Origin of the sequence: Halorubrum persicum (assembly GCF_002727125.1) — an archaeon.
Classification (GTDB): domain Archaea; phylum Halobacteriota; class Halobacteria; order Halobacteriales; family Haloferacaceae; genus Halorubrum; species Halorubrum persicum.
The window spans coordinates 52,585-161,892 of sequence record NZ_NHOA01000084.1 but is presented as its reverse complement, the minus strand read 5'-3'; the positions used below and the strand labels follow the sequence as shown (position 1 = coordinate 161,892).

Genomic DNA, 109,308 nt, shown 5'->3' with positions numbered 1-109,308 from the left:
CGACCGCGGAGCTCACCTCGGTTAAGATCCGCTCGCCGCGCTGTTTGGCGCTCTCGTACCACTGATCGGCGGCGCCCGGGAACCCTCCCTCCGCGCCCGTGGCGGAGTCGGCGGGGTTGATCACGTGCAGCGCCGTCAGCTCGGCGTCGGGCCACTCCGACGCCGCGAACTGGAGCGCCTCGGTCGCCTCCGTCGATCCGTCGACCGCCACGAGGATGCGCTTGGCCATGTTCTCGCTTCTCTCACTCGGGATAAAAAGGGCGGCGGCGGCTCCGGCGCGGCGACAATCCGGTCAGTCGTGCCGCGTCACGCACTCCGAGAGCCCGATCAGCTCCACCGGCTCGGAGTTGTCCGGCGAGTAGACGACCATCTGCCCCTTCTCCATGTACGGCACCTTCCCGGCGAGGTTGGCGGGGATGTTCACGCTGGAGATCGCGTCCTCGTCGCCGAGGTTCAAGACGATCTTGGTGTTCACCTGTTTGAACACCGACTCGGCCACGTCTTGCGGATCCTGCGTGATCAGGAAGAGGCCGAGCCGCTCCTTGCGGCCCTGCTTGGCCGCCTCCGTGAACTTCTGGACGACCTTCCGGGCCTGCACCGTGTCGGCGTCGGCGAGGAAGTTGTGCGCCTCGTCCATGCCGACCAGCAGCGGCGTCTCCTCGATCCGGTCGCTGTCGGGGTCGTTCGAGAGCTTGTCGTCCACGAGCAGCCCCGCGACCGCGAGCACGACGATCTCCTTCTGCCGGGAGGTCGGGAGGTGATAGGTGGGAACCACGGAGAGCCCGCCGGGCCGGACGAGGGTGTGGTCGAGCTCCGTGATCGGCTTCGCGTCCTGGTCGAAGACGCCGCCCGGAACGCCGCGAACGCGGCGCTTGACGGCGTCGAACGTCGCCTCGTGGACGCGGCCGCTCTCGTCGAGCTCCTCTTTGAGCGCCGGGTCGTCGAGGTACGAGAGGAACTGGCTGTACGTCCCGTCGTCCCCGTAATCGCCAAAAAAGCGGTTCAAAAGCGTTAGCAGGGCCGGATACTGGTTCTCGTTGAGCCCGGAGCCGGCGACGAGCCACGGCATGTCCCGCGCCAGCGAGAAGGGGATCGTGAACTCCACGCGCTCCGCCCGGTGCCCCTCGCCCGGATACGTCGCCGTTTCGACCCGCGGCACCAGCGCGACGGTGTCGTCGTGGCCGCCGTGCGCGATCCCCTCCCGATCCAGCCGCCGCGCGAAGTCGGCGTCGAGGTCGGGGTTGTCGTCGTGCATCTGCGCGTACTCGTCCTGCGGGTCGAACTGAACGACGGCCATCCGCGACTCCCGCCCGTCGCCGGTCGGGTAGGTGCGGTCCGAGTCGAGGTACTGCCGGAGGACGTTCTTCGAGGCGTGGGTCTTCCCGGAGCCGGTCCCGCCGGCGACGAGGGTGTGGCGGAACGCGAGGGGGTCGCCGTCGGCGTAGTCGTCCTTCACCCGGTAGTCGACGGTCGGGGGCTCGGCCGCCGTCCGGACCTTCTCGCCGCCGACCGAGAGGTGCCCGAGGAAGACGCCGTCCTCGGGGATCTTCAGCCCGGTCTTGATCTCGGCGTCGTCGGAGGCCTCCTCGACGACCGCGCCGGGCTTCGGCACCCGATCGGTCATCCGGCGTTTCATGTCGTCGCCGGTCCCGTACACGACCGACATCGGCTCCAACTCGGCCATGAACTTGTAGTCGCGCTCGGCGAAGTCGTCGCGGCGCATCTGCCGCCGGGCGTGGATCTCGGTGGCGTCGTCCGACCGGAACTCCTGGGCGTACTCCAGCCCGGTGATCCGACAGAACAGCCGCTCGCCGTCCGGGTACGGGATCAGGAGGTACTTCCCGAGCCGGACCGCCTCGCGGTTCCCGGTCGTGACGAACGCCCGCAGCGTGGTCTCGTCGTCCTCCTCGGCCACCCGGAGCCCCTGCGAGACGGAGACGACGCCGAGCCCGGTGTCCTCGCCGGTCGCCTCCACGTCGTACGCCGCGAACGCGTCGTCGGTCGCGGCGTCGCCGCCGGCCGTGTTCGCACCGGCGCCGTCGGTCGCGCTGCCGCCGTCGACCCCGTCGCGTCCGGTGCCACCGCCCTCGGTGCCGCCGGGCTCGGCAGCCGCGGGGTCGGCAGCGTCGGCGCCCCCGCCGCCGTCGTCCTCGTCGTCGCCGAACTCGGTGAAATCCTCCAGCGTCATGACGGACCCACCACCTCCCGCGCCGAAAGCGTTTCCCCCTGTCGTCCGGTTCGGGAGCGCCCGCACGGACCCCTTTTGAGTCTCCGGGCCGTACCGGAGACATGATACTCGTTCGCGGCAGCGGCGGCGGGACGGATCTCACCGGCACGGTGTTCGAGCGCGGTGAGGATCCCCCCGCCTACAAGGGCGCACCTGACGAGGACGCCCCGTACGTCTGGGTGTGCGACTCCTTCTACGAGGTCGAGAGCGGCGGGTCCGCCCTGCGCGTCGACGGCGAGGAGATCCGGGTCGCCTTCGAGGAGCCGATGCCCCGCGGGTTCGACACCCGCGATCAGGCCCTCGACGCGGCTGAAGAGCACGTCCGGACGCAGTTCGCCAGAATCGGCGTCGACTCCGACGCCGTCGAGATCGAGGTGACGAAAGAAGAGCCGGCCTGAGCGCGCTTCGCGATGCCGACGGCGCCGATCAGTCGGAGTCGTCCGCGTCGTCGTCGGCGTCGCACACCCCGAGCGGGAGGGCCTCGGCGCGGGCGGCGTCGGCGTCGATCCCCTCGTAAGCGTCGTCGATGAGGCGCGCCAGTTGGGTCTCTGGAGTTACGCCTCGAGCGGCCGCGAGCGCCGCGAGCCGCTCGTACTGCTCGTCCGGCACCGACACGGTCCCCTCGTTCATACGAGACGCTCCAACCCGGAGGTACAAAAGTATTGTTCGGAACGCGGCGCTCCCGGCGCGCATCGGAGGGAGCTCCGGGGTCGCGTTCCGACTCGCGCTCTCAGGAACCGCGGTCCGCCCCGCGCTCCCCGAGCAGCCCCCACTCCTCGAACCGGTCGAACAGGGCGTTCATCACCGTCGCTTCCGCCCGCGAGAGGTGTTCCCACGCGGTCGTCGACCCGATGCCGAGCTCCGTGGCGACGTCTTCGACGCCGACGCCGCCCCCGTGGTCGTAGTACCCGACCGCGATGGCGGTCGCGAGCACCTCGCGCTGCCTGTCGGTGAGCCCGTCGAGGATGCCCGCGTCGGGCAGTTTCGGTGAGCGATCGAGAGCGGAGAGCTCGATGTTGCGGGCGAGCTCGACGTCGTTTCCGCCGCGTTCGATCCCGCGGATCAGCGCCGAGAGGTCGTCATCGGCGTCGAGGTACACCGTCCAGCGCTCGATCCCCCCGGAGATGGTCGTGCCCATCCGGTAGTGGACGCCGAGGGACGCGAGCCGCTCGCCGATCCCCTCCCAGCCGTCGGTGTTGACGGTGAGTATGACGTACGCGTGGCCGCCGTCGACCGGCGAGATCGGCTCCGCCGACACCACGGGATCGGCGCGGCGGAACTCGGTCAGAAACGACTCGATCTCGGCCGTGGGCCCCCGCAGCTCCACGATCCGCTTTCGCTCGCCGCCCGTCCCCGTCATCGAGGAGACCGAGCGAAGCGTCACCTCCGGGTGCCGTGCACTCACCTCCGACTCCGGGCCCCCGCGGTGGCGGACCCGCAGCGTCACTTCGCGCATGCGTGACCCGTGATCGCGGGCGTTCAAACGGCTTCCGACAGCGCGCTGCGCCCGCGTCCGTCGTCCGCGTGCAGGGAGGAGAACCCCCCGTCGGCCACGCGCTTATTGCACCGCGCCGCCAAGGGCGACCGGATGCCCGACCGACCCTCCAGCGGGGGCCGAGACGTGGCGGCTCCGGACGATCAGGCGTCGACGACTGTCGCCGCCGAGGTCGACGACGCTCCCGAACCGCCCGGCGACGAGGTCGACGACGAGGTACAGCGTCGCCTCCGAGAGGCGTACCTCAATGACGCGGAGCGCGAGCTGATCGTGACCGGGGTGCGGTCGGCGGACGAGGAGGTCGTCGTGGAGTTCCGCACCCCGCACGGCGACGCGACGCACACCGAGCGGTTCCCCGCCCCCCGCCACGGCTCGCTGGCGGAGTCGACGGCGTTCCTCGCCTTCCTCGAGGCTGCGGGCGTCTCGCCGCTCGACGTCGACGAGGTCGTCGGCGCCAGAGTGCCGGCGACGTACGAGGGCGACGGCTGGCGGCTCGACGAGTCGTACCTGCCCGACGCGGTCGACGACGCAGGGGCCGCCGACGGGGGCGGTCTCCGCCCCAGATCGGCGTGGGCGCGGTCGAAGGAGTGGCTCTGGACGTACCGCTACTGGCTGTTCGCGGCGGTGCTGATCGGCGGCGAACTGCTGTTCGTGGCGCTCGTCATCGCGCTGTTCACCTGACCCCGCCGCTGCCGGCGCGAACGGGCGATTACTCCTCCTCTTCGAGGATCTCGCCCGCCTCGCCGCGCTCGGTCTCCTCCACGTCGGCGCGCTTCCGGACGTCGACCCGGTAGTCGGTGAGGATGTCACGGCCCAAGAGGAGCGGGTACTCCATGTGTCCGCGGTCCTCGACGCTGGCGGTGACGGTGTGCTGGTTGCCGCCGATCCCGATGACGAGGTCGACGACGGGGCGGGCCTTCCCGCCCTTCATGCTGCCCGACTTGACTCGGGTCATGCTCTTGATCGGGCCGGCGCCGATCTCGGCGGCGAGCTGGGTGTCGATGCTGGTCCGGGTCGCTCCCGTGTCCGACTTCGCGAGCGCCTGGTCCGACCCGGAGGTGCCGGTGACGACGACCTCCTCGATGTAGCCGATCACCGGCTGTTCGGTGGGCGTCGGCTTCGGCATCGGCGCGCAGGAGGGCCGCGAGTCGTCGAGCGTCGCCGAGATGCGCTCGACCTCGTCGTCGTCGACCTCGCCGCCGACCGCCTCGATCGCGAGCTTCGCGATGTGCGGGGCCGGGCTCGTGCCGGTCGCCTCGAACAGCCCCTTGAACCCGGCCGTCGGGTTCACTTCGAGGACGTACCAGCCGTCGTACCCCTCGACGAGGTCGACGCCGGCGTAGTCCAGATCCATCACGTCGGCCGCGTACAGCGCGGTCTCGGCGGCCTCCTCGGGCATGTCGTCGGTGGCGTCCTCGACCGCCCCGCCGAGCGCGACGTTGGTGCGCCAGTCGCCCTCGGGGGCGTAGCGGTACATCGAGCCGATGATCTGGTCGCCGACGATGTACACGCGCAGGTCGCGGTGCTTCTCGTCGTCGCGGTCGATGAGCCGCTGGAGGAACGCCTGCCGGTTCCCGACCTTCGGGTTCACGCGCTCCGTCAGGTCGACCTTCCACGTCCCGCCGCCGTGCGTGCCGATGGCGGTCTTGTACACGCCGACCTCGCCGAAGCGCTCGCGCCCCTCGTTCAGCCGGTCGTTCGACAGCGCGAGCAGGGCGTCCGGCACGCGGATGTTCCAGTCGGCGAGCGTCGCCGCGGTCGCGAACTTGTGGATCGACGCGAGCACGGCGTTCGGCTCGTTGAGCATCGGCCGGATGCGCTCGAACGTGGTCGCCAGCCCGAGCAGCTCCGCGGGCTGGTCGGTGTTCGAGAGCAGCAGCCGGTTCGCGATCACGTCGACGGCGGGCTCGACCGACACGTCCCCGTCGTCGACGCTGATCGCGGCGTTCTCCTCGCGGAGCCAGACGGGCTCGTGTCCGAGGTCCTCGACGGCGTTGCAGATCGCCTTCGTTTCCTTGCTGTTGTGTAGCGACAGCACTCCCACCCGTACCGGATCCGAACTCATGCGAGCATCTGCGCGGTCCCCCGTAAAAATTCGACCGATCGGTGAGTCCGGGGTGCAGCGCCGTCGACGAGGGCGGCTCGGGGGACCGAATCCGCGGGTCGCCATATATATACCTGCCGCCGTGCTCCGCTCTGGCATGAGCGACGATCGGATGTTCACGTACAACGGCGGCGCGGTGTCGCCGGGCGAGACACAGAACATCCGCTACGGCATCAGCGAGACGTACCTCGGCGACCCGGTCCGGATCCCCGTCACCATCGTCAACGGCGAGCGCGACGGCCCCACCGCGTTCCTCACGGCGGCCGCCCACGGCGACGAGCTCAACGGCATCGAGGTCGTCCGCGAGGTCGCCCACGACTGGGACCTGTCGGAGCTCGCGGGCACGCTCGTCTGTCTCCCCGTGCTCAACGTGCCGGGATTCATCGCCCAGCAGCGGTACCTCCCCGTCTACGACCGCGACCTGAACCGGTCGTTCCCCGGAAAAGCCGGATCGACCAGCTCGAAGCGGATGGCCCACCAGATATACGAGAACTTCATCGCGCCCTGCGATTTCGGGCTCGACTTCCACACCTCCACCCGCGGTCGGACGAACATGCTCCACGTCCGCGGCGACATGACCGACGACGGCGTCCACCGGCTCGCTCTGTCCTTCGGCTCGAAGGTGATCATCGACAGCGACGGCCCGAGCGGCACCCTCCGCGGCGAGGCGACCGACGCCGGGATCCCGACGATCACGATCGAGATGGGGGAGGCCCACCGGTTCCAGCGCCCGCTCATCGACGACGCGCTCGCGGGCGTGCGCTCGGTGTTCGCCGAGTACGGCCTCCTGGAAACCGACACGGTGCGGTGGCCCGGCTGGCGGACGATCGTCGCCGGCACCGGCGAGAAGACGTGGCTCCGCGCCGACTCCGGCGGGATCGTGGACACGCACTTCGAGAGCGGCTCGCTCGTCCACGAGGGCGAGCGGATCGCGACGATCACCAACCCGTTCAAGGAGGACGCGGTCGCGATCGACGCGCCGTTCACCGGCCTGCTGATCGGACTGCTGGAGAACCCCGTCGTCTACCCCGGGAACCCGCTGTGTCACCTCGTCGAGATCGACGAGTCGACGCGTCGCGCGATCGAGACCGGCGACGCTCCGAAACCGGTCGGACAGCCGAACGCGGCAGACTAACCCCGGTAGATCGCCCGGATCGATGGGAGGTAGCTAGCGCCGTCTCCGTTCTCCCGTCCCCTCCGAGCGTCCCCGAACCCCGAGTGCGGCCGCGGCGAGCACGGCGACGAAGCCGGCGAGGAACGCGACCGGCTGGACCGCGATCCGCTGGGCGACGACGGCGCCGGGCTCGCGCTCGACGGTCCGCGTCCAGAACTCGTAGCGTGCGCCCTCGTACTCGACCACGAGGAGGCCGTCACCGAGCGTCGGATCGGTGGGATACGACAGCGAGTCGACGCGGTCGTCCGGGTCCTCGACGTCGAATCCGGTCTCAGCGTCGAGCGCGCGGTCGAACGCCGCCCGGGCCGCGGGGTCGAGGTCGTCGTAGTCGACGACGCCGGCGGCGGTCCCGTTCCCCACGTCCGGCGTCTCGATCCCCGCCACGGGCGACCCGCTCTCGACCGGGCGGACGGTGTGGGTGTACGCGGGGTCGGGGTCGCCGATCGGCACGGGGAGGTACAGCGGGTTCGCCATCAGGAGGACGCCGACGGCGACGAGGCCGGCGGCGGCGAGCCGGGCGCGCATGTGCGGGGTTCGGCGGGGGAGGGTTTGAGGCTTTCCGCGCGCGGTGCGTCCCGGCTGCCGGTCCGCGGCGCGGCGACGCCGCCCTCGACTACTCGATGTCGGGCGCCTTCTCGCCCGCGGGCACGACGATCTCCAGCCAGTTCTCCTCCGGCGGGAGCGGGCAGGAGAACGTCTCGCTGTACGCGCAGAAGGGGTTGTACGCGAGGTTGAAGTCGATCGTCACCGTGTCGCCGTCGGCGAGGTCGCCCTCAGGCTCCAGCTCCATGTACCGCCCGTTGTGGTACGTCTGCTGGCCGGTCGTCTTGTCGCGGAAGGGGACGAAGATGGCGCCCTCGTCGCCCTCCTGACGGTACCCCGCGAGGGTGTGCTCCTCGCCTCTGACTTCGAACGCGAAGGTGACGATCCGGAGGTACCGCACCGGGTTGCTCGCGGTGGTCTCCATCTCGACGGGCTCGGGGTCGTCGTGGACGGTGACCGTCGCCTCGACTCGGTAGTCGGGGTTCGGCTCGAAGTAGTCGAGTCCCTCGAAGTCGTCGCGGTGCTCGGGCGGGATCGGCGACTGGGGGTGGTCGCCGAAGAACTCGTCTTTCTCGCGGCGGTTCGCGCGGAGCCGCTCGGCGTAGTCGTCGCTCATACCCGCGGAGAGGGACGCCGGGGGTTTCAGGGTCGCGGTCCGGTGGCGAGCGTCGACCGGAGAGGGAGCGAACGCCTACCGGGAAGGGATCGCCCGGTGCGACCGCCTCACAGCGCCTGCAGATCCGCCAGGCAGTCGTCTAAGTCGCGGGTCGAGGTCGCCAGCGAGAACCCGTCGACCCGGGCGAGATCGGCGGCGTGGTCCCACAGGTCGCCGTCCTCGATCCCGTGGAGCACGACGGCGTTCGGCGTCGGGCTCACGACCCGCAGCGCGACCAGCGGCGACTCGCCGCGCGTGACGCGGGTGAACACGAGCGCGCGGTTCGTCGACTGGCCGTACAGCCGGTAGAACTCCTCGCTCGACAGGCGGGTGATCGCCTCGATCGAGTTGATGACGGTGTGGCCGTTGACGTGGTCCTGCTCGCCGCGGACGATCTCCGTCGCCCCCATCGCCTCGTAGAACTCCGCCAAGGGGACGGCCGTCGAGTACTCCCGGAGATCGTGGACGATGTCGCTCTCGAACCCGGCGGAGAGCACCCGCGCGTACTGACGGAGCCGTCCGCCGCCGCGCCGCTCGTCGATGTCCAAGAGCCCCTCGACGGTCCGCCGGACGACGCCGATCCCCGGACTCTCGCGGCGCCCGCTCTCGTAGTCCGAGACGACCGACGAGGAGACGTCGAGCTGGTCGGCCAGCTCCGTCTGCGAGACGTCGAAGTCGGTCCGCCACTTCCGGAGGGTCGCTCCGGGGTCGTCGCTGAGCGCGATCTCGCCCGCGATCCGGCGAGAGAGTTCTTCGCGTGCGTCGCTCATGACGCGAACCGACGACCGAGCGCCGCAAAAGGGTACCGAAAGCGGGGTTCGTCGAACGTCGATAGCGACCGGGGTGCGGAGCCGCCGCCCGGCTCACTCGACGATCAGCGAGTAGACGACGACGCCGAAGCCGACCGCCGTCAGCAGGCTGTTGATCGCGATCCCGACAGCCAGCGTCGATCCGATGATCTGGTGGGAGACGCCGCCGATCAGCGCGCCGACGGTGACGATTCCGAATCCGATCGCGAGCGCGCGCAGCGAGGGATTGCCGGTCCGGCCGTACGCCCGGAGCGCGTAGTAGGTGATGCTGCCACCGAGCACCAGGATGGCGGTCTTTGCGACGATGATGAACAGGTTGATGTACGTATTCATGTTTCCTCGCGTAGCTCTGACCACAGGTCGGCCAGTCGTTCGTCTCGCGTGCGCTCCGGGCGCGTGAACTCGACATCGAACTCGCGGTCGTCCGCCTCGTCGATGGAGACGGTCACCGTCTCGAACGAGACCGAGTAGCGGGTCGTGTGTTGCCCGTCGCGGCGGATGTCCGTCGACTCCGCCAGCAGGGACGCCTCGGTGAGCAGTTCCAGCTTCCGGTAGGTCGTCGACAGGGGGATGTCGCACTCCTCCGAGATGTCACTCGCCGTCTTGGGCTCGGAGAGCGCAGCGACGATCCGCCGTGCGTCGTCGTCAGCGAGCGCGTCCAGCACGTCGGCTACCGACGGCGGATCCTTCTCGCGCGACGGGTCCCGCACCATACCTCTCCCTTCGACCGCCGAGACTTAAAGCATCGAACTTCCGTCCGCGGCGCCGCGAAACGCGGCCCGTTTTAGTGGGTGGGTTGCGTACCGTGGTTCGATGGACTCGTGGAAGCGCCGCGTCGGCGGATACTTCACCTTCGTCCTCTTCGTGCTGATCTTCACCGCCGTCGTCTACCGCTACGGCATGCGGGTGTACGAGGGGGACCCGCGCACGATGATCGAGGCGCTGCGCTTCTCGGTCGAGATGTTCACGACGACCGGCTTCGGCGGGGACTCGCCCTGGGAGAGCCAGCAGCTGAACGCGTTCATCGCGGTGATGGACCTCGTGGGCATGGTGCTCCTGATCGGCGCGCTGCCGGTCGTGGTGACGCCGCTGTTAGAGGAGGCGTTCTCGACCACCGTTCCCTCGTCGCTGGACGACGACCTGTCGGGCCACGTCGTCGTCTGTTCGAACTCCTCGCGGTCTGCGGCGCTCCTCGAGGAGTTCGACTCCCGATCGATCCCCTACGTGATCGTCGAGCCGGACCCCGACCGGTCGGTGCGGCTCCACGAGGCCGGACGACGGGTGATCGGCGCGGATCCGGAGTCGACGGTGGGGTTGGCGGCCGCGAACCTGCCCGAGGCGCGGGCGCTGGTGACGGACGTCTCCGATCAGGTGGACGCGAGTATCGTGCTCGCCGCGAAGGAGCTCTCGCCGGCGGTGCGCGTCATCAGCGTCGTGGAGGACCCGGAGCGCGAGCGGTACCACCGGCTCGCGGGCGCGGACGAGGTGCTCTCGCCGCGGTCGCTGCTCGGCGAGAGCCTCGCGGCGAAGGTGACGACGGCGTTCCAAACGGACCTCGGCGAGGCGATCGAGATCAGCGACACCCTCCGACTCGCGGAGGTGTCGGTGCCGCACGGCAGTCCGCTCGCCGGTTCGACGCTCGCCGACAGCCGGATCCGCGAGCGCGCCGGCGTCAACGTGATCGGCGTGTGGTTCAACGGGGAGTTCGACGCCGCCCCGCCGCCGGACGCGACGCTGTCGGCCGGGACGGTCCTGCTCGTCTCCGGCCCCTCGGACCAGTTGGAGCGACTCGTCGAGCTGACGAACTCCGCCACGCGGCGGTTCGGCGCGGGCGAGACCGTGGTCATCGGTTACGGCCAGGTCGGCCGAACCGTCTCCGAGACGATCGCGGACGCCGACCTGCCCGTCACGGTCGTCGACCGCGAGGACGCCGAGGGCGTCGACGTGGTCGGCGACGCCACCGAGCCGGAGACGCTGCGGGCCGCCGGGGTCGAGACGGCGCAAACGGTCGTCCTCGCGCTGCCGGACGACACGACGACCGAGTTCACGACGCTCGTGGTCCGGGATCTGGCGCCGAACATGCAGGTGCTCGCCCGCGTCGAGGAGCCCGCGAGCGTCCGGAAGATGCACCGGGCGGGCGCCGACTACGTGCTCTCGCTGGCGACCGTCACCGGGCGGCTGTCGGCTTCGACCGTCATCGAGGACCACGACGTGCTCTCGCTCAACCAGCAGATCGAGGTCATCAGAAGCCGCGTGCCGCGGCTGGCCGGGAAGACGATCGCGCGGGCGAACGTCCGCGAGGCCACCGGCTGTACCGTCCTCGCGATCGAGCGCGACGACGAGACCGTCACCGAGATCGGTCCCGACACGCGGATCGGCGACGACGACGAGCTCGTCGTCGTCGGCACCGACGAGGGGATCCGGGAGTTCGAGCGCCGGTTCGCGTGAGCCTCCACGGCGGCGTGGCGGGCGGGACGCCCCCTCACGCCGCCGGTATTGGGGTCGTCGATGCCGACACGAGTCGAACGCTTCAAGTATTCGCTGGGTGTTCGTCCCTGTATGAAAGACCAGGGACGCTCCACGCGCAAGCGGACGGGCGGTCGACTCAAGCACGCCTCGAACAAGAAGCGCCACCAGCTCGGTCGCGAACCGGCCGAGACGATCCTCGGTGAGACGCGGGTCCAGTACATCGACTCCCGCGGCACCGACAAGAAGGTTCGCGCGCTCGCGACCAACGTCGCGCAGGTCGCCGACGGCAGCGAGGTCAGCGAGGCCGAGATCGAGAACGTCGTCGACAACCCCTCGAACGTCAACTACGCCCGCCGGAACATCATCACCAAGGGCGCCATCATCGAGACGTCCGCGGGCCGCGCGCGCGTCACCTCCCGTCCCGGCCAGACCGGTCAGGTCAACGCGGTTCTTCTCGACTGAACGGCGTTCGACTCGCTCGCCGGCGACCGCTTTCTGAACCTATTTACCCGTTCGAGACGACCAGCGACGCGTGTATCTCGGCGTCGACGAGGCCGGTAAGGGCCCCGTGCTCGGACCGATGGTCGCAGCGGCGGTGCTCGCTGACCCGGCGGACCTCCCGGTCGACGCGGACGACTCGAAGCGGATCGCCCCGTCGCGTCGCGAGTCGATGGACGACGCGATCCGGGCGGCCGACGCCGTCGCCGTCGGCGTCGCGTTCGTCGAGCCCGCTGAGATCGACCGCCCGGACACGGACATGAACACGCTCACGGTGCGCGGGCAGGCGCTGGCGGTCCGAGACGCGCTCGCCGGCGGGCTTCCGGCCGACCTCGGCGACCCGATCCGAGTCGTCGCCGACGCGGGCGACACCAGCGAGGCCCGGTTCGCCCGGCGGCTCGGGGCGTTCATCGCCGACTCGGACTTCGACGGCGGCGACCCCGACCCCCCCGACGTAGCCGTGTCCGCCGCCCACGGAGCTGACGAGACGGATCCGGTCGTCGGCGCCGCGAGCGTCGTCGCGAAGGTGGCCCGCGACGAGCGAATGGCGGCGATCGACGCCGACTACCCCGCGTACGACGGGGTCGGCAGCGGCTATCCGAGCGATCCGACGACGCGGGAGTTCCTCCGCGCGTACGTCGCCGACCACGGCGACGTCCCCGACTGCGCGCGGCGGTCGTGGGCGACCTGCGACGACGTGTTGGCGGCCGCCGAGCAGTCCGGGTTGGACGAGTTTTAGTCCGGGCTCTCAGTCGCCTACATCAGCCCGGCCGCCGCCGCGCTCACGGCCCCGATAAACGTCTCCCAGACCGAGAAGCCGGCGACGATGGAGAGCACGGTGTCCGCGCCGAAGAAGGCGAACAGCGCCGCGGATCCGAGGTGGGCGCGCCGCATGTTGAACCGGTGTGCGAAGGTGTGGAAGAAGTACGCGTTCGCGAGACTGATCGGGACGATAGCCAGCATCTCGCCGAGCCAGATGGCGGAGGTCGCGCCGTACTGGACGGCCAGTCCGATCGTCACCAGCTGGGTCTTGTCACCGAACTCGCCGGTCGCCATGAGCACGAAGATCGGGAGGAACCCTCCAAACGAGCCGGCGTAGCGGTCGAGCGGTCCCGGAAGCGTCACCGACTCCAGCGCGTCGAGCGTCGCGTCGTTCGGCTCCGGCTCGGCGGCGTCCGCGTCGCCGGTGTCGTCGATCCGGCTCGGCTCCCGGTCCGGCATCGACCGGTACAGCAGATACGCGAAGACGAAGAACAGCGTCGCGGTGACGGTGTCGAGCACGATCCCCGGCAACGCCGACTGCAGGGCCTGGCCGAAGGCGATCTCCACCGCGGTCCAGCCGGCGAACGCCGATCCAGCGGCGGCGACGACCACCTTCGGGTCGTACCGCGTCGACAGCGCGGCGATCATGAACTGGACCTTCTCGCCCGGGAGCACCGCGAGCTGGGCGACGAACGCGACGATCAGAATCTCCGTGTAGGCGGTCATGTGGACTCGCCCCCCGCGTCCCCGGCGCTCACGGGTAGCTGTTCGCGCACACCCGCCCCCGCGGTGGCTAGCGTTCCCGCTTGGAGGGCGCGCGAGCCGGTCGATCCGAGGCGGTCGTCGATCGTCACGGGGGATTTAGAGTGGTCTAAATTAATAGTTTGTCGACTTCCAGACTTTTGCGGCGCGGAACGCGGCACGGCGCCCCGCCCGCGCCTCACTCTCTCGATCGTCAGCAGACGGCGCTCACCGGACCGTCAGTAGGCGACGGAGGATGTCGCCGTACGCGGGGCGGGTGATCAGCACACCGATCAGGACGCCGAGGATGGTGAAGATCGCGAACCCAGAGAGGTCACCGAGCGACAGCACCATCAGCGGCGACATCGCGATGATCGTCGTCGCCGCGGCGGCGCCGATAACCCAGAAGGCGCGGCGGAACCGGGAGTTAAACACCTTCTTGGAGTTCACTTCGCCCTCGCTCATCACCTCGTCGGCGATGATCACGAGGTCGTCGACGCCCGTCCCGACGACCGCGATGAAGCCGGCGATCACCGCCAGTTCGAGCGGATAGCTTAACAGCGCGGCGAAGCCGAGCAGCGCGTACACCTCGGCGAGCGCCGTGACGATCATCGGCAGGGCAACCGCGGGCTCGCGGTAGCGCAGGAACACCATGCCGGCGACCGCGAACACCGCGAGGATCCCGGTCACGAGCGAGTAGGTCTTGTAGTTCTCTCCCTGGGTCGCCGAGATGGACCGCGAGGTCCCCTGCCCGCTGATGTCGAGTTCGGCCGGGAGCGCGCCGGCGCGCAGGTTGATCGAGATCCGCTCGGCCTCGCTGAACTCGCCGGTCGTGAGCCGGAAGCCGCCGTCCGTGGCCCACGTGCCGCTCGCCATGCTGTCCGCGAGGTCGGGGTCCATCCCGAAGGAGTTGACGACCTCGCCGTCGACGGTGAGCAGGAGGCACGGATTGCTCACGTCGTCCGGATTCTCGCTGTAGTCGCACTGGTCCCCCGGACCGTTGTACGCCGAGGCGAACCCGCGATCGGCGACCGCCTGCTGGAAGCTGTGGGCGGGCGACTGCTCGCCCTCCGGCGCAGTGTTTTGAACCGTCACCGGCACGTACGCCCCGGTTCCGCGCTCGGCCTGCGCGGCGGACCCCAGATCCTCGAAGTCGTCTTGGGTCAGCACGTTCTCCTGGATCTCGGTCCCGTTGCCGCCCGGATACGCGATATCGATCGCGACCGTCCCCCGGTCTTCGAGGAGATCGATCACGCTGCTGCGGTCCTCCCCGGGCACCTCGACGAGGATGAAGTACTCGCCGGTGAGCGACTGCACCTGCTGGACCGTCCCGCCAGAGAGGCCGGTCTGATCGATCTTGTCCTGGATGATGCGCTCGGCGACGTCTCGGGTCTCTTGGGTCACGCCGGACCGGACGTCATCGTAGGCGTATCCCGACGCGTCCATCGCCGACCGGAACTCCGACTCGGTCACCGAGGTGTCGGTCACCTCGACGGCGTTCTCTTCAGGGACCGCGGTGACCTCCACCGTGGACGTGTCGCTCAGCTCCGCCGCGACCGCCTCCGCCACATCCGGCGCCTGATCGCCGCCGAAGTCGACCTCGGTGGCGGTGTAGCCGACGAGGGGGGCGCGGACCCGCGTCCCGCCGGCCAGATCGAGCCCGTACTGGAGGTTCGTGACGCCCTGTTGGGCCTCGGAGACGTTCCCGCCGGGCGGGGTCTGGGGACCGAACTGCGGCGCGAACAGCGCCACCGTCGCGCCGAGCACGACGACGACCAACAGCAGGATCCGCCAGTTGTTCTTGATGGGTTCGAGCATCAGCGTTTCACCCCCTCGAACTTGTACCAGCGAAGCAGTGAGACGTTCAGCAGGTACGTGTTCATCAGGTCGGCACAGAGCCCGACGGAGAGGATGATGCCGATGTTCCGGAGGAGGTCGACGCCGAACAGCGCCGCGACGATCGCCATCACGATCATCGCCGCCATCGACGTGAGCGTCATCGTGACACCGGTCCGCATCGCGCGGCTCACCGACTCGTAGAACTCGCCGGTCTGGCGCAGCACCGAGTTGTTCAACAGGATGTCGGAGTCGACGCTGTACCCGATGATCATCAGAAGCGCCGCGATCGTCCCGAGCGTCATCTTGATCCCGAGGAGGTTCATCACCGCGACGGGGACCGCCAGGTCGGAGAACGCCGACGCGACGACCGCGAGCGACGGGACGAAGGTCCGGAACAGCGCGAACACGAGCACGCTCATCCCGAGGAAGGCGAGGGCGACGCCGAAGATCGCGGTCCGGGCCGTGTCGGACGCGAAGCTGGGCGACACCTGATCGATCGCGGTCGTAGTCAGCCCGGCCTCGTCCGCCTGCGTCGACAGGTCTTCGGCCAATCCGCCCGGATCTTCGTCGGCCGCCCGGAACGTCACCACGTACACGCTGTCCGCGGGGATCGACCTGACCGAGTCGGGTTCACGATCGAACGCCGTCTCGATCTGCTGTTCCACGTTGCTACCGTCGTCGGCGATCCGGAGTTCCACGCCGCCAGTGAACTCCAACCCGAGATTCGCCGGCGCACCCGTGACCAGATACCACCCGCCGATGATCGCGAGCGCGAGGACGAGGACCGCGAGTGGGATCGCCACGAGTTGCCGGTTCGTGTACTCGGTGTAGTTGACCTCCGGTACCTCGATCGCTACCATAAACCCGCTTCCTGCGCGGGCGCGAATAAGCCTTCTTACTCACTGCTTCCTCTCGTCGTTCAGTATCTCGCCACGTGCTCCGTTCTCTCCCCCATCCGCGAGGAGAACGGACGGCGCTCGCCCCGCTGCCCTCCGAGACGGGGTCTCGCGCCGCAACGGATTAGCCGTTGGGCGCCGTATTGTGAAACATGGACCAGACTGCCACCCGCGTCGTCCTCTCGTACCCGGAGGGGCTCAGCGACTGGGGACGCGATCAGGTCGAGGCGGACCGATACCGGAGCTACTTCGCCAGAGTCCTCGACCGCGTCGCCGTCGGAGACGTCCGCGAGGAGTTCGTCGACGTCGGCTGTTGCGGCGACAGCCTCGACGTACCGTTCCGCGTCGAGCGGATCGAGGCCGACGGCGACGCGGTCGACGCCGCGCTCGTGGGCGACGCGACGGCGGTCGACTACGAGACGCGGCCCGGTGACGTCGACGGCGGCTGGCGCGTCCAGAGCGCGTCGGGGCCGTCGTGTTCGGCCCCCGAGCAGGAGTAATCCGATTCTCCGCGGGGGCTACGGCATGTATCGCACGCTGACCACGCCCGGCTCCGACCGGATCTCGACGCGGTTCACGCCCAGCCGAGCCGCCCGCGAGAGCGTCGCCTCCCGGTCGTCGATCACGTCCGCGACGGCATCCGTGGTGTCCGCTTCGGGGGGCGTCAGCACGTGGACCTCGCCGACGCCCGCGCGCTCCTCGCGGGCGAGATCGCCGGTCGCCGTTTCGGCGGCGAGTTCGCGCTCGTGGACGGTCGGCGGCTCGTCGCTCTCCTCGATCGAGAGGGACCGCCGCTCGGCGACCTCGACGACCTGATACGTGACTTCCATCGGCGGATCGGGGGCGACGGTCGCCTCCACGGCGTCGTCGACCGCGAGCCCGGGGTTCGAGCTCAGCGTGTGCACCTGCCCGTCGTGAACGTCTTTGAGCACCGCGGAGTCGCTCTCGACGTGCGTGACGAGGAACGTGCTCTCCTTCTCGTCGGTCATTACCGGACGTAGGTGGCCGAGCCTTTTCGGGGTTTCGAGGCGCGCTGCTGGGGGTTTCGAGGCGCGTCGATCCGGGTTCTGTTCCGGCGCGTCAGTGCAGGCGGGCGGGAGTCAGTCCCGGACGATCCGTGCGTCTCCGCCTTCGACGACCACGTCCAGCCCGTGTTCGTGAACGAACGCGGCGGTGTAGTCGGGGACGACGCGCTCGGCGGCGAAGCGGGCGCGGAGGAGGGGAACCGCGTCGAGGAGGTCGTCGCCGTCGGTCATCGAGGGGGACGACTCCAGGAACTCCACGTCGAGGTCGGCGTCGGCGCCGCGGGCCGCCAGCGTCGGGAGGCTCGGCTCCTCGAACGCGCCGTCGAAGTCGATCGGCGCGGTGAAGCCGGCGTAGTAGGTGCGCCCGCGGGTGGAGGGACCGAGCACGACCTCGTTCGTCCGGAGCTTCATCGCGGCCGAATCGATCACGGTCCGCGAGAGCAGCGGCGCCTGCGGGGTGACGATCGCGACCGAGTCGGCGTTCTCCTCGCGCAGCAGGTGGGTGACGGTGTTGCCCGCGCGCGCGCCGAACGACGAGCCGACCTGCCGCTCGAACCGGGCGTCCTCGGTGCCGCCGAGGGTGTCGGCGACGAGGGTGCGCAGTTCGGCCTCGGGGCTCGTGTCGGTACGGTGCTCGGCCGGGAGGTCCTCGTCGACCGGGTAGTTCACGAGGAGTTCGCCGCCGGAGCGATCGACCGCGAGGACGGCGTCGCGGAACAGCGCCTCGTACAGGTCGGTGGCCTCGGCGGTCGACAGCGGTGTCGACTCCGCGATTCCGGTCGCGACGAGCCCCTCGCGGGGCGGCTTCGCAAGCACGGCGACGACGGTCATATGCGGATCGGAATCGCCCGCGCGCCTTCAAGTCGCCGCTTTGTCGCGACCGTGGCGGGGACTGACCGCCCGATTCGGAGGCGGCTCGCACAAGAGGCGGCCCGCACGGGAGTCGGTCGGACGACGCTCAGGCGAAGTCGCGCCGCATCGCGATCTCGAACCACGGGCACAGCCGGAGCTGCCGGTACAGCGCCGGATTCTCGTGGAGGTGTTCGTAGTCGGCCCACAGCATGCCGCCGATCTCCTCCTCGTCGGGGTCGAGCGAGGTGTCGTCGAGGGTCACTTTCAGCACCGAGCAGACCTCCCACTCGACGCCCTCGTTGGGGTAGTAGCGCTTGTACTCGAACTTGTCCGTCACTCGGAGGTCGCCGTACTGGTCCGGAGAGATCCCCAGCTCCTCTTCGAGGCGCTGTTCGGTCGCATCCTCCTGCGACTGCCCTTCGACCGGGTGGGAGGCGACCGTTCCGTCCCAGTGGCCGTCCCACAGCCGCTTGGTCGGCGCGCGCTGGGCCAGCAGGATCCGGCCGTCGGTGTCGTACACGAGACAGGTGAACGCCCGGTGGCGGATCCCGTCACCCGTGTGCGCGTCGAGGCGGTTCACCGTCCCCTGTTCGGCGTCTTCGGGATCGACGGCGATCACGTCTTGGAGCGCGTTCTCGTGGTCCGTGTCGGTGCCGACCTGACCGGCAGAATCGCCGGCGTCGACCGCGTCCTCGGAGCTCATGCGAAGTAGGTCGATCACCAGGGCTAATAAGCGTTCGATACGGCGTTCGAGGTCCGTTGGCGCAGGGGTCGGTGGGCCAGTCGCTGAACTGGTCGCGGGTCGGTCGGCTGACCTGTCCGCGCGCCGATGTGGTATCCCCTTCGTTCGCCCCGTTCGCGGCCGCGGTCCGACGCGCTTAACCGCCTCCCGCGGCTACGTCGCGCGGATGAGTGACCCGGCGCTCGACGTCGTCGAGTTCGTGTTGACGACGCACCTCTACACCGAGAACCGCGACCTCGACGAGAACGACCTGCCGCCGCGCTTCCGGCAGGTGTTCTGGTCCGACGACGCCGCTGACGACGCACCGGGCGGCGTCGAGCGGCCGCTCAAGGCGACGAGCGAGACAACACGCACCGCGACGGGTGTCGATCACCCGTGGGATGCCGTCTCCGACTTACTCTTCACCCAACGGACGGAGTTCTCCGGAGAGATCTCGCTGACCCAGCCCGCGATGGCGCTGGAGTGGTACCGCGACCACGCCGACGACGATCGGATCGCCCAGAATCCGACGATCGTCGCCGCGCTCGAGCTCGCGGAGGACCTCGACGCCCCCGTGACCCACGAGGCCGCGCGCGACAACGTCCGCCCGATTCAGGCCGACCGAGTCTGGATCGACGCCCTCCTCGAGGAGTACTTCGACGAGGACGAGGACGGCGAGATGCTCGACCTCGTCAACGTGCAGGCCCCCGAGGAGATCGAGACGACGCTCGCCGACCTCGTGCTCACCGGCGATCAGGAGGGCGAGATCCAGAAGATCGTGAAGGCGATCGAACACCGCGAGTACCTCGCGAGCATCGGGCTCCGCGAGATCGGGAAACTGCTGTTCGTCGGTCCGCCGGGGACCGGAAAGACCACCGTCTCGCGGGCGCTCGCCCACGAGCTCGGCATTCCCCTCGTCGAGGTGAAGATGTCGATGATCACGAGTCAGTACCTCGGCGAGACGGCGAAGAACGTCGAGAAGACGTTCGAGGTCGCCAAGCGGCTCTCGCCGTGTATCCTCTTCATCGACGAGTTCGACTCGGTGGCGAAAACCCGGCGCTCCGACGAGCACGCCGCCCTGAAGCGCGCGGTCAACACCCTCCTCAAATCGATCGACGAGGTGTCGCTCGTGCGCGACGAGGTCCTCCTCATCGGCGCCACGAACCACCCGGACCAGCTCGACGCGGCGGCGTGGCGCCGCTTCGACGAGATCGTCAACTTCCCCAAACCCGACCGCGACATGCGCGCGGACATCCTCCGTGTCGTCACCCGCGAGATGCAGATCGCCGACTTCGACCCCGACGAGGTCGCCGACCGCACCAGCGGTCTCACTGGGTCTGACCTCCGGATGGTGCTCCGGGAGGCCGTCCTCGGTGCGCTCACGGAAGACCGGATGACGATCACGCAGGAGGACGTGATGGAGGCCGTCGAGGACTTCGAGGAGCGCGACAACCTGAAGAACATGGACATGATCGACGGCGAGGGCGCGGAGGTGCTCGGCGAGACGGACCCGGAGGGGCAGGACCACACGCACGACGAAGGGGCCGACGACGCCGCCCACGACCACGGCGCGCACAGCCACTCGCACGACTGAGACGCGACCGATCGGGACGCCGCGTCGCACGCGGGACGCCGCCTTACGCGAACGTGTCGACGACCGTTCCCGTCTCCTCGCCGGTGGTGTAGTAGTAGCCGTCGGCCTCGGAGAGCGTCCCCCAGTCGGCCCAGCTCCCCTCGTAGTTGCGCACGTCCTCCCAGCCGAGCTGATCGAGGACGAACCAGCCGACCGACGCGCGGATCGCGGTCTGACAGTAGGCGACCGCCGTCTCGTCGGGCGAGATACCGGCGTCGTCGATCCACAGCGTCTCCAGCTCTTCTGGCGAGCGGAGCCGCCCCGCCTCGCCGTCGATGCTCTGGACGAAGTTGAGGTTGGTCGCGCCGGTGACGTGGCCGAACCGGTCGAGATCGCCCCGCTCGTCGACGCCCCAGTACTCCTCGGGCGAGCGCATGTCGAGGATCGGAATCGCGGCGCCGTCCTCGTCGACGTTGCCAGCGACGAACTCCCGCGTCGCCACCACGCTCGTGTCGAGGTCGGGTTCGTAGGTGGCTTCCTGCGCCTCGGGCGCGTCCGAGACGGTCTCGCCGCCGGCGGCGTCCCAGACGGTGAACCCGCCGTCGAGCAGACTCACCTGCCCCTCGTGGCCGAGCGCGTTGAGGGTGTAGATGGCGTACGTCTCCCAGAGGTTCGACTCCGCGCCGTACACCACGACGTCGTCGCCGCGCTCGATCCCCGCCTCGGAGAGCGTCCACGCGATCGCCTCCGGCGAGACCTCGAACCCGTCGGGGGTCTCCTCGGCGTAGCTGTCCAGCATCTCGGAGTCCGGGAAGTGGTACGCGCCGGGGATCCGACTCTCGCTGAACGCCTCCTCGTCGCGGGCGTCGAGCAGGTGAACGTCGTCGAGGTTCGACTCGAGCCACTGACTGTCGACGACGCCGTCGAACTCGGCCGCGGCGGGCGTCGTGTACGCCGCGGGCCGGTCGCCGTCGCCGTCAGTCGACCCGAGACAGCCGGCCGTCGCCGCGAGCGCCGCGCCTGCCGAAGCCAACACCGATCGTCTGGAGGTCCGCGTGGATCTGTCGTCCATTCGCTCGTCGCTTGCGCTGTGACCCCGATAACCCTGTTAGTCAAGGCCCGTGTTACCGTCGGCTCCGACGAGGACCGGGCCGGCGTCCCCGTCACCGGACACACTTGCGAGGGCCGAGAGCTTCGCGGCGACGGGCGGTTCCGACCGACCGGCTCACTCCCGGACGCCGACGACCGTGTAGCCGAACCCGCGGTCGACGATCCGCGGGTCGAATCCGGCGTCGACGAGCGCCGCGGCGAGCTCGTCCGGCGCCCGGAACCGCGACTCCATCCCGATCGCGCGCTCGCTCGCGGCGAGGACCCGCCCCAGCGGGTGTGTCGGGTCGAACTCCCGGATGACGAGCGCGCCGCCGGGCGCGAGCACGCGCGCGACCTCGTCGATCGCGGCCGTCTGGTCGGGCAGGTGGTGGAACGCGTCGACGACCGTCGCGGCGTCGACCGACCCGTCGCGGAGCGGAAGCCGCCCCGCGTCCCCGGCGACGACCGAGCGGTCGCGGTGTTCGCGAGCGCGCGCCAGCATCGCGAGCGAGGCGTCGACGACGGTGATCTCGGGGCCGGTCAGCGCGGCCGCGGCGCGCCCGGAGCCGCCGCCGACGTCGATCAGCCTGTCGATCGGCCGCGTCGCGTGCGCGAGCCCCGCCGCCAGCGCCTCGCCGTCGGCCGGCGGCATGACGCGGTCGTACAGCGGGGCGATCCGGTCGAAGAAGCGAACGTCGCCGAGACCGTACATGACGGTGATCGACGGCGGAGCCAACTAAAAGGCGGTCGTCCCGACCCCGCGTTCATTTATCCGAGCGAGCCGTATCGGTCGGCATGGAGTACGCGTTCCTCGGCGGCCCGGACGCGGGGGTGACGCTGCGGCTCGACTACCGGACGTTCGCCTACGCCGGCAAGTTCGTCGTCGGCGCCCCGGGAAAGGCGGTGCTGCGGACCGCCGACGGCTCGCCGGCGGTGCCGGACTGGGTGCCGGAGGAGCCCCTCCCGCCGACCGTCGACGCGGACGAGTTCGACGAGGACGTGGCCGCGGCGGTCTCCTTCTCGCCGGACCGGACCGACCCCGACTGCTGTCGGCTCCGGTACGTCACCGTCCACGTCGCGCGCCGCGGCGAGGGGCTCGGGCCGCGACTGATCGACCGAACCGTCTCCCGGCTCGCGACCGACGGGTACGACCGGGTGCGGATCGCGGTCAACAACCCGTTCGCCTACGCGGCGCTCTCAAAGTCCGGCTTCGCGTACACGGGCGAGCGGACCGGGATCGCCGAGCTGGAGCTGGAGCGCCCGGCCGCCGAGCCGGCGCCGGGAAGCGACGTTGGCGATGAGCGGTACCGGGCGGGCCTGCGCGCCTTCCGCGACGGCGACCGCGACCTCGACCCGGTGGAACGGGAGTTCATCGCGGCGCGGCTCTGAGCGCCCCGCGGCAGCGGTGGGCACGGTTGCAGCTGTGGGTACGATGATTGACGACACGCGCGTCGCGAGCGAGGGGACAAACCGGCCCCGCCGCTAAATCACGTCGTAATCCTCCCGGAACGTCTCCAGCGTGGCCGCGAGCACCCCGATGACGATGGGACCGACGAACAGCCCGGTGAAGCCGACGGAGTAGATCCCGCCGAACACGCCGAGGAGTATCACGGCCGGGTTGAGGTGGGCCTGCTGGTCGATAACGATCGGGCGCGCGTAGTTGTCCACCATCGCGATGACGAGGACCCCGTACACCGCGAGCAACGCCCCGGCGGCCACCTCGTCGATCGCGACGAGGTACGCCGCCGCCGGCCCCCAGACGAAGAACGCTCCGACCAGCGGCACCAACGCCAACACCGCCATCACGAAGGTCCAGAAGACGACGTTCGGGATCCCGGCCGCCCAGAGCCCGAGCCCCGCGACCAGCGCCTGCAGCAGCGCCACGACGATGTGGCCGATCACGACCCCGCGGGTCATCGCGTCGACGCGGTCGACGAGGTCAGACGTGACGTTCGACGGGAGCGGGCTCGTCTGGCGGAGCCACCCGATGAACGCCGGCCCGTCGAGGAGGGTGTAGTAGACCAGGAACACCGCCAGCGAGAGCCCGACCGACGCGCGGATCGCGGTGGTGACGATCCCACCCACCCCGCCGAACAGCGTGTTCGCGAGCACCTGTCCGGCCGTCGCGAGCATCTCGCCGACCTCGATCTGCTCGCCCGTGAGCGCCGCGAGCTCCGTCTCGATGGCCGCGACGTCGATGCCGGTGTTCCCCCGCGCGATCGCCGTGAGATCGCGGACGAACACCCACGAGATGTACGCGAGCGGCAGGATGACGGCGACGATCGACGAGAGAATCAGAAACAGCGCGGACAGCATGTTCCCCAGCCGGTGTGACATCGACTCGCGAACCCGACCGGCGAGCACCGTTCGGAACCGCCGCGAGAGGCGCGCGTGGAACGGGTAGAGGACGTACGCGAGGATCGCGGAGGCGATGACGTACTCGATGAAGGGGCTGATGATGAAGATCGTCAGGACTGTGACCGATCCGATGAGGAGGAGGAGAAACGATTGCCCGCGGTTCATGTCAGCCACTCACGCCGGTAACGTATAAACGTGGGCGGGGTCGGTCGCGTCGGCAGCGGGGCCGTCGGTGCCGGTCAGGCGCTCGCTTCGTCCTCGTCGAGCCCGGGCGCGGCGGACGGATCGACCTCGTCGGGCTCCTCGGTCTCGCCGCCGACGACCGTCTCCCCGTCGTCGGTCTCGACGTACACGTCGTCGGCGAAGCCGGCGAGCGCGTTCTCGTACTCCGGCGTCTCCAGCTTCTCGGGCGTTTCGGGGGCGTCGACGACGCCCGCCTCGGGGACGAACTCGCCGAGCGGGTCGTCGATCGTGATCCCGTGGTCGGTGAAGAAGGACTCGTAGCGCCGGTAGTGCTCTTCCAGCTCGTCGCCGGGGATCTCCATCATCTCCGTCCAGCCGTGGTTGAAGAAGTCGAAGTTGGCCTGGACGTGGGTGATCTCGCGGGCCTCCGCCTCCGGAAAGCCCGCCTCCAAGGCGGCGACGTAGGTGTCCATCGTCGCGTCGAAGAAGCTGTCGAGGTGAGCGCGCCGCTCCTCGCGGCGGTCCTCGTCGGCCTTGTTGAGGAAGATGCTCGTGTGGAGATCGACGAGCTTGTCGTTCGCCACGTCCCCGACGACCGGCGTCGTCAGCGCCTTCTTGGCGGCCCAGTGACGGATGTTCTGCCGGATCTTCATAACGCTCGTTGGGGGGCGACGACCTTGAATCTGTGGCGACGCGACCGCGTCTCGGCCTCCCAGCGCCGCTGCTCGCCCCCGACGAAAGCGTTATTGCACGAAATACACAATATAGTGTATGAACGAAATGACTCCCGAGGAGGACTGGGCCGCACAGATCGAGGCGGAGCGGCAGGCGAAGATCGAGCAGTTCCGCGACTCGGGGCGGTCGCCGCTCCCGGTTTCGATGCGCGGAGACGCCTTCCCCGGGCTCGAATACTTCGACCCGGACCCCGCGTACCGGTTCGTCGCTCCCCTTCACGAACACGACGAGAAGGAGACGGTCACCGTCGAAACGACCGCCGACGGCGAGCAGACGTACCGGCGCTGGGGGGAGTTCCGCCTCGACGTTGACGGCGAACCCGTCGTCGTGCAGGCGTACCGCCCGGCCGACGGCGCCGACCGCTTCTGGGTCCCCTTCCGCGATGAGACCAACGGCGAGGAGACGTACGGCGCGGGTCGATACATGGACTTAGAACCCGGTCGGGACCGCGTCGACGGCGAGTGGGTGGTCGATTTCAACGTCGCGTACAACCCGACGTGCGCCTACAACCACGCGTACGAGTGCCCGCTCATTCCCGCGGAGAACTGGCTGGACGTTGCGATCGAAGCGGGCGAGAAGGCGTTCCCCGCCGAGCCCGCGGGCGCCGACCGTTGACGCGGTCCGGCGCGGTGCCGAACGTCCCCGAGTCAGACCGGTCTGCGCCGTGCGAGTTCGCGCCGAGGGATCGTCTATCGCCCCGTCGGGAGCGCTTTGCGGGGGCTTAGCACGGTTCCAGCCGCGGATGACAACCCACATTAACCATGAATCCGAACGCCCGCGTATGAGCGATTCGTACGTGATCATCGGTGATGGTATCGCGGGCGCGTCCGCGGCCGAGACGCTCCGCGAGGAAGCCCCCGACGCCGAGATCACGGTTCTCACGGACGAGGGTGAGTCCCTCTACAACCGGATCCTGATCAAGGAGTACGCGAAGGGGAAACTCCCCGAAGCCCCGATCTCGATCCACCAGGAATCGTGGTACGACGACCACGACGTCGACCTCCGGCTCAACACGGTCGTCGTCGACATCGACGTCGAGAACGACGCGGTCCACACTCACGAGGGCGAGACATTCGAGTACGACTCCCTGCTGGTGGCGATCGGGGGCACTCCCCAGCAGCTCCCGGTCGAAAACGCGGACGCCGACGGGATCCACCACTTCTGGACGTTCCAAGACGCCCGGCGGATCAAAGAGAGCGTCGAGGACGCCGAACAGGCGGTCATCGTCGGCGCCGGGCTCTTGGGCATCGACTTCGCGGCGATCTGCGGCGCGCAGGACGTCGAGGCCAAGTACCTGATGCGCGGTGACAACTGGTGGCGCTACGCCCTCTCCGAGGAGGGCGCGGAGATCATGCACGACGCGATGCGCGAGTGCGGCGTCGAGCCCGTCTTCGGCTCCGGCGTCGACCACTTCGAAGTCGACGACGACGGCCACGTCACGGCCGCGATCGACCCGAACGGCGAGCGCTACGAGTGCGACTTCGCCGGCGTCGCCATCGGACTCGACTTCAACACCGAGCTCGTTCAGGACACGCCGCTGGAGACCGATGACGGCATCGTCGTCGACGAGTTCATGCGCACCAACGTCGACAACGTGTTCGCCGCGGGGGATATCACCACGTTCAACGACCTGATCCTCGGCGAGCGGGCGAAAAACGGCTCGTGGGGGTCGGCCAAGGAGCAGGGGACGATCGCCGCCCGCAACATGATCGACTACGGGTGCGAGGAGTTCGAGTGGGTCTCCTCGTACTCGATCACCCACTTCGACTTCCCGTTCCTCTCGTTTGGCCACCCGACGCTCGGCGACGACTCCGTCGAGGCGACCACGGCGGAGGGCGAGTGGCGCCGCGTCGCGCTGAAGGACGGCAAGATCGTCGGCGGCGTGCTCATCGGCGACCTCTCGCCGCAGTCCGCGTTCAAACAGCTCATGCGCGAGGGTCGCGACGTGAGCGACCAGACGGATGTCCTGATGGAGCCCGGCTTCTCCGTCGACGACCTGGCCGCGCCGACCGAGCAGTAACCCCAGTCGCGGCGCCGCGGGGGGCGTCCGTCGTCCAGCAGCCTTTCCCGGCTGTGTCTCTTTCGTTCTATTAGATGTCCCGTGGAGCCTCTACCAATAGCCCGCCGACGCCGGGAGACGGATTCTTCCGGTCGTTCGTTCAGGGGTGTTCTGATCCGGTCCTCTCGATCGACGACGGGGGTCGGATCGTCTACGCGAACCCGGCGACCGAGTCAGCAATCGGATACGCTCCCGACGATCTCCGCGGTCGCCGCCTCGCGTCGCTGATCGACGACGACACCTCGGACGAGGGGACGCACTGGCTCCGCGGACGGTTCGAATCTCCCGACGGCCTCGGTGGCGCCGGCCACGTCGCCGTCCCGATGGCGCGCGCGGACGGCGGAACGACGACGTTCTCGGCGACGTTTCACGAACACGAGGGGCTCGACCACGCTCGCGCGGCCGACCAGTCGGCGGGATCGACCGTGTACACCGGCGTGTTCCGCGACGGTGTCGAGTCGGCGTCCGAGCGCGAGCGGAAGACGTTCCGCAACCTCATCGAACACGCCGGCCACGCCGTCTACGTGACAGATACGAGCGGCACGATCCAGTACGTCAACCCGGCGTTCACCGAACACACCGGCTACGAACCCGCCGACGTGGTCGGGGAGACGCCGGCGATACTCAAATCCGGTGAGATGTCGGACGAGTACTACGAGTCGCTGTGGTCGACGCTCATGGCCGGCGATGTGTGGGAAGAGGAGATCGTCGACCAGCGGAAGGACGGGAGCCGCTACCACGCCCACCAGACGATCGCGCCCGTGACGGACGAGCAGGGGACGGTCTCGCGGTTCGTCGCGATACAGATCGACATCAGCGACCGCAAGGCGGCGATGGGGCGGTTGAAGCAGTACCGTGACATCGTCGAACAGCTCGACGACCCGGTTTTGCTACAGGATCTCGACGGGGGGTTCGAGCTGTGCAACGAGGCGGTCTGCGAGCTCGCGGGGAAGCGCCGGGAAGCGCTCTACGGGACCGACGAGTTCGCGTTCATGGACGACGAGACGGCCGCCGAGATCGAAGCGCACCGCCAGTCGGTGATCGAAACGGAGTCGGTCGCCGAGTACGAGGTCTCTCCGGACTTCCCGCAGAGCGACCGAGAGCCGACGTTCAGCACGCAGCGGTACCCCTACTACGACGGCGACGGCGAGCTCTCGGGAACGTTCGCCGTCTGTCGCGACGTGACCGAGATCAAGGCGCGCGAGGCCGAGCTGGAGCAGTACGAGCGCGCGGTCGAGGGGGCGACGGATCTCATCGCGGCCGTCGATCGCGAGGGGCAATTCCTCTTTGCGAACCAGCAGTACCGCGCCTACCACGACATCGGCATCGACGAGGAGATTGCCGAACTGGCCCTCGAGGACATCGTGGACGACGAGCAGTACGCCGATGTGCAGCGCTACGTTGACCGGACCCTCGACGGGCGGAACGTCGAGTACCGAACGACGCGAGTCCACCCGAACCGCGGGAAGCGGACGCTCGACGTTCGGTACTACGCCCTCGTGAACCCCGCCGAGGACGACGACGGAGTCGCCGGTGTCGTCGGCGTCCTCCGAGACGTGACCGACAGCGAGAGCCGGGCGCGCCAGCTCCGCGTCGTCGACCGGGTCCTCCAGCACAACCTCCGGAACGCGCTGACGGTGATCCGCGGTCGGGCGGAGCAGGTTGCGGAGCTCGACGTGCCGCAGACGGGCTCCGGTGCGGAGACCGCCGTCGACGTCTCTGGTGCCGCCTCGGATATCGTTAACCGGGCCAACGCGCTCCTCTCGACGAGCGAGAAGTCCCACCACATCACCGAGATCCTCGGCGACGCGTCCGAGCGGGAGCCGGTCGATGTCGGTCGCGTCGTCGAACAGCTCGGGTCGGTTGTCGAGACGGAGTTCCCCGCGGCCGAAGTGTCGATCTCGGTCCCGGACGACCCGGCGATCGCCTCGGTGACGACGTGGATCGACCGCGCGCTGGGCGAGCTGATCCGGAACGCGATCGAACACCACGACCGAAAGCGACCGGTCGTCGACGTCGCGGTGGAAGCGAAGCCGGGGGCGGTCGAGGTCCGCATCGCCGACGACGGCCCCGGGCTGACGGACATGGACCGGGACGTGCTCGAGACCGGGCAGGCCGTGGAAGCGCTGTACCACGGGAGCGGACTCGGTCTGTGGCTCGTCTACTGGGTCGTCCAGCGGTCGGGCGGGTCGGCGACCGCCCGCGACGCCGACCCCCGCGGGACCGTCGTCACGCTCACGTTACCGCGAGCGCCCCGATAGGGCTCGCCCGGTGGACGCCCCACAACGTTTATGATAAATAGTGTCATATGGTACCACATGCCACTTCGAGAGACGAACAGGTGTATCCGCCTGCGGCGCACCGGAATGGTCCCGTCCGACGCGCGGGTCCGCCACTACGACGAACTCGACGAGGAGACGCAGGTCACCGTCCGCGAGCTCGCGGGGCGGCCACAGACGGCGCCGGAGGTTGACGACCTCGACGACGGCGACGTGGTGAAGTTCACCGACTACTACGAGGTCCGCGCCCGCTGAGTCGTCGGCTGTCGGCCTCGCGTGGGGCCGACGGTGACGGCCCGGGAAGCGAAGTTGTTTTCGCCCGCCGCGAGAACACCGATCCATGGACAGTGGCGGATCTACCGACATGACGCTGGCGTTCGAGCTGGAGGCGTTGAAGGCCCTCGCGGACCCCAATGACGTGTTCAACAACGCCCGGCAGTGGACGGAGTACGTCGGCGTGGTCAGCGAGAAGCCGACCTACGTCGTCACGAACTTCACCCGCAAACACCGCGTGCGCCAGGACTTCTTCTCGGGGCCGCGCGGCGTCGAGGAGAGCCTGGAGAACATCGCCCAGCAGTTCGACACGGACCGGCACGTGTTCGTCGGCGTCGACGAGGAGGACGAGGCCCTCGCCGAGGCGACCGGCTGGGAGTTCCTCCACGTCGAGGACGCGGCCGACGCCGCGGGCTGGATCCTCGCCAGCGGGGAGGACGAGTCGGAGCCCGCCCCCGACACGTCGCGCGACGACTGGCCCTGAACGGCGGTCCGCCGGCTGCGGGTCGATCGGCCGTCACGTCGGAGAGGTGTTTTCACCGTCGACGGGATACGTGGTGTCATGAGCGACGCGCACGACCACGGCGAGGAGGACGACGCGCACGACCACGGCGAGGGAGACGACGCGCACGATCACGGTCACCACCACCACGACGCCGACACCGTCTCGATCGCGCTCGTCACGGTGTCTTCTTCTCGGTCGTTGGACGACGACCCCTCCGGCGAGTACCTCGTCTCCGCGTTCGAGGAGGCCGGCCACGAGATTGCCGTCCGCGAGCTCGTTCCAGACGAGTACGACAGCGTGCAGGGGGCCGTCGACAGGTTGGCACGGCGGAAGGACACCGACGCGGTCGTGACCACCGGCGGGACCGGCGTGACGCCGGACGACGTGACCCCGGAGGCCGTGAAAGGGCTCTTCGCGAAGACGCTGCCCGGCTTCGGCGAACTGTTCCGACGGCTTTCGTACGAGGAGGTCGGGACGCGCACGATCGGCTCGCGGGCGATCGCCGGCGTCGTCTCCGCCACCCCCGTCTTCTGTCTGCCCGGATCGGAGAACGCGGTCCGGCTCGGCGCCGATGAAGTGATTCTCCCCGAGATCGAGCACCTCGTCGGGCTCGCCGGGCGGGGCGTGGAAGAGGATGGGGATACGGAGGGCGACGACGGGGAGACTGCAGACACCGAGTAGCGGCGGAGATCGGGAAGGTTGCCGCTCCGGTTAAGAGGTCGCCGCCCCGGTCAAACCGACGCGAGGAAGTTCCGGATCAGGTCGTGGCCGGCGGCGGTCAACACGCTTTCGGGGTGGAACTGCACCGCCTCGATCGGGTAGTCGCGGTGGCGGATCCCCATCACGATCTCCGCGCCCTCGTGGTCCGTGGTGGCGGTTATCTCGAAGGCGTCGGGCACCTCGGTGGCGGCCAGCGAGTGGTAGCGCCCGGCGCGGAACCCCTGGTCGAGCCCCGCGAACACGCCCTCGCCGTCGTGGTCGACGGGGAACGCCTTGCCGTGGATCGGCTCGGGGGCGTGGCCGACGCTCCCGCCGTACTCGTAGACGGCGGCTTCGAGGCCGAGACAGACGCCGAGCGTCGGGACCTCGGGGGCGAGCTCGCGCAACACCGCCATCGTCACCCCCACGTCGCGCTCGTTCTTCGGGTGTCCCGGGCCGGGGCTGATGAGGGTCGCGTCCGGGTCGGCGTCCGCGATCGTCGACAGCGACGCGGTGTTTTTGAACACGGCTACGTCGATCGCCTCGCCGTCGAGCGGCTGGTCGGAGACGTACTCGACGAGGTTGTAGGTGAACGAGTCGAAGTTGTCGACGACGACGACCTTCATTCGTCGACCTCCGTGCCGGCGGGGAGGGGGTCGTCCGCGGCGCCGTCGCCGGCGGCGGCGTCCTCCCGGATCCGGTCGATCGCGGTCAACACGCCGTCCATCTTCTGTTCGGTCTCCTCGTACTCGGCGGCCGGGTCGGAGTCGGCGACGAGCCCGGCGCCGGCGCGAACGGTCACCGCGGTCTCGTTCGGGCTGCGCGCGTCCGGCGGCGACTCGTCGAGCGTCGCGGTCCGGATCACGATGGCGAAGTCGGCGTCGCCGGTCCACGCGTAGTAGCCGACGCCGCCGCCGTACGCCTCCCGCGGGGTCGTCTCCAGCTCTTCGATGATCTCCATCGCGCGCACCTTCGGCGCGCCCGTGAGGGTGCCCGCGGGGAACGTCGCGCGCGTCGCGTCGAAGGCGTCGGAGCCGGACGCCAGCGTCCCCGTCACGGTCGATTCGATGTGCTGGACGTGGCTGTACTTCAGCACGTTCATGAACTCCTCGACGCGGACCGACCCCGCCTCCGAGACGCGCCGCACGTCGTTGCGCGCGAGGTCGACGAGCATCGTGTGCTCGGCGCGCTCCTTCGGGTCGGCGAGCATCTCGCCCGCGAGCCGGCGGTCCTCGACCGGGCTGGTCCCCCGCGGACAGGTGCCGGCGATCGGGTTCGAGACGACCCGGTCGCCCCGCACCGACACCAGCGTCTCCGGGCTCGCGCCGACGATGCTGCGGTCGTCGTGGCGCAGGACGTACATGTACGGCGAGGGGTTCACCTCGCGCAGCGCCGCGTACAGCCCCAGCGAGTCGACCTCCCCGCGAAGCTCGCGGCTCCGAGAGATCACGCCCTGGTAGATGTCGCCGTCGAGGACGCGCTGTTTGGCCGTCCGCACCGCCTCCTCGTACGCCTCGCGGGGGTCGGCGGACTCGTCGTCCACGCGGATCCCGTCGGGCGCGGGCGGGGACGCCTCCCGGAGCGCTTCGCCGACCCGCTCCGCCTCGGCGACGAGGTCGTCGTAGACGGCCGCGGGGTCGTCGTCGACGCCGACGACGGGAGTGAACACGAGATCGACGGTCCCCTCCTTGTCGTCGAAGACGACGGTCCGGGTCGTCAGCGCGAACTCGGCGTCCGGAAACTCGGTCTCCGGGCGGTCGACGCCGACCTCGTCCAGCCAGAGGTCGTAGACGGCTTCGTACGCGAGGAACCCGACGAACCCCCCCGAGAGGATCTGCCGGTCGGTGTCCGGGAAGCCGCGCAGGCTCACGTCCGGGAACGCCGCCCGGATCCGGTCGATCGCGTCGCCGGCGTCGGGGCCGAGATCGGTGCCCGAACCGCCGCGGTCCGCGTCCTCCCCGAGGAACGCCGCGGCGGGGCCGAGTCGGGTCACGTCCGTCCGGTCGGGGTGGACCGAGACGATCGCCTCGGGGTCGTAGCCGACGAACGAGTAGCGGGCGTGTTTGTCGGCGTCGCCGTCGGCGGTGAAGGCGCCGTCGGGATCGCTGGAGGCGACCTTCTCCCCCGACTCCAGGAGGAACCCGTACGGGCCCTCCCCGACCAGCGTCGCGTACGCTGCGAGCGGCGTGACGTCGGGGTCGAGCGACGCGGACGCGCGGACCACAACCGGCTTCTCGGCGTCGGCCGCGAGGTCGACGAAGTCGGCCTTCGAGCGGTCGAGCGGCGTCGACGCCTCCGTCATGCCAGCTCCATCTCGCGGCCCGCGTTCGCCACGAAGCGGGCCACCGCGTTGTGGTCTTTCCGCCCGTCGGACAGTTCGACGCCGGAGGCCACGTCGACCGCGAACGGGCCGGCGGCGCGAACCGCCTCGGCGACGTTGTCGGCCGTGAGCCCGCCGGCGAGGACCACCGGCGACGTGAGCCGGTCGGCGAGGTCGCCGGCCCGCTCCCAGTCGTGCGTCTCGCCGGTGCCGCCCGCGCCGGACTCGTCGGTCGAGTCGATCACGAGCGCGTCGGCGACCGCGTCGAACTCCTCGGCCCGCGCCGGGTCGTCGGCGTCGACCGCGAGCAGCACTTTCCGCTCCGTCTCCGCGCGGATGTACCGGATCTCGTCGGGGGTCCACTCGCCGTGGAGCTGGACGGCGTCGGGAGCGACCGTCCGGAGGAGTTCGACCGCGCGCTCGGCGGATTCGGGCATGGTGACGAGCGTCGCGGTGACGAAGGGGGGCACGTCCGCGAGCAGCTCCGCGGCGGTCGCCGCGTCGACCTCGCGCGGGGAGTCGACGGGGACCTCAGCGATGACCCCCACCGCGTCGGCGCCGGCGTCGACCGCGGCCCGGAGGTCCGCGCCCCGGGTGAGCCCGCAGATCTTCACCCGCGCCATCAGTCGTCGTCCTCCGGGCCGACGGCCGTTGATGCGGCCCCGGCGTCCGCGGCGGCCGCCTCGCCGCTGTCCGCCACCGCCCCCTCGTCACCGCAGAGGGCCGCGAACTTCTCCGCGGCCGCGCCGGCGTCGATCGCCTCGGCCGCGCGCTCGACGCCCGCCGCGAGCGTGTCGGCCTCGCCGGCGACGTAGATCGCCGCGCCCGCGTTCGCCAGCACGAGGTCGCGTTTAGGGCCCGTCACGGAGCCGTCGACGATCCCGCGGAGGTCGGCCGCGTTCTCCTCGGGCGTCCCGCCCGAGACGTCCTCGATCGGGGCGCGGTCGAGGCCCAGATCGTCGGGGGTGATGGTGAACTCCCGCACCTCGTCGCCGTCGATCTCGGCGGCGACCGTCTCGTCGTGGATCCCGATCTCGTCCATTCCCGCGCCGTGGACGACGAGGGCGCGCTCGACGGGCATGTGCGCGAGCGACCGCGCGATGAGGGTGACCAGCTCCGGGTCGTACACGCCGAGCACCTGCGCGTCGGCGCCGGCGGGGTTGGTGAGCGGCCCGAGCACGTTGAAGATCGTCCGCATCCCGAGCTCCTTCCGGGGGGCGATGACGGCCTTCATCGCCGGGTGGAACACCGGCGCGAGCATGAACCCGATCCCGTCGTCCTCGATGGCGTCCTCGACCGCCGGCGGCTCGGCCTCGATGTCGGCCCCGGCGACCTCCAACACGTCGGCGCTCCCGGAGGAGGAGGAGACCGAGTAGTTACCGTGTTTGGCGACCGGGACGCCGGCGCCCGCGGCCACGATCGCGGCCGTCGTCGAGACGTTGATCGTGTCGTAGTCGTCGCCCCCGGTCCCGCAGGTGTCCACGAGCGGCTCCCGGTCGGGCTCGATCGTCCGCGCGGCGCTGCGCATCCCCTGCGCGAACCCCGCGATCTCCGCCTCCGTCTCCCCCTTCGCGCGGAGCGCGGCGAGCAGCGCGCCGATCTGCGCGTCGGTCGCCTCCTCGAAGACGAGCCGCGCGGCCTCGCGCGCCTCGTCGACCGTCAGGTCCGCCCCGTCCGTCACGTGCTCGACCGTGTCGTTGATATTCATTGTGTACACCGATGTAGTGTTCCGCGTTGTGATGTACAAGTATGTACATCGGTATAACGCTGTCGCCGGGGCGGGAACCGATAGCACGCGACAGGAAGGGGTGAGAGACGCCGGTCCGAGTCAGTCGTCCGCCGTCGCGGGCGCGGGTTCGGGCGCGCTCGGCGCCTCGGGCTCGGCCGCGGCCGGCTCGGTCGCGGACGGGTCGGACACCGGCTGCCACTCCATGTCGCGCTCGTACTCGAACGCGCGGTGGTCCCGCGTCGGGTCGACGACCGTCAGCGAGAGCCAGTCGTTGTCCAGCAGTCCGGTGACCGCCTCGTTGTCGGCGAGGGCGTCCGTGACGCGCTCGACCGGCGCGTGGACGACCGTCGAGAGGCGGAGCGGCTGGTGGTACGGATCGTCGGCGTCGGCCATCAGCGACTGGAGCGGGAGCCCGGTCATCAGGTCGCCGCCGTTCCCCTGATAGACGCCGACGTTGCCGACGGGGTTGTGTGTCACCTTCGACCCGCTCCCGTACACCGCGTTGTCGACGGTCGAGAAGTAGTACTGGGCGTTGATCCACTGGGTGACGACCATCGGCCCCGCGAGGATCGCCTCCAGCGCGTCCCCCTCGGGGTCGGTCGACCAGTCGTACGAGTGGAGGAAGGCGCGGCCGTCGAGGTCGAGGTCGCTCGTCAGCGCGCGCGGACCGACGACGAAGCCGGCGTTGCCCGCCAACCCCCACTCGGGGCGCGTCTCGGCCCAGTCGGCGGCGCGGCGCTCGGTCTCGTCGACGCTCGCCGCCGGGTCGCTCCCCATCGACTCGGCGCGCTCCGCGGTCGCGTTCTCGCGGGCGACCGCGAGGTCCGCGCGCAGCCGGTCGAGGTCCGCCTTGTGGCTCTCGGGCACGTCGCCGTAGAGCTCGATCTCGTCGGTCGTCGTGTTGTGCTCGCCGGCGAGGAAGACGGTGTCCTCGGGGATCTCGAAGCCGCGCTCACGCAGCGCCGCCTTCACGTCGGGGTCGGCGCAGATCGTCGCCAGGACGCGGGCGTTCGGCCCGCCGGGGCTGCCGGCGCACGCGCCGCAGTCGAGGCTCGCGTCGTACGGATTGTTCGCCGTCTCGCTCGCGTGGCCGGTGAACACGACGAGCCGACCGAACTCGGTCCAGCCCATCAGCTCGAAGGCGGTCGCGGCGTACTCGACCTTCTCCTCGCGGGTCAGCCCCACCGGAAGCCCGTCGGCGTGGGTGTGCTGGTGCTGGACGATCTGCTCGCAGAACTCGTGGTCGTCGGGCACCGCCGCGTCGGCGGTGTCCAGCAGGTCGCGGACGCGACCGGGGACGAGCGTGCGCGCCGCGAGCGCCAGCCCGTAGCCGCTCCCGGCGTTCTCGACGAAGCCGAAGGCGCTGGCGGGGTTCGCCTTCAGCTTCGCGACGACCTCGCCCGCGACCTCGCGGACGCTCGACCACCGGTCGTGACGCTCCCGCGTGTCATCGTCGGTCGGAACCTCGCTGATGCGGTGTTCCGCGTCGACGATGGGCGGGCAGGCGTCGACCGGAGCCGCCGCGTCGTACCCCCGATACTCCATCGGGACGCCGAAGAAGCCGGCGTAGCCGTGGGTCTCGTACGCGCCCGCGGCCTCGATGTGCCGGCGGATCACCTCCGAGCGGGTGTCGATACAGAACACCAGCTGCGCGTCGGGGCGACCCGACGGCTCGCTGTTGGCCCGCTCCCGACTCTCGGCGGCGACGCGCTCGACGACCTCGGACCGGTAGCTCGCCTCCCACGCGCTCAGGAACGCCTCGGCGAGCTCGTCGGACGAGTCGGTGCCGGGAGCGTCGGGCCCCGTGGACGGCTCGAGGTCGACGCCGACCCCGTCGAGGAGCGCGAGGCGGACCGCGAGGTACTCCGTGAGCGTGATCGGGCACGCCGACTGCCACGCCCCCTCGTCGTCCGCGCGCTGCTTGATGAGTCCGGTCCACCCCGGGAGCGCCGCCAGCTGCTCTTCGAAGACGGGCACCCACTGCCCCTCCGGGTACGGCTCCAGGGCGGCCTCGATGGCCTCGATCGGGTCCGCGGGCAGCGACGCGACGACCCCCGAATCGGGGACCTCGGCGTCGTGCGGGGCGACCTCCCTGAAGGCGGCGTAGAACCCGTCGTCGCGGTCCGGCATCGACCACTTGGCGTGGCCCTCGTCGAGGAAGGCGGACAGCCACTTCGACAGCACGCGGTCGACGCGCTCGGCGTCGGTGCCGTCGTCCGTCGGCTCCGACTCGACGCTCGTGTCGATGCGTTCGAGCAGGGTCGCCGGATCGGCCTCGTAGCCGCGGTCGGCGAGTTCCGATTCGAGCGCGTCCGGGTCGATCCGGCCGTCGTCGAGCGCCGCCCGGAACGCCTCGCGGCTCGGGTAGCCGCGGCCGCCAAGCAGGTCGGCGGCCTGCGTCACCGCCTCGCCGAACGGCAGGTCTTCGAACCCCGAGAGGGGGTTGGCGGTCACGAACGAGTGGATCGGCCAGACCGACCCGACCGTCGCCGCCGCGTCGTCGATACCGTCTTCGATGGTGGTTTGGGTGCTCATTGGGCGCCTCCGTCGTCGTACTCTTCAGCGTTCGTCAGCAGGGTGCCGGGCGAGGGTTGGCTCGCGTTCAGGAGCGCGACGTACAGCCGCCGGCTCCGCTCGTGGACGCCCGCCTCGATCGCGACGTACGTGCCGAGGAAGGCGACGGCCACGAGGCCGTGGAGCGCGGTCAGCTCCGTCGGCGCCGTGACGACCGGGACGCCGGTCAGAGCCGCCGAGACGCCACGGTACACGAGCGCGTACAGCGCGATGGCCGGGAGGAACACCAGCGGCACCGCCCCGTAGCGAACCGTCGCCGGGAGCGACGACCGCCCCACCGCGCCGCGCGCCGCGTGGAGGGTGGTGAACACGACGAACAGGACGAGCAGGAGGCCGCTGTCGACGCTCGTCCCCTTCCCGGTTAGCAGGACGAACACCGCGCCGCCCGCCAGTCCGGTCGCCAGGGTCGCGGCGACGGCGGCGACGGCGGAGCCGTCCGCCGAGCGGCCCGCCTTTTTGTCCGGGGTCGTCCGCTCGACCTGTGCGCCCGAGCTGAGGAACTGGTAGGCCTTGTAAAACCCGTGCAGGATGAGGTGGGTGAGGGCCGCTCCGAAGAACCCGAGCCCGGCCTGCATGATCATGAACCCCATCTGTCCGACCGTCGAGCAGCCGAGCTTGCTCTTCACGTCGGGGCGGACGGATTTGAGGAGCTTTCCGAGCAGCGCGCTGGTCGCACCGACCGCGACGATCGCGAGCATGAGGGCCTCGCTGACCGTGACGACCGGGGCGAAGCGGACCAGCAAGACGCCGCCGGCGTGGGGGCGGTCATCGACGAGAGCAGCCAGCCGTGGAACGGGACGAGCGCCGATTGGATCATCGCCGCGAGGACGAGCGCGGCGGCGGCGACGAGCCAGACCGGACCGCCGAGCGTCCCGGCGGCCGCCGCGACCCCGGAGATCGTCGTCGCGCCGGTCGCCCACCAGAGCGCCGCCAGCGCGACGCCGAGGAGCGCGCTGCTCGCGACGAAGTACCGCCGGGCGACCGCCGCGGCCGCCTGCGCCTGCTCCCACTCGCTGACGATGCCGATCAGCGTCGCCATCACCAGCCCCATCGCCAGCCACAGCAGCCCGAACAGGGCGAGGTGGTCGGCGGCGACGAGCGTCATCACGGTCGCCGCGAACCCGAACACGGCGAGGAAGAACGTCGTCTCGTGGGCGCTCCCCGCCATGTAGCGGCGGGAGTAGCTGAGGACGATCCCGCCGAAGAAGGCGACGACCACCCACATCAGGACGGTCAGTCCGTCGACGGCGATCACGCCGGGAATCTCCGGAGCGAAGCCGAATCGGACTCGCGCGAAGAGGACCGCAACGCTCGTGGCGAACAGCGACCACATGAGCAGCGTGAGTGCGGCGGGCACGTACGGCGACTCCGCCGCCGTGTCCGGAAGCGCTCCGACCGTCGGTTTCGAGGTGGATCCTGCCATCGTTCAGTCCGTCCGACCGTCCCGCGGTGCCGACGCGCGCCGCCGGACCGGGACTGGTCGTCTTCGCTCACAGTAAAGAACAGATTGTCTATTAAATCTATCTATACTCACAAAACGTTCGAAATACGGTGGGTAATAGAACATTATAAAACATTATGGATTCGAGGTCGGGAGCGTCAGCCGCTCCGTTTCCGTTTCTCGTTCCGCGGATCGACCGCGCGCTGAGAGGTGTCTCACCGTCGGTCCCGCTCCGGGCCGGTCCGTCTGCCGCGGCGACCCGGCACCGGAAGGGGGAGATAATTACCGAGTCGTTCGATGTGCGCGTTCAGAAAACCATATCGTTACCGGCCCCGGTGTGCCCGTATGGAGGAAGTCACGGGGACGATCCTCGCCGGGGAGTCGTTCGAGCCGATCCGCGGCCGCCTCGTCGTCGAGGACGGTCGGATCGAGGCGATCGAGGAGGCCGACACCGAGTCGACGGACATCGTCCTGCCGGCGTTCGTCAACGCCCACACGCACCTCGGCGACTCCGTGGCGAAGGACGCCGCCGTCGGGCTGTCGCTCGACGAGGCGGTGGCCCCGCCGGACAGCCGCAAACACCGGCGGCTGGCGGCCGCCGATCGCGCCGACCTCGTGGCGGCGATGCGGCGAACCCTTCGGTTCATGCGACAGACCGGAACGGTCTCGTGTCTCGACTTCCGCGAGAACGGCGTGTACGGGGCGCGGGCGCTCCGCGAGGCCGCCTCATCGGTCGCCGTCGACCCGTTCATCTTCGGGAGCGACGACGCCGCCGTCCTCGACGTCGCCGACGGATACGGCGCGTCGGGGGCGAACGACAACGAGTTCGCGGACCAACGCGCCGCGTGCGCCGACCGCGGGGTTCCCTTCGCCATCCACGCGGGCGAACCGGACGCGACCGACATCCACCCGGCGCTCGACCTGGACCCGGACCTGCTCGTTCACATGGTGCACGCGGAGCGGGAGCACCTCGAACGCGTCGCGGACCAGTCGGTCCCGATCGCGGTGTGTCCCCGCGCGAACACCGTCCTCGGCGTCGGCGACGCGCCGATCCGGGACCTGCTCGAACACACGACGGTCGCGCTCGGCACCGACAACGTGATGTTGAACGTGCCGTCGATGTTCCGCGAGATGGCGTACACGGCGACGCGGTTCGACGTGACCGCCCGCGAGGTGTTGCGGATGGCCACCGCCGCCGGGGCCGAGATCGCGGGGCTCGACTGCGGCGTCATCGCGCCCGGCCGCCGGGCGTCGCTCCTCGTCCTCGACGGCGCGTCGGACAATCTGGCCGACTCGGTCGACCCGGTGGAGGCGGTCGTCCGGCGCGCGACCGCGCTCGACGTCAACCGGGTCGTCGGATAGCGGGCCCCCGGCTACGAATCGGTCTCGGCGTCGAACCTGCCGAACGGCGTCGTCTCGTGGCTCCGAACGAGCACCTCGTCGGCGACCGTGAGCCCCATGTCGAGGAGCTCCTGCGCGACGGGCGTGATGTCGTCGTCCGATTCGCCGACCACCGTCACGAGGAGGTTCTGTTCGCCGGTGACCAGCTCCTGGACCGAGACGACGCCGTCGATCGCCAGGATCTCCGGGATGCGGTCGCCGCGCTCGGGTATCGATGCGGTGCAGTAGAGCAGCATCCGGAGCGGATACCCCGACCCCTGGAAGTCCACCTCGGCGCTGTACCCCTTGATGATCCCGTCGGACTCGAGGCGCTGGATGCGCTTCCGGACGGTGCTGTCGGACGTGCCGGTTCGCTCCGCGATGTCTCCGGACGACATGTTCCGAGCGTCCTCCTGTAACGCGTACAGGATCGCCCTATCCACGTCGTCGATCGCTTCGTCGGCCATACCGGGGGGTGCGTGGCATAGCTACTTTATGCTTGTATCTCGGCCATCTCGCCCGGAAAGGGTCGCGACGGGAACCGCTCTACGCGCCGTCGAGCGCGGCGTCCCCGTCCGCCTCGACGACGACCACGGGGACCGCGGCGTCGTCGACGACGGTGTCGGTCGTGGAGCCGAACACGAAGCGCCCGACCGTCCCGGTCGTGGGAGCCCCGACGACCACGAGGTCGTAGTACGGCGACTGCTCGACGATCGCGCCCGCGGCCGACCGGTCCTCGACCAGCCAGCGGTCGACCCGGTCGAACTCCCCGAGTCGGTCGCGGGCGGCGTCGAGGACTCGTTCCCCGGTCGCGGCGTAGTCGTCGCGCTCGCCGCCTCCCGCCTCCCGGGCGTCGGCGCCTGCGCCCCCGTCGGCACCCGTTTGAGCGTCCGCGAGCGCAGCGTCGGTGGGGACGACGTGAAACAGCTCGAGCCACGCGTCGGTCGCGTCCGCGAGCGCCCGCGCCACGTCGACGGTCGCCCCCGAGTGCGGACCGTGACCGACGGCGACGAGGACCGACGAAACGCGGTCCGGACGCGACGCGCGGTCGAGGCCTTCGAGCGTCGTGTCGGCCGCGGCGGGCGCCGACGCGGCCGCCTCCGCCACGGTCGACTCGACGATCGGATCGCCGACCGTGGCGTCGGTGTCAGCGGTCTCGGCGTTCAATCTCCCTGAGCCGGTGTCTCCGTCCATCTGCGACCCAGTCGCTCCGCCGCCCCCACCGTCGGCGTCGCTCCCGTTCATGCCCTATCGTCAGACGTGCGTCTGATAAATCCCGTTGGTCCCGCAGCCGACGTGTCAGTCGCGGAAAAACTCCTCGCGCTCGAACGGCTCGGCTTCGCCCTCGACGGCCACCACGTCGAGCGCGGTGACTTCGGCGCCGACGCCGAGCAGGCCGGCGAGGCTCGGCTCCGTCCGGCCCTCGTCGCCGGAGATCAGCTCCTTGATGTAGAGTCCGCCCTCGCCGTGGATCTCGACGGTCGCGTGTCGGGCGTCGCCGAGCTCGGCGGTCGCCTCGTACACGTCGCGCTCGCGCGTCATGCTCGCCCGGCGATGGTCCACCCGGTTCGGGGTGTACTGCTCGACGGTCGTCCCCTCCAGCTCCCCGACCGCGGCGGCGAGCGCGTCGGCCTCGACGTCGGCGTCGAACGCCACCTGCGCGCGGTAGCGCTTCGCGGCGTCGTGCTCCTTCACGCGCTCGACCATGTCGTACGTCGCGAGCCGGAGCCCCTCGACCTCCACGGCGCCGTCGGCGAAGGCGTTGATGTCGGCCTGCAGGCGCTCCACGTCGACCCGGCGGCGCCTGGGCTCCTCGACCTCGATCACGAACGGGCGCCCGGTGCCGAGCATCAGGGCGTCCACGTCCTCGCGGCCCGCGCCGTGGAACGTCGCCTCGGTCCCGTCCATCACGTCCTCGACGATCGGCGCGGTGTACTCCTCGACGCTGTCGTCGTAGAGGTAGCCGGAGCCGCCGCAGTGGTCGCAGGGGTCGGCGCCCTGCCGTCCCGAGCCCTTACACTCCCGGCAGGGCCACTCCGTCTGGGGGATGTCGCGTTCGAGCTTCCGGTAGCGCCCGTACACGAACGTGGAGTTCACCTTGGCGTCGATCGCGTCCTCGGCCAGGTCGATCGTGAACTGCACGTCCGGGCGGTCGAAGGAGACTTCGGCGTCCGTGAGCCGACCGACCCGCTTGCCGACCTCGCGGTTGAACTCCGATTTGAACGGCTCCCCGGCGTCGTCGTCGAGCCCGGCCTCCTCGCGGAGGAGCGCCTCGTTCTCCTCGATCAGCGGCGGGGGGCGGGTGCCGACGTTGTAGGTGGCGAACTCGACGCCCTCGACCGCCTCGGCGGCGCGCTCGGCCCACTCGTCGAACTCGGTACAGCGCCCCTCACACACCCAGCAGTCCGCGGTGTCGACCGGCTCGTGGTCCTCGTCGTCGCGGAGCGCGAGCGCGGTGCGCAGCGCCGACCCCCGCTCGGCGTTCGACAGCCCGAAGCTCCGGTCGGCGACGAGGCGGCCGAGACACGCGTCGCACACCGGTCCCGTTCCGGTGGCCCGCGCCGCGACCTCGAGTACGTCCATACCGTCCCCAGCGTCCCCCGTGGTAACTGTCTTACTACATCGCAGGCTGTCGACGGCAGGGCCGCGGGCGTCCCCCCGACCGCCTCCCGCCCGACTTAAGGCGGTTCGCATCGTTTCGGCGGGCGTGAACGAGTCGGCCTCGCGCGAGGAGAAGCTGGAGCTCGGCGTCGAGCTGTTGGCCCACCTCGAACACGAGGAGCTGGCGCTGCCGGCCGCGATCGACCGGATCGAGACGGTGACGACGAGCCCGTCGCTCACCCGCGAGATCCTCGACGCCGCCGAGAAGCGCGGCGTCATCGAGCGCGAGAACGCCCGGCTCCGCGTCCAGCGCGGCGGCACGTACGTGAACTACGAGAGCCAAGTGGTCCAGCGCGAAGGCGAGTTCGACTGTCGCCGCTGCGGGACGACGATCTCGACCGGCCACTTCGTGAAACTGGACGCCGGCGAGCTCGGCCCCTTCGGCTCCTCGTGTATCCGGAAGGTCACCGGTCGCGACGGCGACGCTGAAACGGCGTAGCCGGCGGGTCCGCAACGAGCGACCGTCTCGCCATCGAAGAGGGTTCTCTCTTCGATCACGGGACGGAACGCGGACTTGCGGTTTATAAGAGACGACCGGTGGCGGGAACAGGTCGCCAGCTCACCGAACTCGCCGCCAAGACGGACTCGCTTCGAGGTGTTCCGTCGCGGCGTCGAACTCCGAGCGCATCGCCCCGTAAAATCGCTCCCGGCCGACGGGCGTCCGGAGACAGATGATGACGGTCGCGGTCGTCACCTGGTGAACCGACAGCCGCCACGCGCTGTTCTGGTGTGTCCACGTCCCGAGAGTGGTCGCCCGATCGCCTTGCACGGTGGATTTGCCCAGCTCCCAACTCTGTCGGGTCAGGTGAGCCAGGTCGAACGGGACCACGGCAGGCAACGTGGCAGCGCCCCCGCTTTCCTCTCGGTTGCTACGGACTGCCATAGCGAGGTATCCGCGATCGTTCATGAAAAATGTGTCTATCTCCCAGACCAGGCGGTGACCGCATTCGGCGCGGCGGTGCGGCAACGCGGACCGACGCTCGGTGCTGTCCACCCTCCCGTCCTCGCGCCGGGCTTGCTGCGTTCCGCGCGAACCCGTCGGCTCGCGAACCGCGTCGCGACACCCGCGGTCGTTGTTTATAAGCGTCGTCCGGCCCCTTCTCCGTCCATGACCGACGACCTCGACACGCCGGTGCTCGACAACCACCTCCACCTCGACCCGCGTCACGGGCGCGGGATCGACGCCGTCGAGGACTTCGTCCGGCTCGGCGGCACCCACCTGCTCGTGGTGAACAAGCCGTCGTGGCACCTCGGCGTCGAGCCGGACGAGCCGGGCGACTTCCGAGCCGTCTTCGAGGAGACGCTCGACGCCGTCGCGGCCGCGAACGACGCCCTTCCGGGACGCGCGTGGCCCGTCCTCGGCGTCCACCCCGGCCTTATCAGTCGGCTCGTCGACGAGCGGGGGTTCTCGCCCGAGGACGCCGGCGACCTGATGCAGGGCGGGATCGAGGTCGCGGGCGAGTTCGTCGCCGACGGCGACGCGCTCGCGCTGAAGTCGGGACGCCCGCACTACGACGTGAGCGACGCGGTCTGGGACGCCTCGAACGCCGTGACGCGGCGCGCGTTCGAGCTGGGCGCCGCGCTCGACTGCGCCGTCCAGCTCCACACCGAGGCCAGCGAGGACCTCACCGATCTGGCCGCCGTCGCCGAGGAGTCCGGACTCGATCCGACCAACGTCGTGAAACACTACGCCGAGGGGCGGCTCGCGGGACCGACTCCGAGCGTGATGAGCGAGAAGGACCGCCTGCGGCGCGCGGCGGAGGCGGGCGAACCGTTCCTGATGGAGACGGACTTCGTCGACGACCCCGAGAAGCCGGGGATGGTGCTCGGCCCGAAGACGGTCCCGCGCCGCGTCCGCTGGCTGCTGGAGCAGGGGTACGACGACGCGGTCCGCACCGCCCACGTCGAGACGCCCGAGGCGGTGTACGGGATCGACACCGAGGGAACGCTGGAGGAGCCGACACCGTGAGCGATCCCCCCGCCGCCCCGCCGCCGGAGGTCCTGTTCACGGGGTTCCCCGGCTTCCTCGGCTCGGCGCTCCTCCGGCGGGTCCTCGCCCGCGGCGACGGGCCGGTAGCGTGCCTGATCCAGCCGCAGTACCGCGACCTGGCCGAGAGGCGTGCGCGGGAGATCGTCGCGGCGGTCGAGAGCGACGCTCCGGGCGAAGCGGCGGTCCACCTCTACGAGGGCGACATCACGGAACCGGACCTCGGGCTCGGGCGGGCGCTCGACGACCCGGCCCTGCTGGCGGAGGTCGGCGAGGTGTACCACCTCGCGGCGGTGTACGACCTCGGCGTCGACGCCGACCTCGCGGAGGCGGTGAACGTCCGCGGGACCCAACACGTCCTCGACGCGTGCGACCGGCTGGCGGTCGACCGCCTCCACTACGTGAGCACGTGTTACGTCAGCGGCCGGTACGACGGCGTCTTCACCGCTCGTCACCTCCGCGAGGGGCAGTCGTTCAACAACCACTACGAGGCGTCGAAGCACCGCGCGGAGGTCGCGGTGCGGGAGCGCATGGCCGACGGGCTCCCGGCGACCGTCTACCGCCCGGCGATCACCGTCGGCGACAGCCGGACCGGCGAGACCGACAAGCTCGACGGGCCGTACAACCTCCTCCGGCTGCTCACGGCCCAGCCCGAACGGCTGGCGTTCGCCTTCTCGGTCCCGGGCGCGGACGAGACCGAACTGAACGTCGTACCGCGCGACTACGTGGTCGACGCGATCGCGGAGCTGAGCGGGCGGGCGGACGCCGTCGGCGAGACGTACCAGCTCTGCGACCCCGCGCCCCTGACGGTCCCGGCGTTCGTCGCGGCGCTGAGCGACGCCGCGGGCCGCCGGACGGTGACCGTCCCGACGCCGAAGCGGGTTGCGGAGGCGGCCGCCCGCCTGCTCTCGGCCGCGGGCGTCGACGTGGAGCCGGCGACGATAGATTACTTCGACCATCCGACGCGCTATCGCTGCCCGAACGCGCGGGACGCGCTGGCCGGGACCGGCGTCTCAGTCCCCCCGTTCGAGTCGTACGTCGACCGACTCGTGGCGTTCGCCCGCGAGAACCCCGATGTCGGCGACGACCCGATGGTCTGAGTGGAGCGCGACGGGTCCGTTCCGCGGCGAGCCTCCTCAGGCAGCGACCGCCCGACCCCCCGACCGTCCGATCGGGGCCGGGGCCCGACCCGAACGCAGGACTGGAGCACGGCACCTGAATCCCGGCGTCGAGCGGGTGAGACGCCCTCTCTCGGGGCGATCGATAGGAAAGGCATTTGAGTAGTCCGGGCGACGTACAGCACATGACCGACGACGACGCCGTCGAAACGTTCTATACCGACGAACGGTGGCAGAACTGGCTCGACAGGCTCGAAGAAGAGGATTTAGACCCCGAAAACGAGGACTCCGCGCGCCTCCTCTTGAACCTCCAAGACGACGCCGCGATCGCGATCGTGAAGGTGCTCGCGGCGCTCGACGACGGGCGCATCGACGAGAACCGCGCGGTCGAGGAGATCCACACCGTCCGCGACATCGTGCTCGCCGACGTGGAGTTCGACGACGAGGACAAGGTCATGCTGATCGACGGCGTCCAGACCTCGCTCGTCCCCGTCTTCTACGCGGCCGAGGAGTACGTCGTCGGCGGCGTCGTCGAGGGCGACGTGAGCGAGTTCGTGCGCGCGGCCGCCGACGCCGAGGCCGAGGACGACCTCGACGCCGCGCTCGGCTACGTCGTGCAGGCCGGCACCCGAATCATCGACGGCGAGCCCCTCGACATCGAGCTCGTCGAGGATCTGGAGTACGGGCTCGTCTCCGAGTGGGTCAACGGGCTCGACTCCCTCCAGTCGGCCATCGAGGACCCGGAAGTCGTCGAAGAAGAGGACTGATCCCGGCGGTCGGCCCGATTTCGCTTCTCGCGGCTCACCCCGGTTCGGTGAGCCGTCGGGCCGCCGGACCACCGGACCCGCGACCGACCAGGGCGACGGGTCCCGGCATCGCCCGGGGTGAACTGTTTTGCCCCCGCGCGGCCTGCGTGTCGTATGGCGTTCCCCGCGGCCGAAACGGCGATCCTCCTGCTCGTCGTCTGGACGGCCAGTGCGTTCGTCCCGTTCGTGCCGAGCGGCGTCCTCGCGGCGCTGACCGTCGTCGGGTACGCGTACACCACCGGCTTCGCCGAGCCGGGCCTCGTCCTGTTGCTGGCGCTCGTGTTCGTCTCGCTTCTGGCCTCCGCCGTGGATCTGCTGTCCGGCATGGTCTCCGGGAAGATCGGCGGCGCGTCGACGCGGACCGTCGTCGTCGGCACGCTGGTGGGGATCGCGCTCCTGCTCCCCTTGGGCCCGATCGGGTTCGTCGTCGGGTTGGCCGGCACCGTCTTCGTCACCGCCCTCTACCGGAACGACGCCGATCCGGACGCCGCCGCTCGTCAGGCGGCGTACGCGGCCGTCGGCGTCCTCGCCAGCGCGTTCGTTCAGGCGGTCATGCTGGGGAGCGTCGCCGTCGTCTTCGCGATCGCCGTCTGGTGAGCTGACCCGGAGCGGTGGGTATCGCTCCGCGGTCAGGCGGCGACGGAGAACAGCAGCAGGTTGTGAGCCCCCGGCCCGAGCCCCATCGCCGCGACGAACCCGAGGAGTAGGTATCCCTCCGCCGGGGTCTCACGGACGTACGCCGCGAACAGCCAGACGACGGCGCTCGCGACCGCGAGCTTCACGAGCAGGAACACCCACCCTTCGCCGAGCACCGGGATGGGGGGGATCCAGCCGAACTCCAGCAGGATCCGCGAGACGGGCGTGCGCTCGCCGAAGCCGAGCTGGGTCGTCCCGACCGCGGTCGAGACGCCGTCGAGCGCGTGGCCGAACACCGCGAGGGCGCCGACGCCGCCGGTGATCGTAGTCTCGGGCCGGAGCCGCGTCAGGGCGGCCCAGGCGACGCCCGAGATCGGCAGGCTGAGCGCGACCGCGAGCGTCGACCAGCGAGCCCCCGTCGGCGAGAGGTCGGTCGCGAGCGCGACCGCGACGACCGGGATGAGGAGGAGTGCGCCCGACACCGCGAGGCTCTCCGCCACCCGGTCCGGACGGGCGGCGTCGGCGGCGATCCACGCCGCGCCCGCCAGCGATCCCACCGTCAGGTAGACGGTCGGCGACCCGGCGAGGGGGAAGACGAGGGCGGGGAGCGCGTCGAGGACGTAGAGGACGTGGGCCGCGGAGCCGAGCGCCATCCACGGAGCGAGCGCGAGCACGCGTCGGCCGGTGACCCGCGGGCGGCGTCGGCGGAGCGCGGCGACCACCCCGCCGGTCGCGAGCAGGACGACGACGAGGTACGGGAGGGGCGGCAGGGTCGTCCCCGCCGGGAGGAACGAGAGGAGGCCGCCGACCATCAGACGGACAGCACGGGCTGGCTGGCGTACAGGAGGACGTACTCCGCCGCCTTCCCGAGCACCTCGCCGGGGTCGCCCGAGACGGGCTCGCGCGGGACGACGATGAAGTCCGACTCGAGTTCCTCGGCTGTGTCGAGCACGACGCTCCCGGGGTGGACCGTCTTCACTTCGGTGGAGAAGCCGTAGGCGATGGAGTTGCTGTGGGGGATGCCGGCGGCCTCCGCGCGCCGCGCCACGGAGTCGGTGAACGCCTCGGTGTCGTCGGCCACGTCGTCCTCGTCCACCACGCCGTGGTCGATCGCGCGGACCACGTCCTCGTCGAGCACGTACAGGGCGTGGACGCTCGCGCCGTACTCGGCGGCGACGGCGATCGCGTAGTCGACTGCCTCGTGGGACTCCTCGCTGCCGTCCACCGACACGAGGACGAGGTCGATGTCGAGATCGGTCATACGCGACCCGTCGGCGGGGGAGGGCAAAAAGCCCGCCCTCTGCGGTCGCCGCCGCGACGACCGGGCGCGCTCATCCTCGGAACTCGGCGAGGTCGCGCTGCCCGGCCGCGCGTCGCTCGCTCGGCGGGACGTTGGTCGCGACGATCTCGTCGACCTCGTCGCGGTTTCCGGCGTCGCTGTTGATCGCGCGAGTCGCGCCCTCGATCTCGACGCGGAACCCCGCCTCCGCGTACGGCTCGTACATCACGCCGCTGTTGCTGAGGACGACCCACACGCCGGCCTCGTCGAGGTCGTTCGCGACGTCGAGCAGCCGGCGCTGGTCCTCGCGGTCGAACCCCTCGGCGCTGTACTCGTTGAAGCTCGCGGTCGCGCTCATCGGCTCGTAGGGGGGATCGAAGTAGACCAGGTCGCCCGGCTCCGCCGCGTCGAGGACGTACCCGAAGTCGCCGTTTCGGATCGTCGCGCCCGCGAGCGCGTCGCTCGCACGGCGGATGCGGTCGCGTTGGACCCAGTCCGGGTTCGCGTACCGACCGACGGGGACGTTGAACCCGCCGTCGGCGTTCTCGCGGTAGAGCCCGTTGTAGCAGGTGCGGTTGAGGTACAGGAGGAGCGCGGCCTCTTCGAGCGGGTCGAACGTCCCCTCGTACGGGCGCCTGTTGAACCGCGCGCGCTGCTGGTAGTAGTAGCTCTCCACCTCGCGGCCGCGGGCCGTCTCCTCGGCGTACGGGAGCGCCGGATCCGGGTCGGCCTCCGGGTCGTCGAACGACTCCAGCCGCTCGATCAGCGCCTCGGGATCGTCGCGCACCCGCTCGTAGAAGTTCACCAGTCGCGCGTTCGCGTCGTTGACCGTCGCGTCCGGCGGTTCGAGGTCGAAGAACACGGCGCCGCCGCCGAGGAACGGCTCGTGGTAGCGACCGTGCGTCGCCGGGAACCGGGCGTACAGCTCGTCGAGGAGCTGCCGCTTCCCGCCGGCCCACTTCAGTATCGGCTCGGCCATGCGATGTCTGGAGTCGCCCGTCGCGGCGTATAAACGTCTCGGGCGTGGCTCGGACGGGGGCGTGCGGGTCGACGGAGCACCTCGGCGACGGACCCGACCGGCGTCTCGCCGGTCAGTCGTCCGCGGGCTCCCCGTCCGGGTTCGGGAGGTCGGCGACGTGTTCGGCCGCCTCCTCGAAGTTCGGACCGGGCTCGATCGTCCCCGCTTCCCGGTCCCACTCGATGTACCCGGCCTCCTCCAAGGCGGGGAGGTGAGACTCCCGGAGTTCGGCCGCGATCTCGTCGGCCCGACCGCGGACCTGCAGGTCCTCCACCGTCTCGACCGCTTCGTCCGCGAGGCCGGCGATGATGCGGCGGTGCGCCGGCGTTGCGACGGTCTCCGTCTCTTCGGAGGCGGCGTTGTGTGTCACTACCATTGACTGTTCGTATCTACACTACCGTTTGCGACGAATAAAAGTACTGCGTGTGTGAACGGTTCGCGCCCCGCTATCGGACTCGCAGTCCGCGATGAAGCGTGTACCCGGGAACGAGGAGAAACAGGAGGGGAACCCCGGTGAGCGGATGCGCCAGCAGGGAGCCGGCCGCGAGGATCAGGTACCCCTTGTCCGGCGGCGACCACGCGGTCCGGGTCCGCATCGCGTCGAGCTCCGCGGCGAAGGCGTACAGGAACGCGCCGGCGACCGCGATCCACAGCGCGCCGCCGCCGAGCGTCGCAGGGAGGGTACCCGCCGCGTCGACGACCGCCGGGGGCACGCCCCGCCGGCCAGCCGCGTACGCCGGGTCGACCAACGCGCGGGCGATGATCGAGGCCGGCAGATACAGCGCGGCGACGGCGACCGTCGTCCAGTAGGGGACGTTCCCCCGTCTGCCGACCGTCGGAGCACTGGTCATGCTCGGACAGTGGCGGGCGACGGTGAGAAGCCCTCCGATCGCCGGCCCGAGGCCTCTCCCCGCTTCGATCGATCCGGCGCCGTCTCGGCCGCACTTGATAGTTCTGTTACTGGTGTATGAACGACTACCATGTCACCGATTACACCGCATTAACGACCGTTTCAGACCGTTTCGTGGTGTGTCGTGTGTGAATGAGTCTCAAAAAATATTTGCGATATGAAAGGTATTTATCGCCCGGCGACCTACGCGTGTCTATGCAACCAATGAAAGACGGGCTCACGGCCGCCGGCCAGGCGCCGGGTCCCAACGTCTCGCCCGACGGCAGCGTCCGCGTCTCGTTCGCGTTCCTCGCTGTCGTCGCGCTGGGCGTCCTCGTGGCCGCCTACCCGCTCGCCTCGCTCGCCGTCCTGACCGCGGTCGTCGCGCTCGCGGCCATGGCGCGCTCGTTCGTCCGGCACGTCGCCCCCGAGACGGTCGGCCGCGTCAGTCTCCCCGGACTGGGCACGGTCGAGTACCGCTTCACCCGGGGGTGACGGCGCGACGACGGGGAACTGACGACCGCACAGCCGTCAGCCGACCGGCGATCGAACGCCTTCTTCTCCGACTCGCCCGCGACTCAGATCCCGTCGGCGACTCGTTCGCCCACGTCGAGCCCGTTCGCGAGCGCGGCGTGGAGCCGCCCCTCGCCCGCGACCCAGTCGCCGAGGAGGAACAGTCCCTCACGTCGGGCGGCGTCGATCGGCCCCTCAGCGACTCCCGACTCCGGCTGCGCGTACCGCCACCCCTGGTGATCCGTCCACGCGGGGTCCGCGAGTCGGTCGTCGCCGACGATCTCGGCCGCGTGTTCGGCCAACGCCGCGACGTTTTCGGCGGCGTCCGCATCGTAGTGGTCGACCGACCAGTCGTGGTTCGCCTGCACGACGAGCAGGCTCTCGCCGTCGGGGACGTGGCCGGGCTTGCACTCCTCGCGGGAGAGCCAGCCGACCGCGTGCGCTTTGTCGGTGTTGACGAGGCCGTAGTAGGGCGCGTCCAGCGGGAAGCGGTAGTGCAGCACCGCGGTCCAGACGGTGCGGTACGGCACGTCGCCGACCGCGTCGACGAGCGCCTCGCGGACGGGCGAGTCCCACTCCGCGTCTCGGAGGAGGTCCGCGGTCTGTGGCGCCGGGGGATTCAACAGGAGGGCGTCGAACGGTCCCCTCGTCTCGCCGTCGGCGTCCTCGACCTCCCAGCGCTCCCCGACTCGCCTGACCGCCTCGATCCGCGTCCGGCGGTGGACCGTCGCGTCGGTCCGACCGAACAGCCGCTTCGCGATCTGGGTGAGCCCCCGTCGGTAGCTCCACTTGTGCTCGTCCGCCTCGCGGCCGGGCGAGACGTCGCCGTCGGCGTCAAACACATGGACGGGCTCCGCGATGTCGACGAGCCCCTCGTCGTCGAGCGTCTCCGTGATCAGCTCGACGACGCGCTCGTCGTCGGCCTTCAGGTAGTTCGCGCCGTAGTCGTACGTCAGCTCGCCGTCGCGACGGGTCGCCGCGCGGCCACAGAGGCCGCCCGACTTCTCGAAAACTGTCACGTCCGCGTCCGGGACCGCGCCGTCGACGGTGAACGCCGCGGCCGCCGCCCCCGCGCCCGCGCCGACGATGCCGATGTGTGTCACGATCACTGGAAGGGAGCGAAGCCACTTAACCGGTCGCTCGGGGAGCCCCGGCCGCCGGAGTCGACCCGCTCACCCCCCGTCTGGACCGACGACCATCACCGGCGTCGAGGCGCCGCGCTGAACCCGAATCGGGACGCGCTCGGGGTTGACGAACCGGTCCAGTCCGCTGCGTCGCGCGGAGCCGACGACGATGAGGTCGGCGTCGTGTGCCGCGGCGAAGTCGAGCACCTCCTCGTGGGGGGTGCCGTAGCGGAACCACTTCTCGACGTCCACCCCGGTCGCTGCCCCGCGTTCCGCGGCGCCCTCGACAAGCCGCTCGCCGGTGCGCTCGCGCCGCTCGACGACCACGTCCCACCCCACGGCGGTGTCGACGACGAACAGCGCGTCGACCGTCGCGCCGTGAGCCGCCGCGAGCTCGACACCCGTCTCGACCGCCGCCTGCCCCGCCTCGTCGTCGCGGGTGACGACGAGGACGCGATCGAAACGGTCGGCGACGGCGGCGCCGTCGTCGGCGGTCAGCGATTCGGCGGTCCCGTCGTCGGCGGTCAGCGATTCGGCGGTCCCGTCGGCGGTGTCTCGGTCGGCGGACATGGATACGTGTTCTCGGCGGCTCCGGGTCTCGGAGGCCGCGTTCTCGGCTCCACGTTGCGCTGCGGGCGCCTTAACGATTTTCGACAGGATAAACGATTATCATCATCTATCGGCCTTGGTGTCTCGTTTGTCAATATCTTGTCTCAGACGCCGCCTGAACACCCAGTCGACAGCGACGTAACCGATCACTGCGCGATCTGTCTGCGGTCGGCTCCGAAGTGTTCTCGTGCGCCGGTCGGGCGCCGCGCCGCCGACGAGGGGGCAAGAACCTCCCCGACGGCGCGTTTTATCTCCGAGTGTCGACAGCGTCCGAACACGAATCGCCGGTGCGGCGGTCGGACCGGCCTCTGAGGCACCCATGAACCACGACACGATCGGTCGCGAGGCCGACGGTGACGATGGCTGACGACGACGCTCCCTCGGCCACCCCCGATGCCGACGGCGGCGACGGCCTCGACTACGCCGGGCGCGCGGCGGACGCCCTCGGCTTCTCGCGCTGGTGGCAGATCGTCGCCGCGGCGGGGATGATGGCCGCGGTCAGCCCCTACCAGTACGTCTGGTCGTCGATCGAACAGCCGCTGGCCGAGCGCCTCGACATCGCTCTGCCGGCGCTCGGCGCGGTGTTCTCCTTCTACGTCGTGTTCCAGTCGCTCTCGCAGTTCCCCGCCGGGAAGTGGCGCGACAGCCGCGGGCCGGGCGCGCTCACGTTCCTCGCCGCCCTGCTCGCCGGCGGCGGGTACATCGGGCTCGCGTACGCGACGAGCCTCTGGCAGCTGTACCTGCTGTACTCGCTCGGCGCGATCGGCGTGGGGATCGTGTACACGGTCGCGGTCAACACCGCCGTCAAGTGGTTCCCCGACCGGACGGGACTGACGACGGGCGTCGGCACGATGGCGTTCGCGGCCGGGAGCGCGCTCGTGGTGCCCTACGTGCGCGCGAACGCCACCGTCGCGGCCTACGGGGACGTCCTCCGAAACATCGGGATCGGGATTCTGGTCGTGACGCTCGTCGGCTCGTTCCTCCTCCGGGACCCGCCGAAGGGCTGGCTGGACCGCGTGGACGATGCCGACGGCGACGACGAGGGGGTCGCCGCGTCGATCCGCGGCCGCAACTACTCGACGCGGGAGATGCTCTCGACGTGGCAGTTCTGGCTGCTGTACGCGATGTTCATCGCGATGGCGAGCGCCGACCTCATCGTCATCGCGAACGTGGTTCGGTTCGCGGAGAACTTCGGGCTCGCGGCGCTCATCGCCACGCTCTCCGCGACGCTTCTCCCCGTCGCCGCAGGGGTCTCGCGGCTGATCCTCGGCGAGGCGATCGACCGGTTCAGCCGGAAGCGCGTGATGGCGGGATCGTTCCTCCTCGCCGGGGCGTTCCGGATCGGGCTGGTGGGCGCCGGCGAGGCGGGCAACGGCGCCGTCTTCGTCGCGTTCGTCCTCGGCGCGATGTTCTTCTCCTCGCCGCTGTACGTCTACTTCCCGTCGCTCCTGGCGGACTACTACGGCGCGGCCAACTCCTCCGGCAACTACGCGGTCCTCTACACCGCGAAGGTCGGCGGCGGGGTGTTCGCCGGCACCGTGACCGGCTACCTCGTCGCGACCGCCGGCTGGGTTCCGACGTTCGCGCTCGGCGGCGGGCTCGCGATCGCCGCGGGGGTGGCGGCGCTCCTGCTCCGACCGCCGAGCGGCTCCGGGTTGGTGACGGACTCGGCGGCCGCGGCCGAGTAGGCCGCCGACCGATTCGCTCTCGGGTGGTGGCCGTGACGCGCTCCGCTACGCCTCGGCCATCGCGCGCTCGATCCGGCGCTTCAGACCGTCGAGCCGGTCGCCGACCGCGCCGACGGTCGCCAGCACGGGGTACGTCGTCGAGAGGTCCTGATAGAGGTAGGTGGGAATGTCGATATCGCCGTCGATCGCGAGCTCTCGCTCGTTCGACGCGTGCTCCCGCTGGCGGCGCGCGGCGATCACGGACATCTCAATAGGGCTCCGGAGCGGCGCCCGTCGGCCGCGGTCAGCCCACGCCCCTCGCGAGCGACCCCAGCACCGGGAGCCCGAGGGCGCTGGCGACGGTGACGTAGACGACGGGGCGCATCTCGGGGACGACCGCCGCCGCGGGGCCGAGCGCGACGGCGAAGGCGACGAGCGCGAGCACCCCCGCGACGAGCGCGTACCCGACACCGCGGCGGACGGTCGGAGCCACGAGCGCGGCGGCCGCGCCAGCGGCGACGAGCCCGAGCCAGTGGACGGACGCGAGCGCGACGCCGGCGGCGAGCGCGACGCCGAGCGAGACGGCGTGCGTCCGGGGGTCGGTCCGAATCCGGGCGAGGAGCCCGTCCGAGTCGGTCACGACGACTCACCCTCGAACGCGACCGTCGCTCCGGTCTCGCCCGCCTCGTCGCCGGCGGTGCCGTCGCCGCCGACCGGCATCGGCTTCTGGTCGTTCTCCAGCCACGCCCGGAGCTGGTCGTCGTAGTGGTCGGAGAAGAAGTCGCCGGAGTTGCCGCCCGGGATCACCGCCGTGGCGTCGGTCCCCGGGCGGACGACCATCCGCCAGCTCGACCCCACCGCGTCGTCGACCCGGTAGTTCATCACCGTGGCCCGGGAGCCGTCGGCCGGGAGCTCGTCGTAGTTCAGAAACGGTGCCTCGCCGCCGAGCGGGTGGGTTATCGACCGCGTGGAGTTCCAGTCGCCGTACACCTCCCAGCCGGCGTCGTCGATCGCCGCGAGCGACGCTTCCAGCGCCGCGACCATGGTCTCCGCGCGCGAGCGGTCGGCGAAGACGGGGTCGTCCGCGGACAGCGTCGCGAGCACCCAGTCGTTCGGGTGGTACGTCTCGTCGAGGTCGACCGCGCCGAACGTCGGCTCGAAGGCGAGCCGGCGGAACCGGGCGAGCCACCGCGCGAACACGAGCGCGGCGCAGGAGTCCCTCTCCATCCGGTAGTCCCAGTCGGCGAGGGCGTCGGCCGCCGCGACGGCGCGGTCCGAGGGGTCACCGGCGGCCGCCTCGACCGCCGCGACCAGGTCGGGGACCAACTGGGCCGCGCGCGCGTCTCGCACGTCTCGCTGGAGCGCGCGGTGGAACGCCGGATCGGTCGGTTCGCCCGCCTCGACGGCGTCGTCGAGCCGGTCGGCGATCCGCATCCCGCGATAGGGGGCCGCGTACGCGACGCCGACGTAGTGTCGCGGGTCGTCGATCACGCGCTGGTTCGCGGTCGAGAGCACGTCCGGGTCGATCGCGTGGGGCTTCTCCTCGAAGGGGACGAACCCGTCCCACGAGGACCGCCCGAACGGCTCGAACCCCGTCCACTCCCCCTCGCCCGCCGAGCCGTCGAAGATCCGGTCGCCGGGAACGACCTCGCCGTCGACCTCGCGGATCGGGAGCTTCCCGGTCGCGTAGTACAGCGTCCGCCCGTCGGCGTCGGCGTACACGAGGTTCTGGGTCGGGAGGTCGAACTTCCGCGTGGCCGCGAGCGCGTCGTCGACCCCCGCGCTGCGTCCCAGCTCGTCGATCGCGACCGTGGTTCGGGTCGCGGTGTGGCCGGTCCACGCGACGCCGACCCGCCGCTCCTCCCGCTCGATCAGGGGGCCGTGGACCGTGCGCTTCACTTCGATCCGGCGGTCCTCGCCGCCGGACACCGGGATCGTGCGCGTCTCGGAGTCGAACTCGCGCCACTCGCCGTCGTACCAGTAGCGCTCGCCCGCGTCGTCGATCTCGTAGCGGTAACAGTCGAGCACGTCGGCGCCGACGTTGGTGAACGACCACGTGCCGCGGTCGTTGGCGCCCGCGATGACGAACGGCACCCCGGGGAACGTCGCGCCTCGGACGGACCGCTCCGGGGTCTCGACCCACTGTTCGTACCACAGGGGCGGGGCCATCAGCGACAGGTGCGGGTCGTACGCGAGGATCGGCGTCCCGCTCGCGGTGTGCTCGCCGGAGACGACCCAGCTGTTCGATCCGACTCCGGTCGGGGGCTCGAACCCGGAGAGCCACGCCGTCAGGTCGGCGTCGACGGGGTCCGAGGCTCTCGCCCGCTTCCGTTCGCCGCCGGCGCCGCGGTCGGCGGCGTCGCCGCCCAGTCGCTCCTCGTCCCCGTCCAGGATCGTCGCGTCGTGGTCGAGGCGCCGGGGGAACAGGTCGGCCGCTCGGTCGGCACCGAGCCGCTCGACGGCGACCGCCCGGCGGAGCTCCGAGAAGTCGCCGGTGAGCGTCCACGAGATCTGCTTCTCCATCAGCATCGAGTCGACGGGCGTCCACGAACGCGGCTCGTAACCGACCAGCGCGAACTCGAGCGGGAGCGGCTCGGCGTCGATCGCGGCGTTGACGCCGTCGGCGAACGCCTCGACCAGCGGGCCCGCGGGGGTCTCGCGCACCAGGTCCCACGTGGCCTCGGCGGCCTCGGCGAACCCCATCGCGACGTGGAACTCGTCGCTCTCGACGGTCGACTCGCCGACCGCCTCGGAGAGGCGCCCGCGCATCACCCGCCGCTGGAGGTCCATCGCGAAGAGCCGGTCGAACGCCTGGAGGTAGCCGACCGCGAAGTACGCCGCGGCCTCGTCGTCGGCCGCGACGCGCGGGACGCCGTACCCGTCGACCCGCACGCTCGCGTCGCCGTGCGGGCTCGAAACGGTCTCGGGGAGCGGCCGGTCGGCCGCCTCCCACGCCTCGCCGGAGAGCGGCGCGAACGAGTCGAGCAGGTCGGCCGCGGACGAGGTCGCGACCGCCCCGGTGCCGGCCGCCAGCGCGGCGCCGAGGACGGCGCGGCGGGTGGTGTCGTTCGTCACGCCGTCACTCAGCCGCCGATCGCTCATTATTATTCCGGTGAATCGGGTGGCGGACGGGAAACGCACATCCGTGCGCCGCCCTTACCGTCGCGCGATGGAGGTCGCGCTGATCACGGTCGGCGACGAACTGCTCGCGGGCGACACGGTGAACACGAACGCCAACTGGCTCGCCGCGGAGCTGAGCGACCGCGGCGTCGCCGTGAAGCGGATCCTCTCGGTGCCGGACGATCGGGCCGTCATCGCGGAGCACGCTCGGGCGTACGCCGACGCGTTCGACGCCGTGATCGTCACCGGCGGGATCGGCGGCACCCCGGACGACGTGACGATGGAGGCGGTGGCCGACGCGTTCGACCGCGAGCTGGCCCCGACCGACCTGACCCGCGAGGCGGTCGAGCGGCACCTGGCCGAGATCCGCGAGCGGCTCCCCGACAGCGACGTCGACGTGGACGTTGAGGCGGAGGCCGCGATCCCGGCCGGGAGCCGCCCGCTGCTGAACGACCCCGGGCTCGCGCCGGGCTGCGTCCTCGAAGGGGTCTACGTCATGCCGGGGATCCCCGAGGAGCTGCAGGCGATGTTCGAATCGGTCGCCGACGAGTTCGCGGGCGACCGGCAGTCGCGGTTCCTCTACACCGTCGAGCCCGAGGCGGACATCGTTCCCGCGCTGGAGACCGCCGGCGAGCGCTTCGACGTCGCCGTCGGCTGTTACCCGGACCGCGAGGGGGGGCACAACCGCCTGAAGGTGACCGCGACCGACGAGCGCGCGCTCGACGAGGCGGCGGCGTGGCTCCTGGCGAACGTGAACGCGAGCGAAACGCCGGTTCACCGCGACTGGGGCGACGAGTGACAGGCACCCCGCGTGCTGGGTTTCTTGAGTCCGGCGCCGGTATGGTAACACGAGACACTCACGGAGTCACGATGCCGACGACCTCTGCCGCCGGAGCGAACGGTACGAACGGAGGGCGCGTCCCGCCGGAACGGCGCCGCCACTCGGAGCGACGCGGCTCGGCGCTCGCCCGACGATGACGGGCAGCCTGCGCGGCTTCTTCGACGAGATCGACGCCCCGAGCCGGTCGCTCGTGGTCGTCAACCGGACCGAGCCGCAGCCGGTTCGGAACCTGCTCGACGCCTTGCTGGAGGACCAGTCGGTCGCGATCAGCGAGCGCGACCTCCCGGAGACGGACACGGATGTCGTTCTCCTCATCGAAGACGAGGAGGTTATCGCCCGCTCCGCGCTCGACGAACTGCTCGAATCGGTCCTGCTGATCAACTCCGATCTGTACAAGACCGGCGCGGTCGATCTCGACGAGATCGCGCTTCCGGACGTGCTCGCAGGGCTCGACGAGGTCCCCTTCCGACTCCGCGGCTACCCCCACTCGAACAAGGAGAAGCTGCTGTTGATCGTCGTCTCCCGGGTGATCGAGCGGATCGCGGCCGAGACCGGCGGCGGGACGCTCAGGGCGTCCTTCCAGCGTCTCTCACGGCTGGAGGACGAACGCGGCACCCGCGACGTGTACGAGGCCGTCGGCGACGCCGGCGTCGACGTCCACGTCTACGGGGTCGGCGACGCCGACCCCGGGGCGACGCTCCCGGTGACGGTCCACCAGGGCCGGTCGTACCCCTACCGCCGGTCGTGGTTCGTCGTCTTCACCCCGCCGCCGGCGGCCGACGCGGGCCGCCACGCCGCGCTCGTCGCCCTCGAAGACGAGCCGAACGTGTGGGACGGGTTCTGGACGTTCCGCCCGGAGCTGGTCGCTCGGATCGAACGCCACATCGCGACGGCGCTGTGAGGCGGGGGGTGACGGGACGAGGGGCCGCCACTCACCGGTTTGCGGGCCTCCGGTGGTCGGGTGGGGCAAACGGTAGCCGCGGTCGGCCAGCACGTCGGGGTACTGCACGCGCGGGACCGAGAGCAGCCGCGCCCGGTGCGATCGCGCTCGCGTTCGGACCGCCTCGCGCGTCGCCTCGTTCATCGGCGGTCGCTCGGGCCGTCACGGCGTAACGTCGGCCCGTTCCGTCCGGCGTTTATCACCCCGCGGTCGAACTCGTTCGGGGACCTTCCCAACGTGTTGGAACGCGAGACACGATTCACGGGGTCGGTTTCCCATGATCGATGACGGGGTCGTCACGCCGTGCCCGCCGCCAGACGGAGGTCGCGAACGCCGACGCCCGCAGCGGTTCGGAGCGGCGGCGCACGGGCGACACCGGTCCCCCGGCTGGGAGCCCCGCTCGCAGCCGCACACTGCCACCACGATCACTCATGAGCACAGACGAGTCACCGCCACCCGGCGACGACGAGGAGCGGTACAGGCGTCTCCTCGACGAGACGGAGCACGACACGGAGCTCGGCTTGGAGATGGGCCGCGACGCCCAGCGCGTGTCGGCCGGCGAGCTCTCCGAGCTCGAGTTCTACCGTCGGTACCACGACCGCATCGTCGAGGAGTTCGACATCGACGACCGCGAGATCGACCTCCCGGACCCGGACGAGGCCGAGCCGGACGACGTGGGGTTCCTCGACCGGATCGGCTCCGCGCTGGAGGGGATCGACCCCGACGGCGAGGAGTCCCGGCGCTCAGTGATGAAGAAGGGCGCCGCGGCGGCCGGCGCGATGGCCGTCGGCACCTGGGGGAGCGCACAGACCGCCGCGGGCCAGGACGACGGCCACGGCGGCGGCGCCGGCGCCGACGAGGGCGACGGGACCCGTTGGGGGATGACGATCAACCTCAACAACTGCGACGGGTGTCTCGCCTGCATGGTCGCGTGCAACCAGGAGCACAACCTCTCGCGCGGGGCCAACTGGATGTACGTCTTCGCCTTCGAGGACGAGGGGCAGGGCGACGAGACGAACTTCCTCCCGCGGACCTGCCAGCACTGCACGGACTCGCCGTGCACGAAGGTGTGTCCCGTCGGCGCCCGGCACACCCGCTCGGAGGACGGCCTCGTGCTCACCGACTACGACATCTGTATCGGCTGCCGGTACTGCGAGGTGTCGTGTCCCTACGGCGTCAACTACTTCCAGTGGGGCGAGCCCGACGTACCGGAGTCCGAGGTCGACGACGCCCACCAGATCGACGACCGCGGCCGGTGGGTCGGCTCCCGCCCGCCGGAGGGCGTCATGGGGAAGTGCACGTTCTGCGTCGACCGACAGGACGGCCAGATGGGCGAAGAGAAGATCGGCACCACCGCCTGCGAGGAGGCGTGTGCGATGGACGCCATCCACTTCGGCGACCTCAACGACTCGGAGAGCCCGCCGAACCAGCACCTCCGCGAGTACCGGGAGGGCCAGGAGAACGACCTCTCGGAGTTCCCCAACCGCAAGGCGCACACCGCGTCGACGTTCAAACTCATGGAGGAGCGCGGCACCGAGCCGAACGTCCGATTCGTCGGTAACGAGCCCTCGCCGCACGCCGAGCAGGTCGAGGGCCCCGTCGCCTACGAGGACATGGGGCTCACCGACGACCGGAAGGAGGTGCTCGACGAGGGGGCGTCCGCGACCCAAGGAGGTGAGAGCGCGTGAGCGTCGACGTGAGCGGCGTCGACCGCGAGACGCTCGTCCGGCCGATCCAGACGTTCTCGAAGCGGTACCTCGCCGCGCTGGCGGTGGGGCTCGGGCTGATCGGCGTGTGGCTGGCGTTCTACCTCCAGCAGCTCCAGCACGGGCTGATCGTCACCAACCTCTCGGACTGGGGCTCCGGCGGCGGCGTGCCGTGGGGGCTGTACATCGGCGCGTTCATCTGGTGGGTCGGCATCGCCCACGGCGGGATCATCCTGTCGGCGGCGGTCCGCCTGCTGGGGATGGACACCTACCAGCCGGTCGCGCGGCTGGCCGAGCTGTTGACCATCGCGGCGCTGACCTGCGCCGGTCTGTTCATCCTCATCCACGTCGGTCGCCCGGACCGGCTGGTGACGAGCGTGGTCCCGGCGTGGCCCACCCGCGTCCAGTGGTCGCCGCTGATGTGGGACGTGACCGTCATCACGGCGTACTTCGTGCTGACGGCGACGTACCTCGCGCTGACGATCCGCTACGACATCCACCGGCTCCGCGACCGCCTGCCGAACCTGCTCGACCCGCTGTACGACGTGTTGATGATCGGCTACTCGGAGAAGGAGGACGAGGTCGTCGAGCGGATGGTCTGGTGGATCGCGTTCGCGATCATCATCATGGCGCCGCTGCTGCTCCACGGTGGGGTGATCCCGTGGCTGTTCGCGCTGCTGCCCTCGATGGCCGGCTGGGCCGGCGGGGTCCAGGGGCCGTCGTTCCTCTCCATCGCGCTGACCTCCGCGGTCAGCGGGATCATCATCGTCGCGGCGGCGTTCCGCACCGCCTACGGCTGGGAGGAGCTCATTCCGGACGCGGTGTTCCGGGGGCTGAGCCAGTGGCTCGGCTTCTTCAGCCTCATCTTCCTCTGGCTGCAGCTCCAGCAGGTGATCACCGGGATCTTCGCCGCGCCGACGACGCTCCAGCACGCGACCGAGGTGAAGATCGCGACGCCGCTGTACTGGGTCGCGATCGGGCTCGTCGCGCTCGCCATGCTGTACGCGTTCGCGGCGTCGCTGCGCCCGGAGCTGTTTAGCATCCGGACGATGGTCGCCCTCTCCGTCGGCGTGCTCGCCGGCACCCTCGCGGAGAAGGTGCTGTTCGTCGTCGAGGGGCTCCAGCACGCGCACTTCGCCCTGTACGACGGGGTCCCCGGCGCGTACGTCCCCTCGCCGACCGAGCTGTCGGCGCTGCTCGGGACGATCGGGATCGTCGTGCTGTTCTTCCTCGTCGTCTCGAAGGTGATCCCCGTCGTGGAACTGCACGCGATCGAAGACGACCACGAGGAGGTGAGTCCATGACGCTCGCGTCGACCGCGCTCGCGGCGGCGTCGCTCGCGTTCGCCGCCGCTCCGGTCCCGCTCGCCAGCTCGCCTGAGTACACGCTGCCGTTCGTCGGTCCCGGCACCTACCTCATCTTCGGAATCGTCCTCGCGCCGGTGTACGCGATGGTCGCCGCGTGGTTCATCGGCGACCCGAGCGACCGCGACTCCGGCCTGCTCGGCGTCGGCTACCTCGCCGGGCTGACGACCGTGCTGTGGGGCGGGCTGTTCGTCGCGACGCTGGTCATCGGGGCGGTGTTCTTCTGAACCCCGCCCCCGCTCCGCTGCGGAATCGCTCGCCGACCGCGGCCGCACCGCGCGGCCGACCGCTCGCAACCGACACGCCGCCACCCGACAACACCATGACAGACACCGTCACCGAATCCGAACTGCTCGACCGACTCGCGACCGTCGAGGACCCGCAGAACGACGACGACATCGTCTCGATGGGCCTCGTGAACGACGTGACCGTCAGCGGCGACAGCGCCGAGGTGTCGCTGGCGTTCAACGCTCCCTACGCGCCCGCCGAGATCGAGATCGGCAACGCGGTCCGCGACGTCGTCTCGGACGCCGGCCTCGAGCCCGAACTCCGCGCGCAGTTCGGGTCCGAGCACGGGTTCGACGCCGACGTGTTGCCCGGCGTCCGCAACGTGATCGCCGTCGCCTCCGGCAAGGGGGGCGTCGGGAAGACCACCGTCGCGGCCAACCTCGCGGCGGGGCTCAAAGAGCGCGGCGCCCGCGTCGGGATCCTCGACGCGGACGTGCACGGGCCGAACGTCCCGCGCCTCCTCCCGACCGAGAACGAGCCCGGCATGCTCCCCGAGGGCGACATCGTCCCGCCGCGCTCGGACGGGGTCATGGTGATGAGCACGGAACACCTGCTTCCCGACGGCGACGACCCGGCCGTGCTCCGGGGGCCGATGGTGAACAACGTGATGATGAAGTTCATCAACGACGTCGAGTGGGGCCAGCTCGACTACCTGATCGTCGACCTCCCGCCGGGGACCGGCGACGCCTCGCTGAACCTGCTCCAGACCCTGCCGATCGCCGGGGTCGTCGTCGTGACGACGCCACAGGAGATGGCGGTGGCGGACGCGCGCAAGGGGCTCCGGCTGTTCGCGGACCACGACGCGCCCGTCCTCGGCGTCGTCGAGAACATGAGCGCGTTCCACTGCCCCGAGTGCGACGACACCCACCGGGTGTTCGGCGAGGGGGGCGCCGCCGAGATCCGCGACGACTACGGCGTGCCCGTGGTCGGCACGCTCCCGGTCCATCCGGACTTCGACACGGAAACCGCGGACGGCCCGGCGGTCCGCGACGACGAGAGCCCGGTCCGAGCCGACCTCGAAGCGATGGTCGACGACGTTGCCGACCGCGTCGGCGAGGTGAACCGGCGACAGGTCGCGGAGCGCGTCGGCGAGTGGGAGCGCGACGAGGGGGGCGAGGACGCCGCCCCCGGCGACCCGGTCCCCGCCGGAGCGGAGCCGGAGTGACCGGCGCTCACCACTCGACGTAGGCGAGGTACTCCGCGCCCTCGTACTCCAGCAGCCACGTCCCGTAGAAGTCCGCTTCGCGGATTCCTTCGCGCTCCCGGATGCGCTCGGCCACCGATCGGAAGGCCTCGTCGTCCTCGTAGTACGCGCCGTCGATCGACTCCTCGACCACCTCGCGCTCCGCGTCCGAGAGCCCCGCGAGCACGAACAGGTACCGGTCCCGGACGCGGTCGGCGAACGCCGCGACGTCGGGCGCCACTTCGGTCGCCTCGTACCGGTACTCGGCCTCGGACGCGGTGCGCGAGTCGACCGCGATCCGATACCGCTCCCCGTTGTACACGAGCACGTCGTACCGCCGCTCCGGGACGAACACCGAGTCGTTCCCGACCGCTTCGGCGCTCCCGTAATCGGCGCCGATGTCGTAACCGTCCTGCTGGGGCGGATCCTCGGAGAGGATCGGTTCGAGCCGCCGTCGGTCCGTTTCCGGGAGATCCTCGAACGCGATCTCGCCCACTTCCGGCGTCGCGTCCTCCGGATCCAAATCGACGAGCACCTCGTACACGGTCACCTCGCTGCTCGCGACCCGCGTCTCGGAGACCTCGTAGAACGCCCCGTCGACCCGGACGGTGTCGGTGCGGTCGAACAGCTCGTACCGCCCGCGGCGCGTGGCGGACCCGTTTTCGAGCGCCGACGCGACGACCTGGTACTCCTCCGAGTCGGGCTCCGCGTGTATCGACACCTCGTCGGCGACATCGTCCGCGGTCGCCTCGTTCAGGTCGAGGACGACGGAGGGGTGGGCACAGCCGGCGAGCGGAGCGGTGAGGAGGGCGGTTCCGCACGCGAGGAGTCGGCGGCGTCGCATGACGGACCTGACAGCGACAGTAAACGAAAGCGTTGCGGTCCCGTGGGGTGCTGTCGCGTGCGGTAAGGCGTTGTCACACTCGGTAGGCCGTCGTCACGCCCGGTAGGCTGTCGTCACGCCCGATGGGTCGCCGTCACGCCCGGTGGGTCGGCGGAGCGTCGATCTGACCGCCGACCGAACCATCAGTTAAAAACCACCGGATGGGTCCGGCACCATGCCCACCCGTGATGAGCCCGTCTTTCGACACAATGAGTGCCCAGACGGCGCCCGCCTCGGAGCGGTCGACGGCGCGTGACGAGGTGCGGATCACGACGGTTGGAGCAAGCGACCGCCAGCTCGCGTACGCCGAGTACGGGGCGGCAGACGGGTCTCCGGTGGTGTTTCTCCACGGGACGCCCGGGTCGCGGCGGCTCGCTGAACTGTTCGACTCGACGGCGCGAGACGCCGGGGTCCGGCTGCTCGCGCCCGACCGGCCCGGCTACGGTCGATCCGACCCGTGGCCCGACCGGTCGATACGCGACGGCGATCGGGTCGTCCGGGCCGTGCTCGATCACGCGGGGGTCGACGCCGCGCGCCTCGTCGCGTTCTCGGGCGGCGCCCCGTACGCGTTCGCGGCCGCGGCGGAGTCGCCGCGTCGGATCGACCGGCTGGAGGTGATCGCCGGCGCGACGCCGCCGGCGTACGTTCGCGACCGCCCCGCGGTACAGCGAGTACTGAGCGGGGTCGCGTCGACGGCACCGCCGGTGCTCGCCGGGATGTTGCGCGCCCAGCGGTGGGTCGCGGAGCGCCGCGACCCCTCGTTCGTCGTGGCCCAGTACACCACCGGTGACCCGGGCGACAGCGTCTCCGATCGCGCGGCGGAGATCGTCCGGGCGGACTTCCTCGAGGCCCTCGCCCGGCACCGCAGCGGCGCAGTGACCGAGTTCCGACAGACCGCGACCGACTGGGACATCGAGTTCGACGCGATCGACGCGACGGTGCGGTTCTGGCACGGCGACGACGACGCCAACGTACCGATCGAGAGCGTTCGACGGTTCGAGGCTGCGCCCCCGACCGCCCGGTTGGAGGTGCTCGACGACGCCGACCACCTCGGGACGCTGCTCCGCTCCGTCCCGGACGCGCTGGCTGACTCCCGGTGAACTCGTGTGGGCGGCGCCGGACACGACGACCGAATCACCGGATTTGAAGCGTCGCCGCCGGCGATCCACGTCGAGGGGATGAAACGCGTCCAGTTCTCGGTGACGTATCCGGAGCGGCTCGTCCACCCGCTTCACCGGCGGATCACCGAGGCCGGACCGGTCACCCGCGCCGAGCTGTTGACGTGGAGTCCCACGGCGGACGCGACGACGCTGTTCTGGTGTGACGCGGACGCGGACGCGACGGCGTCGGTCGTCGACGCCGTCGATTCGCTCGTCGCGAGCGAGCTCGTCGAGGGCGGAGGCGGGACGTACGCGTTTCTCCGCCAGGAGAGCTACGAGTTCGCGCCGGCAGTGCTGGACGCGATCGCGGCCGCCCGCGTGGCATTTCTCCCGCCGGTCGTCTTTCTCGACACCGGCGCCGGGCGGTTCGAGGCGGTCGGCGAGACCGGTGCGCTCGGCGCGTTTCACGAGGCGCTCGCCGACCTCAGCGACGCCACGATCGAGCGGGTTCGCGAGTTCGAGCGGGCGGCGTCGCCGTCGCGGCTCACGGACCGGCAGCGGGCCGCGTTGGAGGCGGCGGTCGAGGCGGGGTACTACGAAGTCCCCCGCGACGGGACGATCGCGGACGTGGCAGCGGCGCTCGACTGCTCGACGAGCACGGCCGGCGAACTGGTTCGGAAGGCCGAGGCCGCGGTGATCCGCGAGTTCGTCGCGGCCGACGAGCGGGAGTGAGGGGACGGCTGTCTCTCTCGCTCCGAAGTAGGCGCGGTCGCTCCGACGACCGCCCGCGGTCGCCGCCCGATCAGTCCGCTCGGAGCGCGCCGGCGAGGTCGTCGGCCACGTCCGCGATGGCCTCGGTCGCCCGGTCCACCCCGCGGAGCGTCATGAAGCCGTGCACCTGGTCAGCGTAGTTCTCGTAGCGCGTCGGGACGCCGTCTCCGACCAACTGCTCGGCGTACGCCCTCCCGCCGTCGCGGAGCGGGTCGAAGCCGGCGGTGACGACCGTCGCGGGAGCGACGCCGGACACGTCGCCCGCGTTCGTCGGGTCGGCGTACGGGTTTCGCTGGTGGATCTCGTGGTCGTAGTAACACGCCATGAACCACTCCAGGTCCGCTTCGTCGAGGACGATCCCGGCGTGCTCCTCGACCGACGGCTGATCGACTTCGACGCCGACGCCGGGGTACAACAGCGCCTGATACGCGATTTCGGGGCCGTCGCGCTCGGCGGCCATGAGCGCGGCGACGGCGGCGAGCGCGCCCCCGGCCGAGTCGCCGGCGACGGCGATATCCCCGGTCCCGTCGATCGCGTCCGGGTTGGCGGCCGCCCACTCGACCGCCGCGTACGCGTCCGCGACCGCCGCGGGGAACGGGTGTTCGGGCGCGAGCCGGTAGTCGACCGAGAGGACGGCACAGCCGCTCTCCCGCGTGAGATGGCGACAGAGCCGGTCGTGGGTCGCGACGCTCCCGAGGACGAACCCGCCGCCGTGGAAGAACACGACCGTCGGAAACGGGCCGTCGGCGTCGGGGCGGTACAGCCGAACGTCGAGATCGCCGTCGGCCCCGGGGATCGTCCCGTCCGCGGTTTCCCCGACCTCTGGCGGGTTCCGATTCTGGACCCACATCGCCGGTCTCGTGAGCAGGCGCGCGAGCTTCAACCCCCACCGGCTGTGCGGGATCGGGAACCGCTCTTGGCGCTCGATCGCCGCCTTCGCCTGCGGGTCGATCTCGTCGGCGTGCATGGTCGACCCTGTGGCGAGCCGAGAGTAAACCTTGGGGCGGCGGTCGGTGTGCCTTCGGCGATCGGGTGAGAACCTATTTGACGACGGGAGCGAATACGCGACCATGAGAGACGGGACGTCCACCGCCACCGACTTCGCTCGGTCCCGACCCGGTCTCCGTCCGTGCGTCGACACCGTCGCCGCAGTTTCACGCGTCCCCCGACGATGAGCAACGACGCCGCCGGCGACTCGGAGGAGACGACGCCGTTCGAGACGTTCCGGCAGTTCCTCGCCTTAGAGCGAGACGTGCTGGTGGTCTCGCTGGCGATGTTCGCGTTCAGCCTCGGCTTCCAGATGACGAACCGATTCCTCCCGGAGTATATGGTGGCGCTCGGGGCGTCCGGATTCGTCGTCGGGCTGTTCGGCACCTTCGGCAACGTCATCTCCGCGCTGTACCCGTATCCGGGCGGCGCCATCTCCGACCGGATCGGATCGCGGTACGCGCTGACGGCCTTCGGACTGGTCTCCACCGTCGGCTTCGCCGTCTGGCTGGTCGCCCCGGCCGTCGGGACGATCACGGTCGCGGGCGCGACGATCGAACCGTGGATCTGGATCTTCGTCGGGCTGGTGCTCGCGCAGGCGTGGAAGTCGTTCGGGCTCGGGGCGACGTTCGCCGTGGTGAAGCAGGCGACGGCCCCGTCCCGGCTGGCCGCCGGGTTCGCGAGCACGGAGACGTTCCGGCGCACCGCGTTCCTGATCGGCCCCGTCCTCGCGGCGATTCTCATCGACCTCCACCCGGCGTTCACCGTGAGCTTCCGGTACGTGCTCGCGGTGGCGGTCGTCTTCGGCGTCGTCGGGACGCTCGTGCAACACCTCCTCTACGGCGCGAGCGGCGACACCGTCGGCGGCGGGCGATTCGAGGGCGTCGCGCAGATCCGCACCGACCTCCGCGAGATGCCCGACCCGCTCCGCCCGCTGCTGATCGGCGACACCCTCGTGCGCTTCGCGAACGGGATGGTGTACGTCTTCTTCGTGCTCGTCGTCACGCAGATCTTCTCGGCGGGAGTGGAGACGACGGTCGCGGTCGGCGGGTTCGCCTACGACGTGGACCTCTCGCCGCCGGCGTTCTTCGGCTATCTGCTGGGCGTCGAGATGGTCGTCGCGCTGCTCACGATGGTCCCCGCGGCGAGGCTCGCCGAGCGGGTCGGGCTCAAACCCGTCGTCGCGCTCGGCTTCTTCGTGTACGGCGCGTTCCCGGTCGTTCTCATTTACGCTCCCGAGGCCCTCTCCTCGGTCGTCCCGGTCCAGTGGGCGCTGGTCCTCGTGTTCGCCTTCTCCGGGCTCCGGTTCGCCGGCCTTCCCTCGCACAAGGCGCTCATCGTCGGTCCCGCCGAACAGGGCGCGGGCGGCCGCGTCACCGGGACCTACTACCTGCTCCGGAACACGATCGTCATCCCGAGCGCGGCGATCGGCGGCACCCTCTGGGACTTCGTCAGCCCGGAGGTCGCCTTCACCGTCGCCGCGGCGATCGGGATCGTCGGGACCGGCTACTTCCTCGTCTTCGGCGAGGAGTTCGAGGCGTACGCCTGACGAGGTGGGAAGTCGGCCCCGCGGAGCACGGCGTTACCGGGAGCAAAACAGCGTCGACGGGGAGGTCGTTACGACGACGACGGCGACATCTCGATGTTGAGGCTCTTCTGGACGAGCTGAGTGAACGCCATCGAGCAGAGGAAGTACCAGAGGATCCACATCTGGATGGGGCCGACGATCCCCGTGTCCCACGTGACCGTGCCGGCGAGCGGGATCACGATCTCTTGGGCGGCGACGGCGGGGTACGCGGCGTCGGAGCCGCGGTAGCCGATCACCCAGAACATCCACAGGAACGCCGGGATCGTGAGGAACATGATCCACACCATCGGGCGGAACTGCTCTTTGAACATCCCGAGCTGGTCGCCCATCGCGTCCATCTGCTCCTCCTGGATCGCGTCGAGCGCCTCCTGGTCGTCGCGCTCTTTCGCCTCCTTCCGGCGGTCCTGAATGTCTTTCATCCGGTCCTGGTACTGGCTCATCTTCTCCATATCCATGAGCCCCGCGCGCAGCAGGGTCGAGTACAACCCCGTCGCGAGCGCGATGACCATGATCACGACGTAGAAGGGAACGACGTTGAGAAGCGGTCCCAACACGACGTCGAAGGTGCCGGCGATCGCGTTCCGGACCGGGTTGACGGCGTAGCCGACGAACGCGCCAAGCGTCGCGACCCCGGCGACCTTATCCCACTTGGTCCACGTGGTCGTCTCCGGGGTGTCGACGTCGCCCCCGCCGGTCAGGCCGCCGTCGTCGTCGTCCTCCAGTCCCGCCTCGATGGCGTCCCGGTCCGCCAGCGCGAAGCCGGTGTCGCCGTCGACGAGGATCTCCTTCTCGATGAGCCGACCCCACTGGCCGCTCGTGATCTCGTCGCGGACGTCGACCCACTGGACCTCGCCGTCAGTGGCGTTATCGAGGACGACCTCGACAGCGTCTCGCATCTCGCTGTCATCGCTGATCAGCGAGCGGACTCTCCGTTCGACCTTGCTCATTACCGCTCGGTTGTCGGCGGACGGTTAAGAACCTTGCAGGATCGCCGGCGACCGCGCGTCAGCGCCTCCCCTCGACGACGCCGTCCCGGCTCGCCGGCACCGACGGCTGACTCCCCGTCCGTCTCGGTGAGTCGACCCTACTCGTCGAGGACTTCGCGGATGCGCGCGAAGACCTCGTCCGGCGCCGCCTCGCCGTCGACCTCGACGAGGTCGCCCTCGTCGCGGAAGTGCTCGATGACGGGCTCGGTGTTGTCGTAGAACACGTTGAGCCGCTCGCGCGCGGTCTCTTCGGTGTCGTCCTCGCGCTGGATCAGCTCGCCGCCGCACTCGTCGCAGACGCCCGGCTCCTCGGGCGGCTGGAAGTCGACGTGGAAGTTCGCGCCGCAGTCGTCGCAGACGCGCCGACCGGTGAGCCGGTCGACGAGCACCTCCTCGTCGACATCGAGGTAGATCACGGCGTCGAGGTCGGTGATCTCCGAGAGGTACTCCGCCTGGTCGAGGTTGCGCGGGTAGCCGTCGAGCACGAAGCCGTCGGCGTCCGTCAGCGCGGCCTCGACGATCTCGTTGACGACCGGGTCCGGGACGAGATCTCCCGCCTCCATGAACGACCGGGGCGTCCCGTACTCGGTCTCCATGTCCTTGTTCGCGCGGAGCGCGTCCCCGGTCGTGACGTGCTCGACGCCGTACTCCTCGGCGAGCTTCGCGCTCTGCGTTCCCTTTCCGGCACCCGGCGCCCCCAGCAGAAGGATCCGATGACTCATACCGGAGCGCTCGCCCGCCGCACGTAAAGTCTTGAAGATCCCGGCCAACGCTACGCGGTCTCTCGTGGAGCGCGGATGGCCGCCTTCGAGGCCGTTGGCCGGCCCCAGTGCTACTGATCCTCGTCGGGCTCCTCTCGCTCGGCGTCCGGATTCAGCCGGAGCCCCATCTCCAGCTCGAAGCTCTCGGCGTCGGAGGTCTCGAACCCGATCTTCTTGTACAGCGAGACGGCCGCGCGGTTCCAGCGCTCCACTGTGAGCCACACCTTCTCGATCCCCTCGGCCTGTCCGTGACCGAGCAGTCCGCGGATCAGGTACGTCCCGATGCCGGCGCGCTGATACTCCTGGTGGACGAAGATCGCCAGCTCGTAGGCGTCGCCGTCGGGCACCAGCGTCGCGTGGCCGGCCACCTCGTCGCCGCACCACGCGATCACGTTGCGGCACTCCCCGCCGAGGATCGCGTCCAGCCACTCGCGGATCCGCTCTTCGCCGCCCGGCGGGATCCCCTGCGCGCGGTCGGCCGGGTCGAAGCTGTCGTACATCTCGACGAGCGCCTCGCGCTCCCGCTCGGTGTTCTCGTAGGGGCGGAGCTCGACGGTGCGATCCTCCCGGTCCGTGAACTCCGTGGGGGGAGCGGTGAACTCGTCGGCCACCGCGTCGGGATATCCACGGTCGCTCATCTGACCAGCGTGACGGACGTTTTGGCGTTCAACAGTACGAACTCGGCGATCGACCCGATCGTGATCTTCCCCATCGGGCTCGTGTGCCCGCCGCCGAGGACGATCTCTTCGAACCCCTCCGCCTCGGCGATCTCCACGATCCGGCTCCCCGGATCGCCCTCGATCAGCCTGACATCGGCGTCGAGGCCCGCCTCTTCGATCGCCGACTCCGCCCGTTGCACGATCTCGTCCGGCTCCACCGACGAGTCCGGGTTCTCGACGACCGCCACCGTGAGGTCGTCGTCCGCGACCGCCGCGCGCTCGACGGTTCGGTCGAGCGCGCGGAACGAGTCGTCGCTGCCGCCGATCCCGCAAAGCACCTTCATACCTCTCCCCTCCGTGCGCCGGTACAAAAATGGATCTCCGATCGGTCACCGGTGAGACCCGATCGCAGGGTTGGATCACCGATCCCGGCCGTGACTGTCGAGTCGCCCGCGGCACCCGGGCCTGCCGCGCCGTCCGCGAGCCCGCGACGCCCTCGACGCCCACGACGGGCCACGAGGCTCGGGGTGGCCACCGACAACCCTTTTGTTCGCCGGTAAGGTTACTAGTAGCATGAACGAACCAACCGATCCCGCGGCGGACGCGGGATCGGACGACGCCGCCGAGCCCGCCGACGCCACGGCGGAGGGGTCGGCGCCGACCGACGACCCCTCGGCGACGGACGCCGACGGAACCCCCGCCGGCGACGACACCGGAGCCGGCGACGCCCATGGCGACGCGGACGGCGCCGACCAGGGCCAAGAGCAGGTCCCTCCCGAGGTCCGCAAGTACGAGCGGTTCAAGAAGATGGACGGGGCGCGCTACGAGCGCGTCAACGAGTTCCTCCGCGATCGGACGTACATCACGGCCAGAGAGTGGGCGATCGCGCGGCTCTGCGCCGACTTTCGCACCGAGACGGGCGTCGAGATGACCAAGATCGGTGAGAACCTCCCCGAGCTCGTCCCCTTCATGACCGACACGTACACGCCGCAGGCGGTCAACCAGGCGCGCTACTCCTTCGAGGAGAAGGTAACGAAGGCGGGCGCGACGTTCCTCTACGGCGCGATGTCCGGCTTCTTCACCGCCGAGGACTTAGACGAGATGATGTACGAGGTGACGGAGGTCGCGAAGTTCCTGTTAGAGGTCGAGGGGGTCGACCTCGCGGTCGCCGACGAGCTCGACGCCGAGGACCGGATCAGCGAGGTGATGCGGGAGGTGCGCGCGTCCTCGGCGGACCTCCGCGGCGAGGAGGTCCGGTGCCCCGAGTGCGGGCACGTCCACCAGCCGACCGAGGAGTAGCGATGGAGCAGTTCCCAGAGGCGCTCGACGGCATCCCGGACGCGGTCGTGATCGTCGACGACGACGGCGTCGTCCGGGCTGGCAACAAACAGGTCGAGGCGGTGCTCGGGTACACACCGTCGGAGGTGGAGGGAACGAACTTCGAGACGCTGGTGTACGACCCCGACGGCGGTGAGGCCGGCGAGGAGCTCCACCGCTACGTCGTCGACCCCCAGCCGCGCTCGATGGCGGCGAGCCTGGACCTGCACGCCCAGCGCGCGGACGGAAGCGAGGTGCCCGTGACGCTCAGCCTCGGGCCGTTCGACCACGACGGCGAGACGTTCCTCGTCGCCACGATCGTCGACGTCAGGGAGGAGCGCGCCCAGCAGGCCGAGCTCCATCGCCGGACGCGGACGCTGGAGGCGCTCCACGAGGCGACGCAGGACCTGCTGAAGACGACCGACCGGGAGTTCGCCGCGGAGGCCGCGGTGGAGTACGTGGAGGACGTGCTCGGTCACCCCCTCGCGGCGATCTGGCTCTACGACGAGAGCCACGAGCGCCTCGACCCGATCGTCTGGACCGACGTGGCCGACGAGATCGTCGGCAATCACCCGACCTTCGGCCCCGACTCGTCCAGCATCTCGTGGGGCGTGTTCACGTCCGGCGAACCGGCCTACGTGACCGACACGCACGAGGATTCGGATCGGCACAATCCGGACTCGCCGATCCGCAGCGAACTGATCCTTCCGCTGGGCCGGTACGGGCTCATCAACATCGGGTCCACGGAACCGGACGCGTTCGACGAGTCCGACCTCGCCGTCGCGCGCCTCTGGGCCGCCACCGTCACCATGGTGTTCGTCCGCATCGAGCGAGAACGCCAGCTCCGGGTCCGCGAACAGGAGGTCGCCCGGGAGCGCGACCGGCTGGAGGAGTTCGCCAGTCTCGTCTCCCACGACCTCCGGAGCCCCCTCAACGTCGCGACCGGGAACCTCGATATGGTCCGCGAACAGCTCTCCGACGAGCACGAGGAGCTGGCCGAGATCGACGCGGTCGCCCGCTCGCTCGAACGGATGGAGGCGCTCGTGGAGGACATGCTGACGCTCGCGCGACAGGGCGCCGCGATCGACGAGACGGAGCCGGTGTCCCTCGCGGAACTGGCCGGGGAGTGTTGGGAGAGCGTCGACACCGCGGCCGCCGAGATCGTCGTCGCCGACGACCTCCGGTTCCAAGCCGACAGAAGCCGCCTGCGCCAGGCCGTGGAGAACCTGTTCGCCAACGCGGTCACTCACGCCGGCGACTCGGTGCGCGTCGAAGTCGGCACCCTCCCCGACGGCGACGGCTTCTACGTCGAAGACGACGGCCCCGGAATTCCTGCAGACCGACGCGACGAGATGTTCGACGCCGGCGTCTCGACCGATCCGGAGGGGACCGGCTTCGGACTCAAGATCGTGGCCGAGGTCGCCGACGCGCACGGCTGGACGCTCGAGCTCGCCGACGCCGCGGACGGCGGGGCGCGCTTCGAGTTCCGCGGGGTCGAACCCGTCGACGACGACTGACGCTCGCTCCCGCGTCCCGCCGACTCAGACCCCTTCGAACGAGGGGAGATGCCACGTCGAGACCCCGTTACCGTCGCACACGATGTCGACGTTCGGTCCCCGGTCCGCGCTCGGGAGCCCGACCTCGATCCGCCCCTGGCCGGTCACCCCGTCGTCTTCCATGCGAGCGGTGACGCGGTAGCTCCCGCGCACGTCCGTGATCGATCGCACCTCGACGGCCGTCTCCGGGGCGACCCCGACCTCGAGGTCGGCGACCGGCTCGCCGGTCTCCGCCCCGCCGTCGTTCGTCTTCCGCCGCGTCACCGTCAGTGCGAGTTCGCGCGTCTCCTCCGTGACGTTGAGGAGCCGGACGCCGAGCGGGGGTGAGGCGCGCTCGTCGGCGGACACGTCCCCGCCGTCGTCTCGAGCGTCGGTCTCGAGCGCTCGCCGCCGCACGTCCAACCGAAGCGTTCGGTCCGGCGTCACGAGGTACGGAACCGGGTCGGCGTACAGCTCGCCCACGGAGCGGGCGCCGGCGTCGCTCTCGTAATACACCGAGCCGGCGTGTTGCGCGGTCGCGTAGTGGTCGTCTCCGGAGGCGTGATCGAAGACCGCGGTGGCCTCGACGGCCACCTCGACCGCCCCCTCCGCGGCGTGACGGTTGTGCACGCGGACCTCCTCGTAGGTAGCGACGTACTCCGAGACCGGTTCGGGCGCGAGTTCGTCGGGGCGGTCCGGCGGGTCGCGCTCCGCGACGCCGCCGCCGTTTCCGGCGTCGACGAGGTCGGCACAGCCCGCGAGCCCGCCGCAGGCCCCCAGGCCGACCGCTCGGAGGAGGAACGCGCGCCTGTCCATACAGAGGCCTCAGACCGGATCACCCAAAAGGTCAACGAAAGAACAAATCCGCGTTTGTGCGTCGGGATCGCACGCCGCCGGGCTCACCCGTCCGGTCTCCTACGCGTCGAGGACGTGGTGAGTCACCGCGTCGGGAGCAGCGCCCCCGTCGCGATCGGCGGTGTCGAGGACCGCGACCCTGAAGGCGTCGTCCGCGCCGTCGACGGGGATGGGGAGGCCGCCGGGGTTCACTCGCACCGTGCCGCCGCGCTCCTCGACGCCGTGGGCGTGGGTGTGGCCGTGGAACACGTAGTCGTAGTCGCCGCAGTCGACGAGGGCGTCGACGACGACCGCGCTCGTCCCGTGGACGACGGCGACATCGACGGCGCCGTCACCGTCGTCGGCGCCGCCGAAGGAGAGCGTCCCCGCCTCACCGAGGTACGTGCCGAAGGAGTCGACGGTCGACTCGACCGCCCACTCCCCGTCGTTGTTGCCCCGGACGGCGTAGAAGTCGAAGCCGGCGTCCGGGCCGTTCCCGACGTCGAACGGCGTCACCGAGAAGGGCGCGACGAAGTCGCCGCAGTGGACGACGGCGTCGACGCCCTCGCGTTCGAACAGCGCTACGGCCGCCTCGACGGCGGCGAGGTCGTCGTGGGTGTCGGAGACGATGCCGATCCGCATCTCACCTCGACGGTCGCGCCGGGCGGGGATAAAAGCCGCCGTCGATCAGGATCGTTCGTTTATAAATCCGCGCCGATGAACGGGACTGAGCGCGTATAAACCGTTCGACCGACAATCGCGTTCTCACGGTCTGTAGATCCTGATTCTAGTTTATACGTGTCTCCCGTTCATGTTCGGACATGACGAGAGACGATGACGGCGCCGGTCGGCGCATGGCTTCCAGACGCGGATTCATCTCGGCGACCGCGGCGCTCGGGACGGTCGGCCTCGCGGGGTGTGGCGCCCCGAGAGCGGACGCCGGAGAGGGGGCGGAAAACGCCGTCAGCAGCGAGGCGGCCCAAGAGCAGGTATCGGCGTGGTCCGGCAGCGACTCGACGGCCGTCGAGACGGACCACCCGTACACCTCCCCGCGAACGACGATCGATCTGGACGAGCGGGACGGCGCCCTCACCGTGTCCACGACCCCGTGTCGCCACCGGCTGCTCGGCGAGGAGACGAAGGGCGGCCCGTGGGAGCTCCCCGAGGTCTGGGCGTGGCAGACCCCGGACACGGACCCGAGCGTTCCCGGCCCGCTGCTCCGCGTCACCGAGGGGACCGAACTGGAGATCACGTACGACAACTCGGAGCACAACCGCCCGCACACCTTCCACGTCCACGGGCTCAGCAAGGACTGGATGGACGACGGCGTCCCGACGACGACGGGACAGCAGGTCGCGCCGGGCGAGGAGTACACCTACGAGATCGACGCGAACCAGCCGGGCACCCACCTCTACCACTGTCACTACCAGACCCAGAACCACCTCGATATGGGGATGTACGGGATCCTCCGCGTCGATCCGGAGGGGTACGAGCCCGCGGACAAGGAGGTTTTCCGCACGATCAAAGACTGGGACAGCCGGCTCTCGGCGTCGACCGCCGGCGGAGACGTGGAGTTCAGCCATCGTGACCGGACCCCCGACGTGTTCACGGTCGACGGGCGGTGCGCCCCGTACACGTTCCACCCGGAGGAGGGCTCTCCCCTGATCGTCGAGGAGGGCGATCAGGTCCGGATCCACTTCGTCAACGCCGGCTACGAGTCGCACGCGATGCACACCCACAACCACGGCTTCACCGTGGTCGAGAAGGACGGCGGCGTCATCCCCGAGGCCGCGCGACACCGCGAGGACGTGATCCCCATCGCGCCCGCCGAACGCAAGACGATCGAGTTCACCGCCAGCGCCGATCCGGGCGTCTACGCGCTCCACTGCCACAAGGTGAACCACGCGATGAACGGCGAGACCTACCCCGGCGGCATGATCGGCGGGATGGTGTACGAGAGCGTGATGGACACCGAGCAGTTCGCCTCCGTGATGGATATGGCGGGCTACGAGGCCTAGTTCGGCCCGACTCGCCGGGCGGCCTCGGGGACGCCGATTCCCCCACCCGCGCGGACGAACGGCGGACTAACAGCAGAACATAAACGGGTACACCAGCGCGACCCGGTCGCCGTCCTCCAGTTCGGTGTCGAACCCCCTCTCGTTCTCGTTGAAGTGACCGTTCACGAGGATCCGGGCGTACGCGATCGTCTGCTCGCCGACCGGGTTCTTCGTCCAGGTCCCCGGCAGCTCCTCGGGCGTCGGCGCCCACCCGCTGTGGGTGGCTTCGGCCTCGCTCTCCGCGATCAGCATCTCCTGTAGCTCCGGATACTCCGCGAACAGCTCGTCGAGGAACTCTCGGAGGGTGTCCCCCTCGAAGCTGTACTCGAACTCGTACTTCCCGAGCTCCGTGCGGACGTGCCCGGTGCACCGCACGGTAACCGTGGTCTCGGCGGTCGACTCCGCGGCGCTCTCCGCCTCCGGCGCCGCCGCCTCGCTGGTCGTTGGCATACGCGGCGATACGGGGCGTTCTCCGGTAAGCCACCGCACGAACATGTTCGCGTCGTCGGGCCGCGGGGCGGGTTCCGTTCGTCGCGTCCGCGACGAGGGGTGCTGTCAGTCGCTGGGAACGGCGTCCGAACATGTTGCCACTAAACTGATAGTCCGTGTGGAAGTAACGCCCACCCGATGGAACTCACACGCGAGACGATCGCGAAGGTCATCGTCGCGGCGTTCCTGTTGAACTTGACCGTCATGGGCGCCGGGGCGTGGTTCGCGTACCAGGAGGCGCCGCCAATCCCCGAGGAGGTCGTCGGGCCCGACGGCGAGACGATCGCCACCGCGGAGACGGTGCAGGACGGGAAGGCGGCGTTCCAGCAGTACGGGCTGATGAACCACGGGTCGATCCTCGGTAACGGCGCGTACTACGGCGAGGACTACACCGCCGAGACGCTGGAGTTGAAGACCGAGCACATGCGCGACTACTACGCGCAGGAGGCGTACGGCTCCGGCTACGACACCCTCAGCTCCGCCGAGCGCGCGGCGGTCGACCAGACCGTTCGCGACGACCTCGACAGCGCGCACGACGGGAGCGACACCGTCCGGTACTCCGCCGCGGAGGCGTACGCCCACGAGCAGGTGCGCGAGACGTACGTCGAGCGCTACCACGAGGGGGACCACGACCGCGGCGTCCCGGTCGGGATGATCGACTCGACCGAGGAGGCCGAAGAGTTCGCCGACTTCGCGCTGTGGACCGCGTGGTTCTCCCACACCGACCGCCCCGACGGCGACAACTCCTACACGAACGAGTGGCCCTACTCGCCGGGCGCCGGCAACGACGCGACCGGCGCCGCGATGACGTGGAGCGTGATCGCGATGGTGCTGCTCGTCGGCGCCGCGGGCGCGGCGATCCTCCTCTACAAGTCGGTGAAGCTCCCCGAGCCGTCGGCCGAGGGGATCGCCGTGCCGGAGCCGGGCGACGTGAGCGTCTTCCTGAGCCAGCGCGCGGCGCTCCGTTTCGTTCCGATCGCCGCCGGGCTGTTCTTAGCGCAGGTGTTGCTCGGGGGGTTACTGGCGCACTTCTACATCGAGCGAGCCGGCTTCTTCGGGATCGAGGAGCTGTTCGGCGTCCACGTCCTGCAGCTGCTCCCGTTCTCGATCGCGAAGACGTGGCACATCGATCTGGGAATCCTCTGGATCGCGTCGACGTGGCTCGGCGCCGGGCTGTTCCTCCCGCCCCTCCTCACGGGTCACGAGCCGAAGCGTCAGTCGACGTACGTCAACGTCCTGCTCGGCGCGCTCGTGACCGTCGTCGTCGGCGGGATGGGCGGCATCTGGCTCGGCGCGAACGGCTACTTCGACGGCCAGCTGTGGTGGCTCCTCGGCAACGAGGGGCTGGAGTACCTCGAGGTCGGGAAGGTGTGGCAGGGCGGCCTGCTCGTCGGCTTCGTCCTCTGGGCGGTCCTCGCGATCCGGGGGCTCAAGCCGCTGCTCGACCGCGAGCCGGTGTACGGGCTCGCGCACATGATCCTCTACGCCGGCGGCTCGATCACCCTGCTGTTCGTCGCCGGCTTCATGTTCACGCCGTCGACGAACATGGCCGTCACCGAGTTCTGGCGGTGGTGGGTCGTCCACATGTGGGTCGAGGGCGCCTTCGAGTTCTTCATCGTCGCGATCATCGGGCTCACCTTGGTGTCGATGAACCTCCTCACGCGGCGCAGCGCCGAGAAGGCGGTCATGCTGCAGGCCCTGCTCGTGATGGGCACCGGCGTCATCGGCGTCTCGCACCACTACTGGTGGATCGGGATGCCCGACTACTGGGTGCCGATCGGGAGCGTCTTCTCGACGCTGGAGCTGCTCCCGCTGATCTTCATCCTGTACGAGGCGATCGGGCAGTACCGGGCGATGACCGAGTCCGGCGGGTTCCCCTACAAGCTCCCCTTCATGTTCATCGTCGCCAGCGGCGTGTGGAACTTCGTCGGCGCGGGGGTGCTCGGCTTCTTCATCAACCTCCCGCTGATCAACTACTACGAGCACGGCACCTACCTCACCGTCGGCCACGCCCACGCCGCGATGTTCGGCGCGTTCGGGTTCCTCGCGCTGGGAATGGTGGCGTACATGCTCCAGCTGTCGATCGATCCCGAGCGCTGGGACGGCTCGTGGCTCCGGGCGTCGTTCTGGCTGTGGAACGTCGGGCTCGCGCTGATGGTGTTCGTCTCGGTCCTCCCCGTCGGCTTCCTCCAGCTGGAGGTCGCGTTCACGGAGAGCTACGCCGCGGCGCGCAGCCTCGCGTTCTACGAGGGGTCGCTCGTCCAGACGCTGTTCTGGGCGCGGCTCCCGGGGGACACGATGCTCATCCTCGGGACCGTGATCTACTTCGCGGACCTGATCCGCAAGCGGTTCGTCCTGCGCAGTTCCGCCGCGGACCCGAGCGTCGACGACATGGCCGTCGCGGAGGGGATCATCGACGACGACTGAGCGGAGCTCCCCGCACTCCGGCGCTCACTCGTCGAACCGATCGCCGCGGCTCGACCAGCGCTCGGCGTCGCTCGCCAGGTCGCGCACCTCGCGTTTGATCCCCGCGTAGTTGTCGACGATGTCGCCGGTCGTGACGATGCCGACCGGCGTCAGCCCGTCGACGACGACGAGCTTTTTGATCCCTTCCGTGCGCATGCGGTCGGTCGCGGTCCGGAGTGGTTTCCTCGGCTGAATCGTCTCGAGCGGGCTGCTCATCGTCTTTCGAAGCGGTATCTCCGAGAACGGGTCGTCGGTGGCGTACCCCGCGTGGAGCACGTCGGCCTCGGTGACGATCCCGGCGGGGCTCCCCCCGTTCGTGACGACCACACTGCCGACGCGGTTCCGGAGCATCCGTTCGACCGCCACCCTGACCGGCGCGCGGGCGTCACAGGTGACGAGGTCGGTCGTCATCACGTCCTCGACGAGCATGCGCCCCCGTACGCGAGGGGCCTACTTGACGACGCGGGGTGACGGCGAGCGCCGCGGCGGCTCGCCGATCACTCCGCGCGCCACTCCCCGCCCAGCTCGTCGCGCTCCATCGATTCCGCGTCGCCGTCGCGGAAGACGCTCACCCGCCCCGTCTCCTCGCTCAGCGTCACGGTCGCGACGACCTCCGGGCGGACCGAGGTCTCGATCGCGCTCATGTGGCGCGACCCCATCCACGGCTCGTAGCTCACGTCGTCGACCAGCTCCGTCTCGTCGCTTCTGGTGCCCAGATCGCGGAATCGGACCATCTGCGCCTCGATCTCGCCGTCGACCGCGACGACGATCCCGCCGTCCTGCTGGCGGCTCACCGACTCGGCCGCCTCGACGAACCGGTCCTCCGCGAGCGCGGACGGACAGCTCTCTCGAGGCCACCGGTTTTCGCCCATCGGGTCGGCGTAGTCGCCGTAGTCCCGGTCGGCGACGACCGCGAAGTAGAGCCCCGGCCCCTTCACGTGCGGCTCGTCCCACCCGTCGAACGAGATGCTGACGTGCTCGGCACAGTAGGTCAGCCGGTCGAGGATCTCCCGGACCCGCTCGTGGGTGCCGTACTCGATCGCGAGCCCGCTCATTCGGTCCCCTCCGGTCGGTGGTCTGCGGCGTGAACGCTCATACCTCCGTGAACGATCGGGGCGTATATAAGGTGTCCCGAGTCGGGCCGCGGCGGGCTCGTCCGGCGGTGGTGTCGTCGCGTCACCGCCACTGCGTGAACAGGGTCGCGTCGAACCGGTCGGCGCGGACGAGGCCGAGCCCGAACGCGACCGCGACGGCGGCGGGGAGCAGGTTCCCGTACCAGAGGTTGATCCCGCCCCAGAGGATCACGAAGCTCACCATGTCGTCGAGCATGAACTCGCAGTCGCGCAGTCGGTCGCCGAGCCCCTCGATCGCGAACGCGCGGTCGAGCGTGACCACCGCGACGGTCGCCGACAACACCCATCCGGCGTAGTTCGAGAGGGGGACGCCGAAGAAGGCGCCGCCGCCGAAGCTCCAGAAGCCGAGCGCGACCGCGCCGGGGTCGAGCACCACGTCCATCGCCACCACCGCGGCGATCACGGTCGCGAGCCGCAGCCACCCGTTCGACGCCCGCGAGCCGAGAAGCAGGAGGCAGAGCAGGTACGCGTTCACCACGAGCGGGATGAAGAAGACCGGGAGCGCCAGCGGCACCCCGCCGAGCATCGGCCCGAGGCTCACGATGTACTCGAACGAGCCGTACGGCCACCCGGTCGCGACGCCGAGCAGTTCGATCGCGTAGGTGTACGCGATGAGGACGCCGATCCACCCGACTGCGCGGCGGTCGATCGCGGGCAACACCCCGACGACGAGCGGCGAGCGCATCACCAGCACGCCGAACAGCACGAACCACGGGTTGAACGCGAGCGGCTCGGGCACCCACCCCTCCGCGCTGCCGACGAGCGCGATCGCCCCGACGAGGGGGAACAGCACGGCGATGGTGAACCGGTTCTCGCGGACGATCCGGTCGAGCAGGCGCTCGGCCTCGCCGCGGCTGTCGGGGAGCCGGGCGCGGAGCGCGGCGAGCCCTCCGGACGCCGAGGCGGAGCCGGTGTGGTCGCTCACGCGACCGCCTCCGTGACCGGGTAGACGCGCCAGAGTCCCCCCATCGCCAGCAGGGTGCCGACGGCGGTGTTCAGCGCCGGGAACCACCAGTACGCGCGGTCGACCGCGATCGACGACAGGGCGACCCACGCCGCGAAGGCCGGGTAGACGGCGAGCAGCGCGCCGAGTCTGGGATCGAGCGCGGCGAACGCGACGGCGGCGGCGACCCAGCAGGCGGCGCAGTAGACGTACGTCCGCCCCTCGCCGAGCAGCGTCGCCGTCGTCCGGATCCCCGCGGCGCGGTCGGGCCCGATGTCGGGGATCGCGGAGAAGGTGTGCATCCCCATCGCCCAGAGCCACGCGCCCGCGAGCGCCGCGGTCGGCGGATGTGTCCCGGTCACGGCGGCGTACGCCGCCGCGCCCGGCAGCACGTACAGCCCGTTCGACGCGGAGTCGAGGAACGGCGTCGTCTTGAACCGCAGCGGCGGCGCGCTGTAGCCGGCGCCGAGCAGCAGGAAGCCGGCGAGGTACGGCCACGCGACCCGCGGCGTGATGGCGAACGCGGCCAGCCCGAGCGCGCCGGCGGCGACCACCGCGACCGCGACGAGGCGGTCCCCCTGCCAGCGCGCCTCGCGCCCCTCCTTCTTCGGGTTCTCCTCGTCGATGTCGGCGTCGAAGGCGTCGTTGACGCCGTAGAGGAAGACGTTCGCCGGCACGAGGAAGTACGCCGCGAGGCCGACCGTGACGGGCGTGAACAGTTCACTCACGTCGGCGATCCCGTAGGTGACGCCGACGGCGACGGGACCGGCGAGGTACAGCCAGAACCGCGGGCGCGACAGCACCAGCAGGTACCGGAGGAGGTCTCCGATCGAGCGTCGGCCGGGGTCGGTCGCGGTGTCGCTCACGGCTCCGATCACGCGGTCTTCGACAGCTCCTCTGCGGTCAGCTGTCCGCTGATCAGACACATCGGGACGCCGATACCGGGGGTCGTCGTCGACCCCGTGAAGTAGAGCCCGTCGACGGCGTCCGACCGGTGCGACGGCCGGAGCAGCGAGGTCTGGCGCAGGGTGTGCGCCAGCCCGAGCGCGCTCCCCTGATAGCTGTTGTACCGGTCGGCGAAGTCGTCGACGCAGAACGTCTCCTCGAAGACGATCCGGTCACGCAGTTCGGTGCCGGTGTTCTCGGCGATGTCGTCCAACACGAGATCGCGGTACTCCTCGCGGAGTTCGGGGGTGTCTTCGAGGCCGGGCGCGATGGGAACCAAGGCGAACAGGTTGCTGTGTCCCTCGGGCGCGACCGTGTCGTCGGTCTCGGAGGGGACACAGAGGTAGTAGGCCGGGTCCTCCGGCCACGCGGGGTCGTCGAAGATCTGCTCGAAGTGGCGGTCCCACCCCGTCGGCAACACCAGGGTGTGGTGTTCGAGGTTCGGCACGTCGCCCTCGACGCCGAGGTACAGCAGGAACGCCGAGGGCGCGTACGTCCGGGACTCCCAGTACTCGTCGCTGTACTGGCGCTTGTGTTTCGGGAGCAGCTCCTGTTCGGTGTGGGCGTAGTCGGCGTCGGAGACGACCAGGTCAGAGAGGTAGCGCTCGCCGTTCGCGGTGTCGAGCGCGAACCCGCCGCGGCGCCCCTCGATGGCCGTCACCTCGGCGTCGGTGACGTACTCCACGCCGAGCTCGGCGCCGAGTTCGACGATCCCGTCGACGACGGCGCCGATCCCGCCTTCGGGGTAGTAGACGCCCATGTTGTAGTCGACGTGGCTCATCAGGTTGTACAGCGCGGGGGTGTTGGTCGGCGACCCGCCGAGGAAGACGAGCGTGTACTGCATCAGCTGCTGGAGCTTCGGGTGATCGAAGTACTGCTCGACGTGCCCCTGCATCTTGCCGAGAAGCGAGAGCCCCCACGAGTAACGGAGCACGTCTCTGTCGACGTAGTCGCGGAGCCGCGGGCGGTCCTCGTACACGAAGTGTTCCATCCCGATCTCGTAGGTGCGCTCGGACTCCGTCAGGTACTCGTCGAACGCCTCGCCCGCGCCGGGCTCGTACTCCTCGAAGAGGGCCTTGTTCGCCTCGCGGTCCGGGAGCACGTCGACCCTGTCGCCGTCTTTCCAGAACACCCGGTAGTGGGGGTCGAGCCGCTCCAGCTCGTAGAAGTCCGACGGTTCCCGGCCGAAGTGGTCGAAGAAGCGCTCGAACACGTCCGGCATGAGGTACCACGACGGTCCCATGTCGAACCGGAAGCCGTCGGCCTCCAGCCGGCTCGCGCGCCCGCCGAGCTGCTCGTTTTTCTCCAACAGAGTCACGTCCGCGCCGGCGTCCGCGAGGTAACACGCGGTCGAGAGGCCACCGAATCCGCCGCCGATCACCGCGACGGATTCGCCGGCCACGGCGTCGATGTCCGGGGCCACGTCCATGTCTGATCCTACGGCGGGAGCGGTATAAATACCGGCCAGACGGTCGGGGACACGAGCCGGGCGACGGCGGCGGGAATCGTGGCGACCACGAGAGAAACCGCCGGCAGTGGGTACGCATAAGTCGGCGACGGCCGTACCGATCCGCACATGGATCCCACGGTCGCGATCACCGGCGCAACGAGCGGGATCGGTAGGGCGGTCGCCGAGGCGTTCGTCGACGAGGGGGCGTTCGTCGCCGTCTCCGGACGCGACGGCGACGCGGTCGACCGCGCGGTCGCGGCGCTGAACGAGGGCGGGGGCGACGGCGACGACCCCGCCGGCGTCGCGTGGGGCGCCCGCGTCGACGTGCGCGACGAGTTCGACTTGGAGCGGTTCTTCGAGGGCGTCGCCCGGGAGGCCGGGCCGATCGACGTGGTGTTCGCGAACGCGGCCGTCTTCCACGGCGGTCCGGGCGAGCGCCCGATCGACGAGACGAGCTACACCGACTACGACGACACCATGCGGACCAACGCCCGCGGCGTCTTCGCGACGGTTTCGGAGGCCGTCCCGCACCTCGCCGAGGACGCGCGAGTCGTCGTCCCCTCCGGCGGCGTCGCACGGGAGTCCCGTCCGGGAATGGGCGCGTACGCCGTCTCGAAGGCGGCGGCCGAGGCGGTCGCGCGGGGGTTCGCGGCCGACCTCTCGGCCACCGTCGGCGTCGTCGATCCCGGGCTCGTCGCGACCGACCTGACGGGCAAGGAGCGCGCCCGAGATCCCGAGAGCGTCGCGCCGCTGTTCGTCTGGGCCGCCACCGAGGCGCCCGCCGAGGAGCTGAACGGCGAGCGGCTCGGCCTCCGCGAGTGGAAGGCGGCGACGCGGTAGGGCCCGCAACGCGCCCGACCGGTCCCGGCTGTCTCAGACCCGTTCGACCCGGGAGGCGACGTCGAGCGCGGGCCGCTCCGACGCCACCGCGGCGACCGCGTCCATGAACGCCGTCCGGTAGCTCGCCGGTCCCGCGGGATCGGCCTCCGCGGCGCGCTCCCCGGCGAGCCCGTACGCGGCGCACGCGGCGAGCGCGGCCTCGGTCGTCGACGCCGGCGCTCCCTCCCGCTCGCCGACGACCGCCGAGAGCGTTCCGAGCGTGCTCGCGAGCATACAGCCCGACCCGACGAACGACCCCATGCGCTCGTGGCCGACCGAGAGCGCGTACGCGCCCTCGCCGTCGGCGACGACGTCCGTCGGGCCGGAGGCGACGACGGCCGCCCCCGTCTCCGCCGCGAGCGCCCGCGCCGCGTCCGGAACGCCCGCGTCGCTCTCGCCCACGGACTCGACCCCGCGAACGGTCGCCTCCTCGCCGGCGAGCCCGCGGACCTCCCCGGCGTTCCCCTTGATCACGTCGAACGCCACCGCGTCCAGCAGCCGTCCGACCGACTCGACGCGGTGGGGCGTGGCGCCGTAGCCGACCGGATCGAGCACGACCGGGACGCCCGCCTCGTTGGCGCGCCGGCCCGCGTCGACCATGGCGTCGATATCGGTCGTCGACGCCGTCCCCGTGTTTATCACGACCGCGTCCGCGCCGGCGGCCATGTCGCCCGCCTCCGCCGGGGCGTCGGCCATCACCGGGAGCCCGCCCCAGTGGAGCGTGACGTTCGCGGTCTCGCTCGTCGTCACGTCGTTCGTCAGGTGGTGGACCAGCGGCGCGGCGGACTCGACCGCCGACAGGGCCGCCGCGACGAGCGCGTCGTCGACGGGCTCATCGCGCATCGTCGACCACCTCCCGGATCGCCGCGGCCGCGGCACGCGGATCGTCGGCGGCCGTGACCGCCGAGACCACCGCCACCCCGGCCGCGCCCGCCTCAGCGACCGGAGCCGCGTTGGTGGCGTCGATACCCCCGATCCCGACCACGGGGAGGTCGACGGCGTCGGCGATCGCGCCGACGCGCTCGGGGCCGACGCCGTTCGTCTCCGCCGGCACGTCCTTCGTGTCGGTCGCGTACACCGCGCCCACCCCGAGATAGTCCGCGCCGGCGTCTGCGGCCGCCCGCGCCTCCGGAACCGTCGACGCCGACACGCCCACGATCGCCTCGTCGCCGAGGCGTTCGCGGGCGACGCCGACCGGCAGGTCCGACTGCCCGAGGTGGACGCCGTCGGCGCCGAGCGCGGCGGCCAGATCGACGCGGTCGTTGACGATGAGGGGGACGCCGGCGTCGGCGGTGAGATCGCGGAGCCGGCGACCGAGCTCGTACCGCTCCCGCGCCGGTCGGCCCTTCTCGCGGAGCTGGACGGCGTCGACGCCGCCCGCAAGCGCGGCCTCGGCGATCGCCGCGGTCTCGCGGCCCGCCGACCGACTCTCCTGTGTCACGAGATACGTTCGCCATTCGGTATTCATTAGTTGTATCTGTTGGTGGTCGCAGTGAAAAACTACCGCTTTCGCGTCGGCGCCGCCGGAGCGCCGGCGTGGAACAGACCCAAGCCGTCGGGGGGCGTACCGAAGCCGATGCGATCACGACTCAGGGCCGCGGCCGTCCGACTCCGAGGCGCGCTCTCTCGGCTCGGTTCGGCGACCGCGAGCGCGCTCGACCGAGCCGGCGTCATCGACCGAGCGCGGCTCGGCGAGACCCTCGATCTGGCGTGGCCGCGGATCGTCACCGGGTTCGCGATCATGTCGAAGAACACCGTGGACCTGGCGGTCGTCGGGATCGCGCTCGGAGCGCCGTCGGTCGCCGGGCTGGCGTTCGCGTTCGCCTACTGGCAGCTCGCGAAGTTCGTCTCGATCGGCCTCGCCGGCGGGACGGTGTCGCTCGTGTCGCAGAACTACGGGGGCGGCGAGAGCGACCGCGCCGCGCTCGTCGTCAAGGCGTCGCTGCTCGTGGCGCTGGCGCTCGTCGCACCGATCGCGGTCGGCTACGTCGCGTTCGCCGAGCCCCTGATCGCGCTCGTCGGCGGCGAGGGAACCGCCCTTCGTGCCGGAGCGACCTACCTCGTCGTCACCGCGCCGGCGCTCGCCTTCGAGTTCTTCAACATGATCGCGAGCCGCACCTACGCCGGCGTCGGGGACACCTTCACCCCGATGGTGGTCCGGGCCGGCGGCGCGCTCCTGAACGTCGTCCTCACGGTCTGGCTCGTCCTCGGCGTCGGCCTCGGCGTGCTCGGCGCGGGGCTCGGAACCGCCAGCTCCATCGCCGCCGTCGGCATCGCGCTCTCGTGGGGGATGACCGGGCGGTCGTACTTCGGGCGCGGCGCCTCGCCGGTCCCGATCGGGCGCGACGGCCCGTGGATCGACGCCGACCTCGTCCGGCAGCTCCTCCGCGTCTCCGCGCCCCTGATCGGGCGTCGGGTCGCCGAGGGAATCGCCGTCTTCCCCCTCCTGTGGATCGCCTCCTCGTTCGGCTCCGCGACCGTCGCCGCCCTCGAAGTGGGCCGGCGCGTCCGGGCGCTGTTGGGGAGCTTCAGCTGGGGGTTCTCCATCGCCGCGAGCACGCTCGTCGGGCAGCGGCTCGGCGCCGGCGAGGAGGCGCTCGCGACCGAGTACGGCCGCGACGTGATCCGCCTGTCGGCGCTCGTCTACGTCCTCGCCTCGGCCGCCGTGCTCCTCGCCGCCGCTCCGATCGCGGGCGTCTTCGTCGACGACCCGGACGCCGTGGCGGCCACCGCGGCGTTCGTCGTCGTCGCCGCGGTTTCGGCGGTCCCGTTCGGCGTCGACGGCTCGGTGACCGGGTCGCTGCGCGGCGCCGGCGACACCCGGTGGCCGTTCCTCGCCTCGATGGTCGGGCTCTACGTCGTCGCGCTCCCCGCCGCGCTGCTCGGGCTCGTCACGCCGCTCGGCGTCGGCGGGCTGTACGCGGCGGTGATCGCCGAGAAGCTGGTGCCGGCGGGGCTGAACCTCGCGCGGTTCCGATCGGATCGGTGGCAGGCGGTCAGTCGGCAGTACCGCCCTGATCCGGTGGACGACGACGCGTCAGCGAAGTAGCGGAGGCTGGCCGTCTCCGTGTCGGCGGTGGCGTCACCCGACAGTCGCGAGAAAAGCGCGGTCGCGGCGGCTACTCGCCGTCTGCGACCGATTCGACGACCTCGACGCTCCCGGTGAGCTGCCGGTGGACGTACGGCATGTCGATGCCGGCGTCGTCGAACGCCTCCTTCACGTCCGTGACGTACTCGGAGCGCACGCGGACGAAGTCCCCGCGGTCGGGCTCGTCGATCCACCAGCGCGACTGCAGCCCGACGGCGGAGTCACCCAGCTCGACCACCCGCACCGAGGGCGCCGGGTCGGCGAGGATCCCCTCGTGCGCCTCGGCCTTCTCGACGATGATGTCGGTGGCCTCGGCGATGTCGTCCTCGTAGCCGATCCCGAACACGAACTTCTGGCGCAGCGTCTCGTAGGCGACCGGGTTCGTGACGGCGTTGTTCGCGAGGTCGCCGTTCGGCACCGTGACCCGCTCGTTGTCGAAGGTCCGAACCCGCGAGACGCGCAGATCGATGTCCTCGACGCGCCCCGCGTTCCCGTCCCACTCGATCCAGTCGCCGACCTCGAACGGCTTGTCCTTCAGGATGAACACTCCGGCGACGAAGTTCCCGAGGAGGTCCTGTGCCGCGAACCCGACCGCGAGCGCGATGGCGCCGCCGAAGACGGCGAACGCCGAGAGGAACGCGCCGTAGCCCGCGATCGTGAACCCGATCGCCACTGCGGCGACCCAGACGACCGCGTTCGCCACGCTCGACGTGAGGCTTCGGACGGCCTCCTCCAACCCTCGGGACGCGAGCGCTCGGTCCACGCCGGGGACGAAGATCGCTTTCCCGATCACGAGGGTCGCGACGAACCCGACGACGAACAGCAACGCGGTGAACAGGAACCCCGTGGCCGCCGCCGCCAGCCCCGTCAGTCCGAACTGTAGTGGTAGCATCAACCCCCCTTTCGGAGAGGTATTTAAAGAAGCTACTGGCAGCGCAGTTGTTTATCCGGGGTCAGTCGCTGCTCCGACGCCGCGGTCGATCGCCGTGAGACACCGGGGTCAGTCGCCGCGTGCCGGTCGGGGGTCGAGCGGGCCGTCCCCGTGTGCGACGCCCCGGAGCCGCCGCCCGTGCGGGTCGTTCGCGTGTATTCGGTCGCGGACCGTCGGGGGAATCCACGCGTCGCGGTCGGGCGGTGAGGCCGCCGGCTCCGAGTCCGCGGGTCTGAGGCCGTCGGGGAGGTATCGCGCGTAGGTCGGGAGCCGCTCTCGCAGCGGCATCCCGCCCGCGTCGGCGACCGCGCGGAGGCCGTCGAGGTCGGGCCACGCGTAGTCGGGGTTGACGTAGTCGTCGGTGACCGGGGAGACGCCGCCGAGGTCGTCGATTCCGCAGTCGACGAGGTCGGCCGCGGGCGAGAGGTTCGGGGGGACCTGCACCGACACTTCCGACGGGAGCGCGGCCCGCGCCATCGCGACGACCCGGCGCATCGTTTCCAGGTCGGGCTTCGCGAAGTCCGACCGCTCGTTCGGGACGACGTTCTGGACGATCACCTCCTGGACGTGGCCGTGTCGCTCGTGAAGCTCGCGGATCGCCAGCAGGCTCTCCGCGCGGTCGCGCCAGCCCTCGCCGATGCCGACGAGGATGCCCGTGGTGAACGGGACGCCCTGCCGGCCCGCCGCGCGGATCGTGTTGAGCCGCTGGCCGGGGGTCTTCCGGCGGCCCCCGCTGTGGGCGTCGACGTCGGCGGTGGTCTCCAGCATGACGCCCATCGAGGCGTTCACCTCGCGGAGCTCCGCGAACGCCGCCTCCGTGAGATCGCCGGGGTTCGAGTGGGGGAGGAGCCCTTCCTCCAGGGCGATCTCGCAGGCGCGGTAGAGGTACTCCAGGACCGAGTCGTACCCCCACTCGTCGAGCTGGTCGTGGACCGCGGTGTATCGGTCGTCGGGCTCGTCGCCGAAGGTGAACAGCGCCTCCGTGCAGCCGGCGTCGGCCCCGACGCGACAGCGCCGCCGGACCTCCTCGGGCGACAGCAGCGACGCCTCGCCGGGCACGTCGTAGTAGGTGCAGTAGGTGCAGGTGTACCGGCAGGCGGTCGTCAGCGGGACGAAAACGTTCCGGGCGAACGTGAGCCGGTCGGCGGACTCGACGTCGTCGGGCCCGACCGAGAGCAGCCGCTCGACGCGTCCGGCGTCGGGCTCGATCTCGATCCCGTACTCCGCGGCGGCCGCGAACACGTCCCTCCCTCCGCGGTCCGGAGTCAAAAAGGATCGCGGTCGCGGATCCGAGCGCGTCGCCGGGACCGATCTGTCGCTCGACGCCGACCTCACTCCCGCTCGACGCCGACCCGCCCGTCCGTCGTGTCGAGCGCGAAGCCGGCCTCCCGGAGCCACCGCGCCGCTCTCGGCCCCTCGCCGTCGGCGTCCGCGTCGGCGTGGATCAGCAGCTCCGCGAGGTCGGCCGGCTCGTCCGCGTCGGTCGCGAGCCGGTGGGAGTCGACGACGCGCACGCTCGCACCGACCTCGTCGGCGATCCGGCGGTGGTCGAGATAGGACGCTCCGTGGTAATCGACCCGGAACGCCGGGTAGCCGACGACGAGGGCGTTCGTGCCGCCGCCGCGCCCGGGGGCGATCGCCACGTCGGCCTCGCGCCCGGTCGCGAACAGCCGTCGCAGGGCGTCCGGCGTGGCGAGCGCGAGGTCGGCCATGACGACCGCCACGCGCCCGTTCGCTTCGCTCTCGAGTCGCGCATCTAGCGCCGCGTTGACGGCGTCGGTCAGGGGGCGCTCGTCGACCGTCACCGGACAGGGGAGGTCGGCGTCGACCGGGCCGGTCGCCAACACCCGCGGTTCGCCGCCGGCCGCCGCGACGGCGTCGAGCACGTCTCGGAGCGTCGCGAGCGCGAAGGCGGCGCGCTCGTCGGGCGTGAGGACGGCCGAGAGTCGCGACTTGGGGTGGTCGGTCGAAAACGGGACGAGGACCTCCATCGGGAGGGGCGTCTCAGAACAGCGATTCGAGCTCGTCGCTGTCGTCGCTGACGAGGTCGTCGAGGTTCTCGTCGCTCTCCTCGCGGATCTCGTCTAAGTTGTCCTGCGCCTCGATGGCGACCTGCTGCAGCTCCTTGATCCGCGGGACGTTCGTGACGCCCGCGAGCAGGATGACGGTCGCGACGAAGCCGGCGCCGCGGTACGGGTAGTCCCCGCCCCGGACCTCCATCGAGCCGGTCTGCTCTTCGAGCCACTTCCGCCCGCGCTCGATACCCTTCCGGTTGAGGTACTCCGGCGGCCCCGCCAGCACGAGGAGGGCGCGCTCCGCGCCCTCGATCTCACAGGGGAGCGTGAGCCGGCCCAGCGCGGCCTTCCGGACGAGGCTGGTGATCCGGTTCGTGGTGTGTGCGCTGTCGAGCTCGTCCTCGCCGCTGTCGTCGCGGAGCCGCGAGAGCAGCCCGCCCGAGGAGCGCTCCTCGACCTCCTCCTCGGCGTAGCCGACCGTGGAGACGCCGCCGCCCGAGAGCGTGTTGATGATCTCGGAGGAGTCGACGACGCTCTCCGCGACCTCTTGGCCCTGCTGGATCTCGCCGGCGCCGAAGAGGATGCCGAACCGCCGGACGATCTCCTCGTTGATCTCCTCGTAGCCGCCCTGCACGGACTCGCCCGTCTTCCGCCAGGCGTCGTTGTCGAACACCATCAGGTTGTCCACCTCGCGGACGAACGTCTGGAACGAGCGGGCCGCGTTCAGGGTGTAGATACCGCCCTCGTCGCTGCCCGGCAGGATGCCGAGCCCGTAGACGGGTTCGGTGTAGATCCGTTTGAGGTGTTTCGCGAGCACCGGCGCGCCGCCGGAGCCGGTCCCGCCGCCGAGCCCGGCGACGACGAGGAACGCGTCGACCTCGTGGACCGGGATCGAGTCGATGGCCCCCTGCACCTCGTCGATGTCCTCCTCGGCGATCTCAGCGCCGAGCTCGTTGTCGGCGCCGACGCCGTGGCCCTTCACCCGCGACTGGCCGATGAGTACGCGCTGGTCCTCGGCGATGTGCTCGAGGCCCATGAGGTCGGCTTTGGCCGTGTTGACGGCCGCGGCCGCCCGGACGATCTCCGAGCCCGTCCGCTTGTCGTACTCCAGGAATTTGTCGACAACTTTCCCCCCCGCCTGTCCGAATCCGATCATTGCAAGTTTCATCGTGTGCTCCCTCCGCGTTTGGAATGAACAGAACGCGATCGCGTATTTAAGCCTTCGGTTGCCGTTATTACCCGTGATATTCGACTCGTTGACACGAGCTGGTCGCCGGCGCCCGGCGTCGCGCCAGCGCGGCGGCGCAGTCCTCCGGATCTCCGCCGATCTGTCGCCACTACTCCACCCCGAGGTGGGTTCCGAGCGTGGTCAGGTCCTCTGAGTCGACGCCGAACGCCGCCGCGTCGTTGTTGGCGGTCGTGTTATCGAACTTCAGCGATCGATACTGGTCGGCGCCCATCGGGAATCCGGGGACAGCGCCGAGGACGCTGAGCCCGATCCGGGCGAGCGGCATCGGCAGGGGAACGATCGTGACTCCCTTCCGCTCGGCCTCGTATACGAGGTCGGTCACCTCGCGCAGGGTGAGGACCTCCGGGCCGCCCACCTCGTACGTCTCGCCGACGTGCTCGTCCTCCTCCAGCGCCGCCACCAACATCGGGACGAGGTCCTCGACGTGAATCGGCTGGAAGCGGGTCTTCCCACCGCCGGGAAGCGGGTAGAGCGGAACGCCCGGCGCGAACATCCCCTTCAGCCGTTTGGTGAACGAGACGAACTCGCCGCCCTCGCCGAAGACGACCGAGGGCCGGAAGATCGTCCAGTCGAGGCCGCTCTCGCGGACGATCGCTTCCGCTTCGCCCTTCGCGCGGATGTACGCGGTGTCGCCGGTGGGGTCGGCTCCGAGCGCGCTCAGCTGGAGGAATCGATCGGCGCCCCCCTCCTCGGCCGCGCGCACGAGGTTCTCGGTGCCGCCGCGGTGGATCCGGTCGTGCATGACGTTCCCGCCCTTCGGCTCGAACAGCGGCGAGAGCGCGACGAGGTTCACCACGGCGTCCTGTCCGTCGACCGCCCCGGCGATCGAGTCGTAATCGGTGACGTCGCCCGTCGCGGACGCGACCCCTTCGGGGGTGTCGCTCGACGATCGCGAGAGGGCCGTCACCTCGTGGCCCCCGTCTGCGAGCGCGCGGCAGAGGTACGACCCGATAAATCCGGTTCCGCCGGCTACCAACACTTTCATGCACACTCCATCGGACGGAACGCCCGTAAACCTACCGCGATGACAGACGCGGTGAGGGCGGGGGTCCTCGGGACGGAAGCGGGACCCGGATCAGTCCTCGTCGTCCGAGTCGGGCACCGTCAACACCGGCACCCGGGACGTGCGGACCGTCCGCTCGGCGACGCTCCCGAGCAGGTACCGCTTGACGCCGGTCCGCCCCTGCGTCCCCATCGCCACGAGATCGATGTCGTGCTCCTCGATGTACGCCTCGATGCCTCGCGCCGCGGAGGAGCCGACCTCGACCGCTTCCACGGCTTCGACGCCCGCCTCCTCGGCGGTCGCCGCCGCCGCCGAGACCGTCTCCTCGGCCCCCTCGACCAACCCCTCCACGCCCGAATACCCCTCCTGGCCGACGGCTCCGACGCCGACGACGTTGAGGATGTGGACCGTCGCCCCCATGTGGTCGGCGAGGGTCAGCGCCCGATCGAGGGCGTCGCCGGCGGGATCGCTCCCGTCGGTCGGGACGAGGACGTTCTGGTAGGGGTATTGCGCCGGCTCTCCGTCGGGGCGGATGCTGAGCACCGGGACGGTCGACTCCCGGACGACGCGCTCGGTGGTGCTCCCGAGGAGCAGGCGGTCGAACCCCGTCCTCCCCCGGGTCGGCATCACGACGAGATCCACTCCGTACTCCCCGGCGTACGCGGCGATCGTCTCGGCGACGCCGCCCTGCAGCACCTCGGTCACCGCCTCGACGCCCCTGTCGGCGGCGCGGTCCGCGGCCGCCTCGACGATCTCCTCGCCCTCGCGTTCGAGCACGTCAACCACATCGCCGCCGATCTGCGTGACGCTGTCGTGGGTCGTGTCGGCGACGTTGAGGACGTGGACCGTCGCGTCGTGGTCGGCCGCGAGATCGAGGACGTGGTCGAACGCGGCGGTCGCCCCGTCGCTGCCGTCGGTCGGGAACAGGATGCGGTCGAACATATGCCCACGGTCGCGGCCTGCGGGTAAAAAGGGCCGCGGCGGTTCGCGCGCGGGAGTAACGGATAGCGAGGGCGACGATCAGGCGTCGAGCGACTCGCCGGCGCCGCGCTCGTCATCGTCTCCGCCGTGCTCCTCGATCCGGACCGTCGAGATGCGGGCGCCGTCGACGGCCGTGACCTCGAAGGCGTAGTCGCCGGCGGTGACGGTGTCGCCGGTCTCCGGCGTGCGGCCGAGCCGGTCGAGCACGAGCCCGCCGAGCGTCTCGAACCCGTCGCCGTCGAAGTCGGTGCCGAGCGCGTCGTTCACGACGGACAGCGACACCGAGCCGTCGGCCTCGTGGGAGCCAGCCCCGGTCTTCCGGATCGCGTGCTCGGTGCCCGCCGCGTCGAAGCCGTCGCGGAGCTCGCCGACGAGCGTCTCGACCGCGTCCTCCACGGTGGCGAGCCCCTCGAAGGCGCCCCACTCGTCGACGACCGCGGCCATCTGTCGGTGTTCGTCGCGGAACTGCACGAGGAGATCGCTCAGCGACGTGGTCTCGGGGACGATCACGAGGTCGCGCGCGAGGTCGGCGGCCGTCACCGACTCGTCGCCCGCCTCGCCGGCACGGAGAACGTCTTTCACATCGACGAAGCCGACCACACGGTCCGCGTCGTCGGCCGCCACGACCGGGTAGCGCGTGTGGCCCGCGTCAAGCACGGTCGCGCGGATCGCGGGGAGGTCGGCGTCCGCCGAGATGCTCGTCACGTCGGGGCGGGGCACCATCGCCTCCCGGACGACGGTGTCGTCGAGCTCGAAGACGGCGTTCACCATCTCCACCTCGGCGTCGGCGACGTGCCCCGCCTCGCCGGAGCGCGCGAGCACGCGGCGTATCTCGCGTTCCTCCATCGTCTCGTCCGTCTCCGAGGCCGGCGGGACGCCCAGCATGCGCGTGAAGGCGTTCGCCGCCCCGTTGAACACGACGATGCCGGGCGAGAACAGGTAGTAGGAGACCTTCATCGGGGGGGCCAGCAGCATCGCGACGCGCTCCGCCTGCGCGATCGCGATCGTCTTCGGCGCCAGCTCGCCGAAGACGACGTGGAGGAACGTGATGACGCTGAACCCGATCGCGAACGCGACGAGATGGACGAGGTTCGCGGGCAGCAGCGGCCCGAGCACCGGCTCGATCAGCGCGGCGACCGCGGGCTCGCCGATCCACCCGAGCCCGAGCGAGGCGATCGTGATCCCGAGCTGGGTCGCGGCGAGGTAGTCGTCGAGGCTCCCCATCACGTCCTGCAGCGCCCCGGACCCGGGACGCCCCTCCTCGACCAACTGTTCGACCGACGTCGAGCGGACCCGGACGAACGCGAACTCGGAGGCGACGAAGAAGCCGTTCAGGACGACCAACACCAGCGCCGCGACCACCCGCGTGACGGAGATCGCGACAGCTACCATCCGTGCCTCCGCGGTGCGGGAGCGTGACGTGCGTGGCGTACGTGACGGGCGGCGGTCATGACCAGCGGTTCCACCCGGAGCAACTAAAAAGGGGGTCCGTCGGAACCCGCGTCGTTTATTCCTCGCCGCGTCGGAGCGCGACTATGCTGATCACGCTGGAGGGACTCGACGGAAGCGGGAAAACCACCGCCTGGGAGGCGCTCCACGACGTTTATCCCGGCGCGACGTTCACCCGCGAGCCCACCGACAGCTGGTACGGCGAGGCGGTCGATCGGTCGATCGCGGCCGACGACGCCGACCCGCTCGCGGAGCTGTTCCTGTTGACGGCCGACCACGCTGACCACCTCTCCCGCACGATCAAGCCCGCCCTCGCCGACGGCGACCTCGTGATCTCCGACCGGTACTCGGACTCTCGGTTCGCCTATCAGGCGGCGACGCTCGAAGCCAGCGGCGTCGACATCGACCGTCCGCTGGAGTATATAAAGGGTATCCACACCGCCTTCTCGAGGCCGCCGGACGCGACGATCTACCTCGATCTCGACGCCCGCGAAGCCGCCGAGCGCGCCGGCCGGACCAACAAGTTCGAGCAGGACGGCTACCTCGCTTCGGTCCGGGAGAACTACGAGCGGCTGATCGACGCCGAGCCGCAGCGATTCGTCCGCGTCGACGCCTCGCAGTCCCCCGAGGTGGTCATCGAGCGGATCGAGGAGCTGGTCGCGGAGCTGGTGCGGGCGTAGGTGGCGCCGCCACCGTCTGTGACGCGGCTGAGACGGCGGTCCCCCTCAGTTCGTGTCCGGCAGTTCGACCTCGTCCGGTGACGGGACGTAGAGGTAGTCGATCGCCGCTCCGAGCACGAGGGGGAGCCCGACGAGCAGCGCGATGACCAGGGTTGGACTGCCGAGGTTGATCCCGATGCCGACGTTGAGGACGCCGGTGAACACCAGCATCGAGATCAGAAGCAGCATCGGGGTCAACACGAGGGTGTACACGACCGACCCCCACGAGGTGTTCAGCCGGAGCCGGAAGAAGCGGGTCGCCACCCCGGCGATCAGCGTGTGGAAGACCACGAGGGCGAGGAGGCTGACGAACCCGAACAGCGCGAGCATACCTGCCGTACGGGCTCCCGGCATTTGCCCCTATCGACCGGGGCTGGCCCGAGACCTGTCCCCCCGCCGGGCTAGAACCCGCCGCTGTTCCCCTGCTGGCGCGCCGCGGAGAGAAGCCCGTCGAGCGGCCCCGTGTACTCGTAGCCGGGGATGACGCCCTGCACGTAGGTCCCCTCGACGAAGTCGATCAGCGCCCCGGCGTCGTCGACGCCGCGCCGCTCGTTAATCTCCGTCAGCTCGAAGTCGACCGCGATCTCGTCGTCGCCGACGGCCACGGTCGGGTCGAACTCGTGGTCCCCGCGGACGACCCCGCCCACGTCGACGACGCGGAGCTCGAACGTCTCGATCCACCCCTCCTCGACCACGTCGGCGACCTCGTCGGCCGCGGTCGCCGAGAGCGTCGGCACCCGGACGGTCACCGCGAACCGGACCCGGCCGTCCCCGGCCGGCTCGGCGCGCACCTCGGCGTCGAAGGGCGTCGTCTCCGCGGTCCAGACGTCGTCGCCCGCGGGCTCGAAGGAGCCGTGGTCCCCGAACGCGCGGCGGACGCGGTCCGGGAGCCCCCCGTCGCCGTCGGCCGCACTCTCCCCCGCGGGGTCGGTCTCGGTCTCGGCTTCGCTCTCGCGCTCGCTCATACCCGATCGGAGGCGACACGCGAGTAAAAGCGCGTTGTGTCGGGGGTGGCGGTGGCGCGGTCCCCCGCCCGTCCGCCTCGCCGCCGTCACCGGTGGTGGCACGCCGAGCCGATACTGGTGCGCCTTTGTATCCGGACCGACGAGGAGCGGTATGGCAGCGCAGTTTCGCTCGACTGAGGCGCTGATCGACGCGCTCGCGGACGCCTCGTTCGACCGGCCGCCGGCCCTCGTCAGCAACGCACACGTGACCGGACTCGGGGTCGCTCGCGCGCTCGACGCGCACGACGTGCCCGTGATCGCGCTCGACCGGCCGAGCGGCGATGCGACCGACGGCGGGAGCGGCGGCGGCGCGGCGAGCGACGACGGCGCCCGCCGCCACGACGGGCTCGCACCCCCGTCCGACGCGGTCGACTTCGCGGGCGCGGTGACGTACCCCCTCGACGACCTCGACGGGTTCCGCGAGGACGTGGAGGCGATCGTCGACGCGATCGGCCGCGAGGCGGTCGCGTTCGGCTGCATGGACGAGTGGGCGCTGGCGTACGCGCGGGCCGACCCCGAGGGCGTCCGCCTCCCCTTCGCGGGGATCGACACGCTCGACGACGTGTTGAACAAGTCGGAGCTGTACGCGACCTGCGAGGCGCTCGGCGTCCCGTACCCCGAGACGTACCGGCTCGCGGAGACCGCGGACGCGGCGACTGGCGACCCGGACCCCGACGCCACACTCGACGAGGCGGCCGCGGCGCTCGGGTTCCCGCTCGTCGTGAAACCCGAACTCAAGCGCGACTTCGAGGAGGCGTTCGGCACCAACGTGCTGGAGGTCGCCGACCGCGAGGAGTTCGCGGACGCGGTCGCGGCCGCCCGCGAGGCGGGGGTCGCCGTGATGGCGCAGAAGCGCGTCGACATCGCGACCGGGAGGGACCACTCGCTCGCGTCGTACGTCCCGCCCTCCGGCATCGAGGACGCGCTCGGGGTCGTCGGCAACGCCGCGGTGCGGTTCCCGCAGCAGTTCGGCACTTCCTGTCTGGTCGAGACCGCCGACGAGCCGGAGATCGAAGCCCGCGCGCTGGCGGTGCTCGACGACGCCGGCTACCACGGGATCAGCGAGGCGGAGTTCGTGTACGACGACGATCGCGGTGAGTTCCTCCTCCTCGACGTCAACACCCGCCCGTGGAAGTGGATCGGGATGCCCGTCGCCGCGGGGGCGAACCTGCCGATGGCGGCGTACGCCGGCGTCACCGACGCCGAGTACGAGTCGCCGGGGATCGAACCGACGCGGTGGGTGTACCTCCGCGACTACCTCGCGCTGCTCGCCGGCGACGACGCGTTCTGGGACCAGCTGTCGCGCGCCGACTGGCGGCGGCTCGTCGCCGGCGAGTTCGAGCGCGAGGGAGACCTGACGACCGGCGTCTACCGCCCCTCCGACCCCGCCCCGGCCGCGAAGCTGTTCGAGACGGAGTTCGTCGACCGCGACTACTACTGCGCCTGCTGAGGGCGATCTCGTCGCTGTCGGAACGGGCGGAAGTCGACGGGGAGGGGAGCGTTCGACCTGCTTCGAACTCCTGCGTGTCCGATTTCCGCTGCTCGCGAGTCGCTCGCAGCAGGAATGCGGGGGAAGGGATTCGAACCTCGGTCACTCCGCTCGCTGCGCTCGCTTCGTTCCCTGCTTCGAATCCCTTCTAATCCGAGACGCGGTGCTCACGACCTGTGAGCGCCGCGATATGCGGGGGAAGGGATTCGAACCCTCGAACCTCTACAGGAGCGGATCTTAAGTCCGCCGCTTTTGGCCAGGCTCAGCCACCCCCGCGCGGATCCGGATTCCCGCGGCGGGGTCAAACCCCTTTCGGATGTCCCGGGGGCTCGCCGGTGCACCGGCGGTCCGGCTCATCGCCGCTTGTGCCCTACCAGTCGACCGAGAGCGTTCCGTCGCCGTGCGGATTCGGCGCGATCTCCTCGTCGGTGCGGCGATCGACGACGTGGATCACGCCCCGTTCCTTCTTCGCGGGACACACCTCGGCGGCCCGGATGTTCTCCTCCAGTTCGTCCTCGCCGATGTAGTACGACCGCGGCTTCGCCATCCCGCTCTGCACGTCCATCACCCAGTTGTCGCCGACCTCGGCGCATTTGCCCGCCCCGAAGCACTTGTTCGCCTCGAAGACGATCTTGTAGGGTTTCTCCTCGATCGGGGGTCCCTCGCCGCCGATGTCGCTCGCGCGCAGCACCTCGTCGTCGGCGTCCGCCTCGTCGCTCATACCCGTGATCGGCCCCCGCCGGCCTTTCGTCTGTCGGTCGTTTTCAGCTGTCGGGTGCCCCTCCGGGCGCGCTCACTGATGGGCGTCAATGGCCCTCACCGGTGGGCGTCGAGCCCGTCCGCCGGCGCCTCGACGATCTCGTAGCTCCGCTCCGTCCAGCCGTCCTCGACGAAGACGAACACGCGGCCGCCGGCGATCTCGGGATCGGCGACCACCTCGTTGCGCTGGCCTGTGCGCCCGACGATCACGCCGGGGAACACCTCGTCGCGCTCGCCCTCGTCGACGATGACGCGACCGACGCCGGAGTCCTCGAGAATCTCGTCGTCGGTGTTGTAGTCGTTGACGTACGTCATCACGCCCTCCGTCTCCGTCGGATCGGTGACGAGCACGTGCGTCTCCTTGCCCGGGCCGGTCGTCACCGACCCCTCGGCGGCGTCGGGGACGCCGCGGTAGAGGGTGGTCCGTCCGTCGAGGTACTCGACGACCACGCCCTCCTCGCGGAGGTCGATCCCGATCGAGGTGGGGGGGACATCGCTGCGTGAGGGTGCTGACATACGCGACGCTCGGTGCGCGTGCCCCAAAAGGGGCGCGCTCGGCGCTCGCGTCTCGCTCATTCAGAAGCGAGAATCGGGGATGGCACATTTAAGGTTCCTCCGCCGGGAGGGGATCCCATGCAACGGACGCGACGGGGCCTGTTGGGCGTCGGCGCTGCCGCAGCCGCCGGGCTCTCCGGGTGTCTCGGGGTCGAGGGTGTCGAGTACCCCGACGCGGCCGACGAGGGACCGCCGACTTCGGAGGACGGCGGCGACGGGAGCGACGACGACGGAGCCGACGACGACGGCGAACCCGTCCCGAACGAGGATCTCGCGACGGCGACGCGGAACGTCGTCGACGACGTGGTGTGGTTCGCGACCGAGTACCCGTCGGCGATCGAGACGTACCGGACGGCGATCCGCGAGGTCGTCGCCGAGATCGACGCCGTCCGTGACGTGGCCGACGAGACCGACACGGTGACCGCCGGGATGGCCGACCGACTCGACGAGGCGGGCCGCGCGGCCGCCGACACCGCCGCCGACGCGCTGGGGCCGCACTTCCACCCCCGCCCCCGGATCGTCTCGCGCACCGAGCGCCACGTCGCAGTGCTCCGGGAGTTCGCCCCGCGGGGCGACGTCGACCGCTTCCTGGAGGAGCTCTCGCGGATGCGCCGGGGGTTCTCCGCCATCGGCACGTTAACTTACGCCAAGGAGGCGTACTCACGCGATCCGATCCACAACCGGCTCCTGCGACGCCTGCTGTCCCCGCTCCCGGAGGACGACGACGAGCGGCGGCGGGTCCGCGGCGAGGCGTTCGTGGAGCTCGGACTCGCGAGCCGCGGATTCGCGACGTTCGCGCACGAGCCGTACGACGACGAGGAGTACGACCGAGAGCGGATCCCCCAGATCTACGGACAGCCGTTCGGGGCGTCCCGCCGCGAGGAGCTGCGTGCGCGTCTCGGCCCGATCCCGCGTTCCGAGGACCGGACCGAGGAGCTGTTCGTCGCGTTCGCGACTCGGCCCGTCGCCGGGAACCGCCCGAGCCGGACGTTCGAGGGGTGGGCACACGAGCTCGACGGCGTCCCCCTGTACGTCCAGCGGTACCCGGACGCGGCGACCGCGGGCGACCGGCTCGACGAGGCGATCGCCGCCGCGTCGACGGAGGGGCGCGCACCGATCGACCCCGACGCCACCGCGGCCGGCTCCGATTTCTCCGGGAACGCGACGGCGGAGGGTGAAGCGGGAGACGGGGGCGAAAACGGGACGGACGACGAGCCGACGTACCGGGGGCCGACCCGCTGGCACCGGCTCTACCACCACGAGGCCGAGGGCGAGCGGTACGGGTTCGACGAGCACGCCGGCGTCCAGTACGGCTACGTCGTGCAGGCGGGCGAGTTCGTGCTCGCGGCCGGGTTCTCGGGCGACGCGTGGGAGGAACGCACCGCCTGGCAGGGACGACTGGCGGACGGATGGGTGATGGTCTGATGGACGGAAACGGAGTCGGGCTCACGGCGGCGGTGTTCGCGGTCGTCGGCGCCGGCGTCGGTCTCGTCGCCGCCGCGACCACCGGATGGGCGGAGGCCGCGCTCGCCACGGCGGCAACCGGCGAGACCGCGCGGTTCGCCCCGGTGTTCGTCGCGCAGTCGTACCTCGCCGTCACCGCCGCCGCGCTGGCCTTCGCGCCCCTGCTCGCGGGGGTGCTCGGTGTCCTCGTCGGGTCCCGGGCGTACGACGCGCAGGGGGCGGCCGCCACCTGCGGGCTCGGGGGCGGTCTCGGCGCGCTGGCGTACGGGTTCGTCGTCGTCGTCCTCGTCGTCGCGTCGCAGGGCGAGGCGGCGACGCAGGCCCACGGGATCGCCGACGCGTTCGGCTCGATACTCACCACCGCGGTCGTCGCCGCCGTCGTCGGCGCGGTGGCCGGCGTGCTCGGGTCGGTGACGGGGTGACCATGTCGGAGCGAACCCGCACCCGTCGCGACCGCTCGACGCTTCGGCGCTCGCGTTTAGAACGCCCGGCGGCGCGGAGGGACCCATGACGCCCCCGCTCCGCCGTCGCCGACTGCTGGCCGCCGCGGTGCCCGGCCTGCTCGCCGGCTGCCTCGTGGAGTCGAGCGCGGACGCCGGCAGCGACGGCGGCTCCGAGGACGGAACGGGCCCCTCGGCGGACGACGCCGGGAGCGACACCGCGACCGACGGCGACCGCGAATCCCTCTCGGGAGACGCCGAGTCCGCGGCCGAGCAGACGGACGACGGAAACCCGCCGGGGGAGGTCGGTCCCGACGGCGCCGGCCTCGCGGTCACGAACGTCGACGTGCTCAGCGTGACCGACGGGAAGTACGACACGACCGTCCTCGCGGTGCTCACCGTCGAAAACGCCGGGCGGTTCACCTACGGTACGGTCGAGCTCCGCGCCGACGCGTACGCGACCCGCCCGAGCTCCGCCGAGCGCGAGGCGGTCGGCTACGCGTACGAGTACACCCACTACCCCGCGGACGACCGGTTCACCGACGGAACCAGACGGATCACGGTCGAGATCTCCTTCCGGAGCCGGTCGACGCGCGCCCGGCCCGACCCCGACTGGTACGAGGTCGACGCCGCGATCCGGCGCGCGGAGCCGGTGTGACGGTGCGGGCGCTCCGCGCGTTCGTCCGCCGACTGCCCCGAGAGACTCGCCGTGATCGCTACCTCTTTGTCTCCGCTCGCGAGCCGTGACTGCATGGAGGGACGGGCAGCGGCGCTCGGCGCCGGCACCGTGTTGAACGCGCTCGCGACGGGCACCGGCTCGGCCTTCGGTATCGACGTCGAGACGCGCGCGACGGTGTCGCTCGACCCCGACGCCGACGACGTGGACGGAACGATCGCCGAGGACGCCGACGCGGACACCGCCCTGATCGAACGCTGCGTCGCCCTCGCGACCGAGCGCTGGGGCGACGGCGAGGGCGGCACCGTCCGGACCGACAGCGACGTGCCGCTCGCGGCGGGGCTCAAGAGCTCCAGCGCGGCCGCCAACGCGACCGTGATCGCGACCTGCGACGCGCTCGGGCTGGCAGTCGGCGACGACGGGGCAGACCCCTCCGTCGACGTCACCCGTCTGGACGCCTGCCGACTCGGCGTCCGAGCGGCCCGCGAGGCGGGCGTCACGGTCACGGGCGCGTTCGACGACGCGACCGCCTCGATGCTCGGCGGCGTCACCGTCACCGACAACGGCGCCGACGAACTGCGGTCGCGCGAGGCCGTCGACTGGAACGTCCTCGTCTGGACGCCGCCCGAGCGCGCCTACAGCGCGGACGCCGACGTGGCCCGCTGCGAGGCCGTCACGCCGATGGCGGACCTGGTCGCCGACCTCGCGCTCGACGGTCGGTACGCCGGGGCGATGACCGTCAACGGGCTCGCGTTCTCCGCCGCGCTCGGCTTCGACGCCGACCCCGCGGTCGAGGCGATGCCCCACGCCACCGGGGTGTCGCTGTCGGGGACCGGTCCCAGCGTCGTCGCCGTCGCGGACCCCGACGACCCCGAGACCGACCTCGACCGCGTCGCCGACGCGTGGAGCGACCGACCCGGAACGCTGCGACGAACGACCACCAGAAACGACGGTGCGGCCGTCGAGTGACCCCACTACCTACCAATGAGTGACACACCGAACTCCGAGGACCGAAGCCTCGACGAACTGCGACACGAGATCGAAGACATCGACCGCGAGATCGTCGAGCTGATCGCCCGCCGGACCTACGTCGCCGACACGGTCGCGGCCGTGAAAGACGAGCGCGACCTCCCGACGACCGACGAGGGACAGGAGGAACGGGTGATGGAGCGCGCCGGGGAGAACGCGGAGCGCTTCGACGTCGACGCCAACCTCGTGAAAGCGATCTTCCGGCTGCTGATCGAGTTGAACAAGGTCGAGCAGCGAGAGAACCGTTAGAATTGGGTAGGTTGAGACTTCGCCCGGGCGCCCCGATCAGGCCGTGAAGGCGTCGACGGCCTCGATAACGCCGTCGTAGTCGGGCCAGTTTCCGTGTCGTCGACGACCCACGCGTAGGCGATCTGCCCGTCCTCATCCACGACGAAGACGGCGCGCTTCGCGACCTCGTTCAGTCCGTATTTCTCCCAGTCCATCGAGACGCCGTACGCCCCGTCTGACGTACGGAAAAACCGAAAGCCTGTGCCCGCGAGGACAGAGCGTTCACCGCGGGCACGCATCGGCAGTCGGTGACGACCGCGTCTCGGAGCCGCCCTATGCAGGCGACTCCCTACTCCCGATCGCCGCCTTTCGACGGCCGTTCGGACAACCGATCGAACCGGTCCTGAGCGGCTTCAGACCGGGTCGACGTGCGTTCGGCGTCGTAGGTCGCGGTCGAGATCGATCCGGCTTCGATTCGCACGTCCAGTATCGCGTCCGCGTGGCGCCCCTCGTCCGGGAGTCGGTCGGCGTCGAGGACGGCGTTTCCCACCTCGTCACCGTCCGACTCGAAGAAGACGGTCGCGAGCCCATCCTCGATCGAATCGACGACCGCCGTGTACTCGCCGTCGGCGAGATCGATCGCAGTCATGCGTACGACTCAGCTAGCACGCGGTCCCCGGTAGCGTTTGTGACGGTCACGGTGTCGCCGCCGTTGTTCCAGACCGGCGAGCCGGCGCCCCAGTAGAGTTCGTGCGCGCTGTCGGTCCCGCTCCCCGTTCTGAGCGTCAGCGTCTCGTCGGGGGCGAGCGTCACGCCGTCCGGCACCACGTAGCGTTTCCCGGCCTCGTCTTCGACGGCCCACCCCGACAGATCGAGCGTCTCCGTGCCCGCGTTCTCGAAGACGACGTACTCATCGTTGAGGTTCTCCCCGTCGTCGCCCGCGGCGTCCGCGTTGATCGTCGCGACGGCGAGCGTGCCGTTCGACTCGGGCGCCGTCTCGGCGTCGCTCTCGCCAGCGTCGTCGGTGTCGTCGCCGCCGTCGCCGTCGTCGCCGTCGTCGCCGCCGTCAGTAACGGCGACCGCTCCGCCGCCGCCGATCCGAGCTCGTTCGGCGGCGTCGCCGGCCGTCCCGGGAGCGATCGGCTCACCGTCGCGGACCGACCGCGGCTCCGTCGGCGCGGCCCGCTGGGTGCGCACCGAGACGTTCGTGCCGTCGCTGACGAGCACGACGTTCCCGTGTGTCGCCGTCCAATACGCCGGCACCGACCGGTCGGCGAAGCGCTGGAGGACCTCCTCGTGGGGATGCCCGTACTGCGAGTCGTAGGCGCTCGAGACGACCGCGACTCGGGGATCGACCGCGTCGATGAACGCGCCGCTCGAGGAGCTGCTCGACCCGTGGTGGCCCGCTTTCAGCACCGTCGACTGCAGCTGTTCGCCGTACGCGTCGACGAGGTACGCCTCTTGGTCGTCTTCGGCGTCACCCGACAGCATGAAACTCGTCTCCCCGTGGGTGAGTTTGAGAACGATGCTGTTCTCGTTGCGGGCCTCGTTCTCGAGATACGGCTCGGGGGGCCCGAGCACGTCGACCGTGGCCTCGCCGAAGGGGATCGCGTCGCCCTCGCGCGTCTCGTACAGCGTCACGTTGTGTGCCTCGACGGCGTCGAGGTACTCCTCGTACGTCACCGTGTTCGCCGCGATCCCCGGGTCGTAGACGGCGCCGATCTCGTCGGCCTCCGTCTCGTAATAGTCGATGATCGCCGCGTTCCCGCCGATGTGGTCCGCGTCGTTGTGCGAGGTCACGAGGTGGTCGATCCGCGTGACATTCCGCTGCCTGAGGTACTCGAGCACGTACTCCCCGTCGTCGTTGTAGTGACCCGTGTCGACGAGCATCGTCTCGCCGTCCGGTTCGATGACGAGCGTGCTAACGGACTGCCCGACGTTGATGAAGTGAACTTCGAGGGAGCCGTTCGCCGTCGCGACATCCGACCCGCTGTCGGGTGCCGTGTCGGTGGACACCGGCTCACCGAGCGGTACGCCCGCACAGCCCGCGAGAACGACGACGCCGAGCAGGAGCAGGACGCGCGACAGCTCCCGAGAAACGATCATTATTTCTCATGAGTGGTGTCGACTTGTAAAGCTGATCGAATATGAAATATATCTATTACGTCGAGAAGCGTCACCGGTGGCCCCTCGTGACGCTTTTTTAACCGGGGGTATCTAGTGCGTGAGAACCCTTCGCCGAGCGGCTTTCCGTCCCGACGGTCACTCGTCGGCGGTGCGTCCGCGGTTCGCGATCCGCCGGGCGGCGTCGCTCAGGCCGCTCTCAGAGGGGTCCAGCGCCGTTCCGGTCTCCCGGTCGCCATCGTCGGTACCGTCGTCGACGCCGTCTCCGTCGGCGGCATCGGCTCCACCGGCGCTGGTTGTCCCGTCGGGAGCGGCCTCGCCGGCGTCGGTCTCGCCGGCTCCGGCCGGGACGCCTTCGCCGCCGACTCCGGCCCCGTCCGGGTCGTCACGGACGCCGACTTCCGAGGGATCGGCGTCCGGCGGGTAGCTCCGTTCGGCCGGGGGGACGAAGGCGGTTTCGACCGCGCGGACGATTTCGCGGACGCTCTCCTCGTCGAGCCGGTCGGCATACGCCTCGCGGATCAGGTCGGGAACGGCGTAGGCGTAGTGGCCGCGGTCGGCGTGGCGGATGAGCCCCGCCCGGCGGACGGGTCGGTGGCGGCTGTACGCGTGCCCGGAGTCGCCGTCGCCGCCGGCGTCGATGTGAGCGGCGACGGGATCGCTGACGCCCTCGCGGCGGTAGTGCCGGAGCATCCCCTGCGACAGCTCCGGGAGCGACTCGATCCGACTCCGAAGCTCCTCGATGACGGCCTCGCGGGTGCCGAGCTCGACCGCGTCGTCGAACCGGAGCGCGCTCTCGGCCACGTCGGCGCGCGTGACCGGATCGACGTCGTCAACGGGGCCCTCACCGCCTTCTCCGGCGGCAGTCGGGGCCTCGGGGTCGTCCGCGGAGGGGGTCGCGTCGGCTTCCGCGGCGCCGCCGTCGGCGGCCGAGGCCTCACCGTCGGTCGGCGGATCGCCGCTTCCCGCGGCCGCTGCGTCGCCGTCGCCGTCGCTCTCGGTGGCGGCGACCGCCTCGTCGTACGACTTGAGCACGGATTGATCACCCTCGTCGTCGCCGTCACCGCCATTGGCGCTGTCGGCTGCTCGTGCGCCGGTCGCTTCCGCGGCGGCGACAGGTCGCCCGCCGCCGCCCCGGTAGGGCGCCTCGGCCTTCCCGAGAAGGGCCTGCGCGAACTGGTCTGCCATGCTGCTCAGGTCCCGCGCCTCCTCCAGCTCGCGCTCGAGGTCGGCGATCCGGCGGTCCTTCTTGTCGAGCTCCTGTCTGAGGTCGGCGAGCTCGGACTCGCGGCGCTCCTGCTCGTCGGAGATGGACTGGAGCTCGCCGACGAGGTCGCTGGAGACCGACTTGAGCTCCGGGCGCTCGAAGTCGTCGAGTCCGGGCGTCGCGCCCGCGTCGAACGTCTGCTTGCGGTGGAACTGGATCCGGCGGATTGACTCGTCCCAGTCGGTCATGAGGAACGCCTCGCCGTCGCCGAGGTCCTCGACGGCGCTGGCGTACTTCGAGCCGAGGATGCGCCCCACCACCTTCGTGTCGTTGTCCCACGTGAGCCGGTGCCAGCAGAGCCAGTCGCACTGGGTGATGAAGTCCTTTTTCACGTCGGCCGGACGCTGGCTGATCCCGACGATCCCGAGCCCGTGTTTCCGCCCGCGCTTCCCGACCTTGATCAGCATCTTGCCCGTCTCGTCCATCCCCCCGCCCTCGGGGATGTACTCGTGGCACTCCTCGACGACGAGGAGGAAGGGCTTCTTCAGGCGCTTCTCCTTGGCGAACAGCTGTTTGACGACTTCCAGGAGCAGCTCGTTGGCGGTCTCCTCTTCCAAGTAGCCGGAGACATCGAGGATGATCGGGACGTTCTGCTCTAAGGCGAGGTTCGCGAGCTTCTCGGCGTGCTCGGGGGAGACGACGATGTCGCACTCGTCGTCGGCGCCGGCGTGGAGAATCTCGTACTCCTCCTTTAAGCCGTAATACTCACCGTCAGTGTCAACGATCATCACGGGGAACCCGTTGTCGAGCAGATTCTCGATGACGACGCTCGCGGTGTTGCTCTTGCCGGACCCGCTCTTCCCCGTTATAAAGGACCGGCCGGTGAGCACGTCGACGACCGGGAGTTCGACCGGCGCCCCCGGTTCCGCCGTCGCGTCGCCGCCGATCCCCTCGCTGACGTCCGCGACGTGGATCGCCTCCTCCTCGCTCATACCCGTGAGAGGTGGCGCCCGCCTCATAAACTATCGGCTCGGTTCGACCGGAGCGCCGCGGGACCCGCCCGGGGCCTCCGATCTTGTGTCGCTGCCCGGCGACGGGTGACTCACGAACACCGACAACACCCTGCTCAACGCGGTCATCGGCGCGGTCGCGACGGTCGTGCTCTCGTTCACGGGCATCTCCCCCGTGCTCGGCGGCGCGGTGGCGGCGTACCTCGAAGGCGGCGAAACGGGCGACGGGCTCCGGGTCGGCGCGCTCTCCGGACTGATCGCGTCGCTCCCGCTCGCCGGGGTCGTCGTCCTGGCCCTCGTCGTGTTCTCGTTGGGCGGCGTCATCGGCGTCTACGTGAAAAACGAGCTG

At 70.4% G+C, this 109,308-nt stretch carries 114 protein-coding genes, 1 tRNA gene and 3 pseudogenes (2 of these 118 cut by a window edge); 46 read left to right on the top strand and 72 right to left on the bottom strand.

Features of this window, described 5'->3' with window-relative positions; translation table 11 throughout:
• A protein-coding gene (locus tag DJ69_RS10715; protein WP_099255594.1) for a universal stress protein crosses the window boundary here: on the bottom strand, window positions 1–229 show its 5' portion. Its footprint begins 224 nt before the window's first position; the window shows 229 of its 453 coding nt (coding positions 1–229); the start codon lies at window positions 227–229; its stop codon lies off the left edge, out of view.
• Between the two features lie 63 nt (window positions 230–292).
• Window positions 293–2,188, bottom strand: coding sequence for an ATP-binding protein (locus DJ69_RS10710; protein WP_099255593.1), 1,896 nt, complete (start codon window positions 2,186–2,188; stop codon window positions 293–295).
• A gap of 101 nt (window positions 2,189–2,289) precedes the next feature.
• On the opposite strand from DJ69_RS10710, the gene DJ69_RS10705 reads away from it, so the two are divergent.
• On the top strand, window positions 2,290–2,625 hold the full coding sequence (locus DJ69_RS10705) for a DUF7113 family protein (RefSeq protein WP_099255592.1): 336 nt from the start codon (window positions 2,290–2,292) through the stop codon (window positions 2,623–2,625).
• A 28-nt stretch (window positions 2,626–2,653) separates the two neighbouring features.
• Here the strand turns inward: DJ69_RS10705 and DJ69_RS10700 are convergent, their stop codons facing one another.
• Window positions 2,654–2,857: a hypothetical protein gene (locus tag DJ69_RS10700; RefSeq protein ID WP_099255591.1), complete on the bottom strand. Its 204-nt coding sequence runs from the start codon at window positions 2,855–2,857 to the stop codon at window positions 2,654–2,656.
• A gap of 100 nt (window positions 2,858–2,957) precedes the next feature.
• Window positions 2,958–3,683, bottom strand: a complete 726-nt coding sequence (locus tag DJ69_RS10695) for a helix-turn-helix domain-containing protein (RefSeq protein ID WP_099255590.1) — start codon at window positions 3,681–3,683, stop codon at window positions 2,958–2,960.
• A gap of 132 nt (window positions 3,684–3,815) precedes the next feature.
• Between DJ69_RS10695 and DJ69_RS10690 the strand changes: the two genes are divergently transcribed.
• Window positions 3,816–4,403, top strand: a complete 588-nt coding sequence (locus tag DJ69_RS10690) for a hypothetical protein (RefSeq protein ID WP_099255589.1) — start codon at window positions 3,816–3,818, stop codon at window positions 4,401–4,403.
• Between the two features lie 28 nt (window positions 4,404–4,431).
• Here DJ69_RS10690 and DJ69_RS10685 read toward each other — a convergent pair whose 3' ends face one another.
• Complete coding sequence (locus tag DJ69_RS10685) at window positions 4,432–5,787, bottom strand: putative ATP-dependent zinc protease (RefSeq protein WP_180271789.1); 1,356 nt, start codon at window positions 5,785–5,787, stop codon at window positions 4,432–4,434.
• Between the two features lie 136 nt (window positions 5,788–5,923).
• Here DJ69_RS10685 and DJ69_RS10680 point away from each other — a divergent pair, with 136 nt between their 5' ends.
• Window positions 5,924–6,961 (top strand): succinylglutamate desuccinylase/aspartoacylase family protein, encoded by a 1,038-nt coding sequence (locus DJ69_RS10680; RefSeq protein WP_099255588.1) that lies wholly within the window; start codon window positions 5,924–5,926, stop codon window positions 6,959–6,961.
• A gap of 33 nt (window positions 6,962–6,994) precedes the next feature.
• Here DJ69_RS10680 and DJ69_RS10675 read toward each other — a convergent pair whose 3' ends face one another.
• The 5 genes from DJ69_RS10675 to DJ69_RS10655 all read right to left on the bottom strand — a co-directional run bounded on the left by DJ69_RS10675 (window position 6,995) and on the right by DJ69_RS10655 (window position 9,720).
• Window positions 6,995–7,525, bottom strand: a complete 531-nt coding sequence (locus tag DJ69_RS10675; RefSeq protein ID WP_099255587.1) for a hypothetical protein — start codon at window positions 7,523–7,525, stop codon at window positions 6,995–6,997.
• An 88-nt stretch (window positions 7,526–7,613) separates the two neighbouring features.
• The gene (locus DJ69_RS10670) at window positions 7,614–8,159 is read right to left on the bottom strand and encodes a DUF1684 domain-containing protein (protein ID WP_099255586.1); all 546 of its coding nucleotides are present in this window, start codon (window positions 8,157–8,159) and stop codon (window positions 7,614–7,616) included.
• A gap of 107 nt (window positions 8,160–8,266) precedes the next feature.
• Window positions 8,267–8,968, bottom strand: a complete 702-nt coding sequence (locus DJ69_RS10665; RefSeq protein WP_099255585.1) for a helix-turn-helix domain-containing protein — start codon at window positions 8,966–8,968, stop codon at window positions 8,267–8,269.
• Between the two features lie 93 nt (window positions 8,969–9,061).
• Window positions 9,062–9,340 carry a DUF7521 family protein gene (locus tag DJ69_RS10660; RefSeq protein WP_099255584.1) on the bottom strand — a complete coding sequence of 93 codons (279 nt, stop codon included), beginning with the start codon at window positions 9,338–9,340 and terminating at the stop codon, window positions 9,062–9,064.
• Window positions 9,337–9,720, bottom strand: a complete 384-nt coding sequence (locus DJ69_RS10655; protein ID WP_099255583.1) for an ArsR/SmtB family transcription factor — start codon at window positions 9,718–9,720, stop codon at window positions 9,337–9,339. Before DJ69_RS10655 ends, DJ69_RS10660 begins: the two co-directional genes overlap by 4 nt.
• A gap of 100 nt (window positions 9,721–9,820) precedes the next feature.
• Here DJ69_RS10655 and DJ69_RS10650 point away from each other — a divergent pair, with 100 nt between their 5' ends.
• The 3 genes from DJ69_RS10650 (at window position 9,821) to rnhB (ending at window position 12,713) form a co-directional block, all read left to right on the top strand.
• The gene (locus DJ69_RS10650; protein ID WP_099255582.1) at window positions 9,821–11,455 is read left to right on the top strand and encodes a potassium channel family protein; all 1,635 of its coding nucleotides are present in this window, start codon (window positions 9,821–9,823) and stop codon (window positions 11,453–11,455) included.
• 111 nt (window positions 11,456–11,566) lie between these two features.
• Window positions 11,567–11,938: a 30S ribosomal protein S8e gene (locus tag DJ69_RS10645; protein WP_099255581.1), complete on the top strand. Its 372-nt coding sequence runs from the start codon at window positions 11,567–11,569 to the stop codon at window positions 11,936–11,938.
• 70 nt (window positions 11,939–12,008) lie between these two features.
• The gene (gene rnhB / locus DJ69_RS10640; protein WP_099255580.1) at window positions 12,009–12,713 is read left to right on the top strand and encodes a ribonuclease HII; all 705 of its coding nucleotides are present in this window, start codon (window positions 12,009–12,011) and stop codon (window positions 12,711–12,713) included.
• A 17-nt stretch (window positions 12,714–12,730) separates the two neighbouring features.
• On the opposite strand, the gene DJ69_RS10635 is transcribed toward rnhB, so the two are convergent.
• The 3 genes from DJ69_RS10635 to secF form a co-directional block, all read right to left on the bottom strand.
• Window positions 12,731–13,462 carry a TMEM165/GDT1 family protein gene (locus DJ69_RS10635; protein WP_099255579.1) on the bottom strand — a complete coding sequence of 244 codons (732 nt, stop codon included), beginning with the start codon at window positions 13,460–13,462 and terminating at the stop codon, window positions 12,731–12,733.
• 243 nt (window positions 13,463–13,705) lie between these two features.
• A complete protein-coding gene (locus DJ69_RS10630; protein ID WP_099255578.1) occupies window positions 13,706–15,295 on the bottom strand; it encodes a preprotein translocase subunit SecD in 1,590 nt (529 codons plus the stop codon).
• Complete coding sequence (gene secF, locus DJ69_RS10625) at window positions 15,295–16,176, bottom strand: protein translocase subunit SecF (RefSeq protein ID WP_099255577.1); 882 nt, start codon at window positions 16,174–16,176, stop codon at window positions 15,295–15,297. Before secF ends, DJ69_RS10630 begins: the two co-directional genes overlap by 1 nt.
• Before the next feature lie 188 nt (window positions 16,177–16,364).
• On the opposite strand from secF, the gene DJ69_RS10620 reads away from it, so the two are divergent.
• Entirely contained in the window at window positions 16,365–16,712 is a 348-nt protein-coding gene (locus DJ69_RS10620) for a hypothetical protein (protein WP_099255576.1), read from the top strand.
• A gap of 18 nt (window positions 16,713–16,730) precedes the next feature.
• On the opposite strand, the gene DJ69_RS10615 is transcribed toward DJ69_RS10620, so the two are convergent.
• The 3 genes from DJ69_RS10615 to DJ69_RS10605 form a co-directional block, all read right to left on the bottom strand.
• Window positions 16,731–17,201 carry a DUF5812 family protein gene (locus DJ69_RS10615; RefSeq protein WP_099255575.1) on the bottom strand — a complete coding sequence of 157 codons (471 nt, stop codon included), beginning with the start codon at window positions 17,199–17,201 and terminating at the stop codon, window positions 16,731–16,733.
• A gap of 111 nt (window positions 17,202–17,312) precedes the next feature.
• Complete coding sequence (locus DJ69_RS10610) at window positions 17,313–18,068, bottom strand: DUF2064 domain-containing protein (protein WP_099255574.1); 756 nt, start codon at window positions 18,066–18,068, stop codon at window positions 17,313–17,315.
• Window positions 18,069–18,195: 127 nt separating this feature from the next.
• On the bottom strand, window positions 18,196–18,792 hold the full coding sequence (locus DJ69_RS10605; protein WP_099255573.1) for an NUDIX hydrolase: 597 nt from the start codon (window positions 18,790–18,792) through the stop codon (window positions 18,196–18,198).
• 205 nt (window positions 18,793–18,997) lie between these two features.
• Between DJ69_RS10605 and DJ69_RS10600 the strand changes: the two genes are divergently transcribed.
• Entirely contained in the window at window positions 18,998–20,404 is a 1,407-nt protein-coding gene (locus DJ69_RS10600; RefSeq protein ID WP_099255572.1) for an ATP-binding protein, read from the top strand.
• Window positions 20,405–20,447: 43 nt separating this feature from the next.
• Here the strand turns inward: DJ69_RS10600 and DJ69_RS10595 are convergent, their stop codons facing one another.
• Both DJ69_RS10595 and DJ69_RS10590 read right to left on the bottom strand, forming a co-directional pair.
• Entirely contained in the window at window positions 20,448–21,455 is a 1,008-nt protein-coding gene (locus DJ69_RS10595; RefSeq protein ID WP_180271788.1) for a sulfurtransferase, read from the bottom strand.
• A 153-nt stretch (window positions 21,456–21,608) separates the two neighbouring features.
• On the bottom strand, window positions 21,609–22,184 hold the full coding sequence (locus tag DJ69_RS10590; RefSeq protein ID WP_099255571.1) for a class I SAM-dependent methyltransferase: 576 nt from the start codon (window positions 22,182–22,184) through the stop codon (window positions 21,609–21,611).
• Window positions 22,185–22,267: 83 nt separating this feature from the next.
• Here DJ69_RS10590 and DJ69_RS10585 point away from each other — a divergent pair, with 83 nt between their 5' ends.
• Entirely contained in the window at window positions 22,268–22,861 is a 594-nt protein-coding gene (locus DJ69_RS10585) for a GNAT family N-acetyltransferase (RefSeq protein WP_099255570.1), read from the top strand.
• A 93-nt stretch (window positions 22,862–22,954) separates the two neighbouring features.
• Here DJ69_RS10585 and DJ69_RS10580 read toward each other — a convergent pair whose 3' ends face one another.
• A complete protein-coding gene (locus tag DJ69_RS10580; protein WP_099255569.1) occupies window positions 22,955–23,995 on the bottom strand; it encodes an AI-2E family transporter in 1,041 nt (346 codons plus the stop codon).
• Window positions 23,996–24,069: 74 nt separating this feature from the next.
• Window positions 24,070–24,666: a DUF6149 family protein gene (locus tag DJ69_RS10575; RefSeq protein WP_099255568.1), complete on the bottom strand. Its 597-nt coding sequence runs from the start codon at window positions 24,664–24,666 to the stop codon at window positions 24,070–24,072.
• Between the two features lie 118 nt (window positions 24,667–24,784).
• Between DJ69_RS10575 and DJ69_RS10570 the strand changes: the two genes are divergently transcribed.
• The 6 genes from DJ69_RS10570 to DJ69_RS10545 all read left to right on the top strand — a co-directional run bounded on the left by DJ69_RS10570 (window position 24,785) and on the right by DJ69_RS10545 (window position 30,545).
• Window positions 24,785–25,363 (top strand): DUF1684 domain-containing protein, encoded by a 579-nt coding sequence (locus DJ69_RS10570; protein WP_099255567.1) that lies wholly within the window; start codon window positions 24,785–24,787, stop codon window positions 25,361–25,363.
• A 166-nt stretch (window positions 25,364–25,529) separates the two neighbouring features.
• Window positions 25,530–26,768, top strand: a complete 1,239-nt coding sequence (locus tag DJ69_RS10565) for an NAD(P)/FAD-dependent oxidoreductase (RefSeq protein ID WP_099255566.1) — start codon at window positions 25,530–25,532, stop codon at window positions 26,766–26,768.
• A 74-nt stretch (window positions 26,769–26,842) separates the two neighbouring features.
• Complete coding sequence (locus DJ69_RS10560) at window positions 26,843–29,068, top strand: PAS domain S-box protein (protein WP_099255565.1); 2,226 nt, start codon at window positions 26,843–26,845, stop codon at window positions 29,066–29,068.
• 57 nt (window positions 29,069–29,125) lie between these two features.
• Window positions 29,126–29,341 (top strand): hypothetical protein, encoded by a 216-nt coding sequence (locus DJ69_RS10555; protein WP_245851617.1) that lies wholly within the window; start codon window positions 29,126–29,128, stop codon window positions 29,339–29,341.
• An 85-nt stretch (window positions 29,342–29,426) separates the two neighbouring features.
• The gene (locus DJ69_RS10550; protein ID WP_099255564.1) at window positions 29,427–29,843 is read left to right on the top strand and encodes a DUF7124 domain-containing protein; all 417 of its coding nucleotides are present in this window, start codon (window positions 29,427–29,429) and stop codon (window positions 29,841–29,843) included.
• 78 nt (window positions 29,844–29,921) lie between these two features.
• A complete protein-coding gene (locus DJ69_RS10545; protein ID WP_099255563.1) occupies window positions 29,922–30,545 on the top strand; it encodes a MogA/MoaB family molybdenum cofactor biosynthesis protein in 624 nt (207 codons plus the stop codon).
• Between the two features lie 50 nt (window positions 30,546–30,595).
• On the opposite strand, the gene trpG is transcribed toward DJ69_RS10545, so the two are convergent.
• The 6 genes and pseudogenes from trpG to DJ69_RS10515 all read right to left on the bottom strand — a co-directional run bounded on the left by trpG (window position 30,596) and on the right by DJ69_RS10515 (window position 38,609).
• Entirely contained in the window at window positions 30,596–31,189 is a 594-nt protein-coding gene (trpG, locus tag DJ69_RS10540; protein WP_099255562.1) for an anthranilate synthase component II, read from the bottom strand.
• Window positions 31,186–32,865 (bottom strand): anthranilate synthase component I, encoded by a 1,680-nt coding sequence (trpE, locus tag DJ69_RS10535; protein ID WP_099255561.1) that lies wholly within the window; start codon window positions 32,863–32,865, stop codon window positions 31,186–31,188. Before trpE ends, trpG begins: the two co-directional genes overlap by 4 nt.
• On the bottom strand, window positions 32,862–33,506 hold the full coding sequence (locus tag DJ69_RS10530) for a phosphoribosylanthranilate isomerase (protein WP_099255560.1): 645 nt from the start codon (window positions 33,504–33,506) through the stop codon (window positions 32,862–32,864). The genes trpE and DJ69_RS10530 overlap by 4 nt, the downstream gene beginning before the upstream one ends.
• The gene (gene trpD, locus DJ69_RS10525) at window positions 33,506–34,591 is read right to left on the bottom strand and encodes an anthranilate phosphoribosyltransferase (protein WP_099255559.1); all 1,086 of its coding nucleotides are present in this window, start codon (window positions 34,589–34,591) and stop codon (window positions 33,506–33,508) included. Before trpD ends, DJ69_RS10530 begins: the two co-directional genes overlap by 1 nt.
• 120 nt (window positions 34,592–34,711) lie before the next feature.
• Window positions 34,712–37,147 carry a DUF2309 domain-containing protein gene (locus tag DJ69_RS10520; protein ID WP_099255558.1) on the bottom strand — a complete coding sequence of 812 codons (2,436 nt, stop codon included), beginning with the start codon at window positions 37,145–37,147 and terminating at the stop codon, window positions 34,712–34,714.
• A pseudogene (locus DJ69_RS10515) lies at window positions 37,144–38,609 on the bottom strand (proton-conducting transporter transmembrane domain-containing protein). Before DJ69_RS10515 ends, DJ69_RS10520 begins: the two are co-directional and overlap by 4 nt.
• 363 nt (window positions 38,610–38,972) lie before the next feature.
• Between DJ69_RS10515 and DJ69_RS10510 the strand changes: the two are divergent.
• On the top strand, window positions 38,973–39,989 hold the full coding sequence (locus tag DJ69_RS10510) for an amidohydrolase family protein (RefSeq protein ID WP_099255557.1): 1,017 nt from the start codon (window positions 38,973–38,975) through the stop codon (window positions 39,987–39,989).
• Window positions 39,990–40,000: 11 nt separating this feature from the next.
• Here DJ69_RS10510 and DJ69_RS10505 read toward each other — a convergent pair whose 3' ends face one another.
• From DJ69_RS10505 to DJ69_RS10495, 3 genes are all read right to left on the bottom strand, one after another.
• Window positions 40,001–40,474, bottom strand: a complete 474-nt coding sequence (locus DJ69_RS10505) for an Lrp/AsnC family transcriptional regulator (RefSeq protein ID WP_099255556.1) — start codon at window positions 40,472–40,474, stop codon at window positions 40,001–40,003.
• Window positions 40,475–40,553: 79 nt separating this feature from the next.
• The gene (locus DJ69_RS10500) at window positions 40,554–41,252 is read right to left on the bottom strand and encodes a universal stress protein (RefSeq protein WP_099255555.1); all 699 of its coding nucleotides are present in this window, start codon (window positions 41,250–41,252) and stop codon (window positions 40,554–40,556) included.
• Window positions 41,253–41,306: 54 nt separating this feature from the next.
• Entirely contained in the window at window positions 41,307–42,590 is a 1,284-nt protein-coding gene (locus tag DJ69_RS10495) for a tRNA pseudouridine(54/55) synthase Pus10 (RefSeq protein ID WP_099255554.1), read from the bottom strand.
• 124 nt (window positions 42,591–42,714) lie between these two features.
• Between DJ69_RS10495 and DJ69_RS10490 the strand changes: the two genes are divergently transcribed.
• Window positions 42,715–43,107, top strand: a complete 393-nt coding sequence (locus tag DJ69_RS10490) for a DUF5830 family protein (protein WP_099255553.1) — start codon at window positions 42,715–42,717, stop codon at window positions 43,105–43,107.
• A 120-nt stretch (window positions 43,108–43,227) separates the two neighbouring features.
• Here DJ69_RS10490 and DJ69_RS10485 read toward each other — a convergent pair whose 3' ends face one another.
• Window positions 43,228–43,551, bottom strand: a complete 324-nt coding sequence (locus DJ69_RS10485; protein WP_099255552.1) for a hypothetical protein — start codon at window positions 43,549–43,551, stop codon at window positions 43,228–43,230.
• Window positions 43,552–43,776: 225 nt separating this feature from the next.
• Between DJ69_RS10485 and DJ69_RS10480 the strand changes: the two genes are divergently transcribed.
• The 4 genes from DJ69_RS10480 (at window position 43,777) to DJ69_RS10465 (ending at window position 47,176) form a co-directional block, all read left to right on the top strand.
• Window positions 43,777–44,637, top strand: coding sequence for a TatD family hydrolase (locus DJ69_RS10480; protein ID WP_099255551.1), 861 nt, complete (start codon window positions 43,777–43,779; stop codon window positions 44,635–44,637).
• The gene (locus tag DJ69_RS10475; protein ID WP_099255550.1) at window positions 44,634–45,755 is read left to right on the top strand and encodes an SDR family oxidoreductase; all 1,122 of its coding nucleotides are present in this window, start codon (window positions 44,634–44,636) and stop codon (window positions 45,753–45,755) included. The genes DJ69_RS10480 and DJ69_RS10475 overlap by 4 nt, the downstream gene beginning before the upstream one ends.
• A gap of 203 nt (window positions 45,756–45,958) precedes the next feature.
• Window positions 45,959–46,540: a DUF2150 family protein gene (locus DJ69_RS10470; protein ID WP_099255549.1), complete on the top strand. Its 582-nt coding sequence runs from the start codon at window positions 45,959–45,961 to the stop codon at window positions 46,538–46,540.
• A 153-nt stretch (window positions 46,541–46,693) separates the two neighbouring features.
• The gene (locus tag DJ69_RS10465; protein ID WP_099255548.1) at window positions 46,694–47,176 is read left to right on the top strand and encodes a DUF456 domain-containing protein; all 483 of its coding nucleotides are present in this window, start codon (window positions 46,694–46,696) and stop codon (window positions 47,174–47,176) included.
• Window positions 47,177–47,208: 32 nt separating this feature from the next.
• Here the strand turns inward: DJ69_RS10465 and DJ69_RS10460 are convergent, their stop codons facing one another.
• The 5 genes from DJ69_RS10460 to DJ69_RS10440 form a co-directional block, all read right to left on the bottom strand.
• Window positions 47,209–48,027 (bottom strand): DUF63 family protein, encoded by an 819-nt coding sequence (locus DJ69_RS10460; RefSeq protein ID WP_099255547.1) that lies wholly within the window; start codon window positions 48,025–48,027, stop codon window positions 47,209–47,211.
• Complete coding sequence (locus DJ69_RS10455) at window positions 48,027–48,476, bottom strand: universal stress protein (protein ID WP_099255546.1); 450 nt, start codon at window positions 48,474–48,476, stop codon at window positions 48,027–48,029. Before DJ69_RS10455 ends, DJ69_RS10460 begins: the two co-directional genes overlap by 1 nt.
• A gap of 70 nt (window positions 48,477–48,546) precedes the next feature.
• Entirely contained in the window at window positions 48,547–49,473 is a 927-nt protein-coding gene (locus DJ69_RS10450; protein ID WP_099255545.1) for a DNA adenine methylase, read from the bottom strand.
• A 112-nt stretch (window positions 49,474–49,585) separates the two neighbouring features.
• Window positions 49,586–49,888, bottom strand: a complete 303-nt coding sequence (locus DJ69_RS10445) for a DUF7344 domain-containing protein (RefSeq protein ID WP_099255544.1) — start codon at window positions 49,886–49,888, stop codon at window positions 49,586–49,588.
• 70 nt (window positions 49,889–49,958) lie between these two features.
• A complete protein-coding gene (locus DJ69_RS10440) occupies window positions 49,959–50,363 on the bottom strand; it encodes an abortive infection protein (protein WP_099255543.1) in 405 nt (134 codons plus the stop codon).
• A gap of 254 nt (window positions 50,364–50,617) precedes the next feature.
• Between DJ69_RS10440 and DJ69_RS10435 the strand changes: the two genes are divergently transcribed.
• On the top strand, window positions 50,618–50,896 hold the full coding sequence (locus DJ69_RS10435) for a hypothetical protein (protein ID WP_245851615.1): 279 nt from the start codon (window positions 50,618–50,620) through the stop codon (window positions 50,894–50,896).
• An 83-nt stretch (window positions 50,897–50,979) separates the two neighbouring features.
• Here the strand turns inward: DJ69_RS10435 and DJ69_RS10430 are convergent, their stop codons facing one another.
• Both DJ69_RS10430 and DJ69_RS10425 read right to left on the bottom strand, forming a co-directional pair.
• Window positions 50,980–52,017: an NAD(P)/FAD-dependent oxidoreductase gene (locus DJ69_RS10430; RefSeq protein WP_099255621.1), complete on the bottom strand. Its 1,038-nt coding sequence runs from the start codon at window positions 52,015–52,017 to the stop codon at window positions 50,980–50,982.
• A gap of 69 nt (window positions 52,018–52,086) precedes the next feature.
• A complete protein-coding gene (locus tag DJ69_RS10425; RefSeq protein WP_099255541.1) occupies window positions 52,087–52,608 on the bottom strand; it encodes a universal stress protein in 522 nt (173 codons plus the stop codon).
• Window positions 52,609–53,006: 398 nt separating this feature from the next.
• Here DJ69_RS10425 and DJ69_RS10420 point away from each other — a divergent pair, with 398 nt between their 5' ends.
• Window positions 53,007–54,335, top strand: a complete 1,329-nt coding sequence (locus DJ69_RS10420) for an OFA family MFS transporter (protein WP_099255540.1) — start codon at window positions 53,007–53,009, stop codon at window positions 54,333–54,335.
• A gap of 45 nt (window positions 54,336–54,380) precedes the next feature.
• Here DJ69_RS10420 and DJ69_RS10415 read toward each other — a convergent pair.
• The 3 genes and pseudogenes from DJ69_RS10415 to DJ69_RS10405 all read right to left on the bottom strand — a co-directional run.
• Window positions 54,381–54,572: pseudogene (locus DJ69_RS10415) on the bottom strand (DUF7260 family protein); the annotation flags it as partial.
• A 46-nt stretch (window positions 54,573–54,618) separates the two neighbouring features.
• Window positions 54,619–54,954 carry a hypothetical protein gene (locus DJ69_RS10410; RefSeq protein WP_099255539.1) on the bottom strand — a complete coding sequence of 112 codons (336 nt, stop codon included), beginning with the start codon at window positions 54,952–54,954 and terminating at the stop codon, window positions 54,619–54,621.
• Window positions 54,951–57,389 (bottom strand): penicillin acylase family protein, encoded by a 2,439-nt coding sequence (locus DJ69_RS10405; protein WP_099255620.1) that lies wholly within the window; start codon window positions 57,387–57,389, stop codon window positions 54,951–54,953. Before DJ69_RS10405 ends, DJ69_RS10410 begins: the two co-directional genes overlap by 4 nt.
• 94 nt (window positions 57,390–57,483) lie before the next feature.
• On the opposite strand from DJ69_RS10405, the gene DJ69_RS10400 reads away from it, so the two are divergent.
• The 6 genes from DJ69_RS10400 to DJ69_RS10370 all read left to right on the top strand — a co-directional run bounded on the left by DJ69_RS10400 (window position 57,484) and on the right by DJ69_RS10370 (window position 63,738).
• Window positions 57,484–58,233, top strand: a complete 750-nt coding sequence (locus DJ69_RS10400; protein ID WP_099255538.1) for a competence/damage-inducible protein A — start codon at window positions 57,484–57,486, stop codon at window positions 58,231–58,233.
• 175 nt (window positions 58,234–58,408) lie between these two features.
• Window positions 58,409–59,176 carry a DICT sensory domain-containing protein gene (locus DJ69_RS10395; RefSeq protein WP_099255537.1) on the top strand — a complete coding sequence of 256 codons (768 nt, stop codon included), beginning with the start codon at window positions 58,409–58,411 and terminating at the stop codon, window positions 59,174–59,176.
• Window positions 59,177–59,646: 470 nt separating this feature from the next.
• Window positions 59,647–60,903 (top strand): 4Fe-4S ferredoxin N-terminal domain-containing protein, encoded by a 1,257-nt coding sequence (locus DJ69_RS10385; RefSeq protein ID WP_099255536.1) that lies wholly within the window; start codon window positions 59,647–59,649, stop codon window positions 60,901–60,903.
• Window positions 60,900–62,225, top strand: a complete 1,326-nt coding sequence (nrfD, locus tag DJ69_RS10380) for an NrfD/PsrC family molybdoenzyme membrane anchor subunit (protein WP_099255535.1) — start codon at window positions 60,900–60,902, stop codon at window positions 62,223–62,225. The genes DJ69_RS10385 and nrfD overlap by 4 nt, the downstream gene beginning before the upstream one ends.
• Window positions 62,222–62,512 (top strand): hypothetical protein, encoded by a 291-nt coding sequence (locus tag DJ69_RS10375; RefSeq protein ID WP_099255534.1) that lies wholly within the window; start codon window positions 62,222–62,224, stop codon window positions 62,510–62,512. The genes nrfD and DJ69_RS10375 overlap by 4 nt, the downstream gene beginning before the upstream one ends.
• Before the next feature lie 95 nt (window positions 62,513–62,607).
• Window positions 62,608–63,738, top strand: coding sequence for an Mrp/NBP35 family ATP-binding protein (locus tag DJ69_RS10370; protein WP_099255533.1), 1,131 nt, complete (start codon window positions 62,608–62,610; stop codon window positions 63,736–63,738).
• 7 nt (window positions 63,739–63,745) lie between these two features.
• On the opposite strand, the gene DJ69_RS10365 is transcribed toward DJ69_RS10370, so the two are convergent.
• Window positions 63,746–64,600 (bottom strand): hypothetical protein, encoded by an 855-nt coding sequence (locus tag DJ69_RS10365; RefSeq protein ID WP_099255532.1) that lies wholly within the window; start codon window positions 64,598–64,600, stop codon window positions 63,746–63,748.
• Between the two features lie 248 nt (window positions 64,601–64,848).
• Between DJ69_RS10365 and DJ69_RS10360 the strand changes: the two genes are divergently transcribed.
• Window positions 64,849–65,739, top strand: coding sequence for an alpha/beta fold hydrolase (locus DJ69_RS10360; RefSeq protein WP_099255531.1), 891 nt, complete (start codon window positions 64,849–64,851; stop codon window positions 65,737–65,739).
• A gap of 78 nt (window positions 65,740–65,817) precedes the next feature.
• The gene (locus DJ69_RS10355) at window positions 65,818–66,471 is read left to right on the top strand and encodes a helix-turn-helix domain-containing protein (protein ID WP_099255619.1); all 654 of its coding nucleotides are present in this window, start codon (window positions 65,818–65,820) and stop codon (window positions 66,469–66,471) included.
• Between the two features lie 70 nt (window positions 66,472–66,541).
• Here DJ69_RS10355 and DJ69_RS10350 read toward each other — a convergent pair whose 3' ends face one another.
• Entirely contained in the window at window positions 66,542–67,477 is a 936-nt protein-coding gene (locus tag DJ69_RS10350) for an alpha/beta hydrolase (RefSeq protein ID WP_099255530.1), read from the bottom strand.
• 204 nt (window positions 67,478–67,681) lie between these two features.
• On the opposite strand from DJ69_RS10350, the gene DJ69_RS10345 reads away from it, so the two are divergent.
• The gene (locus tag DJ69_RS10345; RefSeq protein WP_099255529.1) at window positions 67,682–69,046 is read left to right on the top strand and encodes an MFS transporter; all 1,365 of its coding nucleotides are present in this window, start codon (window positions 67,682–67,684) and stop codon (window positions 69,044–69,046) included.
• Window positions 69,047–69,114: 68 nt separating this feature from the next.
• Here the strand turns inward: DJ69_RS10345 and DJ69_RS10340 are convergent, their stop codons facing one another.
• The 4 genes from DJ69_RS10340 to DJ69_RS10325 all read right to left on the bottom strand — a co-directional run bounded on the left by DJ69_RS10340 (window position 69,115) and on the right by DJ69_RS10325 (window position 71,835).
• Window positions 69,115–70,032 carry a DUF106 domain-containing protein gene (locus DJ69_RS10340; RefSeq protein WP_099255528.1) on the bottom strand — a complete coding sequence of 306 codons (918 nt, stop codon included), beginning with the start codon at window positions 70,030–70,032 and terminating at the stop codon, window positions 69,115–69,117.
• A 137-nt stretch (window positions 70,033–70,169) separates the two neighbouring features.
• A complete protein-coding gene (locus DJ69_RS10335; RefSeq protein WP_099255527.1) occupies window positions 70,170–70,793 on the bottom strand; it encodes an adenylate kinase in 624 nt (207 codons plus the stop codon).
• A gap of 110 nt (window positions 70,794–70,903) precedes the next feature.
• Window positions 70,904–71,470 carry a GNAT family N-acetyltransferase gene (locus DJ69_RS10330; RefSeq protein ID WP_099255526.1) on the bottom strand — a complete coding sequence of 189 codons (567 nt, stop codon included), beginning with the start codon at window positions 71,468–71,470 and terminating at the stop codon, window positions 70,904–70,906.
• Complete coding sequence (locus DJ69_RS10325; protein WP_099255525.1) at window positions 71,467–71,835, bottom strand: universal stress protein; 369 nt, start codon at window positions 71,833–71,835, stop codon at window positions 71,467–71,469. The genes DJ69_RS10330 and DJ69_RS10325 overlap by 4 nt, the downstream gene beginning before the upstream one ends.
• A 229-nt stretch (window positions 71,836–72,064) precedes the next feature.
• Here DJ69_RS10325 and DJ69_RS10320 point away from each other — a divergent pair, with 229 nt between their 5' ends.
• Window positions 72,065–72,790: a DUF5806 family protein gene (locus DJ69_RS10320; protein WP_099255524.1), complete on the top strand. Its 726-nt coding sequence runs from the start codon at window positions 72,065–72,067 to the stop codon at window positions 72,788–72,790.
• Between the two features lie 2 nt (window positions 72,791–72,792).
• Window positions 72,793–74,325: a GAF domain-containing sensor histidine kinase gene (locus DJ69_RS10315; RefSeq protein ID WP_099255523.1), complete on the top strand. Its 1,533-nt coding sequence runs from the start codon at window positions 72,793–72,795 to the stop codon at window positions 74,323–74,325.
• A gap of 24 nt (window positions 74,326–74,349) precedes the next feature.
• On the opposite strand, the gene DJ69_RS10310 is transcribed toward DJ69_RS10315, so the two are convergent.
• A complete protein-coding gene (locus DJ69_RS10310; protein WP_099255522.1) occupies window positions 74,350–75,159 on the bottom strand; it encodes a hypothetical protein in 810 nt (269 codons plus the stop codon).
• A gap of 99 nt (window positions 75,160–75,258) precedes the next feature.
• Entirely contained in the window at window positions 75,259–75,819 is a 561-nt protein-coding gene (locus DJ69_RS10305; protein WP_099255521.1) for a YfcE family phosphodiesterase, read from the bottom strand.
• 179 nt (window positions 75,820–75,998) lie between these two features.
• Here DJ69_RS10305 and DJ69_RS10300 point away from each other — a divergent pair, with 179 nt between their 5' ends.
• Window positions 75,999–77,195: a multicopper oxidase domain-containing protein gene (locus DJ69_RS10300; protein ID WP_099255520.1), complete on the top strand. Its 1,197-nt coding sequence runs from the start codon at window positions 75,999–76,001 to the stop codon at window positions 77,193–77,195.
• A 66-nt stretch (window positions 77,196–77,261) separates the two neighbouring features.
• Here the strand turns inward: DJ69_RS10300 and DJ69_RS10295 are convergent, their stop codons facing one another.
• On the bottom strand, window positions 77,262–77,684 hold the full coding sequence (locus tag DJ69_RS10295) for a MoaD/ThiS family protein (protein ID WP_099255519.1): 423 nt from the start codon (window positions 77,682–77,684) through the stop codon (window positions 77,262–77,264).
• 177 nt (window positions 77,685–77,861) lie between these two features.
• Here DJ69_RS10295 and DJ69_RS10290 point away from each other — a divergent pair, with 177 nt between their 5' ends.
• Window positions 77,862–80,150, top strand: a complete 2,289-nt coding sequence (locus DJ69_RS10290; protein ID WP_099255518.1) for a nitric-oxide reductase large subunit — start codon at window positions 77,862–77,864, stop codon at window positions 80,148–80,150.
• A gap of 24 nt (window positions 80,151–80,174) precedes the next feature.
• Here DJ69_RS10290 and DJ69_RS10285 read toward each other — a convergent pair whose 3' ends face one another.
• The 5 genes from DJ69_RS10285 to DJ69_RS10265 all read right to left on the bottom strand — a co-directional run bounded on the left by DJ69_RS10285 (window position 80,175) and on the right by DJ69_RS10265 (window position 84,639).
• A complete protein-coding gene (locus DJ69_RS10285) occupies window positions 80,175–80,618 on the bottom strand; it encodes a CBS domain-containing protein (RefSeq protein WP_099255517.1) in 444 nt (147 codons plus the stop codon).
• 68 nt (window positions 80,619–80,686) lie between these two features.
• Entirely contained in the window at window positions 80,687–81,244 is a 558-nt protein-coding gene (locus DJ69_RS10280) for a diadenylate cyclase (protein ID WP_099255516.1), read from the bottom strand.
• Between the two features lie 121 nt (window positions 81,245–81,365).
• Window positions 81,366–82,247, bottom strand: a complete 882-nt coding sequence (cruF, locus tag DJ69_RS10275) for a bisanhydrobacterioruberin hydratase (protein WP_099255515.1) — start codon at window positions 82,245–82,247, stop codon at window positions 81,366–81,368.
• Complete coding sequence (locus DJ69_RS10270; protein WP_099255514.1) at window positions 82,244–83,143, bottom strand: prenyltransferase; 900 nt, start codon at window positions 83,141–83,143, stop codon at window positions 82,244–82,246. Before DJ69_RS10270 ends, cruF begins: the two co-directional genes overlap by 4 nt.
• Window positions 83,140–84,639, bottom strand: coding sequence for a phytoene desaturase family protein (locus DJ69_RS10265; RefSeq protein WP_099255513.1), 1,500 nt, complete (start codon window positions 84,637–84,639; stop codon window positions 83,140–83,142). Before DJ69_RS10265 ends, DJ69_RS10270 begins: the two co-directional genes overlap by 4 nt.
• Before the next feature lie 147 nt (window positions 84,640–84,786).
• On the opposite strand from DJ69_RS10265, the gene DJ69_RS10260 reads away from it, so the two are divergent.
• The gene (locus DJ69_RS10260; RefSeq protein ID WP_099255512.1) at window positions 84,787–85,500 is read left to right on the top strand and encodes an SDR family oxidoreductase; all 714 of its coding nucleotides are present in this window, start codon (window positions 84,787–84,789) and stop codon (window positions 85,498–85,500) included.
• A 33-nt stretch (window positions 85,501–85,533) separates the two neighbouring features.
• Here the strand turns inward: DJ69_RS10260 and thiM are convergent, their stop codons facing one another.
• Window positions 85,534–86,382, bottom strand: coding sequence for a hydroxyethylthiazole kinase (thiM, locus tag DJ69_RS10255; RefSeq protein WP_099255511.1), 849 nt, complete (start codon window positions 86,380–86,382; stop codon window positions 85,534–85,536).
• Window positions 86,372–87,007 carry a thiamine phosphate synthase gene (thiE, locus tag DJ69_RS10250; RefSeq protein WP_099255510.1) on the bottom strand — a complete coding sequence of 212 codons (636 nt, stop codon included), beginning with the start codon at window positions 87,005–87,007 and terminating at the stop codon, window positions 86,372–86,374. The genes thiM and thiE overlap by 11 nt, the downstream gene beginning before the upstream one ends.
• Window positions 87,008–87,115: 108 nt before the next feature.
• On the opposite strand from thiE, the gene DJ69_RS10245 reads away from it, so the two are divergent.
• The gene (locus DJ69_RS10245; RefSeq protein ID WP_099255618.1) at window positions 87,116–88,588 is read left to right on the top strand and encodes an MATE family efflux transporter; all 1,473 of its coding nucleotides are present in this window, start codon (window positions 87,116–87,118) and stop codon (window positions 88,586–88,588) included.
• Window positions 88,589–88,658: 70 nt separating this feature from the next.
• On the opposite strand, the gene DJ69_RS10240 is transcribed toward DJ69_RS10245, so the two are convergent.
• From DJ69_RS10240 to DJ69_RS10210, 7 genes are all read right to left on the bottom strand, one after another.
• The gene (locus DJ69_RS10240; RefSeq protein ID WP_099255509.1) at window positions 88,659–89,519 is read right to left on the bottom strand and encodes a mechanosensitive ion channel family protein; all 861 of its coding nucleotides are present in this window, start codon (window positions 89,517–89,519) and stop codon (window positions 88,659–88,661) included.
• Between the two features lie 108 nt (window positions 89,520–89,627).
• Window positions 89,628–90,800 carry a 7,8-didemethyl-8-hydroxy-5-deazariboflavin synthase subunit CofG gene (gene cofG, locus DJ69_RS10235; RefSeq protein ID WP_099255508.1) on the bottom strand — a complete coding sequence of 391 codons (1,173 nt, stop codon included), beginning with the start codon at window positions 90,798–90,800 and terminating at the stop codon, window positions 89,628–89,630.
• A gap of 89 nt (window positions 90,801–90,889) precedes the next feature.
• A complete protein-coding gene (gene cofC / locus DJ69_RS10230; protein ID WP_099255507.1) occupies window positions 90,890–91,549 on the bottom strand; it encodes a 2-phospho-L-lactate guanylyltransferase in 660 nt (219 codons plus the stop codon).
• 13 nt (window positions 91,550–91,562) lie between these two features.
• Window positions 91,563–92,741: a tubulin/FtsZ family protein gene (locus tag DJ69_RS10225; protein WP_180271787.1), complete on the bottom strand. Its 1,179-nt coding sequence runs from the start codon at window positions 92,739–92,741 to the stop codon at window positions 91,563–91,565.
• Window positions 92,742–92,910: 169 nt separating this feature from the next.
• Window positions 92,911–93,807, bottom strand: coding sequence for a complex I NDUFA9 subunit family protein (locus DJ69_RS10220; RefSeq protein WP_099255505.1), 897 nt, complete (start codon window positions 93,805–93,807; stop codon window positions 92,911–92,913).
• A 90-nt stretch (window positions 93,808–93,897) separates the two neighbouring features.
• The gene (locus tag DJ69_RS10215; protein WP_099255504.1) at window positions 93,898–94,767 is read right to left on the bottom strand and encodes a universal stress protein; all 870 of its coding nucleotides are present in this window, start codon (window positions 94,765–94,767) and stop codon (window positions 93,898–93,900) included.
• Window positions 94,768–94,845: 78 nt separating this feature from the next.
• Complete coding sequence (locus tag DJ69_RS10210) at window positions 94,846–96,198, bottom strand: hemolysin family protein (RefSeq protein WP_099255503.1); 1,353 nt, start codon at window positions 96,196–96,198, stop codon at window positions 94,846–94,848.
• 143 nt (window positions 96,199–96,341) lie between these two features.
• Between DJ69_RS10210 and tmk the strand changes: the two genes are divergently transcribed.
• Window positions 96,342–96,935 (top strand): dTMP kinase, encoded by a 594-nt coding sequence (tmk, locus tag DJ69_RS10205; RefSeq protein ID WP_099255502.1) that lies wholly within the window; start codon window positions 96,342–96,344, stop codon window positions 96,933–96,935.
• A 45-nt stretch (window positions 96,936–96,980) separates the two neighbouring features.
• On the opposite strand, the gene DJ69_RS10200 is transcribed toward tmk, so the two are convergent.
• Window positions 96,981–97,304: a hypothetical protein gene (locus DJ69_RS10200; protein WP_099255501.1), complete on the bottom strand. Its 324-nt coding sequence runs from the start codon at window positions 97,302–97,304 to the stop codon at window positions 96,981–96,983.
• A gap of 71 nt (window positions 97,305–97,375) precedes the next feature.
• Window positions 97,376–97,939, bottom strand: coding sequence for a DUF5813 family protein (locus DJ69_RS10195; RefSeq protein ID WP_099255500.1), 564 nt, complete (start codon window positions 97,937–97,939; stop codon window positions 97,376–97,378).
• 151 nt (window positions 97,940–98,090) lie between these two features.
• On the opposite strand from DJ69_RS10195, the gene DJ69_RS10190 reads away from it, so the two are divergent.
• Window positions 98,091–99,428 carry a carboxylate--amine ligase gene (locus DJ69_RS10190; protein WP_099255499.1) on the top strand — a complete coding sequence of 446 codons (1,338 nt, stop codon included), beginning with the start codon at window positions 98,091–98,093 and terminating at the stop codon, window positions 99,426–99,428.
• Window positions 99,429–99,658: 230 nt separating this feature from the next.
• On the opposite strand, the gene DJ69_RS10185 is transcribed toward DJ69_RS10190, so the two are convergent.
• The 3 genes from DJ69_RS10185 to DJ69_RS10175 all read right to left on the bottom strand — a co-directional run bounded on the left by DJ69_RS10185 (window position 99,659) and on the right by DJ69_RS10175 (window position 100,742).
• Window positions 99,659–99,743 (bottom strand) — tRNA-Leu (locus DJ69_RS10185).
• 94 nt (window positions 99,744–99,837) lie between these two features.
• Window positions 99,838–100,188: a ferredoxin gene (locus tag DJ69_RS10180; protein WP_099255498.1), complete on the bottom strand. Its 351-nt coding sequence runs from the start codon at window positions 100,186–100,188 to the stop codon at window positions 99,838–99,840.
• Window positions 100,189–100,283: 95 nt separating this feature from the next.
• Window positions 100,284–100,742 (bottom strand): DUF5796 family protein, encoded by a 459-nt coding sequence (locus DJ69_RS10175; protein ID WP_099255497.1) that lies wholly within the window; start codon window positions 100,740–100,742, stop codon window positions 100,284–100,286.
• Between the two features lie 117 nt (window positions 100,743–100,859).
• On the opposite strand from DJ69_RS10175, the gene DJ69_RS10170 reads away from it, so the two are divergent.
• The 5 genes from DJ69_RS10170 to DJ69_RS10150 all read left to right on the top strand — a co-directional run bounded on the left by DJ69_RS10170 (window position 100,860) and on the right by DJ69_RS10150 (window position 104,639).
• A complete protein-coding gene (locus DJ69_RS10170) occupies window positions 100,860–102,206 on the top strand; it encodes a hypothetical protein (protein ID WP_099255496.1) in 1,347 nt (448 codons plus the stop codon).
• Window positions 102,206–102,667: a hypothetical protein gene (locus DJ69_RS10165; protein WP_099255495.1), complete on the top strand. Its 462-nt coding sequence runs from the start codon at window positions 102,206–102,208 to the stop codon at window positions 102,665–102,667. Before DJ69_RS10170 ends, DJ69_RS10165 begins: the two co-directional genes overlap by 1 nt.
• Before the next feature lie 85 nt (window positions 102,668–102,752).
• Window positions 102,753–103,343 carry a hypothetical protein gene (locus DJ69_RS10160; protein ID WP_099255494.1) on the top strand — a complete coding sequence of 197 codons (591 nt, stop codon included), beginning with the start codon at window positions 102,753–102,755 and terminating at the stop codon, window positions 103,341–103,343.
• A 93-nt stretch (window positions 103,344–103,436) separates the two neighbouring features.
• Complete coding sequence (locus DJ69_RS10155; protein ID WP_099255493.1) at window positions 103,437–104,330, top strand: shikimate kinase; 894 nt, start codon at window positions 103,437–103,439, stop codon at window positions 104,328–104,330.
• Between the two features lie 15 nt (window positions 104,331–104,345).
• Entirely contained in the window at window positions 104,346–104,639 is a 294-nt protein-coding gene (locus tag DJ69_RS10150; RefSeq protein ID WP_099255492.1) for a chorismate mutase, read from the top strand.
• 36 nt (window positions 104,640–104,675) lie between these two features.
• On the opposite strand, the pseudogene DJ69_RS19200 reads toward DJ69_RS10150, so the two are convergent.
• From DJ69_RS19200 to DJ69_RS10130, 4 genes and pseudogenes are all read right to left on the bottom strand, one after another.
• Window positions 104,676–104,848, bottom strand: a pseudogene (locus DJ69_RS19200) (peroxiredoxin); the annotation flags it as partial.
• A 119-nt stretch (window positions 104,849–104,967) separates the two neighbouring features.
• Entirely contained in the window at window positions 104,968–105,267 is a 300-nt protein-coding gene (locus DJ69_RS10140) for a DUF3006 family protein (protein ID WP_099255490.1), read from the bottom strand.
• The gene (locus DJ69_RS10135) at window positions 105,264–106,724 is read right to left on the bottom strand and encodes a lamin tail domain-containing protein (protein ID WP_099255489.1); all 1,461 of its coding nucleotides are present in this window, start codon (window positions 106,722–106,724) and stop codon (window positions 105,264–105,266) included. Before DJ69_RS10135 ends, DJ69_RS10140 begins: the two co-directional genes overlap by 4 nt.
• 156 nt (window positions 106,725–106,880) lie before the next feature.
• Complete coding sequence (locus tag DJ69_RS10130) at window positions 106,881–108,941, bottom strand: helicase HerA domain-containing protein (protein WP_099255488.1); 2,061 nt, start codon at window positions 108,939–108,941, stop codon at window positions 106,881–106,883.
• Between the two features lie 130 nt (window positions 108,942–109,071).
• On the opposite strand from DJ69_RS10130, the gene DJ69_RS10125 reads away from it, so the two are divergent.
• On the top strand, window positions 109,072–109,308 hold the 5' portion of the coding sequence (locus DJ69_RS10125; protein ID WP_099255487.1) for a DUF5518 domain-containing protein. 3 nt of this gene lie beyond the right edge of the window; the window shows 237 of its 240 coding nt (coding positions 1–237); it begins with the start codon at window positions 109,072–109,074; the stop codon falls past the right edge of the window.

Coding starts and splice junctions, on each gene's coding strand:
- DJ69_RS10710 (WP_099255593.1), bottom strand. CDS start 2,188: ATGACGCTGGAGGATTTCACCGAGTTCGGCGACGACGAGGACGACGGC.
- DJ69_RS10705 (WP_099255592.1), top strand. CDS start 2,290: ATGATACTCGTTCGCGGCAGCGGCGGCGGGACGGATCTCACCGGCACG.
- DJ69_RS10700 (WP_099255591.1), bottom strand. CDS start 2,857: ATGAACGAGGGGACCGTGTCGGTGCCGGACGAGCAGTACGAGCGGCTC.
- DJ69_RS10695 (WP_099255590.1), bottom strand. CDS start 3,683: ATGCGCGAAGTGACGCTGCGGGTCCGCCACCGCGGGGGCCCGGAGTCG.
- DJ69_RS10690 (WP_099255589.1), top strand. CDS start 3,816: ATGCCCGACCGACCCTCCAGCGGGGGCCGAGACGTGGCGGCTCCGGAC.
- DJ69_RS10685 (WP_180271789.1), bottom strand. CDS start 5,787: ATGAGTTCGGATCCGGTACGGGTGGGAGTGCTGTCGCTACACAACAGC.
- DJ69_RS10680 (WP_099255588.1), top strand. CDS start 5,924: ATGAGCGACGATCGGATGTTCACGTACAACGGCGGCGCGGTGTCGCCG.
- DJ69_RS10675 (WP_099255587.1), bottom strand. CDS start 7,525: ATGCGCGCCCGGCTCGCCGCCGCCGGCCTCGTCGCCGTCGGCGTCCTC.
- DJ69_RS10670 (WP_099255586.1), bottom strand. CDS start 8,159: ATGAGCGACGACTACGCCGAGCGGCTCCGCGCGAACCGCCGCGAGAAA.
- DJ69_RS10665 (WP_099255585.1), bottom strand. CDS start 8,968: ATGAGCGACGCACGCGAAGAACTCTCTCGCCGGATCGCGGGCGAGATC.
- DJ69_RS10660 (WP_099255584.1), bottom strand. CDS start 9,340: ATGAATACGTACATCAACCTGTTCATCATCGTCGCAAAGACCGCCATC.
- DJ69_RS10655 (WP_099255583.1), bottom strand. CDS start 9,720: ATGGTGCGGGACCCGTCGCGCGAGAAGGATCCGCCGTCGGTAGCCGAC.
- DJ69_RS10650 (WP_099255582.1), top strand. CDS start 9,821: ATGGACTCGTGGAAGCGCCGCGTCGGCGGATACTTCACCTTCGTCCTC.
- DJ69_RS10645 (WP_099255581.1), top strand. CDS start 11,567: ATGAAAGACCAGGGACGCTCCACGCGCAAGCGGACGGGCGGTCGACTC.
- DJ69_RS10635 (WP_099255579.1), bottom strand. CDS start 13,462: ATGACCGCCTACACGGAGATTCTGATCGTCGCGTTCGTCGCCCAGCTC.
- DJ69_RS10630 (WP_099255578.1), bottom strand. CDS start 15,295: ATGCTCGAACCCATCAAGAACAACTGGCGGATCCTGCTGTTGGTCGTC.
- secF (WP_099255577.1), bottom strand. CDS start 16,176: ATGGTAGCGATCGAGGTACCGGAGGTCAACTACACCGAGTACACGAAC.
- DJ69_RS10620 (WP_099255576.1), top strand. CDS start 16,365: ATGGACCAGACTGCCACCCGCGTCGTCCTCTCGTACCCGGAGGGGCTC.
- DJ69_RS10615 (WP_099255575.1), bottom strand. CDS start 17,201: ATGACCGACGAGAAGGAGAGCACGTTCCTCGTCACGCACGTCGAGAGC.
- DJ69_RS10610 (WP_099255574.1), bottom strand. CDS start 18,068: ATGACCGTCGTCGCCGTGCTTGCGAAGCCGCCCCGCGAGGGGCTCGTC.
- DJ69_RS10605 (WP_099255573.1), bottom strand. CDS start 18,792: ATGAGCTCCGAGGACGCGGTCGACGCCGGCGATTCTGCCGGTCAGGTC.
- DJ69_RS10600 (WP_099255572.1), top strand. CDS start 18,998: ATGAGTGACCCGGCGCTCGACGTCGTCGAGTTCGTGTTGACGACGCAC.
- DJ69_RS10595 (WP_180271788.1), bottom strand. CDS start 21,455: ATGGACGACAGATCCACGCGGACCTCCAGACGATCGGTGTTGGCTTCG.
- DJ69_RS10590 (WP_099255571.1), bottom strand. CDS start 22,184: ATGTACGGTCTCGGCGACGTTCGCTTCTTCGACCGGATCGCCCCGCTG.
- DJ69_RS10585 (WP_099255570.1), top strand. CDS start 22,268: ATGGAGTACGCGTTCCTCGGCGGCCCGGACGCGGGGGTGACGCTGCGG.
- DJ69_RS10580 (WP_099255569.1), bottom strand. CDS start 23,995: ATGAACCGCGGGCAATCGTTTCTCCTCCTCCTCATCGGATCGGTCACA.
- DJ69_RS10575 (WP_099255568.1), bottom strand. CDS start 24,666: ATGAAGATCCGGCAGAACATCCGTCACTGGGCCGCCAAGAAGGCGCTG.
- DJ69_RS10570 (WP_099255567.1), top strand. CDS start 24,785: ATGAACGAAATGACTCCCGAGGAGGACTGGGCCGCACAGATCGAGGCG.
- DJ69_RS10565 (WP_099255566.1), top strand. CDS start 25,530: ATGAGCGATTCGTACGTGATCATCGGTGATGGTATCGCGGGCGCGTCC.
- DJ69_RS10560 (WP_099255565.1), top strand. CDS start 26,843: ATGTCCCGTGGAGCCTCTACCAATAGCCCGCCGACGCCGGGAGACGGA.
- DJ69_RS10555 (WP_245851617.1), top strand. CDS start 29,126: ATGCCACTTCGAGAGACGAACAGGTGTATCCGCCTGCGGCGCACCGGA.
- DJ69_RS10550 (WP_099255564.1), top strand. CDS start 29,427: ATGGACAGTGGCGGATCTACCGACATGACGCTGGCGTTCGAGCTGGAG.
- DJ69_RS10545 (WP_099255563.1), top strand. CDS start 29,922: ATGAGCGACGCGCACGACCACGGCGAGGAGGACGACGCGCACGACCAC.
- trpG (WP_099255562.1), bottom strand. CDS start 31,189: ATGAAGGTCGTCGTCGTCGACAACTTCGACTCGTTCACCTACAACCTC.
- trpE (WP_099255561.1), bottom strand. CDS start 32,865: ATGACGGAGGCGTCGACGCCGCTCGACCGCTCGAAGGCCGACTTCGTC.
- DJ69_RS10530 (WP_099255560.1), bottom strand. CDS start 33,506: ATGGCGCGGGTGAAGATCTGCGGGCTCACCCGGGGCGCGGACCTCCGG.
- trpD (WP_099255559.1), bottom strand. CDS start 34,591: ATGAATATCAACGACACGGTCGAGCACGTGACGGACGGGGCGGACCTG.
- DJ69_RS10520 (WP_099255558.1), bottom strand. CDS start 37,147: ATGAGCACCCAAACCACCATCGAAGACGGTATCGACGACGCGGCGGCG.
- DJ69_RS10510 (WP_099255557.1), top strand. CDS start 38,973: ATGGAGGAAGTCACGGGGACGATCCTCGCCGGGGAGTCGTTCGAGCCG.
- DJ69_RS10505 (WP_099255556.1), bottom strand. CDS start 40,474: ATGGCCGACGAAGCGATCGACGACGTGGATAGGGCGATCCTGTACGCG.
- DJ69_RS10500 (WP_099255555.1), bottom strand. CDS start 41,252: ATGAACGGGAGCGACGCCGACGGTGGGGGCGGCGGAGCGACTGGGTCG.
- DJ69_RS10495 (WP_099255554.1), bottom strand. CDS start 42,590: ATGGACGTACTCGAGGTCGCGGCGCGGGCCACCGGAACGGGACCGGTG.
- DJ69_RS10485 (WP_099255552.1), bottom strand. CDS start 43,551: ATGGCAGTCCGTAGCAACCGAGAGGAAAGCGGGGGCGCTGCCACGTTG.
- DJ69_RS10480 (WP_099255551.1), top strand. CDS start 43,777: ATGACCGACGACCTCGACACGCCGGTGCTCGACAACCACCTCCACCTC.
- DJ69_RS10470 (WP_099255549.1), top strand. CDS start 45,959: ATGACCGACGACGACGCCGTCGAAACGTTCTATACCGACGAACGGTGG.
- DJ69_RS10465 (WP_099255548.1), top strand. CDS start 46,694: ATGGCGTTCCCCGCGGCCGAAACGGCGATCCTCCTGCTCGTCGTCTGG.
- DJ69_RS10460 (WP_099255547.1), bottom strand. CDS start 48,027: ATGGTCGGCGGCCTCCTCTCGTTCCTCCCGGCGGGGACGACCCTGCCG.
- DJ69_RS10455 (WP_099255546.1), bottom strand. CDS start 48,476: ATGACCGATCTCGACATCGACCTCGTCCTCGTGTCGGTGGACGGCAGC.
- DJ69_RS10450 (WP_099255545.1), bottom strand. CDS start 49,473: ATGGCCGAGCCGATACTGAAGTGGGCCGGCGGGAAGCGGCAGCTCCTC.
- DJ69_RS10445 (WP_099255544.1), bottom strand. CDS start 49,888: ATGGTAGTGACACACAACGCCGCCTCCGAAGAGACGGAGACCGTCGCA.
- DJ69_RS10440 (WP_099255543.1), bottom strand. CDS start 50,363: ATGACCAGTGCTCCGACGGTCGGCAGACGGGGGAACGTCCCCTACTGG.
- DJ69_RS10435 (WP_245851615.1), top strand. CDS start 50,618: ATGCAACCAATGAAAGACGGGCTCACGGCCGCCGGCCAGGCGCCGGGT.
- DJ69_RS10425 (WP_099255541.1), bottom strand. CDS start 52,608: ATGTCCGCCGACCGAGACACCGCCGACGGGACCGCCGAATCGCTGACC.
- DJ69_RS10420 (WP_099255540.1), top strand. CDS start 53,007: ATGGCTGACGACGACGCTCCCTCGGCCACCCCCGATGCCGACGGCGGC.
- DJ69_RS10400 (WP_099255538.1), top strand. CDS start 57,484: ATGGAGGTCGCGCTGATCACGGTCGGCGACGAACTGCTCGCGGGCGAC.
- DJ69_RS10395 (WP_099255537.1), top strand. CDS start 58,409: ATGACGGGCAGCCTGCGCGGCTTCTTCGACGAGATCGACGCCCCGAGC.
- DJ69_RS10385 (WP_099255536.1), top strand. CDS start 59,647: ATGAGCACAGACGAGTCACCGCCACCCGGCGACGACGAGGAGCGGTAC.
- DJ69_RS10375 (WP_099255534.1), top strand. CDS start 62,222: ATGACGCTCGCGTCGACCGCGCTCGCGGCGGCGTCGCTCGCGTTCGCC.
- DJ69_RS10370 (WP_099255533.1), top strand. CDS start 62,608: ATGACAGACACCGTCACCGAATCCGAACTGCTCGACCGACTCGCGACC.
- DJ69_RS10365 (WP_099255532.1), bottom strand. CDS start 64,600: ATGCGACGCCGCCGACTCCTCGCGTGCGGAACCGCCCTCCTCACCGCT.
- DJ69_RS10360 (WP_099255531.1), top strand. CDS start 64,849: ATGAGTGCCCAGACGGCGCCCGCCTCGGAGCGGTCGACGGCGCGTGAC.
- DJ69_RS10355 (WP_099255619.1), top strand. CDS start 65,818: ATGAAACGCGTCCAGTTCTCGGTGACGTATCCGGAGCGGCTCGTCCAC.
- DJ69_RS10350 (WP_099255530.1), bottom strand. CDS start 67,477: ATGCACGCCGACGAGATCGACCCGCAGGCGAAGGCGGCGATCGAGCGC.
- DJ69_RS10345 (WP_099255529.1), top strand. CDS start 67,682: ATGAGCAACGACGCCGCCGGCGACTCGGAGGAGACGACGCCGTTCGAG.
- DJ69_RS10340 (WP_099255528.1), bottom strand. CDS start 70,032: ATGAGCAAGGTCGAACGGAGAGTCCGCTCGCTGATCAGCGATGACAGC.
- DJ69_RS10335 (WP_099255527.1), bottom strand. CDS start 70,793: ATGAGTCATCGGATCCTTCTGCTGGGGGCGCCGGGTGCCGGAAAGGGA.
- DJ69_RS10330 (WP_099255526.1), bottom strand. CDS start 71,470: ATGAGCGACCGTGGATATCCCGACGCGGTGGCCGACGAGTTCACCGCT.
- DJ69_RS10325 (WP_099255525.1), bottom strand. CDS start 71,835: ATGAAGGTGCTTTGCGGGATCGGCGGCAGCGACGACTCGTTCCGCGCG.
- DJ69_RS10320 (WP_099255524.1), top strand. CDS start 72,065: ATGAACGAACCAACCGATCCCGCGGCGGACGCGGGATCGGACGACGCC.
- DJ69_RS10315 (WP_099255523.1), top strand. CDS start 72,793: ATGGAGCAGTTCCCAGAGGCGCTCGACGGCATCCCGGACGCGGTCGTG.
- DJ69_RS10310 (WP_099255522.1), bottom strand. CDS start 75,159: ATGGACAGGCGCGCGTTCCTCCTCCGAGCGGTCGGCCTGGGGGCCTGC.
- DJ69_RS10305 (WP_099255521.1), bottom strand. CDS start 75,819: ATGCGGATCGGCATCGTCTCCGACACCCACGACGACCTCGCCGCCGTC.
- DJ69_RS10300 (WP_099255520.1), top strand. CDS start 75,999: ATGACGAGAGACGATGACGGCGCCGGTCGGCGCATGGCTTCCAGACGC.
- DJ69_RS10295 (WP_099255519.1), bottom strand. CDS start 77,684: ATGCCAACGACCAGCGAGGCGGCGGCGCCGGAGGCGGAGAGCGCCGCG.
- DJ69_RS10290 (WP_099255518.1), top strand. CDS start 77,862: ATGGAACTCACACGCGAGACGATCGCGAAGGTCATCGTCGCGGCGTTC.
- DJ69_RS10285 (WP_099255517.1), bottom strand. CDS start 80,618: ATGCTCGTCGAGGACGTGATGACGACCGACCTCGTCACCTGTGACGCC.
- DJ69_RS10280 (WP_099255516.1), bottom strand. CDS start 81,244: ATGAGCGGGCTCGCGATCGAGTACGGCACCCACGAGCGGGTCCGGGAG.
- DJ69_RS10265 (WP_099255513.1), bottom strand. CDS start 84,639: ATGGACGTGGCCCCGGACATCGACGCCGTGGCCGGCGAATCCGTCGCG.
- DJ69_RS10260 (WP_099255512.1), top strand. CDS start 84,787: ATGGATCCCACGGTCGCGATCACCGGCGCAACGAGCGGGATCGGTAGG.
- thiM (WP_099255511.1), bottom strand. CDS start 86,382: ATGCGCGATGAGCCCGTCGACGACGCGCTCGTCGCGGCGGCCCTGTCG.
- thiE (WP_099255510.1), bottom strand. CDS start 87,007: ATGAATACCGAATGGCGAACGTATCTCGTGACACAGGAGAGTCGGTCG.
- DJ69_RS10245 (WP_099255618.1), top strand. CDS start 87,116: ATGCGATCACGACTCAGGGCCGCGGCCGTCCGACTCCGAGGCGCGCTC.
- DJ69_RS10240 (WP_099255509.1), bottom strand. CDS start 89,519: ATGCTACCACTACAGTTCGGACTGACGGGGCTGGCGGCGGCGGCCACG.
- cofC (WP_099255507.1), bottom strand. CDS start 91,549: ATGGAGGTCCTCGTCCCGTTTTCGACCGACCACCCCAAGTCGCGACTC.
- DJ69_RS10225 (WP_180271787.1), bottom strand. CDS start 92,741: ATGAAACTTGCAATGATCGGATTCGGACAGGCGGGGGGGAAAGTTGTC.
- DJ69_RS10220 (WP_099255505.1), bottom strand. CDS start 93,807: ATGAAAGTGTTGGTAGCCGGCGGAACCGGATTTATCGGGTCGTACCTC.
- DJ69_RS10215 (WP_099255504.1), bottom strand. CDS start 94,767: ATGTTCGACCGCATCCTGTTCCCGACCGACGGCAGCGACGGGGCGACC.
- DJ69_RS10210 (WP_099255503.1), bottom strand. CDS start 96,198: ATGGTAGCTGTCGCGATCTCCGTCACGCGGGTGGTCGCGGCGCTGGTG.
- tmk (WP_099255502.1), top strand. CDS start 96,342: ATGCTGATCACGCTGGAGGGACTCGACGGAAGCGGGAAAACCACCGCC.
- DJ69_RS10200 (WP_099255501.1), bottom strand. CDS start 97,304: ATGCTCGCGCTGTTCGGGTTCGTCAGCCTCCTCGCCCTCGTGGTCTTC.
- DJ69_RS10195 (WP_099255500.1), bottom strand. CDS start 97,939: ATGAGCGAGCGCGAGAGCGAAGCCGAGACCGAGACCGACCCCGCGGGG.
- DJ69_RS10190 (WP_099255499.1), top strand. CDS start 98,091: ATGGCAGCGCAGTTTCGCTCGACTGAGGCGCTGATCGACGCGCTCGCG.
- DJ69_RS10180 (WP_099255498.1), bottom strand. CDS start 100,188: ATGAGCGACGAGGCGGACGCCGACGACGAGGTGCTGCGCGCGAGCGAC.
- DJ69_RS10175 (WP_099255497.1), bottom strand. CDS start 100,742: ATGTCAGCACCCTCACGCAGCGATGTCCCCCCCACCTCGATCGGGATC.
- DJ69_RS10170 (WP_099255496.1), top strand. CDS start 100,860: ATGCAACGGACGCGACGGGGCCTGTTGGGCGTCGGCGCTGCCGCAGCC.
- DJ69_RS10165 (WP_099255495.1), top strand. CDS start 102,206: ATGGACGGAAACGGAGTCGGGCTCACGGCGGCGGTGTTCGCGGTCGTC.
- DJ69_RS10160 (WP_099255494.1), top strand. CDS start 102,753: ATGACGCCCCCGCTCCGCCGTCGCCGACTGCTGGCCGCCGCGGTGCCC.
- DJ69_RS10155 (WP_099255493.1), top strand. CDS start 103,437: ATGGAGGGACGGGCAGCGGCGCTCGGCGCCGGCACCGTGTTGAACGCG.
- DJ69_RS10150 (WP_099255492.1), top strand. CDS start 104,346: ATGAGTGACACACCGAACTCCGAGGACCGAAGCCTCGACGAACTGCGA.
- DJ69_RS10140 (WP_099255490.1), bottom strand. CDS start 105,267: ATGACTGCGATCGATCTCGCCGACGGCGAGTACACGGCGGTCGTCGAT.
- DJ69_RS10135 (WP_099255489.1), bottom strand. CDS start 106,724: ATGATCGTTTCTCGGGAGCTGTCGCGCGTCCTGCTCCTGCTCGGCGTC.
- DJ69_RS10130 (WP_099255488.1), bottom strand. CDS start 108,941: ATGAGCGAGGAGGAGGCGATCCACGTCGCGGACGTCAGCGAGGGGATC.